110 protein-coding genes and 1 pseudogene (2 of these 111 cut by a window edge) are annotated in these 109,310 nt (G+C 68.1%); 70 read left to right on the top strand and 41 right to left on the bottom strand.

Annotated features, from left to right (window positions below):
* Positions 1–1,028: the 3' portion of an aminotransferase gene (locus tag TSB10P1A_RS21935; RefSeq protein WP_186390122.1), read on the top strand. Its footprint begins 199 nt before the window's first position; only the last 1,028 of its 1,227 coding nucleotides appear in the window; its start codon lies off the left edge, out of view; its stop codon occupies positions 1,026–1,028.
* A gap of 1 nt (position 1,029) precedes the next feature.
* Complete coding sequence (locus TSB10P1A_RS21930; RefSeq protein WP_186390049.1) at positions 1,030–2,055, top strand: asparaginase; 1,026 nt, start codon at positions 1,030–1,032, stop codon at positions 2,053–2,055.
* A gap of 71 nt (positions 2,056–2,126) precedes the next feature.
* Here TSB10P1A_RS21930 and TSB10P1A_RS21925 read toward each other — a convergent pair whose 3' ends face one another.
* Entirely contained in the window at positions 2,127–3,566 is a 1,440-nt protein-coding gene (locus TSB10P1A_RS21925; protein ID WP_186390048.1) for a TIGR03808 family TAT-translocated repetitive protein, read from the bottom strand.
* A gap of 95 nt (positions 3,567–3,661) precedes the next feature.
* Positions 3,662–4,249 (bottom strand): DUF1131 family protein, encoded by a 588-nt coding sequence (locus TSB10P1A_RS21920; RefSeq protein ID WP_186390047.1) that lies wholly within the window; start codon positions 4,247–4,249, stop codon positions 3,662–3,664.
* Between the two features lie 622 nt (positions 4,250–4,871).
* On the opposite strand from TSB10P1A_RS21920, the gene TSB10P1A_RS21915 reads away from it, so the two are divergent.
* Positions 4,872–5,573 carry a LuxR C-terminal-related transcriptional regulator gene (locus TSB10P1A_RS21915; RefSeq protein ID WP_186390046.1) on the top strand — a complete coding sequence of 234 codons (702 nt, stop codon included), beginning with the start codon at positions 4,872–4,874 and terminating at the stop codon, positions 5,571–5,573.
* 124 nt (positions 5,574–5,697) lie between these two features.
* On the opposite strand, the gene TSB10P1A_RS21910 is transcribed toward TSB10P1A_RS21915, so the two are convergent.
* The 4 genes from TSB10P1A_RS21910 to TSB10P1A_RS21895 all read right to left on the bottom strand — a co-directional run bounded on the left by TSB10P1A_RS21910 (position 5,698) and on the right by TSB10P1A_RS21895 (position 12,060).
* Entirely contained in the window at positions 5,698–6,279 is a 582-nt protein-coding gene (locus TSB10P1A_RS21910; RefSeq protein WP_186390045.1) for a TIGR00730 family Rossman fold protein, read from the bottom strand.
* Between the two features lie 21 nt (positions 6,280–6,300).
* Positions 6,301–7,692, bottom strand: coding sequence for a dipeptidase (locus TSB10P1A_RS21905; protein WP_186390044.1), 1,392 nt, complete (start codon positions 7,690–7,692; stop codon positions 6,301–6,303).
* Positions 7,693–7,909: 217 nt separating this feature from the next.
* Complete coding sequence (locus TSB10P1A_RS21900) at positions 7,910–10,102, bottom strand: inverse autotransporter beta domain-containing protein (protein WP_186390043.1); 2,193 nt, start codon at positions 10,100–10,102, stop codon at positions 7,910–7,912.
* A 353-nt stretch (positions 10,103–10,455) separates the two neighbouring features.
* Positions 10,456–12,060 carry a helicase HerA-like domain-containing protein gene (locus TSB10P1A_RS21895; RefSeq protein WP_186390042.1) on the bottom strand — a complete coding sequence of 535 codons (1,605 nt, stop codon included), beginning with the start codon at positions 12,058–12,060 and terminating at the stop codon, positions 10,456–10,458.
* A 169-nt stretch (positions 12,061–12,229) separates the two neighbouring features.
* Between TSB10P1A_RS21895 and TSB10P1A_RS21890 the strand changes: the two genes are divergently transcribed.
* Complete coding sequence (locus tag TSB10P1A_RS21890; RefSeq protein WP_186390041.1) at positions 12,230–12,625, top strand: DUF2267 domain-containing protein; 396 nt, start codon at positions 12,230–12,232, stop codon at positions 12,623–12,625.
* Positions 12,626–12,695: 70 nt separating this feature from the next.
* Complete coding sequence (locus TSB10P1A_RS21885) at positions 12,696–13,103, top strand: DUF4332 domain-containing protein (protein WP_186390040.1); 408 nt, start codon at positions 12,696–12,698, stop codon at positions 13,101–13,103.
* Between the two features lie 88 nt (positions 13,104–13,191).
* Here TSB10P1A_RS21885 and TSB10P1A_RS21880 read toward each other — a convergent pair whose 3' ends face one another.
* The gene (locus tag TSB10P1A_RS21880) at positions 13,192–13,872 is read right to left on the bottom strand and encodes a haloacid dehalogenase type II (protein ID WP_186390039.1); all 681 of its coding nucleotides are present in this window, start codon (positions 13,870–13,872) and stop codon (positions 13,192–13,194) included.
* Between the two features lie 104 nt (positions 13,873–13,976).
* Positions 13,977–14,435 carry a VOC family protein gene (locus TSB10P1A_RS21875; protein ID WP_186390038.1) on the bottom strand — a complete coding sequence of 153 codons (459 nt, stop codon included), beginning with the start codon at positions 14,433–14,435 and terminating at the stop codon, positions 13,977–13,979.
* Between the two features lie 272 nt (positions 14,436–14,707).
* Here TSB10P1A_RS21875 and TSB10P1A_RS21870 point away from each other — a divergent pair, with 272 nt between their 5' ends.
* Positions 14,708–15,565, top strand: coding sequence for a branched-chain amino acid aminotransferase (locus TSB10P1A_RS21870; RefSeq protein WP_186390037.1), 858 nt, complete (start codon positions 14,708–14,710; stop codon positions 15,563–15,565).
* Between the two features lie 68 nt (positions 15,566–15,633).
* Here TSB10P1A_RS21870 and TSB10P1A_RS21865 read toward each other — a convergent pair whose 3' ends face one another.
* The gene (locus TSB10P1A_RS21865; protein WP_208987174.1) at positions 15,634–16,827 is read right to left on the bottom strand and encodes a YbfB/YjiJ family MFS transporter; all 1,194 of its coding nucleotides are present in this window, start codon (positions 16,825–16,827) and stop codon (positions 15,634–15,636) included.
* A gap of 413 nt (positions 16,828–17,240) precedes the next feature.
* On the opposite strand from TSB10P1A_RS21865, the gene TSB10P1A_RS21860 reads away from it, so the two are divergent.
* Positions 17,241–17,840 (top strand): superoxide dismutase, encoded by a 600-nt coding sequence (locus tag TSB10P1A_RS21860; RefSeq protein ID WP_186390036.1) that lies wholly within the window; start codon positions 17,241–17,243, stop codon positions 17,838–17,840.
* 81 nt (positions 17,841–17,921) lie between these two features.
* Here TSB10P1A_RS21860 and TSB10P1A_RS21855 read toward each other — a convergent pair whose 3' ends face one another.
* Together TSB10P1A_RS21855 and TSB10P1A_RS21850 are read right to left on the bottom strand one after the other, a co-directional pair.
* Positions 17,922–18,293, bottom strand: a complete 372-nt coding sequence (locus TSB10P1A_RS21855) for a hypothetical protein (RefSeq protein WP_186390035.1) — start codon at positions 18,291–18,293, stop codon at positions 17,922–17,924.
* Positions 18,294–18,513: 220 nt separating this feature from the next.
* Complete coding sequence (locus tag TSB10P1A_RS21850; protein WP_208987173.1) at positions 18,514–19,305, bottom strand: alpha/beta fold hydrolase; 792 nt, start codon at positions 19,303–19,305, stop codon at positions 18,514–18,516.
* Between the two features lie 293 nt (positions 19,306–19,598).
* Between TSB10P1A_RS21850 and TSB10P1A_RS21845 the strand changes: the two genes are divergently transcribed.
* Positions 19,599–19,805 carry a DUF2892 domain-containing protein gene (locus TSB10P1A_RS21845; RefSeq protein ID WP_371328839.1) on the top strand — a complete coding sequence of 69 codons (207 nt, stop codon included), beginning with the start codon at positions 19,599–19,601 and terminating at the stop codon, positions 19,803–19,805.
* A gap of 21 nt (positions 19,806–19,826) precedes the next feature.
* On the opposite strand, the gene TSB10P1A_RS21840 is transcribed toward TSB10P1A_RS21845, so the two are convergent.
* From TSB10P1A_RS21840 to TSB10P1A_RS21825, 4 genes are all read right to left on the bottom strand, one after another.
* Positions 19,827–20,594, bottom strand: a complete 768-nt coding sequence (locus TSB10P1A_RS21840) for a S9 family peptidase (RefSeq protein ID WP_186390033.1) — start codon at positions 20,592–20,594, stop codon at positions 19,827–19,829.
* A gap of 102 nt (positions 20,595–20,696) precedes the next feature.
* Positions 20,697–21,458, bottom strand: a complete 762-nt coding sequence (locus tag TSB10P1A_RS21835) for a Stf0 family sulfotransferase (RefSeq protein WP_186390032.1) — start codon at positions 21,456–21,458, stop codon at positions 20,697–20,699.
* An 84-nt stretch (positions 21,459–21,542) separates the two neighbouring features.
* The gene (locus tag TSB10P1A_RS21830) at positions 21,543–22,103 is read right to left on the bottom strand and encodes a DUF3833 family protein (protein WP_186390031.1); all 561 of its coding nucleotides are present in this window, start codon (positions 22,101–22,103) and stop codon (positions 21,543–21,545) included.
* Between the two features lie 81 nt (positions 22,104–22,184).
* The gene (locus TSB10P1A_RS21825; RefSeq protein WP_186390030.1) at positions 22,185–24,332 is read right to left on the bottom strand and encodes a S9 family peptidase; all 2,148 of its coding nucleotides are present in this window, start codon (positions 24,330–24,332) and stop codon (positions 22,185–22,187) included.
* Between the two features lie 119 nt (positions 24,333–24,451).
* Between TSB10P1A_RS21825 and clpS the strand changes: the two genes are divergently transcribed.
* Positions 24,452–24,757, top strand: coding sequence for an ATP-dependent Clp protease adapter ClpS (clpS, locus tag TSB10P1A_RS21820; protein WP_186390029.1), 306 nt, complete (start codon positions 24,452–24,454; stop codon positions 24,755–24,757).
* Positions 24,758–24,768: 11 nt separating this feature from the next.
* Here clpS and TSB10P1A_RS21815 read toward each other — a convergent pair whose 3' ends face one another.
* The 3 genes and pseudogenes from TSB10P1A_RS21815 to uvrB form a co-directional block, all read right to left on the bottom strand.
* Positions 24,769–25,497 carry an FkbM family methyltransferase gene (locus tag TSB10P1A_RS21815; RefSeq protein WP_186390028.1) on the bottom strand — a complete coding sequence of 243 codons (729 nt, stop codon included), beginning with the start codon at positions 25,495–25,497 and terminating at the stop codon, positions 24,769–24,771.
* 135 nt (positions 25,498–25,632) lie between these two features.
* On the bottom strand, positions 25,633–25,920 hold the full coding sequence (locus TSB10P1A_RS21810) for a PAAR domain-containing protein (RefSeq protein WP_186390027.1): 288 nt from the start codon (positions 25,918–25,920) through the stop codon (positions 25,633–25,635).
* 502 nt (positions 25,921–26,422) lie between these two features.
* A pseudogene (gene uvrB, locus TSB10P1A_RS21805) lies at positions 26,423–28,987 on the bottom strand (excinuclease ABC subunit UvrB); the annotation flags it as partial.
* Positions 28,988–29,166: 179 nt separating this feature from the next.
* Between uvrB and TSB10P1A_RS21800 the strand changes: the two are divergent.
* Both TSB10P1A_RS21800 and TSB10P1A_RS21795 read left to right on the top strand, forming a co-directional pair.
* Positions 29,167–29,577 (top strand): nuclear transport factor 2 family protein, encoded by a 411-nt coding sequence (locus tag TSB10P1A_RS21800; RefSeq protein WP_186390025.1) that lies wholly within the window; start codon positions 29,167–29,169, stop codon positions 29,575–29,577.
* A gap of 42 nt (positions 29,578–29,619) precedes the next feature.
* Positions 29,620–29,922, top strand: a complete 303-nt coding sequence (locus tag TSB10P1A_RS21795) for a carboxymuconolactone decarboxylase family protein (RefSeq protein WP_186390119.1) — start codon at positions 29,620–29,622, stop codon at positions 29,920–29,922.
* A gap of 51 nt (positions 29,923–29,973) precedes the next feature.
* On the opposite strand, the gene TSB10P1A_RS21790 is transcribed toward TSB10P1A_RS21795, so the two are convergent.
* Positions 29,974–30,273 carry a SelT/SelW/SelH family protein gene (locus TSB10P1A_RS21790; RefSeq protein WP_186390024.1) on the bottom strand — a complete coding sequence of 100 codons (300 nt, stop codon included), beginning with the start codon at positions 30,271–30,273 and terminating at the stop codon, positions 29,974–29,976.
* Positions 30,274–30,496: 223 nt separating this feature from the next.
* Between TSB10P1A_RS21790 and TSB10P1A_RS21785 the strand changes: the two genes are divergently transcribed.
* Both TSB10P1A_RS21785 and TSB10P1A_RS21780 read left to right on the top strand, forming a co-directional pair.
* On the top strand, positions 30,497–30,934 hold the full coding sequence (locus tag TSB10P1A_RS21785) for a MerR family transcriptional regulator (protein WP_186390023.1): 438 nt from the start codon (positions 30,497–30,499) through the stop codon (positions 30,932–30,934).
* A complete protein-coding gene (locus tag TSB10P1A_RS21780; protein ID WP_186390022.1) occupies positions 30,931–31,326 on the top strand; it encodes a carboxymuconolactone decarboxylase family protein in 396 nt (131 codons plus the stop codon). Before TSB10P1A_RS21785 ends, TSB10P1A_RS21780 begins: the two co-directional genes overlap by 4 nt.
* Before the next feature lie 61 nt (positions 31,327–31,387).
* Here the strand turns inward: TSB10P1A_RS21780 and TSB10P1A_RS21775 are convergent, their stop codons facing one another.
* Entirely contained in the window at positions 31,388–32,254 is an 867-nt protein-coding gene (locus TSB10P1A_RS21775) for an NmrA family NAD(P)-binding protein (protein WP_186390021.1), read from the bottom strand.
* Positions 32,255–32,482: 228 nt separating this feature from the next.
* Here TSB10P1A_RS21775 and TSB10P1A_RS21770 point away from each other — a divergent pair, with 228 nt between their 5' ends.
* Positions 32,483–32,845 (top strand): helix-turn-helix domain-containing protein, encoded by a 363-nt coding sequence (locus TSB10P1A_RS21770; RefSeq protein WP_244293207.1) that lies wholly within the window; start codon positions 32,483–32,485, stop codon positions 32,843–32,845.
* A gap of 33 nt (positions 32,846–32,878) precedes the next feature.
* Here the strand turns inward: TSB10P1A_RS21770 and TSB10P1A_RS21765 are convergent, their stop codons facing one another.
* On the bottom strand, positions 32,879–33,217 hold the full coding sequence (locus TSB10P1A_RS21765; RefSeq protein ID WP_186390020.1) for a helix-turn-helix transcriptional regulator: 339 nt from the start codon (positions 33,215–33,217) through the stop codon (positions 32,879–32,881).
* 65 nt (positions 33,218–33,282) lie between these two features.
* On the opposite strand from TSB10P1A_RS21765, the gene TSB10P1A_RS21760 reads away from it, so the two are divergent.
* Positions 33,283–34,104, top strand: a complete 822-nt coding sequence (locus tag TSB10P1A_RS21760; RefSeq protein ID WP_186390019.1) for an alpha/beta fold hydrolase — start codon at positions 33,283–33,285, stop codon at positions 34,102–34,104.
* A 19-nt stretch (positions 34,105–34,123) separates the two neighbouring features.
* Here TSB10P1A_RS21760 and TSB10P1A_RS21755 read toward each other — a convergent pair whose 3' ends face one another.
* The 4 genes from TSB10P1A_RS21755 to TSB10P1A_RS21740 all read right to left on the bottom strand — a co-directional run bounded on the left by TSB10P1A_RS21755 (position 34,124) and on the right by TSB10P1A_RS21740 (position 37,603).
* Complete coding sequence (locus tag TSB10P1A_RS21755; protein ID WP_186390018.1) at positions 34,124–35,389, bottom strand: FAD-binding oxidoreductase; 1,266 nt, start codon at positions 35,387–35,389, stop codon at positions 34,124–34,126.
* Between the two features lie 11 nt (positions 35,390–35,400).
* Positions 35,401–36,132: an amino acid ABC transporter ATP-binding protein gene (locus TSB10P1A_RS21750; RefSeq protein WP_186390017.1), complete on the bottom strand. Its 732-nt coding sequence runs from the start codon at positions 36,130–36,132 to the stop codon at positions 35,401–35,403.
* Entirely contained in the window at positions 36,129–36,785 is a 657-nt protein-coding gene (locus tag TSB10P1A_RS21745) for an amino acid ABC transporter permease (protein WP_186390016.1), read from the bottom strand. Before TSB10P1A_RS21745 ends, TSB10P1A_RS21750 begins: the two co-directional genes overlap by 4 nt.
* Positions 36,786–36,865: 80 nt before the next feature.
* Positions 36,866–37,603: an ABC transporter substrate-binding protein gene (locus TSB10P1A_RS21740; RefSeq protein WP_186390015.1), complete on the bottom strand. Its 738-nt coding sequence runs from the start codon at positions 37,601–37,603 to the stop codon at positions 36,866–36,868.
* Positions 37,604–37,908: 305 nt separating this feature from the next.
* Between TSB10P1A_RS21740 and TSB10P1A_RS21735 the strand changes: the two genes are divergently transcribed.
* Positions 37,909–38,529: a cupin domain-containing protein gene (locus TSB10P1A_RS21735; RefSeq protein WP_208984320.1), complete on the top strand. Its 621-nt coding sequence runs from the start codon at positions 37,909–37,911 to the stop codon at positions 38,527–38,529.
* Positions 38,530–38,613: 84 nt separating this feature from the next.
* Positions 38,614–40,590, top strand: coding sequence for a hypothetical protein (locus TSB10P1A_RS21730; protein ID WP_186390014.1), 1,977 nt, complete (start codon positions 38,614–38,616; stop codon positions 40,588–40,590).
* Between the two features lie 17 nt (positions 40,591–40,607).
* Here TSB10P1A_RS21730 and msrB read toward each other — a convergent pair whose 3' ends face one another.
* Positions 40,608–41,018 carry a peptide-methionine (R)-S-oxide reductase MsrB gene (gene msrB, locus TSB10P1A_RS21725; protein WP_186390013.1) on the bottom strand — a complete coding sequence of 137 codons (411 nt, stop codon included), beginning with the start codon at positions 41,016–41,018 and terminating at the stop codon, positions 40,608–40,610.
* A 236-nt stretch (positions 41,019–41,254) separates the two neighbouring features.
* Here msrB and TSB10P1A_RS21720 point away from each other — a divergent pair, with 236 nt between their 5' ends.
* The 8 genes from TSB10P1A_RS21720 to TSB10P1A_RS21685 all read left to right on the top strand — a co-directional run bounded on the left by TSB10P1A_RS21720 (position 41,255) and on the right by TSB10P1A_RS21685 (position 47,994).
* Positions 41,255–43,645: a putative monovalent cation/H+ antiporter subunit A gene (locus TSB10P1A_RS21720; RefSeq protein ID WP_186390012.1), complete on the top strand. Its 2,391-nt coding sequence runs from the start codon at positions 41,255–41,257 to the stop codon at positions 43,643–43,645.
* Positions 43,642–44,061, top strand: a complete 420-nt coding sequence (locus TSB10P1A_RS21715) for a Na+/H+ antiporter subunit B (RefSeq protein ID WP_186390011.1) — start codon at positions 43,642–43,644, stop codon at positions 44,059–44,061. Before TSB10P1A_RS21720 ends, TSB10P1A_RS21715 begins: the two co-directional genes overlap by 4 nt.
* The gene (locus TSB10P1A_RS21710) at positions 44,061–44,438 is read left to right on the top strand and encodes a Na+/H+ antiporter subunit C (protein WP_186390010.1); all 378 of its coding nucleotides are present in this window, start codon (positions 44,061–44,063) and stop codon (positions 44,436–44,438) included. The genes TSB10P1A_RS21715 and TSB10P1A_RS21710 overlap by 1 nt, the downstream gene beginning before the upstream one ends.
* A gap of 2 nt (positions 44,439–44,440) precedes the next feature.
* The gene (locus TSB10P1A_RS21705; protein WP_186390009.1) at positions 44,441–46,024 is read left to right on the top strand and encodes a Na+/H+ antiporter subunit D; all 1,584 of its coding nucleotides are present in this window, start codon (positions 44,441–44,443) and stop codon (positions 46,022–46,024) included.
* Positions 46,021–46,497, top strand: a complete 477-nt coding sequence (locus TSB10P1A_RS21700) for a Na+/H+ antiporter subunit E (protein WP_186390008.1) — start codon at positions 46,021–46,023, stop codon at positions 46,495–46,497. Before TSB10P1A_RS21705 ends, TSB10P1A_RS21700 begins: the two co-directional genes overlap by 4 nt.
* A complete protein-coding gene (locus tag TSB10P1A_RS21695) occupies positions 46,494–46,895 on the top strand; it encodes a cation:proton antiporter (protein WP_186390007.1) in 402 nt (133 codons plus the stop codon). The genes TSB10P1A_RS21700 and TSB10P1A_RS21695 overlap by 4 nt, the downstream gene beginning before the upstream one ends.
* Positions 46,892–47,227: a monovalent cation/H(+) antiporter subunit G gene (mnhG, locus tag TSB10P1A_RS21690; RefSeq protein WP_186390006.1), complete on the top strand. Its 336-nt coding sequence runs from the start codon at positions 46,892–46,894 to the stop codon at positions 47,225–47,227. The genes TSB10P1A_RS21695 and mnhG overlap by 4 nt, the downstream gene beginning before the upstream one ends.
* A gap of 350 nt (positions 47,228–47,577) precedes the next feature.
* A complete protein-coding gene (locus tag TSB10P1A_RS21685) occupies positions 47,578–47,994 on the top strand; it encodes a MucR family transcriptional regulator (RefSeq protein WP_186390005.1) in 417 nt (138 codons plus the stop codon).
* A gap of 185 nt (positions 47,995–48,179) precedes the next feature.
* Here TSB10P1A_RS21685 and TSB10P1A_RS21680 read toward each other — a convergent pair whose 3' ends face one another.
* The 3 genes from TSB10P1A_RS21680 to TSB10P1A_RS21670 form a co-directional block, all read right to left on the bottom strand.
* Positions 48,180–49,232: an ABC transporter ATP-binding protein gene (locus TSB10P1A_RS21680; protein ID WP_186390004.1), complete on the bottom strand. Its 1,053-nt coding sequence runs from the start codon at positions 49,230–49,232 to the stop codon at positions 48,180–48,182.
* A 126-nt stretch (positions 49,233–49,358) separates the two neighbouring features.
* Positions 49,359–50,180, bottom strand: coding sequence for a hypothetical protein (locus TSB10P1A_RS21675; protein ID WP_208987172.1), 822 nt, complete (start codon positions 50,178–50,180; stop codon positions 49,359–49,361).
* A gap of 121 nt (positions 50,181–50,301) precedes the next feature.
* Positions 50,302–50,526, bottom strand: a complete 225-nt coding sequence (locus tag TSB10P1A_RS21670) for a hypothetical protein (RefSeq protein ID WP_186390003.1) — start codon at positions 50,524–50,526, stop codon at positions 50,302–50,304.
* Between the two features lie 317 nt (positions 50,527–50,843).
* Between TSB10P1A_RS21670 and TSB10P1A_RS21665 the strand changes: the two genes are divergently transcribed.
* The 3 genes from TSB10P1A_RS21665 (at position 50,844) to TSB10P1A_RS21655 (ending at position 54,857) form a co-directional block, all read left to right on the top strand.
* Positions 50,844–52,022, top strand: a complete 1,179-nt coding sequence (locus TSB10P1A_RS21665; RefSeq protein WP_186390002.1) for a DUF2336 domain-containing protein — start codon at positions 50,844–50,846, stop codon at positions 52,020–52,022.
* Between the two features lie 131 nt (positions 52,023–52,153).
* The gene (locus TSB10P1A_RS21660; RefSeq protein WP_371515153.1) at positions 52,154–53,131 is read left to right on the top strand and encodes an ABC transporter substrate-binding protein; all 978 of its coding nucleotides are present in this window, start codon (positions 52,154–52,156) and stop codon (positions 53,129–53,131) included.
* A 7-nt stretch (positions 53,132–53,138) separates the two neighbouring features.
* Positions 53,139–54,857: an iron ABC transporter permease gene (locus tag TSB10P1A_RS21655; RefSeq protein WP_208987171.1), complete on the top strand. Its 1,719-nt coding sequence runs from the start codon at positions 53,139–53,141 to the stop codon at positions 54,855–54,857.
* An 18-nt stretch (positions 54,858–54,875) separates the two neighbouring features.
* Here the strand turns inward: TSB10P1A_RS21655 and TSB10P1A_RS21650 are convergent, their stop codons facing one another.
* The 4 genes from TSB10P1A_RS21650 to TSB10P1A_RS21630 form a co-directional block, all read right to left on the bottom strand.
* The gene (locus tag TSB10P1A_RS21650) at positions 54,876–55,142 is read right to left on the bottom strand and encodes a hypothetical protein (protein WP_186390000.1); all 267 of its coding nucleotides are present in this window, start codon (positions 55,140–55,142) and stop codon (positions 54,876–54,878) included.
* Between the two features lie 110 nt (positions 55,143–55,252).
* The gene (locus TSB10P1A_RS21645; protein WP_186389999.1) at positions 55,253–55,594 is read right to left on the bottom strand and encodes a DUF1491 family protein; all 342 of its coding nucleotides are present in this window, start codon (positions 55,592–55,594) and stop codon (positions 55,253–55,255) included.
* Positions 55,595–55,645: 51 nt separating this feature from the next.
* Entirely contained in the window at positions 55,646–56,560 is a 915-nt protein-coding gene (locus tag TSB10P1A_RS23595; RefSeq protein WP_208987170.1) for a peptidoglycan-binding protein, read from the bottom strand.
* 23 nt (positions 56,561–56,583) lie between these two features.
* Positions 56,584–58,476 (bottom strand): HAMP domain-containing sensor histidine kinase, encoded by a 1,893-nt coding sequence (locus TSB10P1A_RS21630; RefSeq protein ID WP_186389998.1) that lies wholly within the window; start codon positions 58,474–58,476, stop codon positions 56,584–56,586.
* Positions 58,477–58,864: 388 nt separating this feature from the next.
* Between TSB10P1A_RS21630 and TSB10P1A_RS21625 the strand changes: the two genes are divergently transcribed.
* The 4 genes from TSB10P1A_RS21625 (at position 58,865) to TSB10P1A_RS21605 (ending at position 63,288) form a co-directional block, all read left to right on the top strand.
* A complete protein-coding gene (locus TSB10P1A_RS21625) occupies positions 58,865–59,365 on the top strand; it encodes a DUF5330 domain-containing protein (RefSeq protein WP_186389997.1) in 501 nt (166 codons plus the stop codon).
* A 525-nt stretch (positions 59,366–59,890) separates the two neighbouring features.
* Positions 59,891–61,033, top strand: coding sequence for a hypothetical protein (locus TSB10P1A_RS21620; RefSeq protein WP_186389996.1), 1,143 nt, complete (start codon positions 59,891–59,893; stop codon positions 61,031–61,033).
* A 92-nt stretch (positions 61,034–61,125) separates the two neighbouring features.
* On the top strand, positions 61,126–62,412 hold the full coding sequence (locus TSB10P1A_RS21615; RefSeq protein ID WP_186389995.1) for a toll/interleukin-1 receptor domain-containing protein: 1,287 nt from the start codon (positions 61,126–61,128) through the stop codon (positions 62,410–62,412).
* 444 nt (positions 62,413–62,856) lie between these two features.
* Entirely contained in the window at positions 62,857–63,288 is a 432-nt protein-coding gene (locus TSB10P1A_RS21605) for a SufE family protein (protein WP_186389993.1), read from the top strand.
* 1,094 nt (positions 63,289–64,382) lie between these two features.
* On the opposite strand, the gene TSB10P1A_RS21600 is transcribed toward TSB10P1A_RS21605, so the two are convergent.
* The 6 genes from TSB10P1A_RS21600 to TSB10P1A_RS21575 all read right to left on the bottom strand — a co-directional run bounded on the left by TSB10P1A_RS21600 (position 64,383) and on the right by TSB10P1A_RS21575 (position 70,650).
* Positions 64,383–65,255, bottom strand: a complete 873-nt coding sequence (locus tag TSB10P1A_RS21600) for a DUF6456 domain-containing protein (protein ID WP_186389992.1) — start codon at positions 65,253–65,255, stop codon at positions 64,383–64,385.
* A 3-nt stretch (positions 65,256–65,258) separates the two neighbouring features.
* Positions 65,259–65,789, bottom strand: coding sequence for a helix-turn-helix domain-containing protein (locus tag TSB10P1A_RS23945; RefSeq protein ID WP_186389991.1), 531 nt, complete (start codon positions 65,787–65,789; stop codon positions 65,259–65,261).
* A 261-nt stretch (positions 65,790–66,050) separates the two neighbouring features.
* Positions 66,051–67,064 (bottom strand): serine hydrolase, encoded by a 1,014-nt coding sequence (locus TSB10P1A_RS21590; RefSeq protein WP_186389990.1) that lies wholly within the window; start codon positions 67,062–67,064, stop codon positions 66,051–66,053.
* Between the two features lie 99 nt (positions 67,065–67,163).
* Positions 67,164–67,781, bottom strand: a complete 618-nt coding sequence (locus tag TSB10P1A_RS21585; protein ID WP_208984943.1) for a DUF1254 domain-containing protein — start codon at positions 67,779–67,781, stop codon at positions 67,164–67,166.
* Complete coding sequence (locus TSB10P1A_RS21580) at positions 67,778–68,437, bottom strand: DUF1214 domain-containing protein (RefSeq protein WP_186389989.1); 660 nt, start codon at positions 68,435–68,437, stop codon at positions 67,778–67,780. The genes TSB10P1A_RS21585 and TSB10P1A_RS21580 overlap by 4 nt, the downstream gene beginning before the upstream one ends.
* Positions 68,434–70,650, bottom strand: a complete 2,217-nt coding sequence (locus TSB10P1A_RS21575; RefSeq protein ID WP_371515150.1) for a transglycosylase domain-containing protein — start codon at positions 70,648–70,650, stop codon at positions 68,434–68,436. The genes TSB10P1A_RS21580 and TSB10P1A_RS21575 overlap by 4 nt, the downstream gene beginning before the upstream one ends.
* 123 nt (positions 70,651–70,773) lie before the next feature.
* Between TSB10P1A_RS21575 and TSB10P1A_RS21570 the strand changes: the two genes are divergently transcribed.
* The 16 genes from TSB10P1A_RS21570 (at position 70,774) to TSB10P1A_RS21495 (ending at position 82,502) form a co-directional block, all read left to right on the top strand.
* Positions 70,774–71,343, top strand: a complete 570-nt coding sequence (locus tag TSB10P1A_RS21570) for a YcgN family cysteine cluster protein (protein ID WP_186389988.1) — start codon at positions 70,774–70,776, stop codon at positions 71,341–71,343.
* Positions 71,344–71,434: 91 nt separating this feature from the next.
* Positions 71,435–71,752 carry a hypothetical protein gene (locus TSB10P1A_RS21565; RefSeq protein WP_186389987.1) on the top strand — a complete coding sequence of 106 codons (318 nt, stop codon included), beginning with the start codon at positions 71,435–71,437 and terminating at the stop codon, positions 71,750–71,752.
* A gap of 1,988 nt (positions 71,753–73,740) precedes the next feature.
* On the top strand, positions 73,741–74,268 hold the full coding sequence (locus tag TSB10P1A_RS21560; protein WP_186389986.1) for a hypothetical protein: 528 nt from the start codon (positions 73,741–73,743) through the stop codon (positions 74,266–74,268).
* Positions 74,156–75,490, top strand: a complete 1,335-nt coding sequence (locus tag TSB10P1A_RS21555; RefSeq protein ID WP_186389985.1) for a DNA-packaging protein — start codon at positions 74,156–74,158, stop codon at positions 75,488–75,490. The genes TSB10P1A_RS21560 and TSB10P1A_RS21555 overlap by 113 nt, the downstream gene beginning before the upstream one ends.
* 113 nt (positions 75,491–75,603) lie before the next feature.
* Positions 75,604–76,806, top strand: a complete 1,203-nt coding sequence (locus TSB10P1A_RS21550) for a phage portal protein (RefSeq protein ID WP_186389984.1) — start codon at positions 75,604–75,606, stop codon at positions 76,804–76,806.
* Positions 76,803–76,991: a hypothetical protein gene (locus TSB10P1A_RS21545; RefSeq protein WP_199270398.1), complete on the top strand. Its 189-nt coding sequence runs from the start codon at positions 76,803–76,805 to the stop codon at positions 76,989–76,991. The genes TSB10P1A_RS21550 and TSB10P1A_RS21545 overlap by 4 nt, the downstream gene beginning before the upstream one ends.
* A 278-nt stretch (positions 76,992–77,269) precedes the next feature.
* Positions 77,270–77,452, top strand: a complete 183-nt coding sequence (locus TSB10P1A_RS21540; protein WP_186389983.1) for a hypothetical protein — start codon at positions 77,270–77,272, stop codon at positions 77,450–77,452.
* Positions 77,449–78,027 (top strand): HK97 family phage prohead protease, encoded by a 579-nt coding sequence (locus TSB10P1A_RS21535; protein WP_244293202.1) that lies wholly within the window; start codon positions 77,449–77,451, stop codon positions 78,025–78,027. The genes TSB10P1A_RS21540 and TSB10P1A_RS21535 overlap by 4 nt, the downstream gene beginning before the upstream one ends.
* 143 nt (positions 78,028–78,170) lie before the next feature.
* Positions 78,171–79,466, top strand: coding sequence for a phage major capsid protein (locus TSB10P1A_RS21530; RefSeq protein ID WP_186390110.1), 1,296 nt, complete (start codon positions 78,171–78,173; stop codon positions 79,464–79,466).
* A 74-nt stretch (positions 79,467–79,540) separates the two neighbouring features.
* Positions 79,541–80,110, top strand: a complete 570-nt coding sequence (locus TSB10P1A_RS21525) for a head-tail connector protein (RefSeq protein WP_186389982.1) — start codon at positions 79,541–79,543, stop codon at positions 80,108–80,110.
* Entirely contained in the window at positions 80,107–80,439 is a 333-nt protein-coding gene (locus TSB10P1A_RS21520) for a head-tail adaptor protein (protein WP_186389981.1), read from the top strand. Before TSB10P1A_RS21525 ends, TSB10P1A_RS21520 begins: the two co-directional genes overlap by 4 nt.
* Complete coding sequence (locus tag TSB10P1A_RS21515) at positions 80,436–80,846, top strand: DUF3168 domain-containing protein (protein ID WP_186389980.1); 411 nt, start codon at positions 80,436–80,438, stop codon at positions 80,844–80,846. The genes TSB10P1A_RS21520 and TSB10P1A_RS21515 overlap by 4 nt, the downstream gene beginning before the upstream one ends.
* A 34-nt stretch (positions 80,847–80,880) precedes the next feature.
* Positions 80,881–81,294: a phage major tail protein, TP901-1 family gene (locus TSB10P1A_RS21510; protein WP_186389979.1), complete on the top strand. Its 414-nt coding sequence runs from the start codon at positions 80,881–80,883 to the stop codon at positions 81,292–81,294.
* 2 nt (positions 81,295–81,296) lie between these two features.
* A complete protein-coding gene (locus tag TSB10P1A_RS21505; protein ID WP_186389978.1) occupies positions 81,297–81,656 on the top strand; it encodes a gene transfer agent family protein in 360 nt (119 codons plus the stop codon).
* Positions 81,653–81,949: a rcc01693 family protein gene (locus TSB10P1A_RS21500; protein WP_371515149.1), complete on the top strand. Its 297-nt coding sequence runs from the start codon at positions 81,653–81,655 to the stop codon at positions 81,947–81,949. The genes TSB10P1A_RS21505 and TSB10P1A_RS21500 overlap by 4 nt, the downstream gene beginning before the upstream one ends.
* Entirely contained in the window at positions 81,924–82,502 is a 579-nt protein-coding gene (locus TSB10P1A_RS21495; protein WP_186389977.1) for a phage tail tape measure protein, read from the top strand. The genes TSB10P1A_RS21500 and TSB10P1A_RS21495 overlap by 26 nt, the downstream gene beginning before the upstream one ends.
* 38 nt (positions 82,503–82,540) lie before the next feature.
* Here TSB10P1A_RS21495 and TSB10P1A_RS21490 read toward each other — a convergent pair whose 3' ends face one another.
* Positions 82,541–82,780: a YdcH family protein gene (locus TSB10P1A_RS21490; RefSeq protein WP_186389976.1), complete on the bottom strand. Its 240-nt coding sequence runs from the start codon at positions 82,778–82,780 to the stop codon at positions 82,541–82,543.
* Positions 82,781–82,897: 117 nt separating this feature from the next.
* On the opposite strand from TSB10P1A_RS21490, the gene TSB10P1A_RS21485 reads away from it, so the two are divergent.
* The 22 genes from TSB10P1A_RS21485 to TSB10P1A_RS21380 all read left to right on the top strand — a co-directional run bounded on the left by TSB10P1A_RS21485 (position 82,898) and on the right by TSB10P1A_RS21380 (position 108,840).
* Complete coding sequence (locus TSB10P1A_RS21485) at positions 82,898–83,554, top strand: DUF2460 domain-containing protein (RefSeq protein WP_186389975.1); 657 nt, start codon at positions 82,898–82,900, stop codon at positions 83,552–83,554.
* A complete protein-coding gene (locus TSB10P1A_RS21480; RefSeq protein WP_186389974.1) occupies positions 83,551–84,429 on the top strand; it encodes a DUF2163 domain-containing protein in 879 nt (292 codons plus the stop codon). The genes TSB10P1A_RS21485 and TSB10P1A_RS21480 overlap by 4 nt, the downstream gene beginning before the upstream one ends.
* 28 nt (positions 84,430–84,457) lie before the next feature.
* Positions 84,458–84,904, top strand: coding sequence for an NlpC/P60 family protein (locus tag TSB10P1A_RS21475; RefSeq protein WP_186389973.1), 447 nt, complete (start codon positions 84,458–84,460; stop codon positions 84,902–84,904).
* Positions 84,904–88,815 (top strand): glycoside hydrolase TIM-barrel-like domain-containing protein, encoded by a 3,912-nt coding sequence (locus TSB10P1A_RS21470; protein WP_186389972.1) that lies wholly within the window; start codon positions 84,904–84,906, stop codon positions 88,813–88,815. The genes TSB10P1A_RS21475 and TSB10P1A_RS21470 overlap by 1 nt, the downstream gene beginning before the upstream one ends.
* Positions 88,816–88,840: 25 nt before the next feature.
* Positions 88,841–89,437: a lysozyme gene (locus TSB10P1A_RS21465; RefSeq protein ID WP_186389971.1), complete on the top strand. Its 597-nt coding sequence runs from the start codon at positions 88,841–88,843 to the stop codon at positions 89,435–89,437.
* A gap of 38 nt (positions 89,438–89,475) precedes the next feature.
* Positions 89,476–89,697 carry a hypothetical protein gene (locus TSB10P1A_RS21460; RefSeq protein ID WP_186389970.1) on the top strand — a complete coding sequence of 74 codons (222 nt, stop codon included), beginning with the start codon at positions 89,476–89,478 and terminating at the stop codon, positions 89,695–89,697.
* Complete coding sequence (locus TSB10P1A_RS21455; RefSeq protein ID WP_186389969.1) at positions 89,694–90,098, top strand: hypothetical protein; 405 nt, start codon at positions 89,694–89,696, stop codon at positions 90,096–90,098. The genes TSB10P1A_RS21460 and TSB10P1A_RS21455 overlap by 4 nt, the downstream gene beginning before the upstream one ends.
* Positions 90,099–90,170: 72 nt before the next feature.
* Positions 90,171–90,476, top strand: coding sequence for a PepSY domain-containing protein (locus TSB10P1A_RS21450; protein WP_208987169.1), 306 nt, complete (start codon positions 90,171–90,173; stop codon positions 90,474–90,476).
* 44 nt (positions 90,477–90,520) lie between these two features.
* The gene (locus TSB10P1A_RS21445; protein ID WP_186389968.1) at positions 90,521–91,186 is read left to right on the top strand and encodes a response regulator transcription factor; all 666 of its coding nucleotides are present in this window, start codon (positions 90,521–90,523) and stop codon (positions 91,184–91,186) included.
* Positions 91,179–92,585, top strand: coding sequence for an ATP-binding protein (locus tag TSB10P1A_RS21440; RefSeq protein ID WP_186389967.1), 1,407 nt, complete (start codon positions 91,179–91,181; stop codon positions 92,583–92,585). Before TSB10P1A_RS21445 ends, TSB10P1A_RS21440 begins: the two co-directional genes overlap by 8 nt.
* A 255-nt stretch (positions 92,586–92,840) precedes the next feature.
* Positions 92,841–93,293: an RT0821/Lpp0805 family surface protein gene (locus TSB10P1A_RS21435; RefSeq protein WP_186389966.1), complete on the top strand. Its 453-nt coding sequence runs from the start codon at positions 92,841–92,843 to the stop codon at positions 93,291–93,293.
* Between the two features lie 188 nt (positions 93,294–93,481).
* Positions 93,482–94,891, top strand: a complete 1,410-nt coding sequence (locus tag TSB10P1A_RS21430; protein ID WP_186389965.1) for a hypothetical protein — start codon at positions 93,482–93,484, stop codon at positions 94,889–94,891.
* A gap of 190 nt (positions 94,892–95,081) precedes the next feature.
* Positions 95,082–96,239, top strand: coding sequence for a c-type cytochrome biogenesis protein CcmI (gene ccmI, locus TSB10P1A_RS21425; RefSeq protein ID WP_186389964.1), 1,158 nt, complete (start codon positions 95,082–95,084; stop codon positions 96,237–96,239).
* A gap of 43 nt (positions 96,240–96,282) precedes the next feature.
* Complete coding sequence (ccmE, locus tag TSB10P1A_RS21420; RefSeq protein ID WP_186389963.1) at positions 96,283–96,720, top strand: cytochrome c maturation protein CcmE; 438 nt, start codon at positions 96,283–96,285, stop codon at positions 96,718–96,720.
* A 62-nt stretch (positions 96,721–96,782) separates the two neighbouring features.
* Complete coding sequence (locus TSB10P1A_RS21415) at positions 96,783–98,774, top strand: heme lyase CcmF/NrfE family subunit (protein ID WP_186389962.1); 1,992 nt, start codon at positions 96,783–96,785, stop codon at positions 98,772–98,774.
* Entirely contained in the window at positions 98,774–99,265 is a 492-nt protein-coding gene (locus TSB10P1A_RS21410; protein ID WP_186389961.1) for a cytochrome c-type biogenesis protein, read from the top strand. Before TSB10P1A_RS21415 ends, TSB10P1A_RS21410 begins: the two co-directional genes overlap by 1 nt.
* Positions 99,266–99,360: 95 nt before the next feature.
* On the top strand, positions 99,361–100,587 hold the full coding sequence (locus tag TSB10P1A_RS21405; RefSeq protein ID WP_186389960.1) for an alpha/beta fold hydrolase: 1,227 nt from the start codon (positions 99,361–99,363) through the stop codon (positions 100,585–100,587).
* Between the two features lie 183 nt (positions 100,588–100,770).
* A complete protein-coding gene (locus TSB10P1A_RS21400) occupies positions 100,771–102,312 on the top strand; it encodes a Do family serine endopeptidase (protein ID WP_244293201.1) in 1,542 nt (513 codons plus the stop codon).
* 281 nt (positions 102,313–102,593) lie between these two features.
* Complete coding sequence (locus TSB10P1A_RS21395; RefSeq protein WP_186389958.1) at positions 102,594–103,283, top strand: response regulator transcription factor; 690 nt, start codon at positions 102,594–102,596, stop codon at positions 103,281–103,283.
* Positions 103,280–104,710: a HAMP domain-containing sensor histidine kinase gene (locus TSB10P1A_RS21390; protein ID WP_186389957.1), complete on the top strand. Its 1,431-nt coding sequence runs from the start codon at positions 103,280–103,282 to the stop codon at positions 104,708–104,710. Before TSB10P1A_RS21395 ends, TSB10P1A_RS21390 begins: the two co-directional genes overlap by 4 nt.
* Before the next feature lie 120 nt (positions 104,711–104,830).
* Positions 104,831–107,758, top strand: a complete 2,928-nt coding sequence (locus TSB10P1A_RS21385; protein ID WP_186390107.1) for a bifunctional [glutamine synthetase] adenylyltransferase/[glutamine synthetase]-adenylyl-L-tyrosine phosphorylase — start codon at positions 104,831–104,833, stop codon at positions 107,756–107,758.
* Between the two features lie 215 nt (positions 107,759–107,973).
* Positions 107,974–108,840, top strand: a complete 867-nt coding sequence (locus tag TSB10P1A_RS21380) for a hypothetical protein (protein WP_186389956.1) — start codon at positions 107,974–107,976, stop codon at positions 108,838–108,840.
* Positions 108,841–108,958: 118 nt separating this feature from the next.
* Here the strand turns inward: TSB10P1A_RS21380 and TSB10P1A_RS21375 are convergent, their stop codons facing one another.
* Positions 108,959–109,310, bottom strand: partial view of an SRPBCC family protein gene (locus TSB10P1A_RS21375; RefSeq protein ID WP_186389955.1) — the 3' portion only. Its footprint extends 125 nt past the window's final position; only the last 352 of its 477 coding nucleotides appear in the window; its start codon lies beyond the right edge, outside the window; the stop codon is at positions 108,959–108,961.

The following is a 109,310-nucleotide window of genomic DNA, read 5'->3' as shown; positions in this document are numbered from 1 at the left end:
AACTGCGCCAGGCGGTCGCCGCCTCGACCAAGCGGTTCTACGGCCTCGATGTCGACTGGCAGAGCGAGGTGATGGTGACCTCGGGCGCGACCGAGGCGCTGGCCGACGTGCTGCTGGCGCTGTTGGAGCCGGGCGACGAGGTCATCCTGATCGAGCCGCTCTATGACTGCTACCTGCCGCTGGTGAAGCGGGCGGGCGGCATTCCGGTGCGTCTGCGCGTCACCCCGCCGCAATGGAAGCTCGACCTCGGCAAGCTCGCCGACGCCTTCACCGAAAACACCAAGGCGATTCTCATCAACAATCCGATGAACCCGGCCGGCAAGGTGTTCGAAGAGGAGGAACTGGCGGCGATCGCGCGGCTGTGCAACGAGCATGGCGTCTATGCGATCTGCGACGAGGTCTATGAGCACCTGCTGTTCGACGGCCGCCAGCACCTGCCGCTGATGGCGTTTCCGGGCATGCGCGAGCGCGCGGTGCGCATCGGCTCGGCCGGCAAGACCTTCTCGCTGACCGGCTGGAAGGTCGGCTATGTCACGGCCGCGCCGAACCTGCTCGACCCGATCGCCAAGGCGCATCAGTTCGTCACCTTCACGACGCCGCCCAACCTGCAGAAGGCGGTGGCCTATGGGTTCGGCAAGGAAGACAGCTATTTCGTCTCCCTGCGCGAGGAGATGCAGGCCAAGCGCGATCGCTTCGCCAGCGGGCTCGCCGCGCTCGGCTTTGGCGTGCTGCCTTGCGAGGGCACTTATTTCCTGACCTGCGATGTCTCCACTCTCGGGCTTCAGGGCACGGACGTCGACATCTGCCGGCAACTGGTCGAGGAGGCGGGCGTTGCCGCTGTGCCGGTCTCGGCCTTCTATGTCGCCGATGCGCCAACCAATTTCGTGCGCTTCTGCTTCTGCAAGAAGGACGAGGTGCTGGACGGGGCGCTGCAACGGCTGGGCGCCTTCCTGTCGGCGCGCGGCGGCGGCGTCTCCGCCGTGCTGGCCGCGCCCGGGTCCGTGCAGGCGGCAGCCGAAAGGGCCTGAAATGGGAAATCCCGTGCTGGTTGAGGTGCTGCGCGGCGAGACGGTGGAAAGCCGGCATCGCGGCGCGCTGGTGGTGGTCGACGCGGCGGGCCGTGTCGTTGCTGCGCTTGGCGACCACGCGCGCCCGGTCTTCCCGCGCTCTTCGGTGAAGGCGCTGCAGGCGCTGCCGCTGGTGGAGTCGGGGGCGGCGGATGCGCTCGACCTCGACGACGCGGAACTGGCGCTCGCCTGCGCCTCGCACAGCGGCGAGGCGGTGCATGTCAGCGCTGCCCGGGTGATGCTGATGAAGGCCGGCCTCGACGAGGACGCGCTGGAATGCGGAAGCCACTGGCCGCAGCGCATGGAGGACGTCGCCGTCCTGCACCGCGCCGACGCCAATCCCTGTCCGCTGCACAACAACTGCTCCGGCAAGCATGCCGGATTCCTCGGGCTGGCCCGCACGCTCGGCGTGCCGACGCGCGGCTATGTCGAGCCGGACCACCCCGTGCAACGGGAGGTCCGGGCGGCCATCGGCGAGATCTGCGGCGTCGATCTGACGGACATGGCGCGCGGCACCGACGGCTGCTCGATCCCCACCTATGCCATGCCGCTGGCGCCGCTGGCGCGCGGCTTCGCCTGTCTCGGCACCGGCGACGGGCTGGAGCCCTTGCGGGCCGAGGCGGCGAAGCGGATCTACAATGCCTGTGTCGGGAACCCGTTCATGGTGGCGGGGACCGGGCGCTTCTGCACCGAGGTGATGGCGGCGCTCGGCGGGCGCGTCTTCGTCAAGACCGGCGCCGAAGGGGTGTTCACGGCCGCGATCCCGGAACTTGGCTTCGGCGTGGCGCTGAAATGCGACGACGGGGCAACGCGCGCGGCCGAGACGATGATGGCGGCCGTCATCGACGCGCTGCTCGATCTCGACGAGGACGAGGCACAGGCGCTTGCCCGCTGGCGCGCCCCGCGGCTGGAGAACTGGAACGGCCGCCATGTCGGCGACATTCGCGCCGTTGAGGAGGCCTTTGCTCCGCTGAGAGATCTGGCCTGAGAGATTTGACCTGAGAGATCTGACCTGAGAGATCTGGCGGCCGGCGTCTTGCCCAAGGCCGCAAGGCCGCCTTACCGCACCATGTTGCCCTGAATGGCGAGGTGGCCGAAGCCGTCTGCGGCGTTCGGCCTTGTGAGATCGCCGGTGACGGCCTCCTTCCAGCGATGTCCGATAATGGCACCGCCCGGCGTGCCGGAGAAGATATTGCCGGAAATCAGCACCGAGCCGGCGCCCTCCACCACCGTCACCGCCGCGCCAACGGGACAGTCGCGGATAACATTGGAGGCGACGCTGACGTCGCGCAGGTAAGGCCCCCAGCCCAGGTTCAGACCGAAGCGGGCCACCTTTTCCACCACATTGCCGGTGACGGCGGTGTCGGCTTCCACCGCGATGCCGATGCCGAAACCCTGCACCTCGGCCGGATAGGGGCCGGTATCGGCGATGTTGCGGACGATGTTGCCGGAGCAGGTGGCAAGCCGGCCGCCATCGAGAAAGTTGGCGATGGAAATGCCGATGGCGCCGCCATCGACAAGGTTGCTGGCGATCACCGCCCCCTGGAACGCGAACTCGGAATAGATCGCCGTCTCGCCCGAGCGGAGGCAGGAATTGCCCTCGATCAGCACGTTGGAGCCGGCATTGGAACGGATAGCCGAAAAGGCGCAGTCGGCAACGCGGTTGCCCCTAACGATGACGCCATGGGCGCGGAAGATGTTGATGCCGTTGCCGTTCTGGCCCGTTCCGCCATCGCGCGAGGAGATCCGCTCGATCCGGTTGCCGGAGACGATGCTGCCGTCCTCGCCTTCGCTCCAGCGATGCACGAGGATGCCGCCATTGGCGCAGTCATGGACGTGATTGTCGGTGATCGACAGGCCGCGCGCCTCGATCGAGCGCAGGCCCGCCGTGCGCGCGCCGGAGATCGCGTTGCCGGTGATGCGCCCGCCGCAGCGATCGAGCGCCAGGCCGGCCTGCGAACTGCCGGTAATAGCGCAGCCCTCGATCAACAGGTCGTCGACATCGGCGAAATGCAGCAGAGCCGGCGTGTACTCGCCGAGCAGCCGGTTGTCGCCGTCGAAATGGATGCCCTCCATGCCGATGGTTCCCGGTCCTTGGGCGAACACCAGATGGCCGCCGCCCTGGTAGTCGAGCCGAGTCTGGCCGGGCAGGCCGACAAGGCGGGTGCCGGGGGGCAGGCGGAGGTTGGCGACGGTGTAGCGGCCGCCGGGCAGGAACAGCGCCCGCCCGCGATCCGCCGCGGCATTGATCGCCTGCTGCAACAGGGCGCTCTGGTCGTCGGCAGCGCCGGGGCGCACGCCGAATTCGCTCGCCTCGATGGTGCCGCGCAGGTCGGCGACCCGCACCGCAGCGGCGACGGGTCTTGCCGCCTGTGGCAGTAGAAGAGGTGAAACGAGACCGGCAAGAGCAAGTCCGCCGCGCAGCAAACCGCGGCGCGTCGGTTCCGCTTGCGCCTCGGAGGGCGCCTGCCGCACTCGTGCTTGCCTGTCTCGTTTCATGCCCATCCACTCTCCCCGCCGGCAGCCACGCAAGCGGCATGCCGACATCTGCGTCCCGAAATGGGACACAGGTCATGGCGCGGAGATGCGACCGGTCAGGTTCTGCCGAGGGGGGTCCAGATGATCCGCTGCAGCACGGCCTCGCGCAACTGGTCGCCAGGTGCCAGTTGATCGAACGGGCCGGGATATTGCGGGATGGCATAGACGAGCGTGATGTTGCTGGCGCCGCGCGCCTTGCAGATCGCCATGCCGCGCCACAGGTTGCGACCGACCCGGCAATCGCTGCGTGCGGTGCCGATCTCGGCGAAGCTCATGCCGATACGCTCGCCATTGGGGCCTTGCAGGTGATGGGTCACGCCATGCATCTCGCGCAGCTTCCCGTCGCTGTCCTTGTAGAAATGCAGGACCTGGAACCCTTGCGCGTTATAGGCGCCGATGGCCCATTCGGTGTTGTCCTCGGTCGCGGCCTGGAAGCCCTCGGTGGTGAAGCCGGGCAGCGCGGCGGCAATGGCCTTTGCGGAGTAGGGGGTGCCGGCATTGATGCCGCCGGCACCGGCCTCGGTGATCCGCACCTGCGGGCCGGGCTGCGTGCGCACCGAACTGACCGTGTCGAGATCTGCGCTCGGCGAGCATGCGGCAAGCAGTGGCAGGAGAAGGCAGAGGGCGGGATATGGCAGTTTCATCTTGAACAGGATCTCCTCGACTGTGCCCGGCCCGGCAGATAGCATTCATGAGCCCGACACGGAACCCCCTCGCGCAGCCTCGAGCCTGTTCCTTCTGTCGCAGCCCTTGGCGGGTTTGTCCTTCGCGCAATTGACAAGCCCTTGAAAAGCGGTTGCCCGCGCTCGCGGCTGTTTCGGTTGTCGCGCCTCTTGAAAAGGTGGCGTTGCGACTGAAACGCGAGGCGTTCTTCGCGCTTTTCTGTCGTTGCAGTAAAAACTATTGGTAACAGAGGGTTGCAGAGCTCCGGTATTCCGTGGTCTGATCAACTCGGACAAGGTTCGCCGCTCGGCATGGAATCGGAAAATCGGGACCGGTCGCTTTCCCGGGGGAGGGAGGGCACTCGGTACTGCACGCATATCCATGTTTCGGTCACTTTCTCGTCTCTCGGGGCAGGGATTTTCGACGAGGGAGTACGACCGTAAGGCGGTGAAGTTCTTGCCAGTTTGACCGAGGCAATCTGGCGCGAACAGCCGTCGGACGGCCTCGAGCCTTCAAACTGGCGCAATTTGCGGCTGTATGCATGGTCGAAGATGCCAAGCCCGAACTGGTAAGGCACTTGTGAAGACGAAAGGCAGGGAAGAGATGGCTGACCCGATGGAGACGCAGTCCAAGGCGGCGGCGATTGCCGAAGCCCAGACGGGCAAGCATGTTCTCGACATTGTCGAGGCCCAGCTTCGCAGACTGGGGGCAACACATATTCTGGTGACCGGACTGCCGATGCCGAACAGGCCGATCGACGGGCTGGTGCATCGCTTCCGCTGGGCCGACGAGCGGGCCGGCGGCATCGAGCGCAGCGACCTCGATACTGAAGATGGAGCGCTGATGCTCGGCCTGATGCGGACCCGCGCGTTCCTCTGGGACGTGACCCAGGGCGATATGGAGCATTCCGAACTGTTCGCCTCGCTGGGGCGGGACACCCGCGTTGTGGTGGTGCCGGTGACGGAAACGCATCCCTTCCAGGCCATGGTGATGGGCGGCGGCGTCCACCTCGAGGCGGGGTCGGTGGAACTGTCCAACCTGGAACTGCTCTGCAACACCGCCTTCCGGCGTCTGATCGACCTCGGTGTGCTGTCGACGCAGCGTCCCGGCGATCTGTCCGCGCGTGAGCGGCGCGTGCTGGAACTCACTGCGCTCGGCAAGACGGCGAGCGACATTGCCGGCCTGCTCGACATTTCGCAGCGCACCGTGCATGCGCATCTGCAGAACGCCAGCGCCAAGCTCAACGCCTCCAACAAGACCCATACGGTGGTCGAGGCCCTGCGCTACGGCCAGATCCGGCTCTGATGCCGGAGGCGGCTCCGACAGGCTGAGCCGAAAGGCGCAGCCGGTAAGCGGAACGAAAACGGCCACCTGGAGGATCCTCCAGGTGGCCGTTTGATTTGTGTCCGCGCGGATCGGTGCCGGTGCGTCAGGTCTCGTCGCGCTTGATCCACTTGGGCGTTGCCGGCGGCTCGTAGCGCTCGAACCTGGCGATCAGCTCGGCCGGATCGCTTGCCACCAGCACCATGTCGCGCATCACCGGCTTGACGAATTCCTCGTCGCGCTGCAGGTCGAGGAAGGTCAGCAGACCGTCGTAGAAGCCATCGACATTGAGGAAGCCGCAGGGCTTGCGATGGTAGCCGAGCTGGCCCCAGGTCCAGATCTCGAACAGTTCCTCCAGCGTGCCGGCGCCGCCCGGAAGCGCGACGAACCCGTCGGAGAAGTCGGCCATCATTGCCTTGCGCTCGTGCATCGAGGCGACGATATGCAACTCGCTGAGGCCTGGATGGGCCAGTTCCTTTTCCTGCAGGGAGAGCGGCAGCACGCCGATGACCTCGCCGCCGGCCGCTAGCGCGCCGTCAGCGACCGCACCCATCAGCCCGACCTTCGCCCCGCCATAGACAAGACGCCGGCCGGAGCGGGCAATGGCTGCGCCGGTTGCGATGGCCGCCTCGCGATAGGCGGGTTTCGATCCCATGCTGGAGCCGCAAAAGACGCAGATGGATTTCATGTCCGTCGCCATTGATATCCGTCAGCCCTTCGCCAGTTCGTCGAGCACGCGGGCCCAGGAGCGGATGCCCTTGTGATAGCTGGTCATCTCGTATTTCTCGTTGGGCGAGTGGACGCAATCGTCGTCGAGACCGAAGCCGATCAGCAGCGAGTCCATGCCCAGCATGGTCTTGAAGTCGCCGACGATGGGAATGGAACCGCCGCAGCCGATCAGCGCAGCCTCGCGGCCCCACTCGTCGGACAGCGCCTTGCGGCCCTTGGCGAGCGCCGGACTGTCGAACGGCAGGCGCAGGGCCGGGCTGCCGCCATGCTTTTGGAAGGTGACGGTGCAGTCGGCCGGCAGTTTTGCCTCCACATAGGCACGGAAGGCGGCACGCACCTTGTCCGGATCCTGGTCGCCGACCAGGCGGAAGGAGATCTTGGCATGGGCCTGCGAGGCGATCACGGTCTTGAAGCCGGCACCGTTGTAGCCGCCCCACACGCCGTTGACCTCGCAGGTCGGGCGCGTCCAGATCTGCTCCAGCGCGGTGCGGTCCTTCTCGCCGGCCGGGTATTTCAGGTCGACGCCGCCGAGGAAGGCCTCGTGGTCGAAGCCGAGCTTGTCCCAAAGGGCGCGCACGTCCTCCGGCATCTCTATGACGCCGTCATAGAAGCCGGGCAGGGTGACCTTGCCGGTCTCGTCATGCAGGCCGGAGAGAATATCGGCGAGCACATGCAGCGGGTTGCGCGCGGCCCCGCCATACATGCCCGAATGCAGATCCTTGTCGGCGGCGGTGACGGTGATCTCTTCGCCGACGAGGCCGCGCAGCATGGTGGTGATGCCGGGCGTCTCGCGGTCCCACATGCCGGTGTCGCAGACCAGCGCCAGATCGCAGGCGAGTTCGTCCTTGTTGGCGGTCAGGAATGGATGGAGCGACGGCGAACCGGACTCCTCCTCGCCCTCCAGCAACACGGAGACCGACACCGGCAGGCTGCCGGTCTCGGCGATCCAGGCACGCGCGGCCTCGACGAAGGTCATGAGCTGGCCCTTGTCGTCGGCGGCGCCGCGGGCCACGATCATCTTCGAGCCGTCGGGCCGGGTCACCACGGCCGGATCGAACGGATCGCGCTCCCACAGGTCGAGCGGATCGACCGGCTGGACGTCGTAATGGCCGTAGAACAGCACATGCGGGCCGCTCTTCCCGTCCTCCTTGCGATGGCCGACGACCATGGGATGGCCGGCGGTGTCGCGCACGCTTGCCGGAATGCCGATCGCCGTCAGTTCGCTCGCCAGCCACTCCGCCGCCTGCCGGCAGTCAGCCTTGAAGGCGGGGTCGGTGGAGATGCTCTTGATCCGAACGAGATCGAAGAGGCGGGTGAGGGAGGCGTCGAAATCGGCGTCGATTCGAGACAGGACCCGGTCGAGATCGGACATGGTTGGGCTCCGCTGTGAAAGGGTGGGCGTTGGGCCGGCATGACTGCCGCCGGCACGCCAAGGAGGAGGCCCAGCATGGACACAGATCAGGAGCCAAGGCAAGGCACGGCGCGTCGCTGTCCCGCACTCCGGGCAGCCTGCGCCGTGCCGTCGTCGCACTCGATCAGATGAGCGCCCGCGAACGCCGCCGCAAGGGTGCGACGGCGCTCGGAAGGGGTCAGTAGTTGTTGACCGGCGCGCAGGCGCTCATGACGTCCGCAGTGGTGATTTCCGCGCCGTTGATCACCAGGGCGGCACCGCCCGATTGAGCCAGGCTCGTCGGCATGAACGGCGATCGGCCGCAGGCCTCCGCCGTTCCGGTCACGGTGACGTTGCCATTGAGAGCCGCGAAGTCACCCATCAGCCAGAAGCCGGCTCGGCCCGCCTGATCGATGGCGACAGTCTCGAACGTCAGGGCGTCGGACGGGTTGAGCATCTGCATGAGCTGAATGCCGATCATGTCGACATTGGCGATGTCGATATTGGTGAAGCTGGAGTCGCGGATGCCCATGATCATCATGCCGCTATTGGTGGCGCCATCGATGGTCAGGTTGTCGAAGCGGTAGCCATGGTTGGATTCGGATCCGACGATGATCGACCAGTCGCCGCTGAAGGAACTGATATTGACGCCGCTGCGAACCCCAAGACTGGGAAGGGCGCCAAGGCCTGTCAGCACCGAGTTTCGGTAGGCGATCTCGCCGGAGGCGACGAAGGCTGCGCCGTCCGCCGTGGTCTGGGCAATGTCGACCTTGTCGAGATCGGCGCGGTGCACGTAATGGAAGACAAGACCTTCCTTGGCGGCGTTGGAGATGCTGACGTTCCTGAAGGCAAGGTCCTGCGACACATTCGCGAAGATGCCCATGCCGACCCGGTCGGCGGTAACGTCCTCCACCGCGACGCCGTTGGCACGATTGAGGCGGATGCCGACGCCCCTTACGGTCGCGGTCGGCGAGAAGTTGCTGAAGCCATGGGCGGTGTCGAAGGCGATCTCCGACAAGGCGAGGCGGGCGATGGTGAGATCCGAGCCGTTCTCGAAATTGATGCCCGCGCCGGCAACGTTCGAGATGCTGAGGTCGGTGAGCGAGACCCTGCTGGCACCGTTGGAAGTGATGGCATGGCGCCCGCCGGACAGGGAAAAGCCCGAAAGTGCCGTGTCGTCGGCCATCTGGAACAGGTCGCGCGTGGCGTCGCTGCCATGCAGGCGGGTGTCGCCGACGCGAAGGATGCGACCGGTCAAGGGGTTGCGCACATCGAAGGCGCCGGCAACCCTCTGGTTGGCGGCAAGCGAGATGGTGTCGTCGATCTCGATCACCGCGCCAGTGCCGTTGACGAACACCTGCTGGCCGGGGGCCGCCGCTCCGATGGCCTGTCCGATGTCGCCTGTCGCGGGATCGATCACCACGAGGTTGTCGAGCGCAGCTCCGGTGCGGGCGTCGACGCCCGTCACCTCGGCCCCGAAGGCACCTGCCTGAGTGACCACGTCGACATCGCGGACCACCGTTTCGGTCATCCGGCGCTGGAGTGCGGTGAGGCGAGTGCCGCTCTCCTCCCGGCCGATCACCCGCTGCAGCGGCAGACGCAGCCGAGCACCGAAGAAGCCCTGCGAGCCGCGCGGGCTGTCATACTGATATTCGGCAAGCAGGCTGACGCGGCTGCCTTCGACGAGCACGTCGTTCATTCGGTATTCGGCCCGCACGCGCGGTCCCCACACCGTCTCGGCCTTGTCCTCCCAGAAGGCATAGCCGCCGCCATGTACCCAGAACTCGTCGCGCCCGTTGCCCAGCAGGCTGAGGCCGGTCAGCGCGCCTGCTTCCAGGTCGAGACCGCGCAGGGCGCGCTCCTCGCCGCCGCGCACCGTGATCGAGGCCGGGCCGACGCGAGCCGTGTCGTGGGAGGAGAGCTGATGCTTGGTCTTGCCGACCGGCAGATAGGCATTGGCCCGCAGGTTGAAGCGCTCGGTCATCAGTTCGGCGCCGAGCGTCATCTGCAGGAAGTGGTTGTTGTAGTGCGAGCGGCGGTAATCGAGGAAGCCATAGGTGCCGACGATCCAACGGTTGTCGATGATCTGGCGGATGCCGAGACCGGCATTGACTTCCTGCGATCCTGCCGCGCCGAACGTGCCGCGAATATCGGTATAGATCAGCCGGTCGAAGGTCTGGAACAGCGGTACGAACAGGGTCGTCTCGCCGGTACTGGAACTGCCCTTCGTGCCTGCCTTGCCGCCGATCTCCAGATGCGGTCCCCACAACGGAGCCTCGGGCAGCGGCGTTGCTGCCTGCTGGGCGCCGGCCGGCATGGCGCTGAGGAGGGAACCGCACAGGGCGGTGCACAGCGCGGTCGCGCGCATGAGCTTCGATCTGCTTGACGTCATGCCTCACCTTTTTCGGGCAAACGGGCGCGACTGCGCCCGGGCAGACACGCCCGGCCGCGGCGCGCAGGTCCGCGCGGTCTTCTTTTTGAAATGTCCGGGATGGGCCAGACCTTGCTGCGTATCGCTTGCTCGGGCGGGCCGGAGGATCGGGAGCGGACACCTCGGGTCCGCTCGGCAAGGGGAGGCATAACCCCTGCAAAAACATGAGTCAATAAGTCTGGTTTTGGCCTGCGCTGCCTCGTGCAATCTGCCAGCCAGCGGCACACGACTGCCGTCGCGGCGCCGCAACGGCAGTCAGTTTTCAGGGTGTGAAGGAGTTTCTGGGCGTGACGAAGGTGTGGACAGCGTGCGGCTCAGCTTCCCCGCTTGATGGAGCCGAGCACGCCCCGGGCCAGCGCACGGCCGAGCGCCGAGCCGAGCGAGCGGACCACCGACTTCACCGCGGCATCGGCGACGCTGTCGGTTCGCGAGCGGGTGGGGCGGGTGGCCGGCGGCCGCGACGTCGTGCGCGACGGGGTTCGCACCGGCTCCGGCACCTGCGGCATCGGCCGCGGAGCTCGGTCGAAGTCGGGGATCTCGAAGCCGGAGCGGGTGCGGCGCGGAACGCCGCCGCGACGTGCCGCTTCCTGTTCTTCGCGCATGCGCTGGCGCTCCTCCAGCATCACCGATTCCTCCGCCCGCTGCTGCAGCATCTCGAAAGCGGAATGTCGGTCGATCGTCTCGTCATAGACGCCGGCAAGCGGGCTTGCCTTGAGCATCTCGGCCCGTTCCTCGGCGCTCAGCACACCGAGCCGCGAGGAGGGCGGGCGGATCAGGGTCCGTTGCACGATGGAGGGTACGCCCTTGCCTTCCAGCATGGAGACCAGCGCCTCGCCGACGCCGAGCTCCATGATCGTGCGCTCGGTGTCGAGGTCCGGATTGGGGCGGAAGGTTTGCGCCGCCGCCTTCACGGCCTTCTGCTCGCGCGGTGTGTAGGCGCGCAGGGCATGCTGCACCCGGTTGCCGAGCTGGGCCAGCACCGTGTCCGGCACGTCGAGCGGGTTCTGGGTGACGAAATAGACGCCGACGCCTTTGGAGCGGATCAGGCGGACCACCCGCTCGACCTTCTCCAGCAGCGCCTTGGGGGCTTCCGAGAACAGCAGGTGCGCCTCGTCGAAAAAGAAGACGAGCTTCGGCTTCTCCGGGTCGCCGATCTCGGGCAACTCTTCAAACAGTTCCGACAGGAGCCACAACAGGAAGGTGGCGTAGAGGCGCGGTGCGCCCATCAGCTTGTCGGCGGCCAGCACCGACACGACGCCGCGCCCGTCGCGGGTGGTGCGCATCATGTCGCGGATGTCGAGGGCCGGTTCGCCGAAGAAGGCGTTGCCGCCCTGGCGTTCCAGCACCAGCAACTGGCGCTGGATGGCGCCGACCGAGGCCTTGGTGACATTGCCGTAGAGGCCGGAGAGTTCGGACGAGCGCTCGGCCACATGGGCGAGCAGCGCCTGCAGGTCCTTCAGGTCGAGCAGCAGCAGCCCTTCGTCGTCGGCCAGCTTGAAGGCGATGTTGAGGACACCTTCCTGCGTCGGATTGAGGTCCATCAGACGCGACAGCAGCAGCGGGCCCATTTCGGAGACCGTGGCACGGATCGGGTGGCCCTGCTCGCCGAACAGGTCCCAGAACAGGGTGGGGAAGTCTTCGTAGATGTAATCTTCCAGAAAGCCGATCTGGGCGGCGCGTTTTTCGAGGAAGTCCTTGGGGTCGCCGGCCGCGGCGATGCCGGCGAGATCGCCTTTCACATCGGCGCAGAAGACCGGCACGCCGGCATTGGAGAAGCCTTCCGCGAGGATCTGCAGCGACACGGTCTTGCCGGTGCCGGTGGCGCCGGTGATCAGTCCGTGCCGGTTGGCGAGCTTCAGCGTCAGATATTCCGGCTTGTCCGAAGCGCCGATGAAGATCCTGTCTGCGTCCTGCTGCACCTTGCCGTCTCCGCTGCGTTGCGTGGCGTGCGCACCGCCAACCCTGGCAGTGCGCCCGAAATCTCATGTAACCCGCGGACGAACCTGTGTATAGCGGTTGTCGCGGCGCGCGCTCTCGTGCCAGATTGGCAGGCAGACGCTCGATGATTCCTCAAGCGGGAGAGGACAGATGGACGAGCTTATTGGCCGCATTGCCTCGGCTGCCGGCATCAGCGAGGACCTCGCGCGCCAGGCCATTGGCATCATCCTCAATTTTCTCAATCGAGATGGGCCGCAGGACGCGGTCGCCCGTATCGTTGCGGCGCTGCCGGGAGCATCTGCTCTGATGGCGGAGCAGGGTGGCGGTGGCGGGTTGCTCGGCAGTCTTGCCGGCAAGCTCGGCGGCAGCATTGGCGGTGGCATGGGAGCCATGGCCGCCCTCAACGAACTGACCGACGCCGGTCTCGACATGGGGGAGGTTCAGGCCGTCACGCGGGAACTGATCCAGGCGGCACGCGAACATGTGGGGGCCGATGTGGTCGACCGGGTGGTCGCCTCGATCCCGGGGCTCGGCCAGGTTCTGTGAGAGGTTCGCGGTCCCCGCGCGGCTCGGGGTCAAGCTCGGCGATCAGTGCCGGGGCAATGTGGAGGTGGTGATGTCTTATTCCATTGACGAGATCGAGGGTATCGGCCCGGTCTATGCCGGCAAGCTTCAGGCCATCGGCATCAGGACCACGGACGCCTATCTGGAGCGGGCGAAGGATCCGAAGGGGCGCAAGGCGCTGGCCGAGGAGACTGGCATCGACGACAAGCGCATCCTCAAATGGGCCAACATGGCCGACCTGATGCGCATCAGCGGCGTTGGCGAGGAGTATTCCGAGCTGCTCGAGGCTGCCGGCGTCGACACGGTCAAGGAACTCAAGCACCGGGTTCCGGCCAACCTTCACGCGAAGATGAAGGAAGTGAACGAGGCCAAGAAGCTCGTTCGTCAGCTTCCGAGCGAGTCGGCGGTGGAGAAATGGGTGGAGCAGGCCAAGAGCCTGCCCCCGACCATGACCTATTGACGGCCAGAAAGACCTGTCAGCGTCATCCGCTCTGGCCTGAATGAGGGTCGGAGCGGCGTTTCGCGGGCGCGCAAGGTGCGCGCCCCTCTCACGCCAGCGCCAGCAGACCTTCCAGATCGGCCAGTACCGCCACCGGCGGCAGGTCGGCATACTCGTCTGCCGCGCCGATGCGGTTGATCCACACGCTCCGGAAGCCGAAGGCGGTCGCGCCGGCGATGTCCCAGCGGTTGGACGACTGGAACGACACCGCTTCGGGATAGATACGGAAGTGGTTGGTCACCAGTTCGTAGACATCCTGCCGGGTCTTGTAGGTCTTCAGCAGATCGGTGGAAAAAACCTCGTCGAGCAGGTCTTCGATGCCGGCCGCGCGCGCGGCCGCCTCCAGCATCGCGGGGGAGCCATTCGACAGGATTGCCAGCCGGTTGCCGTCGTCCTTGAGACGCTTCAGCACGGTCGGAACTTCCTGGTAGCAATCGAGCTTCCAATAGGCGTCGAGCAGCCTCTGGCGCAGGTCGGCATCGCTCTTGCCTGTCATCGCCATCGCCGTATCGAGGGCCTGCTCGGTGAGGGTCCAGAAATCCAGGTAGCGGCCCATCAGCGCCCGGGTCCAGGAATATTCGAGCTGTTTCTGCCGCCACAGGGTCGACAGGTGCACCGCCTCGGGCCCGAGGTCGCCGGCATGACGGCGCACTGCCGCATGCACATCGAACAGCGTGCCATAGGCATCGAAGACATAGGCGGAGACGGGGCGGGTCGCAGAACGGGACATGAGGTCGGGGCCTTGGCGGGACGAGCGCCCGATGGCGGGAGCTCTGTGGCGGCGGTGCCGCAATTTTGTTCACCTGCCAAGCAAACAGCCATCCCGCCCGCAGGTCAAGGCTTCTTGTGCGGCGCACAAGAAGCCGGCTCAGGAAGCTGCATGCGCCCGGTCTCGTCGAGAGACCAGTCCGGGTTATGGGCAAGCTCCAGCAGATGGCCTCCCGGGATGCGCACATAGCCCGAGTAACCGCCCCAGAAGACCTCCTCCGGCGCCTTGACCGGGTCGCCGCCCGCCGCAACCGCCTTGGCAAAGGCGGCATCCACTTCGGCTCGGCTGCGTCCGTTCCAGGCGATAGAGACCGGTACGAAGCGACCGCCGTCATCCGTGACCGTAGCGTCATGCGCCAGAGAGCCGCGACCGAACAGGGCGAGCGCGCAGGTGCCGCAGTCGAAAAAGGCGACCTCGTCGCTATCAACGGCTGCCGCCCGCCATCCGAGCCCCTCCTCGAAGAAGCGCCGCGCTTCGGCGACGTCATCGACGCCGAGTGTTACCAGGGTCAGTCGCTGTTCCATGAGTTCTGGGCCTTTTGCGTGTGTTGCAGTGAATTTAGAACATATCAGGAACGATAATTCCAGAGGCTGCGTGTGGCGGCCTGGTGATGAAGCGGAAGGGGGCGCAACAACATTCCGAAAATCTGCTGAATCCGGATTGATCTGAAAGGGAGCGCCGGACCGGTGGAACAAATCTGTCCTTTTCCGGAGACACCGAGGCGAGGCCTTGACCTTCGCCGGCGAAGGGCGTTCGATCCCCCTCCAATCGCGAGAAAACGGATCGGGAGCACAAGATGAGCGAGTGGTCGCAGACCTGGAACTGGATCGACGGAAACTGGATCGAGGGCAATGCTCCGATCATGGGGACGCGCACCCACGCGGCCTGGCTCGGTTCGTCGGTGTTCGACGGTGCGCGCGCCTTCGAGGGAGTGACGCCGGACCTCGACCTGCATTGCCAGCGGCTCAACGATTCCGCCCGCGCCCTCGGCCTCAAGCCGGTGATGAAGGCGGGCGAGATGATGGAACTCACCAAGGACGGCTTGTCGCGCTTTGCTCCCAACACGCCGGTCTATGTGAAGCCGATGTACTGGGCCGAGGGCGATGGCATCGGCACCATCGCCGGCGACGCCGATTCGACCCGTTTCGCGCTCTGCCTGTTCGAGGCGGCGCTGGCGCCGAAGGATGCGGCGATCACCCTGACGCTCTCGCCGTTCCGCCGGCCGACGCTGGAGACCATGCCGGTCAACGCCAAGGCCGGCTGCCTCTATCCCAACAATGCGAGGGCGATCGTCGAGGCCAAGTCGCGCGGCTTCGACAATGCCATCGTGCTCGACATGCTCGGCAATGTCGCGGAACTGACCACCGCCAACGTCTTCATGGTCAAGGACGGCGCGGTCCATACCCCGGCCTGGAACGGAACGTTCCTCAACGGTATCACCCGCCAGCGGATCATCAAGCTGCTGCGCGATGCCGGCACCGAGGTCTATGAGCGCACGCTCGGCTATGGCGACTTTCTGGATGCTGACGAGATCTTCTCGACCGGCAACTACAACAAGGTCGTGCCGGTCAAGCGCATTGAGGATCGCGAATTGCAGCCGGGCCCGGTCGCTCAGCGCGCCCGCGACCTCTATTGGGAGTTCGCCCACGGTTGAACGGGTCGGGCGAACCGGACGGACGATCGAAGCGGCGGTGCAGCATGGGCTGCGCCGCCGCTTTCATTTCACGAAGGGCGCGCCGGCCGCGGGCCCGACAGCGGGCCGACCAGCGCGGCGGCGACAACCAGCAGGGCAGCCGCCGCCATCGATGGCCAGTAGAAGCTGCCGGTTGCATCGGCGATCAGCCCGGCAAGGGTCGGGCCGACCATCTGGCCGGTGCCGAAGCAGGCGGTCATCAGCGCCATCACCTTGCGCGGATCACCGCCGGCCAGGCGCCGCCCCTCGATCAGCCCCAGCGACGTGATGCCCATGAAGGTGCCGCCAAGCAGAACGGCGGCGAGCGCCATGCCGGCCATGCTGGAAAACAGGACGCTGGCGGCAACGCCGATGGCCTCAGCGAGGCAGGCGAGCGAGAAGGCCCAGGCTCCTCCGATCCAGGCCGACACCCGTCCCCAGACCCAGACGGAACCGGCCGCCGCCATTCCCACCGCCGCCCAGGCCGGTGCCTCGAACGGCGCCAGGGTTTCCGACTGGCGCAGGATGGAGGTTAGGAAAGTGACGGTCACCACATAGCCGATCCCGAACAGCGCATAGGCGGCGGCGAGGCGCATAAGCGCCGGCGATATGTGGGCGCGGGGCGGGGGCGGGCTTGAGGCCGGAGCCGCCGCGCCACGCGGCGCCCGCGTGACCACGAAGGTGGCCGCCCCCGTGCACAGGACGGCCGAGACGAGGCCGCAGGCCGCCCACAGGCCCTGCCAGCCGGCGCCTTCGCGGGCCAGCCAGCCGACGGTGACGGCGGAGAGCGCGATGCCGATGCCGACGCCTGAAAAGTAGAGTTGGGAAAGGTCGCCGCGCCCGGCGGCGGCGAGCCGGTCGAGCACCAGCACCGAGCAGAACACCAGCACGCCCGCGCTGGCGATGCCGCCGAGAAAGCGCACCAGAGCCAGCCAGACGAGGCCGCCGTCGATCGCCATCAGGGCGGATGTTCCCGCGCTGCCGGCAAGGCTCAACAGGAAGCCGAGACCGATCCGCTCCTTGTCGACGGCCATGACCGCCAGCGCGCCGATCAGGTAGCCGAGATAGTTGGACGAGGCGATGAGGCCGGCCTCATAGGCGGAGAGTGGAATGGCCTCGCTCATGAACGGCAGCACCGGCGTCAGCGCGAAGCGGCCGATGCCCATGGCTGCGGCCAAGGCGCAGAAGCCTCCGAAGGCGAGCAGCACGGGGGAGGCGGAGGCAGGGCGAGGCTTGGCGGGCATGCGGAGACGGCCTTGGGAACGTGGCGCGAAAGGCGGGCAGGCAAATCTAGCGTGGGTGGTAGATCGCCGAGAGGAAAAATCGCCTCGGAGCCCAAGAAAGCGGTGAGCGTATGGTAACCGGCGGGGCATCGAGAGAACTGGCCATGGTCGGCGGGGCCGGATCAGGGCCTTGGGAAAAAGGGGTATAAGCCCGTTGCCGATTGCCGGTCACGTGCCTATTTTGCCTTGTGTGACAGGCAGCAACCGCGTTTCGCGGAAGATGCCGACATCCCGGCCCGGCCGTCATCCGGCTGTCGGACCGAATGGTTTACAACCCGTGCAAGGCCGCCGTGGCAAAGGCGCTCCGGCTTCCGCCTGCGGGTGCTGTCCGCCCGGACGGCATTGATCTCTCGTTCCGCCCTGAGGAGGTTTTCATGGCTTTCGAACTCCCGGACCTGCCCTATGCCTACGATGCGCTCGGACCCTATATGTCGGCCGAGACGCTGGAGTATCACCACGACAAGCACCACCAGGCCTATGTCACCAACGGCAACAATCTGCTGAAGGATTCCGGCCTTGAGGGCAAGTCGCTGGAGGACGTGGTCAAGGAGAGCTTCGGCAAGAACGCCGGTCTCTTCAACAATGCGGGTCAGCACTACAACCACATCCATTTCTGGAAGTGGATGAAGCCGAATGGCGGCGGCAACAAGCTGCCGGGCGGCCTGGCTTCGCGTATCGACTCCGATCTCGGTGGTTTCGACAAGTTCCGCGCCGACTTCATCGCCGCCGGCACCACGCAGTTCGGCTCCGGCTGGGCCTGGCTGGCGCTGAAGGACGGCAAGCTGGCCGTCATGAAGACGCCGAACGGGGAGAGCCCCTTGGTGCATGGCGCAACGCCGCTGCTCGGCGTCGACGTGTGGGAGCACTCCTACTACATCGACTACCGCAACGCCCGCCCGAAGTATCTGGAGGCCTTCGTCGACAACCTGATCAACTGGGACTATGTCGACGAGTTGTTCCAGGCTGCCTCGTAAGCTTTGGCGCAACGCATCAAACGGAAAAGGCGGGTCCGCGCGGGCCCGCCTTTTTCAATTCCTGCGCGCGTGATGTCCTCGTCAGCGCCGGCTGCACTGGGCAGTGAAGACCAGGGTGAGGTACGCGGAAATATAGTTGAGAAATGCGCGGCACTCGGCTTCGGTCTGGAAGCAGCCTTCGCGCGAGAACTGCACGGTGCGCAGGTCGACGCTCTTGCGTCCGCCGACAATGCCGCGCCAGGGGCCGGAATTTGGGTTGCGGCAGTCGGCCCGCGTACCGTAGGTGCCCGGCACATATTCCTCGTTATAGGTCGGCGCGAACAGCAAGTCGCCGAGGAAGCTTGCCTGCGCGGGTCCCGCCTGGGACAGGCAAAGCGTGGCTGCCAGAGCGAGGGCCACGGCGCGGCCGGGCTTGGTTCCGGTCTTGCGGAAGGAGAGGCTGGAAGCGGGCATGACGATCCTCGACTGTCTTCTGGGGGGCGGCAGTGTCAGGTAACCGGTCCTGCAAGCTGTGCCCTGCGGTCCCTCATCCTTGCCATCTGGCGCAAGGACTGGGGCGGAATGATGATGATGCGCCGGTACCGGCGACGGGTCACTCCATTGTGTAATCGTCTTTCGTTTAAGGCCGGTTACGCGACACTGGCATATGTGGGGCAGCATCCTCGCACGTAGATCAGAGGCGTTCGGCGAGGAACGATCCAATCAGCCCGGCCGCCTCCGCTTCCGCCTCGCGATGGGGATTGTGACCGATCGCCGGCAGCAGCACGAAACGCCCCTGCGCCCCGGCAATCCGGCGGGGGTGTTCGGGCGAGCCGAACTCGTCCGCCTCGCCATGAATTGCCAGAAGCGGGCAGGCGACGCCCGCCAGCGCGTCATCGAGCGTCCAGCCGGCAAAGGCGGGGGAGAGCCAGGTCCCGATCCAGGCGTCGACCACCCAGCGCGCCTTGTCGCCGTGATATCGGGCGAGCCGCGCCAGGTCCTGCGGCCGCTCGAAGACCGCTTGCGCCGCGCGGATACCGGCCAGCGTGTGCTCCTCGATGAACGCCTGCGCGCCCATCGTGATGACCGCAAGGCAGGTCGCGCGGTGGTTTGCAGCCGTTTCCACCGCCATGCCGCCGCCGACACTATGGCCGCAGGCGATGAACTGCGTGAAGCCCAAGGCATCGCGCAGCAGCGGCAGCGTGTCCCGCCCTTCCGCCGCGATGAAATCCGCAGGCAGCGCGCCGGGAAAGGCATCCGAGCGGCCGAAGCCGAGCCGATCATAGGCGATCACCGGCCGGCCGGTCGCCTCGCAAAGTGCTTGGGGGAAGCTGCGCCAGAGCTCGACGGCACCCAGCGAGTCGTGAAACAGCACCACCGGCGGCGGCGCGTCCCTCAGGGATGGCTCATGCCACCAGAGTCGCACGAACAGCGCGCCCCGGCCGGTCTCGATCCGCAGGTCGTGGGTGGGTACTGGATCGGTCACGGCGGGCATCGCGGTGGGACGTGTCGAAGGAGGCGAGCATTGCATGCCTCCGCATAGCCGAGGCATGATGCTCCTGTCCATTGCCGCCGGCCGCCCCTCGGCGAGATCGCGCGCCAACCTGCCGCAGCAGGGTGGCTTGCGGGCGGGTAGGGGCTTCAAGTATATTCGAATAATAGAAAATTTCGGATCTGCCGGCGTGCCGCACGTGGACCGCCGGACAGGAAGTGGGGCAGGGGAACGCTGCGGGAAAGCGCGAGGCGCCTCCTGTCGCAGCCCCCGAAGGAGTAGCTGATATGTCGATGATCACCACCAATGTCGGCAGTGCCGACCGGATCGCCCGTATCGTCGTAGGGCTGGCACTGATCGCCTTTGCCCTGTTCGGACCGGCGGACATCACCTGGAAATGGGTCGGCTGGATCGGCGTCGTGCCGCTGCTGACCGCCTTCCTGAAATGGTGCCCGGCCTACACGCTGCTCGGCATCAATACCTGCGGCAAGTAGGAAGGCCAGACGAGGGCCGGGTCAGTCGCAAGAGGTCAGATTGCGCTCCAGGAACGCGATCAGCTTCTCGTGGTGCCGGTTTTCCGCCTCGCTCCGCGGCAGGTGGTCTTCGTCTTGATAATAGTGAACCTCAGGCGTGAGGCCTTGGCGCCGCAGCCGCTCGGCGAGCCGTCTGGTCGTTTCGACCGACCAGACCTTGTCCGCCGTGCCATGGCTGAGAAACAGCGGTCCGTCATAGCGCTCGATCTCGATCGGCGTTGTGGGCAGAAGGTCGTCGCTCGATCCGCGCCAGGACCAGGCACGCTCGCCAGGGTCCCAGACCTGCCAGCCGGGGTCGCCCGCATCCCGCCAGCGGCGGGCATCGAAGGCACCGCAAATGACATCCGGCGCGCTGTGCACGGCGATGGCATCCGGCACGCCGGCAACGCCGTCCCGCAGCATCAGCGATGCAAGCAGCAAGGCATGTTCCGCCCCGCGTGACACGCCGTAGATGCCGACCTTGCCGCCCGATGGGGCAAATCCCCGAAGCGCCGCCAGGGCCTCGGCGGTCCGGTCCAGCGACACGTCGGCGATGCTGCCGGCGTTCCACGCGTTGCCGCCTTTCGAATAGGGGAAGGGAAAGGCCAGGAAGCCATGGGCGGCGAGCAGGACCGCATTGCGATGGCTCCAGCCCGACCAGGCGCCTTCCGACCCATGCAGGATCATGACGGCAGGAAACGGTCCATCGCCCGGCGGGCCATAGGTCGTGCCCCAGTCGGGAATGAGGCGGCGGACGATGTTCAGGGGCATGGCGACTCCTGCCTGATCTTGCAACCACCCGACTTCCGAGGGAAACCCTCCACCTGCCACCTCAGGTTTAGCACGGCTGCATCTGCGGCGGGAGCCGTGCCGTCACGCGAACCCGAGATCCGTGCGCAGCCGCTCCGCCCACTCCCGGCTCGTTGCGTCGGCGAGCTTGGCGACGTCCGGCGTGACGGTGTCCGCTGTTGCCGGATCGAGACCGAGCGCTTCAAGAACATGGCGCAGCGTCCCTCGCGGATCGGCCGAAAGCGCCTCATAGGTGAGGCGCAGCGGGGCGATGCCATGGCCCGTGAACCAGGCTTCCCAATCCCGGTCGGCGGTCACCATCGTGTCGTGGGTGCTGCGCAGCAGCGCGGCGTCGTAGACCGGCTCGCGCGGCGGCGACAACCGCTCCAGCTCCGTGCCATCCGAGGCCCTGTGCCACAGCCCGCTCTGTTGCGCCTTCACATAGGAAACCGCCTGGCCAATCTTGTCGAGGCGCGTCAGGTGAATGAACAGCGTCGGGCCGAAGGCCGCTTCAAGGCGCGCGGCATCGTCCGGTCGGTCCGGGTGGAGAACCGCGAGTTTCTCGCTGAAGAAGGCGAAGCTGTGCCGCTGCAGGCGCAGGCCGAACAGGCCGGTGCCGCCGCGCCCACGCTCGAGGGCAGAGGTGAAGATCTGGGCGAGCATGTCGCGCTCGCCGCGTTCCTTTTCGCCGGAAAGACCAAAGCGCTCGCGCCAGTCGTCCAGCGACGGCTCATGAAACAGGGATGCCGGCCTGCCGGCGACGCCGGTCGCGGCCAGAAGCCGGCACAGCAGTGTGCTGCCGCTGCGCGGTGAGGTGCAGAGAATGTAGGACTGGAAAGATGGCATTGGGCGAAAGGCAGGTCGGATTCGGGAAAATAATCCTTCCCCCCTTTCGTGACAGCAACGTGACGCGTCTTGCTCGGGAACGCGTTATCTGCGGAAAGTCAGATCGACGGTGCCGACCGTGATGCCGTATTTCCGCACCTCTGCCGTGTTGCGCAAGGTGCGGGCGTCGACGCGGGTCAGCGTGTCGAAGAAGCGCACCGCCACCGGGCCGCTCTCGGTCTCCAGCCTGGCCGCATAGTCGAAGCGGATGCTCGACCCGCCGGTGGTGATCGTCACCGGGTTGAGCACGTCTGAACGGGTGGCGATATAGCGGTTCTCCGCCACCTTCTGGAAGAACCAGACCTTGGTGTCACGCTCGCCGTCCGCGAACCGAAAGTCCTCGCGAAGCCGGAGCGTGAAGGTTTTCGGGTTCCAGGTGCCATGAGTGACCACGGTGAAGGGGCGGCGGATGCCGGCGATCCGGCTCTCGAACACGCCTTCCCCGACAGTGCGTCCCCGGAAATAGTCCTCCAGCACCAGCGGCTTGCCGTCTGCATGGGCAGAGCCGGCAGCGAGCACCGGGAGCAGGAGGAGAAACGCGAGCACGGCCGCCAGAGCGGGAATGTTGGCGCGGGCCGCCTCGCGGCAGAAGATCAGCGCGGGCATGGTAACCTCCGTAACCGGCCTGGGCAGCCTGCTGCTGCCCTTAATACCGTTTACGGCGGCTGGCCCGCGCCGGATCGCTTCTCAGTCCGTGGCGCCGGCCACCTTCAGCGCGAAGGCATAGACCAAGGCCACTTCCTTGAGCCGGTCGAAGCGGCCCGAGGCGCCGCCATGGCCGGCTTCCATGTTGGTCTTCAGGAAGAGGGCGGCCTCGTTGCTGCGTCGCTCGCGCAGGCGCGCGACCCACTTGGCCGGCTCCCAATAGGTGACGCGCGGATCGGTGAGGCCGGCCACCGCCAGGATCGGCGGATAGGCCTGCGCCGCGACATTGTCGTAAGGCGAGTAAGCCGCGATCGTCCGGTAGTCCTCTTGCGACGCGATGGGATTGCCCCATTCCGGCCATTCGGGCGGCGTCAGCGGCAGCGTGTCGTCGAGCATGGTGTTGAGCACGTCGACGAAGGGCACCTCGGCGATGATGCCGCCGAAGGCCTCCGGCGCCATGTTGACGACCGCGCCCATCAGCATCCCGCCGGCCGAGCCGCCCTGCGCGATGATGCGGTCGGACGAGGTGAAGCCCGCCTCGGCAAGGTGGCGGGCGGCGGCGATGAAGTCGGTGAACGTGTTCATCTTCGCCTGCCGGCGACCGTCCCGATACCAGCGGAAGCCCTTGTCCTTGCCGCCGCGGACATGCGCGATGGCATAGACGAAGCCGCGGTCGACCAGCGACAGGCAGTTGGTGTTGAAGCTCGCCGGGATGGTGATGCCGTAGGAGCCGTAACCGTAGAGCAGGCAGGGCGCGCTGCCGTCCAGCGGCGTGTCCTTGCGGTAGAGCAGCGACACCGGCACCGTCTCGCCGTCGCCGGCCGGCACCTGGAGCCGCCGCGTCACATAGGCCTGCGGATCGTGGCCGGACGGAACCTCCTGCGTCTTGCGCAGGGTGCGCGCGCGCGTCTCCATGTCGTAGTCGAACACCTGGGCCGGCGTCGTCATCGACGAGTAGGAGAAGCGGATCCGGTTGGTGTTGAACTCGTAGCCGTCGGAAAGCCCGAGCGAATAAGCCTCCTCGTCGAAGGCGATGGCATGTTCCAGCCCGTCGGCGATGCGGCGCACGACGATGCGCGGCAGCCCGTCCTCGCGCTCCAGCCGCACCATGTGCTTGGCGTAGCAGGTGAAGGAGAGGATCAGCCGCCCCTCGCGATGCGGCACCACGTCCCGCCAGGCCTCCGGGCCGGCGCCCGCGCGCAGAGCGGCGAGCGGCAGACTCATGATGCGGAAGTCCTCCGCCCCGCCGTGATTGGTCAGGATCAGCAGCGTGTCGCCGCCGTCGTCCTCCACCGAATACTCGGTGCCGGTGATGCGCTCCGCCACCGTGACGGGGGCGTCAAGCGGCGCATCGGCCGGGATCAGGCGGACCTCGGAGGTCTCGTGGTCGTGGATGTCGATGGTCAGCAAGCGGCCGGACTGGGTCTTGCCGATGCTCATGAAGAAGCCCGGATCGGCCTCCTCGTAGACCAGCACGTCGCCGGCCGGGTCGGTGCCGACCTCATGACGGAACAGCTTCGAGGGCCGGTGGTTGGCATCGAGCCGCACATAGAAGAGATAGCGGCCGCAGGCGGACCAGACGCCGCCGCCGCCGGTGTCCTCGATCCGCTGGTCGAGATCGCGCCCGCTGGCAAGGTCCCGCACCAGGAGGGTGTAGAACTCCGAGCCGGTGTCGTCGAAGGCCCAGGCAAGGCGCGAATGGTCGGGCGAGTGCATGGCGCCGCCGAGACGGAAATAGGCCTTGCCCGCTGCCTCCTTGTCGCCGTCGATCAGGATCTCCTCGGCTTCGCCGCCGCGCTCGGCCGTCTCGCGCGCCATGCGGACGAGGCGCGGATGCTGGCCGCCGGCGATATAGGCAAAGCCATAGGCATAGGGCCCGTCGGCCATCGGCACGCTGCTGTCGTCTTCCTTGATCCGCCCCTTCATCTCGGAAAACAGCGTCTCCTGCAGACCCTTCGTGTCGGCCATGCCGGCTTCGAGATGAGCGTTTTCCGCCTCCAGATAGGCGCGGATGGCGGGATCGAGCGTGTCGGGCGCCCGCATCACCTCCTGCCAGTTCTCCGCGCGGAGCCAGTGGTAGGGATCCTCGCGGGCGATGCCATGGGCGATGAGGGTGAGGGGGCGCTGGTCCGCCCGCGGCGCCGGCGCAGCCGCGGCATCGGAAAGGGGGCTGTGAGGTGTCTTCAACATGGAGCGGAGGTAGGCGCTTTCGTGGGGCTTGGCAAGAGCGGCGCCCGCTTGCGCGCGTGCGCATCCTCAGTCTTCGCGCCCGGTGCACAAGCGCGCTGCTATATGATAAAAGCACGACCATGAGCGACAGGTCCACAACGCTGCAGCCGTCCGCGAAGACGCGGACGGAGCGGCCGCGCCTTTACAAGGTGCTGCTTCTCAACGACGACTTCACGCCGCGCGAATTCGTCGTGGCGGTGCTCGCGGCGGAATTCCGCATGAGCGAGGACGAGGCGGTGCGGGTGATGCTCACCGCGCATCAACAGGGCGTGTGCGTCGTTGCCGTCTTTCCGCGCGACGTCGCCGAGACCAAGGCGACCCGCGCGACCGAGGCCGGGCGCGCCAACGGCTTTCCGCTGCGCTTCGAGACCGAGCCGGAGACCTGAAGCCTCACCCCTTAGCGGGCGCGCAGATAGAGCCGATCGCTGGACAGGTCGAGCACCATCCGGTAGCCCAACTCCTCCAGCCGGCGATGGGTCGCGCGCCCGTCCGGTGCGCCGGCGAAATAGCCCTTGCTGAACTCCATGTAGATCAGCGTCGGCCGCACCGAGCCGACGCTCGACAGCACGGCGGCCTCCGCGCCCTCGATATCCATGTGCAGCAGGTCGATGGCGGTGATGCCGAGCCGGGCACACAGCGTGTCGAAGCGCCGCCCTTCCACCTGCGTCGCCGCCTGCTGCGCCACATGGGAGAAGCGGCTGCGATAGGTGTCGGTATGGGCGTAGAGCGAGCCCTGGCCGTACACTTCTCCATCGATGGTCGCCGGATGCCAGTCGACCGGCCCGTCCGTGGCACAGGCGGCACAGTTGAGCACCTCAACCCGCTCGCCGGCGAGATTGTTGCTGACCAGCGCGAAACGCTGCGGGTCGGCCTCCACCGTCACCACCCGGCAATCGGGAAAGGCGCGGGCGAAGCGGAAGGCGTCGCCGCCGTCGAAGGAGCCGAGGTCGACGATCACCTTCGGAGCGATGCCGAGTTCGCCGAACCAGGCCGGATTGAACCGCGAATGATAAAGCTCGCGCGCCCCGCCGGCGGTGATCACCTCGTCATGCCCGTCGGCAAGGGGAGGCGAGACCAGCCCGGCGCGGCGGGCACGAAAACGATTGGCAAGTTTGCGAAGGCTCACGCAGCGGACTCCGGGCCGGGACCTTCCGCTTCTATAGCGCATGCCGCAGTGGCGCGACATGGGGAAGTCCCCGGAGGAGCGCTGGAATCACGGGATAACGCTGCGTCTTTTTAGCCCGGACCCAGGGCTTCCGGATCATTTGGCCGGGCAGGCCACGTCGCCGGTGCGCGCCGCGCCCGTCCCCTCGATGGTCACGTTGGCGGAGCCCGCCGCGACGCAGCCCTGCGCCGGCGCGACGAAGCGCACGGCCGGCTCGCCTTCGACGAAAACGCCCGGCACCGGCTCGAACAGGCCCGGCGGACAGGCCGCCACATCCGACAGCCGCAAGGCGGGTCGGCCGTTGATCATCACCGACGCGGCGCCCGTGACCGCGCAGGCCGGCAGGTCCTGCGCCGCTGCCGGCAGGACGGGTAGGAGTAACAATGCGAGGACACATATAACTCGATAAGTCATGCACTGACCTGGCGGATTTCTGTCACGCCTTTGGAGTGGCTGATTTGCTGGATGCCGGACCGCCTGCCGGCGTAGCCGCATGTCGCGATCCGGCATCCAGATATCAGTGCGGGCAAAGCCCGCGCAGATTTTTACTTGATGACACCGACTGGCCACCACTGGCGCCCTACCGCCCCGGACGGCCGCTCTTTTTCGGGCGGCCGCGGCGCTGGCGCTCCTCCGCCGGGTCCTCGTAGGAACCGGTGCCGATCTTGCCACGGACGACCGGCTTGACGTCGTCTTCCGGGGCGTTGCCGGGCTTCTTCGGCAGCGGTCCCTTGGACAGCGGCACCTCGGTGCGTCCGACGGTCATCTCGTCGAGCGTATTCTTCCGCACTTTCGAGGCGCTCGGCAAGTTGGCGCTGGCGCCGTATTTCTTTTCGCCCCGGAAACCGCCGCTGCGCTCCTCCACCATCGACTGGCGGGCCAGCGGATCGTCGGCCAGCGCCAGTTCCGTCTCCTGCAACCGCTTGATCTCGTCGCGCAGCCGCGCGGCGGTCTCGAATTCGAGGTCCGCGGCCGCCTCGCGCATCTGCTTCTCGAGATCCTCGATATGCGCCTTGAGATTGTGGCCGACCAGGTTGCCGCTCTCGGCGAAGCCGGCATCGACCGTGACATGGTCCTGCTCGTAGACCGACTGCAGGATGTCGCCGATGGACCGGCGCACGCTTTCCGGCGTGATGCCGTGCTCGGCATTGTAGGCCTCCTGCTTCTCGCGGCGGCGGTTGGTCTCGGCGATCGCCCGCTCCATCGACCCGGTCGTCCGGTCGGCATAGAGCACCACCCGGCCGTCGACATTTCGCGCCGCGCGGCCGATGGTCTGGATCAGCGACGTCTCGGAGCGCAGGAAGCCTTCCTTGTCGGCGTCGAGAATGGCGACCAGCCCGCATTCGGGAATGTCGAGGCCCTCGCGCAGCAGGTTGATGCCGACCAGCACGTCGAAGGCGCCGAGCCGCAGGTCGCGGATGATCTCGATGCGCTCCAGCGTGTCGATGTCGGAATGCATGTAGCGCACGCGTACGCCGTTCTCGTGCAGGTATTCCGTCAGGTCCTCGGCCATGCGCTTGGTCAGCACGGTGACGAGCGTGCGATAGCCCTTGGCCGCCACCGCGCGCACCTCGCCCAGCAGGTCGTCGACCTGCGAGGAGGCGGGGCGGATGTCGATCTGCGGATCGACGAGGCCGGTCGGGCGGATGACCTGCTCGGCGAAGACGCCGCCGGCCTCCTCCATCTCCCAGGAGCCGGGCGTTGCCGACACGCACACCGTCTGCGGCCGCATCGCGTCCCATTCCTCGAAGCGCAGCGGCCGGTTGTCCATGCAAGAGGGTAGGCGGAAGCCGTATTCCGCCAGCGTCGCCTTGCGGCGGAAGTCCCCCCGGTACATCGCGCCGATCTGCGGGATGGTGACATGGCTTTCGTCGGCGAAGACCAGCGCGTTGTCCGGCAGATATTCGAACAGGGTCGGCGGCGGCTCGCCGGGATTGCGTCCGGTCAGGTAGCGCGAATAGTTCTCGATGCCGGCGCAGGATCCGGTCGCCTCCAGCATTTCCAGGTCGAACAGCGTGCGCTGCTCCAGCCGCTGCGCTTCCAGCAGCCGGCCATGGGCATTCAGCTCCTCCAGCCGCTGCACCAGCTCCGCCTTGATCGACTTGACCGCCTGGGCCAGCGTCGGCTTCGGCGTCACATAATGCGAATTGGCGTAGATCTTGACGCTCTTCATCTCCGCCGACTTCTGACCCGTGAGCGGGTCGAATTCGGTGATCGCCTCGATCTCGTCGCCGAACATCGAGATGCGCCAGGCCCGGTCCTCGTAGTGCGCCGGGAAGATCTCGACCGTGTCGCCGCGCACCCGGAAGGCGCCGCGCTGGAACGCCGCGTCGTTGCGCTTGTATTGCAACGCCACCAGATCGGCGAGCAACTGGCGCTGGTCCATCCGCTCGCCGACCTCGATGGCGAAGGTCATCGCCGTATAGGTCTCGACCGAGCCGATACCGTAGATGCACGACACCGAGGCGACGATGATCACGTCGTCGCGCTCCAGCAGCGCCCGGGTGGCCGAGTGGCGCATCCGGTCGATCTGCTCGTTCACCGAGCTTTCCTTCTCGATATAGGTGTCGGTGCGCGGGACGTAGGCCTCCGGCTGGTAGTAGTCGTAATAGGAGACGAAATATTCGACCGCGTTGTCCGGGAAGAACGACTTGAACTCGCCGTAGAGCTGGGCCGCCAGCGTCTTGTTCGGCGCCAGGATCAGCGCCGGACGCTGGGTGCGGGCGATCACCTGCGCCATCGTGTAGGTCTTGCCCGAGCCGGTGACGCCGAGCAGCACCTGCGTCTTGTCGGCATTCTCCAGCCCCTCGACCAGGTCGGCGATGGCGGTGGGCTGGTCGCCGCGCGGCTCGTACTCGGAGACGAGCTTGATCGGAACGCCGCCTTCCGACTTCGCCGGCCGCTCCGGACGGTGCGGCACCCAGGCGACGCCGTTCTTGTGCAGCGGATTGCCGGAGGTGATCAGGTCGGTGAGCGCCTGCACCGTCGCCGTGTGGCCGGTGGTGCCGTCCGACATTTCCGGCGCCGGCTTCTTGCTTCCCTTCTGGCCCTTGCGCGCCTTCTTCGTCTCCGCCACCTGCTTCGCCAGCAGGGCTTCGGCGTCTTCCAGGCTCATGTCCAGCCCGGCGACGGGGTTGAGCCCGCCGGCCGCGCGCTCCCGCGGGGTGCTGGCGACGCCCATCGAGGTGCCGCGCGCCGTGCGCGCCGGCCTGGCCTCCTTCGCCGCCGGTCCCGCCGCGCTCCGCCCCTTGGGCGCTGGCTCGTCCTCGGTGAGTTGCCGCGCCCAATCCGACACCGGGCCGCTGAGCGGTGCTCCCTCGAAGGCAGCCTGCGGCGCCTCGCCGAACCCTTGCGGCGGGGCATCGTCACGGTCCTCCGCGGGGCGGGGCTTGCCGGTTTTGCCGGAGGACGACGCAGAAGACGGGGAGGAGGTAGAGGGTCGCTTGGCCATGGCGGCAATATGGTCCCAAAGCCGCGTTTGGGAAACCCCGTGTTCCGGCTTTGTCCGCCGGAAACCCGCACCATGCTGACACAACGGTGTCAGGAGGGGGCGGATTGAGATTTTCCTCTTGACCTGGAGCGCACCCCAGCTCCCAGGGTCCGAGGCTGGTTCCAACAGGAGACAGCTCCATGAGCGTTATTGAAGCGTTTTTCTCGGCCCTGACGAGCGGCGATGTGGAGAGGGTTCTGCCCTTCATCGCAGCGGACGCGATCATCGTCGGGGTTCGCGCGACATCCGACCCGCGCCTGCCGATCTACGGCACCTATCACGGACAGGAGGGGATGCGGGCCTTCCTTGGAGAGCTGCGCGCGGCCTTCGAAACGGAGGCCTTCGAGGTCGAGGATTCTCTGGAAAGCCCGAAGCTCGGCTTCGCATCGGGGCACTTCCGGCACCGCGTCCGCCACACCGGGCGCCTGTTCGTGTCCACTTGGGCCTTGCGAGCGAAGCTGTGCGACGGGAAGATCGAGCACTATCTGTTTTTCGAGGACACGGCCCGACTGGAAGCGGCCTTCGGGGTGTCGACGGCCGAGGCTGTGTGATGATGATAGGCGACCCGCCGCAGCGGACCGGCCTGAGAGCCGATACCCTGCGCCACTACGAGACGATCGGCTTATTCCGGCACCGCTGCGCGCGGAGAGCTCGATCTGAAGACGCGACAGCTTTGCACGCCGGTTCACAGCACGGTCGCGGCGCTGACGGTTCTGGGCGGCCAGACGGGCCCGCAACTCAAGATCAACATCGAGCATATGATCGCCGCCGGCGCCAGCCGAACGGAGATCATCAAGGCGATCTGGCAGATGGCCGTCTACGGCGGACTGCCCGCCTCCATCAACGGCCTCAATGCAGCACAGGAGGTCTTTCAGGCGGCGGACCGCGGCGGATAGGCCGCCTGGCGACATCTTGACGTGTGGCTTGTTAGGGTGAGCGTTTCACGCTCACCCCTCTCCCTTGTGCCCGTCATTGTGGCCGAGGCTCATGTCCGGCCAGACGAGGTCGCGCACGCGCGCCTTCAGCACCTTCGCCTCGGGAAAGCCGCCGTCCGCCTTGCGGTCCCAAATGGTCGCCCCGTCGCAGGTGATGGTGAAGGTGCCGCCGGTGCCGGGCACCAAGGTGACGGAGCCGATCTCCTCGGAAAACGTCGAGAGCAGTTCCTGCGCCATCCAGGCGGCGCGCAGCATCCAGTTGCACTGGCGGCAATAGGTGATTGTCAGGGCGGGCTTTTGCGTGTCGGTCATGGGCTTTCGGCTGAAGGTCAGGGATGGGGGAGGGGCGGGCGCGTCCGGTCCGCTTGCTCGTGCGGCGGTCCCTGCGGCCGCCGGCTCTGGCTGGCGCCATTATCGCCCTGAGCGGCGCCGGAGCAAGCCTTGCGGTGCCGAGCGGAAAAATCGAGATACCCTGTTGACCTGGAGCGCGCTCCAGCTCCCAGGATGCGAAGCCGTTGACACAGGAGACAGCCATATGATGATCGGTGAACTCGCGCGGCACAGCGGCCTCAGTGTCGATACGCTGCGCTATTACGAGAAGATCGGGCTGGTCCCGCCGCCCTTGCGGGATACCGGCGGCCGGCGCGTCTATGATGCGGCGGCGCTCCGCTGGCTCGGCTTTCTGGAGCGGCTCAAGGCGACCGGTCTCGGCATGCGCGAGCGGCTTCGCTATGCGGAATTGCGCGTGCGCCCTGGCGTTGCCTCGGTGCGCGAGCGTCGCGAGATGCTGGAGCAGCATCGCGACAAGGTGGCGGCGGATCTGCAGCGCCTGACCGATACTCTTGCGCTGCTGGACGACAAGGTGGCGCTCTACCGCCGGATCGAGAGCGGCGAGGTGGCTGACCCGGTCGCGCCGATGGCGGAGGCAGCCATCGGCGGCGGCGCGGCCCGTCGCCGGAAGGAGGTCGCATGATCCCGGCGGCGCTGGAGAAGGGGAGACAGATCGTCGCCCGGCTCAATCCCGAACTGGAGGAGGCGCTCGCCGAGCGCTATGACGCGCTGCTGCCGGGCTTTTCGGAAAGCCTGGTCGAATGGGCCTATGGCCGCCACTATGCGCGGGAGGGGCTCGACCTCAGGACGCGCCAGCTCTGCACGGTCGCCGCGCTGACGGTGCTCGGCGGCCAGACGGCTCCGCAGCTCAAGGTGAACATCGAGCATACGCTCGCGGCCGGAGCCAGCGAGACCGAAATCCTCGAGGCGATTTGGCAGATGGCGGTCTATGGCGGGCTGCCGGCGGCGATCAACGGGCTGAACGCGGCCCGCGAGGTCTTCGAGGCGCGCCGCGCGCCCGGCGGTCCGGGCTGACCATCAGAACTGAGGAAAACCGGACCGGCGACGAACGTCGCCGGTCCGGTCGGTGGCGGATTTACCCTTGCGCTGCAAGTGCCCGCGCGACGGCACTGGCCAGTGTTTCCGTCGGACGGCCGGTCAAGCGGGAGAGGGTGCGGCTGTCGTCGTGGAGCGCGCCCTTCCCCGCCGCCGCATCGGCATCGGCCACCACACCGGCGAAGCCTTCCGGCAGTCCGGCCTGAACCAGCAATGCAGAGAAATCAGCCTCGCTCATGCTGGCGAAACTCACCGGCTTGCCGCTCTGGCGGGCGATCTCGGCGGCCAGTTCGGCGCGGGTGAAGGCGTTGTCGCCGGCCAGCTCATAGGTCGTCGAGAAGGCCGGCGGATCGCGCAGGACCGCGGCAGCGGCCGCCGCATAATCCGCCCGCGCGGCGGCCGAAATCCGTCCTTCGCCAGACGCCCCCGCCACCGCGCCATGGGCGAGAGCGGCAGCGACATCGCCGAAGTAATTCTCGAAATACCAGCCGTTGCGCAGCAGTACGACCGTGCCGGGATAGTCGGCAAGCAGTGCTTCCGTTGCCTTGTGCTCGTTCGCCAGCAGCATCGGCGAGCTGTCGGCATGCAGGATGCTGGTATAGGCGAGAAGCTCGACGCCGGCCGCCTTTGCCGCCTCGATCACCGCCGCGTGCTGAGGCGCGCGCTTGCCGACTTCGCTGGAAGAGACGAGCAGCAGCCGGTCGACGCCGGCAAGCGCCGCTGCCAGCGTTTCGGGCGCGTCGTAATCTCCGCGCACCACCTCGATGCCGCGCGCGGCGAGATCGGCGGCCTTTTCCGGCGAGCGGACAAGGGCGCGGACCGTCTGCGGCGCCTCGCTCTTCGCAAGCTCGTCGATGACGAGGCGGCCAAGGGCGCCGCTGGCACCGGTCACTGCAAATTTGGTCATGGGTCACTCCGTGTGGGGTCACAGGGACGATCTTTCGGATCGGATGACATCCATATGCAGGGTGTACTTTCGAAATGTAAGTACGTACATAAAGGTTAGCTTGAGAGGGAGGGAGCCGGCGCATTGGCGCCGAACGAGGCACGGGTGGCGATGCACAGGGATGCTGCGAAGATTGGTGCGACGGCGGTAGCGGCAGCGGAGCCGAGCGTCGAGACGCTTTCTGAGCGAATGCGACGCGGCGCGCTTTTTGACGTCGCCTGCCCCTCGCGCGATGTGCTGAAGCATGTGACCAGCCGCTGGGGCGTGCTGGTCTTGCTCGCCCTGCTGCAGGGCACCCATCGCTTTGCCGAACTGCGCCGCCGGATTGGCGGGGTCAGCGAGAAGATGCTGGCCCAGACGCTGCAGATGCTGGAGGCCGACGGCCTGGTCATCCGCCGCGCACGGCCGGTGGTGCCGCCGCATGTGGAATACAGCCTGACGGACCTCGGCCGGGAGGCCGGTCAGCGGGTTGCCGCCCTTGCCGACTGGATCGAGATCAGCATGCCGGAGATCATGCGCCATCGTCGCGACAGGCAGGACGCCGCAGAATAAGGACACGGGAGCGCTTGTTCTTTCTTGCGCGCCTTATGCGCCGAGGTCCTGCCCCAGCCACGCAAGGAAGTCCTGGATCGCGGTTTCGTCACGGCGGCAATAGGACCATTTTCCCTGCCGCCGGACGGTCAGAAAACCCGCCTGCCGCAACAGGTCGAGATGGCGGCTCGCCGTCGGCTGGGCGATCCCGAGAGCTTCGGCGATCAATGTCATGCAGACGCCGAAGGCGACCGGGTCCGCCGAAACCTGTCCGGAGAAATGCTCCGCCGGATCGCGGAGCAGGCGCAGGATCGTCATCCGCACATCGCTGGAAATCGCCCGCAGTTGCGCCTCGCGCAGGGCATTTTCCGGGGCAGGGGTTGCATCGCTCATGCGCTTATTCATATAGTCATTTCGCTAAATGTAAATATGAAGACGAGGCCAGGGAGGGCCGAAGGATGCTTCTCGACCTGCCGTACACCAGCGTCGTCGACGGATCCGCCATCCGCTGGGGGCGGGCAGGCAATGGTCCGCCGCTGGTTGCCATCCATGGGACGCCGTTCTCCTCTCAGGTCTGGCGACGGATCGTGCCGCATCTGGCGCCGCACTGGACGGTGTACTGGTTCGATCTTGCCGGCTATGGCCAATCGGAGATGCGGGAGGGGCAGGATGTCTCGCTCGGCGTGCAGAACCGGGTTCTCGCGGCGCTTCTGCGGGAGTGGGGACTGGAGCGGCCAAATGTGCTGGCCCATGACTTCGGCGGCGCGACGGCGCTGCGCGGTCACTTCCTCGATGGCCTCGCCTATGGGTCGCTGACGATCTTCGACGCGGTGGCGCTGGCCCCCTGGGGCTCACCCTTCGTCCGTCATGTGCGTCAGCATGAGGCGGCCTTCGCCGGCATGCCGGCCTATATGCACGAGGCCCTCGTGACCGCCTATCTGCAGACCTCGGCCGCCCGGGTGCTCGATGACGAGGCGCTGCGCGTCTATGCCGCCCCCTGGACGGAAGACGTGGGGCAGCGCGCCTTCTACCGGCAGATCGCCCAGATGGACCAGCGCTACACCGACGAGATCGAGAGGCTCTATCGCCGGATGGATTGCCCGGTCACGGTGCTGTGGGGCGAGAAGGACGACTGGATCCCGCTGGAAAAGGGCCGCGACCTTGCCGAACGCATCTCCGACCGGCCTCTGATCGCGATTCCCGAGGCCGGCCATCTGGTGCAGGAGGACTGCCCGGAAGCCATTGTCGCGGCGATGCTGCGACAGGTGCCGGTCGCCTGAAAGGGGCTGCGCCTCGCCGTCAGGTCTCCAGCGCGTCGCGCAGGCGATAGTACCAGATCGCCAGCGTCGCATAGATCGGGTGCAGTGCGTGGACGGGAAGCGGGCGGATGTCCGTGAAGCGGAACGGCAGGGGCTGCGCACCGTCGAGAAGGTGGCCGCCGATCGCCGTGCCAAGCGCGCTGGAAAGCGCCACGCCGCGCCCGTTATACCCCGCCGCCATGGTGAGGCCCGGCAGCGGCTGGTGGACATGCGGCAGGTGGTCGGCCGTCATGGCGACCCGGCCGGTCCAGCGATAGGTGATCGGCAGGCCGCGGGTTTCCGGGAAGGTCCGGTGCAGGTTGCCGATCAGCCGGGTGTAGGCCGCGTCCGCCGGGGTGTCGGAGAAGGTGCCGCGTCCGCCCATCATCAAGCGGTTTTCCGGCCCGATCCGGAAATAGTTGCCAACGCGGCGGGTGTCCGAGACGACGCAGCGTCCGGGCAGGATCTGCTGCAGAAGTGCGTCCGGCAGCGGCGCGGTCGCGACCTGGAAGCTTCCCGCCGGCACGAGGCTTGCCCTCAGCTTGGGAAACAGCGCCCCGCTATAGCCGTTGGTCGCGACGATCACCTGGCCGGCGAGCACGCTGGCGCCATTGGCAAGGCTCACGCGCCAGCCCTGTCCCTCACGCGCCAGCCGGGTTGCCGCCGCCCCGACGCGGATGTCCGCCCCTTGCGCGAGCGCGGCCTGCGCAAGGCCCGTGGCATAGTTCAGCGGGTGGAGCCTGCCGGCCCGCCGGTCGATCCAGCCGCCTTCGAAGATCGCCGTTCCCGTGTGGGCACGGACCTCGTCGCGGGTGAGCAGGTCGACATCGGCGCCCCTAGCCTGCCACTGCCTGGCCCGCCGCTCGAGCAGGCCGAGATGTGCCCGCTTGACGCTGCCCTGGACCCAGCCGTCGCGGCTTGCCTCGCAAGCGATTCCCTCCGCCTCGATCAGCGCGAAGGTCGTCTCGGCCGTCTTGCCGACAAACTCGGTGGTCGCCTCGCCGAAGACCGTGTCGATCTCGTCCGGATCGATCTTGATGCCCGGAATGACCTGACCGCCATTGCGGCCCGAGGCGCCGAAGCCAGGCGCCTGCGTGTCGAGCACGATGACGGAGGCGCCGCCGCGGGACAGGCTGAGTGCCGCGGCAAGGCCGGTATAGCCGGCGCCGACGATCGCCACATCGGCCCGCATATCGCCTTCGGGCGGCGGCAGGGTCAGCGGCGGGCGGGCGGTCGCGGCCCAGAGCGAGGGAATGGTGTGGGACATGGTCGGCGGCCTCAGACGGGATGGGTGACCCTGCGCAGGAAGTCCTGGGTGCGTTCATGCTGCGGGTTTCGCAGCACCTCGGCGGCCGGCCCCTGCTCGACGATGCGCCCGCCGTCGAGGAAGAGCACGTTGTCGGCGACCTCGCGCGCGAACTGGATCTCGTGGGTGACGACGAGCATCGTCATGTGCTCCTCGGCGAGCGAACGCATCACCTGCAGCACCTCGCCCACCATTTCCGGATCGAGGGCGGAGGTCGGCTCGTCGAAGAGGATCGCCTCCGGCCGCATGGCCAGCGCCCGGGCAATCGCCACGCGCTGCTGCTGGCCGCCCGACAGGGAGGCCGGATAGGCGTCGATCTTCTCGGCCAGGCCCACCCGCGTCAGCAGGTCCTCGGCGCGTTGCCGCGCCACTTGGCGATCCTCGCGCAGCACATGGATCGGCCCCTCCATGACGTTTTCCAGCGCAGTGCGATGGGGAAACAGGTTGAACCGCTGGAACACCATCGAAACCCTGGTGCGGATCGCGTGGATCGTCGAGCTGGTCGCGTCGACCTGCTCGCCGTTGATGGCGATGCGGCCCTGCTGGTAGGTCTCCAGCCCGTTGACGCAGCGAAGCAGGGTGGACTTGCCCGAACCGGAGGGGCCGATCAGGCAGACCACCTTGCCCTTGCCGATCTCGGCGTCGATGCCCTTCAGCACCTCGTGGGAGCCATAGGCCTTGTGAACGTTCTCGAAGGTGATCATCGGGCTTTCCCCATTGCCACTTCCACCCGGCGCATGACGAAGTTCAGCGGCAGCGTCAGGCACAGGTAGAGCAGGGCGACCAGCGTGAAGACCGTCAGGTTGTTGAAGGTGGAGGAGGCCAGCATCTTGCCCTGCATGGTGAGTTCTGCGACCGAGATGACGGACACCTGCGAGGAGTCCTTCAGCAGCATCACGATGTTGTTGGTGTAGGGCGGGACGACGATGCGGAAGGCCTGCGGCAGCACCACCCGGCGCATCATCAGGCCCTGGCGCATGCCGATCGACTTGGCCGCCTCGACCTGGCCCCGGTCGACCGCCTCGATGCCGGCGCGGAACGTCTCGCCGATATAGCAGGAATAGGTCAGGGCAAGGCCGATGACGCCGGCCTGGAAGGCGGTGAGATCGAGGCCGACCTCAGGCATCACGAAATAGATGTAGAACAGGATGACGAGGATCGGGATGCCGCGGATGAACTCCACAAGCAGGCGCACCGGCGTTGCCAGTGCCCGGATCCCCGATGTCCGGCACAGCGCCCAGAACAGGCCGAGCCCGGTCGCCAGCGTCAGCGACAGCACGGTGACGGCGATCGTCAGCCAGACGCCGGACAGGAGGAAGGGAAGATACTCGGCGGACTGAGAGAGGAACTTGTTCATCGAAGGGCCTGCCTGTGACGGAAAGCGAGGTGGGGTGAGCCGGCGGCCGGTTCACCCCGTATCGGAAGGCGTGGGCCGTCTCAGAGGCCGTATTTGGCGAAGATCTTGGCGAGCTCGCCGCTGTCCGACATCTTCGCGAGGGCGGCGTTGACCGTCTCCAGCAGCTCGGGATTGTCCTTGGCTACCGCCAGCGCCACCGTCCCCTCGCTCATCGGCGTGTAACCCTCGACGAGGCGCACGCCGAAGTCCGGGTTCTGGGCGATCTGATAGGCGATGATCGGCTTGTCGCCGAAGCCGGCCTTGATCCGGCCGAGCTTCACCTCGCGCATGATGTCGGCGAGGGAGTCGTATTGTTTCACCTCGCTGAAGATGCCGAGGCTGTTCAGCTTGTCGGCGAAGACGGTGCCGACCTGCGCGCCGACGGTCTCGCCCTTCAGCATGTCGAGCGTGTAGGCGGTGTCGTCCGCGGCCGCGACGAACATGGCATCGCCATAGGTGTAGACGCCGGTCGAGAAGTCCACGACTTCCATGCGCTTTTCGGAGGCGAACATGCCGGCGGAGATCAGGTCGATCTTGCCCGTCGTCAGCGCCGGGATGAGCGCGGAGAAGGCGGAGAGCTCGAACTTGACGGTCAGGCCGGCCTCGGCGGCGATGGCCTCGGCGATGTCGACCATGGCGCCGGTCGGCTTCTGGGTGGCGGTGTCGACGAAGGTGAAGGGCACGCCGGTCGTGGTCACGCCGACGGTGAGGTCCTTGGCGAGCGACGGCAGGGTCAGTCCGACCGACAGGATCAGCGTGGCTGCAAGCTTCTTTATCATAGCGGTTTCCTCTGGTGTTTGGCTGCATCGGCCACATGCCGCGCGGGCGGACGGGCGTCGATGGGGCGGATATCCGCTCGGCTATCCGACTTTTCACCATAATGAAAACGAACAAGGTTTCAATCGGAGTCTGCTGAAATTGTTCACTGTCGTGAATTTTGCTCTCTGGAAGGCCGCAGCGCGGAGGTTTTGAATTGCCCATACGGCTGATACAGCTTAAACTTCCGGTCGAAACCGCATGATCTGCCGATCTGGTGAGGGATTCGGATTTTTTCACCAAGGTGAACCTGGAGGCGTTTGAGCGTATGATGAATTCCGGATCGCCGGGTCCCGGGATCGCCGAGATCGGCGATGAAACGACGGACGACGATCGCACCTTGGGCCTGGCGGTGCGGCGGGCGCGGCAGGCGCGCGGCCTGTCCCTGCAGCGTGTCGCGGAGGCGGCCAATGTCTCGGTCGGTCTGCTCAGCCAGATCGAGCGCGGCATCTCCTCGCCGTCGATCCGCGCCCTGCGCGCGGTCTGCAGCGCGCTGGACATCCCCGTGCACGCGCTGTTCGGCGATGCCGAGGCGGCGCTCGAGCAGGAGAGCCGCCGGATCGTGCGCGTCAACCAGCGCCGCCGCGCCGACTTCGGCGACCGCGGCATGGTCAAGGAATTCCTCACCGCGCGCAACGAGGGCGCCTTGCAGGTGATGGAGATCGCGCTGGAGGTTGACGGCGGGTCGGGCGAGGACCCGTACAATCACGAGGGCGAGGAATGCGGCGTCGTCCTGGAGGGGCGGCTGGAGCTCTATGTCGACGGCGCGGTCTACCGGCTGGCGGAGGGCGACTCGTTCTATTTCGAGAGCACGCTGCCGCACAAGTTCCGCAACATCGCCAATGGCAGGACCCGCATTCTCTGGATCACCACGCCGCCGGTCTGGTGAGTCCGGTCGCATATCCAGCCTTGTGAGGGCGCGCGCGCCTGCTATCCTTCGGGGTGTATTTCAGGCAGATATTGACCGGACCCGATGGCGCTTATCCGCAGCTATTCGCAGATTGAAGAGAGGCGCCGGGCCGGCGAATTGACGCCGGCCGAGGAACAGCTTCTCGCCGAATGCCGGAGCGGCGAGCCGGTCGTGCTGGGCGACGGCACGCGGCCGCAACACGCTTCGCCCGAGCGGACGATCCGCGCCGACCTGCTGCGCTATCTCATCCTGGGCGGCTGCGAGGCCTTCCGCACCCATGAACATGGCATCTGGGTCGAAAGCGCCTGGGTCGAGGGCACTCTCGATCTCGCCTTCGCAACCGCGCGCGGTGCGACATTGCTTAATAACTGCGTGTTTCCGGAGGAGATCGACGCCACGCAAGCCCATCTGCAAAGGCTCGATATCGAGGGGAGCCGGCTGACAGGGCTTTCGGCCAACTATTGCCATGTCGCTGGCGATGTGTGGCTGGACAGGATCGAGTCTTCAGGATCGATCCTGCTCGCGGGCGCCTCCATCGGCGGTCAACTCGCTTGTGCGGGCGCTGCACTAGACGGTGGTGATGGCAAGGCGCTGAACGCGCAAAGCGCGCAAGTTGCGGGCGGGGTGTTTCTGGGGGGCCTGATTTCACGGGGGGAGGTGAGCTTTGCGGTCGCCGCGATCGGTGGCCAGTTGGACTTCGAGGGGGCGACGCTCGACGGCGGTGGCGGCACGGCGCTGAACGTGCAGGGCGCGGGGGTCTCGGTCGATGTGTTTCTGCGCGGCTTGAACTCGACGGGGGAGGTGAGTTTTGCGGGCGCCGTTATCGGCGGCCAGCTCTCCTGCGAGGGCGCCAGGCTCGACGGTGGTACCAAGCTTGACGGTAGTAAAGGTGAGGCGCTCCACGCGCAGCGCCTGCGCGTGGAGGGGAGCTTTCTCTGGCGCGGTGTGGCCTCGGTGACAGGCGCGGTCGGCCTCGTCTCGGCTCATGTTTTCGACCTAGTCGATGACAGCGAGAGCTGGGAGAAACCGGACGCTCTCCATCTTGTCGGCCTGACCTATGACAATCTCGTTGGCCCGCTCGACGAGGAGATGCGCCTCGCCTGGCTGCGCAAGGGCGCGAAGGCCAACGGCGCCTTTCACCCTCAGCCCTACCAGCAACTCGCCAAGGTGCTGCACGCCAGTGGCCACCGGGCCGAGGCGCGGGCGGTGCTCATCGCCATGGAGCGGGAGCGGCACCGGGGCGTCCGAAGCCGATTGCGGCAGGAGATCCATCATCGGCGCGATGTGCGGAGGTTCAGCCGCGAGGGCTCGGAGGCCGCTTCTGAGGCGGTTCAAAAGTCGGCTCGCGAAGCCGCGGCTCTTGCCCGAACATTGGCGCCGGCCTTCAATTTGCGCCATGAAGACCGTCCCTTCGAAGCCGGCACCAGCGCCTATGAGCGGGACCTGGCCCGGCTCGATTTCCGCAACCGGTTGCTCGCGGCCAACACGGTTGCGCGCACGGCAGGGGCTTTGCTGCAGCTTCGCAACGCGCTGTTCAATCTCGTCGCCGGCTATGGCCATGCTCCCATGCGCAGCATCTGGACGCTGCTTGCCATGGTCGCGGTGATGGCCGGCCTATCCTTCGCCACCTGGCGCGCCGGCGATTTCGCGCCGAATTCCGATGTCGTGCTGGTGTCGGAGGGCTGGACGCAGATCGCCAATGCGCCGGGCGGTCAGGCGCTTGATGCGAACTGCTTGCGCGAGGGTGGCGGCGAGCCGTGCCTGTCGCTGCCGGGCCTTTCCGTCAACGCCGCCGCGATCTGGTCCTCCGCGACGGGGCCTGGTCGCGACTACGAGAGCTTCAACGCCCTGTTCTATGCCGTCGACGTGGTGTTGCCGCTGGTCGAGCTGGGCCAGGAGGCGGCCTGGGCGCCGTCGCCCGCACGCGGCTGGTTGGGCTGGTTCGCTCACCATGCCCAGAAGGTCTTCGTGATCCTCGGCTGGATCGTCGCGGCGATCTTCGCCGGTGCGGTCACCGGCGTCATCCGCCGGGATGAATAGGGACGGCTCGACGGCCCTCACTCTTCCTCGAAGGTGAGCGCCGTGCCGTTCATGCAATAGCGCAGGCCGGTCGGCGGCGGGCCGTCCGGGAAGACATGGCCGAGATGCCCCTCGCAGGTGCCGCAGCGCACTTCCGTGCGCACCATGAAATGCGAGCGGTCCTCGTGCTCGCTGACCGCGTCCGGCGTCACCGGCTCGAAGAAGCTCGGCCAGCCGCAGCCGGCATCGAACTTGGTATCGGAGCGGAACAGCGGCGTGCCGCAGCCGGCGCAGGAATAGAGGCCGCCGCGAAAGACGTTCCAGTAAGGGCCGGTGAACGGGCGCTCCGTGCCGGCCCGGCGCAAGACGTGGAACTGCTCCGGCGTCAGTTCGGCGCGCCATTCCTCGTCGCTCTTCATGAGTTTCTTGTGCTGGTCCGCGTTCGTCATGTCCGCACTCCGGTGGTGAAGTGACAACTCCGACTGCCAGAAATAGGAACCTGTGGCCGCTGCGACAATAGGCTTGGCGGGCGATGGCGAAAACTGTCACGCGCCGGCCCTAAATCGCTTGCCCGGCCTGTTGTGCTGGTTATATGTGAGGCAAATCTTCATGAACACTCCGTAGGGTGGGCTGATTCGTCAGATCGCCCGGCTGTCCGGTTCGTTTCATCTTTTTGAGGAGGCACATGTCGATCACAGGCCCCGAGGCGACCTTCGCCGCCGTCCTCGCTCCCTTTGCCGCGGCGGCGATCGCCCCCTTCGCGACGCGGCTGCTGGGAGCCAATGCCGCCTGGCCGCTCGCCCTCGTGCCGGCCGCGATCTTCCTGTTCTTCGCAGGGCTCGTGCCTGAGGTCGCAGGCGGCGCCAGTTTTGCGCCGGCGGTGGACTGGGTGCCGGCCTACGGGGTCAGCTTCTCCTTCTATGTCGACGGCCTGTCGACGCTGTTCGCGCTGCTCATTTCCGGCATCGGCACCTTCATCATCCTCTATGCCGGCGGCTATCTGAAGGGCCATCCGCACCAGGGGCGGTTCCTCTCCTTCCTGTTCCTGTTCATGGGCGCGATGCTCGGCCTGGTGCTCGGCAACGACCTGATCACGCTGTTCATCTTCTGGGAACTGACCTCGATCACCTCGTTCCTGCTGATCGGCTTCGATCACCTGCGCGCCGCCTCGCGCCGCGCCGCGCTGCAGGCGCTGGTGGTGACCGGCGGCGGCGGGCTGCTGCTGCTCGCCGGCTTCCTGATGATCATCGCGCTGACCGGCGTGACCGACATGGCGACGCTGCTCGCCGGCGGCGACATCCTGCGCGAACAGGCGCTCTATCCGCTGGTGCTGCTGCTGGTGCTGGGCGGCGCCTTCACCAAGTCGGCGCAGTTCCCGTTCCATTTCTGGCTGCCGAACGCGATGGAGGCGCCGACCCCGGTCTCCGCCTTCCTGCACTCCGCGACCATGGTCAAGGCCGGCGTCTACCTGCTGATGCGCATGCATCCGGTGCTCGGCGACACGGCGCTGTGGACGACGATCCTGCCGATCTTCGGCGGCATCACGCTGCTGGTCGGCACGCTGCTCGCCGTGCGCCAGACCGACCTGAAGCTGATGCTCGCCTACACCACGGTCGCCTCGCTCGGCCTGCTGGTGATGCTGACCGGCACGAGCTGGGACAAGGCGATCGAGGGCGCGGTGCTCTATCTGCTCGCCCACTCGCTGTTCAAGGGCGCGCTGTTCATGGTCGCCGGCACCATCGATCACGAGGCCGGCACCCGCGACGTGACCAGGCTCGGCGGCCTGCGCGGGGCGATGCCGATCACCTTCGCCGCCGCCTGCCTTGCCGCCCTGTCGATGTCGGGCCTGCCGCCCTTCGTCGGCTTCATCGCCAAGGAATATCTCTATGACGGCATCTGGGGGGCGTCGGGCGCCCACCTGACGATCACCGCCGTCGCGGTGATCGGCAATGCGCTGATGCTGGTGATCGCCGCCGCGGTGGCGCTGAAGCCCTTCCTCGGGCCGAAGGTCGAGACGCCGAAGCACGCGCATGAGGGGCCGGTGCTGCTCTATGCCGGGCCGGTTGCCCTCTCGCTCGCCGGCCTCGCGGCGGCCGTGATGGCCCATGCGACCGGCGTCTACTTCATCTCGCCGGTGGTCTCTTCGGTGCTCGGCACCGCGACCGTGGTCGATGTCCATCTCGTGCCCGGCTATATCGGCGCGGCCCTCATCCTGTCGCTGATCACCGTCGCGCTGGGCATTGTCCTCTATCTCAAGCTCGATGTCCTGCGGGCGCAGATGCAGCGCCTGCTCGCGGCCATCGGCTGGGGGCCGGACAAGGGTTTCGACCAGGTCATCGCCGGCCTCGTCTCGTTCTCCGGCAGCTTCACCCGGCTGGTCCAGGGCGGCCGGCTGGACGTCTATATGACGCTGACCTTCCTGGTCACGGCGCTGGCGCTCCTGGTGCCGCTGACGCTCACCGGCAACTGGCCCTCGGCCGTGCCGATGCCGGACCTGCGGTTCTACGAATGGGGCATCCTGGCGATCGCCGTCAGCGGTCTCATCGCCGTCCTGATCGCCAAGACCCGCCTGACCGCCATCGTCTCGCTCGGTATCCAGGGCTTTGCCGTCGCGGTCATCTTCATGCTGTTCGGCGCCCCCGACCTGTCCTTCACCCAGTTCATGGTCGAGACCCTGTCGGTGGTGATCCTGGCGCTGGTGATGACGCGCCTCAACCTGCGCCCGCGCGACCACCGCCCGCTGGTGCCCCGCGTGGTGCAGGGCACCATCGCGCTCGGCGTCGGCGTCGGGCTGGCGGCGCTGCTGATGCGCGTCACCGAACTGCCCTTCGACCGGTCGCTGTCGGACTTCTTCGAGACCTACAGCCGCACCATCGCCCATGGGCGCAATATCGTGAACGTGATCCTCGTCGACTTCCGCGGCTTCGACACCTTCGGCGAGATCGCCGTGGTCATGCTCGCCGGCCTCTGCGTGCTGGCGCTGATCCGGGTGCGGCCGAAACATGCCAGGGAGGAGGCGTTCGACCGCGCCGCCGGTGACGAGGCGCTGCAGAAGAGCGGGGAGGCACGCCTGTGAGAACGGTCATCTTCCGCACCATCGCCCCCTATCTGGCCGCGCTGATGGTGCTTTTCTCGATCTTCGTGCTGCTGCGCGGCCATAACGAACCGGGCGGCGGCTTCATCGGCGGGCTGATCGCCGCCTCCGCCTTCGCCATCTACGGCATCGGCTGCGGCGTTGCCGCGGTGCGCCGGGCCATCACCTTCCATCCGATGAGCATCGCCGCTGCCGGCCTGTTCCTCGGCGGCGTGTCGGGCCTGCCCTCGCTGTTCACCGGCCAGCCCTTCATGACCAGCCAGTGGTGGTATGTGCATATGCTAGGTGTCGAGGTGCCGTTGTCGACGCCGCTGTTCTTCGACATCGGCGTCTATCTCGTCGTGGTTGGGGCCATCACCTCGATCGCGCTTGGCCTGGAAGAGCGGGAGAGCGACTGATGGAACCCGCCTTTGCCATTCTGATCGGCCTGTTCTTCTCGGTCGCCGTGTATCTGCTGATGTCGCGCCAGTTGGTGCGCGTGCTGCTCGGCGTCGCCATTTTCGGCAATGCGGTGAACCTGCTGATCTTCACCTCCGGCCGGCTGCTGCGAGAGGTGCCGCCGGTCATTCCGGCAGCGCTGCAGGTGCCGGACGTGACGATCGCCAACCCGCTGCCGCAGGCGCTGATCCTGACGGCGATCGTCATTTCCTTCTCCTTCTTCGCCTTCCTGCTGGTGCTGGCCTACCGCGCCTATCAGGAACTGGGCACCGACAATGTCGTCGAGATGCGCGTTGCCGAGCCCACCGGTGAAACCGCCCCGCCGCAGGGATACTGAGCATGGCCGCTTCCGACTACCCCGTTGATCTCTCGCAGGCCATGCGGATGGATCCGGTGCCGCCGGGCGACTGGCTGATTGTGGCGCCGCTGCTGATCACCATCCTCGGCGGTGCGCTCTGCCTGATGACGCGCAAGAACACCGACGCGCAGCCGAAGGTGGCGATCATCTTCCTGACGCTGCTGGTGCTCGCCTGCGCCGGCCTGCTTGCCCGCGTGCTCGACAAGGGCGTGCTGACCATGGTCGCCGGCAACTGGCTGCCGCCTTTCGGCATTGCGTTCACGGTCGATGCCATGGGGGCGACGCTGGCGCTGGTGTCGTCGATCGTGGCGCTCGCCGCGGCCGTCTTCGGCATCAACGACATCGACAAGTCCGGCCGCCGCTACGGCTTCTATCCGTTCCTGCTGTTGCTGATGACCGGCGTTTGCGGCGCCTTCCTGACCGGCGACATCTTCAATCTCTATGTCTGGTTCGAGGTTCTGCTGATCTCGTCCTTCGGCATGCTGGTGCTCGGCAACGAGCGCGCGCAGCTCGACGGTGCGGTGAAATACGCCCTGCTCAACATCGTTGCCACGACCCTGTTCCTGATCGCCACCGGCCTGCTCTATGGCATCCTCGGCACGCTGAACATGGCCGACATCGCGCGCAAGGCGGCGGCGGGCGGCTTCGAGGGGCCGCTGATGACCGTGGCGGTGCTGTATTTCCTGGCCTTCGCCATGAAGGCGGCGGCCTTCCCGGTCAATTTCTGGCTGCCGGCCTCCTACCATACGCCGCGGATCGTCGTGGCGGCCCTCTTCGCCGGCCTGCTGACCAAGGTCGGCGTCTATGCCCTGCTGCGGATCTTCGGCGTGCTGCTGCCGGATGCAAGGCTGATGCTGTCCGACCTGATCGCCGTCGTCGCCATTGCGACGATGCTGACCGGCGTGATCGGCGCGCTGGCCCAGACGGACCTGCGCCGCCTGCTCGGCTTTCTCGTCATCTCCGGCATCGGCTCGATGCTGGCCGGCCTTGCCATCGGCACCGCGCCGGCCATGGCCGGAGCGATCTTCTACGCGGTTCATTCGATCCTCGTGATGACGGCGCTCTACATGGCGGCGGGCGTCATGCGGGCGCTCGGCGGCTCCTATTCGATGCGCGAACTCGGCGGCCTTTACCGGGCGAGCCCGGTGCTCGCCGCCGTCTTCCTGATGCTGGCTTTCGCCGTGTCGGGCCTGCCGCCGTTCTCCGGGTTCTGGCCGAAGGTGCTGCTGGTCGACGCGGCCCTGCAGGACGGCCATGGCTGGATCGCCGGCGCCATCCTGCTCACCGGCTTGCTGACCACCATCGCGGTCGGCCGCGTCTGGATCTACGCGTTCTGGCGCGGCGGCGCGGAAGGCACCGCCGACGGCCAGTTGACCGCGACCCTTGTCGTCCCGGACGAGGTGCGCGGCCCCGGCGTCTGGCTTCCCATCGGCCTGCTGCTCGGCCTGGTGGTGCTGATCGGCCTGCAGCCCGAGTTCATGATGCAGGTGGCGCAGCGCGGTGCCTTGACCCTTGTCGAGCCGCTCGGCTACCTGCGGTCCGTCTTCGGAGATACCGTCCAATGACCGGCCTTTTCCTCATCAACATCCTGCTGGCGCTTGCCTGGGGCGCGGTCACCGGCAGCTTTGCCGAAGTCAACCTGCTGTTCGGCTTCCTGCTGGGCACGATGGCGCTCTACCTCATCCGCGAGCAGGCCGGGTCCGATCGCTATCTGCGGCGGTTCTGGCTGATTTTCGTCCTGGCGATGACATTCGTCTACGAACTGGTGCTGTCGGCGGTGAGGGTCGCCTCCATCGTCCTGCGGCCGAAGATCGAGCTGAAGCCCGGCATCATTGCCTATCCGCTCACCGTCGACCGGGATTTCGAGATCACCATGCTCGCCAATCTGATCACGCTGACGCCGGGCACCCTGTCCGTCGACGTGTCCGACGACCGCAGCACGCTCTACATCCACTGCATCGACGTGCCGGACAAGCAGGCGACCATCGACGACATCAAGAACAGCTTCGAACGCAAGATCCTGGAGGCCTTCCGATGAGCGGCCTTGCCGAATTCTCGTCCGCTTTCCTGGACGTGTGTGTCAACATCTCGCTCGCCGTGCTGACGGTGGCTTTCGTGCTGATCGTGTTGCGCATCGTCAGGGGGCCGACCCTTCCGGACCGGGTTGTCGCGCTCGACATGCTGGTGGCGGTGGGCATCGGCTATATCGCCGCCATCGGCGTGCAGACCGACTATTTCCTCTATGTCGACATCGCCATCGCGCTCGGCCTTGTCGGGTTCCTCGCGACGGTCGCCTTCGCCCGTTTCGTGCTCAACCGCGGCCTTGCCCGCGATCCGACGATCGTCGACGAGATCCGCGAGACCGAACTGCGCGAAGGGCGGTCGAAAGCGAATGTCGCCGGCTCTGCCGCACCGCAAGGGGAGGGCGCACGATGACCCCGTTTCTCGAAATTGCCGTCGGTCTGGTCCTCGTGATCGGGTCGGCCTTCTCGCTGATCGCCACGCTCGGCCTGTTGCGGCTGAAGGACGTCTACATGCGGATGCATGCCGGATCGAAGGCCGGTACGCTCGGCTCGGGCCTCATGCTGATCGCCCTGGCGGTCCATACCGGCGAGGTGGACGTGCTGACGCGGGCGCTCGCAGGCGTGGTGTTCTTCCTGCTGACGGCGCCCGTCGCCGCGCATCTTCTGGCCAAGGCGTCCTACGAAGTCGGCTACCGGCCCTGCTCCGATACCCATATCGACGAGATGGGCAAGCGCGACACCTGAACGGCGAAGCCGCCGCGCGTCCGCGCCGCTGTGCGGGTGCGGGTTCGCGGCGGGCCGGGAAACTGCCCTGATTTCGCCTTTTTATTCGCAATCTGCTTTTCTTGTTTTTGCGAAATCTAGTTCGTCCTTGGCAATCGATTGGCAACGCGATCTGGCTACATGGGTTTCATTCAAAAATTTCTCTTGTGATTGCCTTTTTGTCGATATATACGACACACATGGCTTTCGGTCGGCAGAATCGTAGTCAGATATTGCCTCGCGTCAGTAACGAAACAGTACGCTGAGCTTGTCTGACCGTACTTTTGTCGGTCTATTTCGCAAAAGTTCCGAATAAACTGATGGGTGGAATAATGACTGATACGGTCGCCGACGACAATCTCATCGACCTGACCGCCGAAATCGTCTCGGCCTATGTGTCCAACAACACCGTTGCCTCGTCCGACCTCGCCGGTCTGATCAACGAGGTTTACAATGCGCTCCAGCGGACCAGCGGCTCGACCGTCGAGCCCGAGCCGGAGCCGCTGCGTCCGGCCGTTCCGGTGAAGAAGTCGGTGACGCCCGACTACATCATCTGCCTTGAGGACGGAAAGAAGTTCAAGTCGCTCAAGCGGCACCTGCGCACCCATTACGACATGTCGCCGGAAGAGTACCGCGAGAAGTGGGGCCTGCCGAGCGACTATCCGATGGTCGCGCCGAACTACGCGGCGGCCCGTTCGGAACTGGCCAAGAAGATGGGCCTCGGCCAGCAGCGCAAGCGCGGCCGCTAAGCCCTGCCGAAAGGTCTGGCGCGGCTGTAGGGCCGGAACGTCGACCTTGAGATTTCGGCCATAAAGCAAAGACCGCCGCGGATCCCTCCGCGGCGGTCTTTGCTTTTGAGGGGCTTGCCCCTTTTGAAGGGGGCGCGTGCCGGCCGGCGATTGTGATCCGGCGATTGGGGCCCGGCGATTGGGGATCAGCCGTCCTGCGGCAGCAGCCAGCCGCCGGCGAGACGCACCGGCACCTCCTCGCCGGGCGCCACCCTGCGGGCAAGGTGCAGCACCAGCGGTTCGTCGATGCCGGCAAGGGTCGCCGTCGCCTCGAAGAAACCGCCGCGATAGCTTGCATGCAGCACCCTTGCGCGCGGCGCGCCATCGTCTCCGGCAATCTCGACGTCTTCGGGCCGCAGCATCACCGTGCCCGCGCCGGCGCGCGCCTGCGGCGCGGCGCGAACCTCGAGAGCGTGGGCGCCGGCGCGCACCCGGGCCAATCCGGCCCCCACCGTCTCCACCTCGACGCGGGTCAGCGCCGTGCGGCCGATGAAGCGCGCCACCGATTCGCTCGCCGGGCGCAGATAGACCGTCTCGGGGCTCGCCGCCTGCAGCAGGCGCCCCTCCCACAGGATGGCGATGCGGTCGGCCAGCGCCATCGCCTCGCGCTGGTCGTGGGTGATGTAGAGCGTCGTCGCCCCGGTCTGGCGATGGAACAGCGCCAGTTCCTCCTCCATCGACTGGCGCAGATGCGGGTCGAGATTGGCAAGCGGCTCGTCCATCAGGATGGTGCCGGCCTGCTGGGCAAGGCAGCGGGCGAGGGCGACGCGCTGGCGTTGGCCGCCCGACAGCGAGGCGGGCTTGCGCGCCGCGAAGGCCGAGAGCCCCACCTTGTCGAGGCTGCCCTCGACCCGTTGCTTGCGGTCGCTGGCGGCAAGGCCGGCGCTTTCGACCGGAAAGGCGACGTTGTCGCGCACGCTCATATGCGGCCACAGCGCATAGGACTGGAACACGACGCCGACATTGCGCGCTTCCGGCGGCACATGGCGGGAGCGGGAGGCGACCGTCTCGCCGCCGATGGCGATCTCGCCTCCGTCCGGCGTCTCCAGTCCGGCGATCAGCCGCAGCAAGGTCGATTTGCCGCAGCCGGAGGGACCCAGAATGGCGAAGAAGCTGCCCGCCTCCACGTCCAGCGAGATGTCGCGGACGGCCGTCTGCTGGCCGAAGCGCTTGGTCAGCGCGCGAAGGGAAACCGACATGGGACTCCGGTTCTGTGTTCGGATCGGGAAAGCGGCCTGACGAGGGGCGCGGCGGTGCGGGAGCCGCCCGCAGCCGAGCCCCTTCGCATGACTGTGTGAGGATCGCATGACAGCGGATCCGCCGGCTCACTTCTTCGGTGCCGGCCGTTCCGTGCCCCAGTTGGAATAGATGCGCGAGCGCCGTGCCTCCGCCTCCTGGCCGTAGCGGTTGATCGCCTCGCAGCCCTTTTCCAGCAGCACCACCTCGGCGGCGAGCTTCTTCCAGGCGACATTGGCGTCCCACACCTTGGAATGGGACGGCGTTTCGATCTCCAGCGCGTCGATGGCGGTGCGATAGGAGACGAGGCGGTAGCGCAGCGCCTGGCTCGCCCAGTCGACATAGCGCCGGTTCTCCCAAACGCGCGCCTGGGCGCCGGCCAGTTCCTCCTTGGTGGAGATGTCGCGCCGGCCGAGGGCGCGCAGCCGCTCCACGTCCGCCTTCATCACCCGCGTCGCCACCTCGCAGAACGGCGGAACGAGGGCCGCGTCGGCGCGGGCATCGGCGGCCACCTTGTCGTAGCGCACCTCGCTGGAGCGGTAGCGGTCGGAGCGCAGATAGGAGTAGTAGCGGTCGGGGTCGAGCTTGCTGGCGGTCTCCGGCAGGATGCGGGTGCGGATCAGTTCGACGCGCGTGCCCTCGATCCAGTCTTCGCTGGCCGGTGGGCGGATCAGCGTCCAGCCGCGATCGCGCATCTCGCGTTCGTCATCGGTGAGGTTGAAGCGCGACATCGGCTCGCCGCGCGACACGGCAAGTTCCGCCCCGGCCTCCGGCATCAGCCGGTCGTGGATCACCGAAGGTGCGGCACGGCCGAAATCGCCGGTTGGCCGCTGGCAGGCGGCGAGCGTCAGCCCGGTACAGGCAACCAGAAGCACGCCCGCGAGAGCGCGTCCCGCGCGGTGTCTGATCATCGGACGCTCCGCGACCGGAGGCCGTTCGGCCAGGGTCGCATGCGCTGTCGGACGGCGGATCGTCACCTTCGCTCTTTCCCGTCGAGCCCCCCGCGCCCCGTGTTGGGACGGGTGGTCCGGCTCAGTGAGCCTTGCCGGGATCGCGCTCCAGACCCGGATGCCCAAGGCTATCCTGTTTGCGCCCGATTCGCGCGCCGAGATCAAGCGTTCCGGCGCCGTCGCGACGTTCGATCCGCACGCCGGGGAAGATGACGATTTCCGCCGGCCCGGTCCGGCCGCGCGGCAGGCCGCGACGGATGGGACGTCCCGGTCGATAGCCGCAATGAAAGTTCAGCACGGTGCCCATAGCACCCTCCGTGAGCCAACCCGGTGCGCGGTGGCGCGCCGGCCCCAGACCCCTGGCAGGTCACGCTGTACCAACTGCCGTAAGGTGAGTAGGAACGAGTCAGGGTTAACAACTCGCTAACGCTTTTCTGGCAGTTTTACGCAGTCCGCTTCCGGTAGGTTCACTTCGGAGAAATCCGGCGGCGGGCGCGTGTAGATGCGTAACGCAGGCAGTCACGGCCCGTGTCCAGATCCTTCGATGGTTCCAGCAAGTCTCCGCCTCCCGGCGCGGCTCTTTCCGAGAGCGCGGACGACCGTCGCCGCGCGCACCATCGTCCGATGGACGGCGTCCTCGATCTGGCAATGGAGCCGGGCGATGCCCGCAAGGCCGGGCTGCTGCTCGCCGCCACCGAGCTCTATGTCGCGCGCGAGGGGCACGACGTCGCCGAACGGCGCATCTTCGCCGAGCTCTTCCGCCAGCTCCTGCCCGACACGCCGGCGAGCCAGCGGCTCGTCATCGCCCGGCTGCTCGCCGCCGCCCCGGCGGCGCCGCAGGAGTGTCTCAGCCTGCTTGCCGCCGATCCCGACAGCGGCATCGCCGCCGCCGCGCTCGCGGGCGAGGGCGCCCTGTCCGAACCGGATCTGATCGCCCGCGCCGCCAGCGGCGACGCCGCCGTGCACCGGGCCATCGCCGCGCGCTCGCAGATGCCCGAACCCGTGGCTCATGTGCTGCTGCGCCATGCGGACCTTTCGACGCTGAAAGTGCTGCTGGCCCGCCCCGACTGCCCTCCCGGCGACCGGGTGCTGGAGCTCTTGTCGGAACGCGAGGAGATGCTGCGGGCGCTCGCCGCCGACCTTGCCCGCCGCCATGCCCTGCCGGCGCCGCTGCTCTTCGCCCTGTTCCTCGATCTCGACCGCACGGGCCGCATGGAGGCGATCGCCGCCGCCGAGGCGCGGGCGCTCGCAGAACTGGCCCGCCGGGGCGACCCCAGGCTGCTCAACGTCGCCTTCAAGCCCGCCGTGCTGGAGGCCCTGGTCGCGGCGGCGCTCTCCGGCGGCGTTGCCGTCTTCGCGGCGCGTCTGGCCCATGCGCTGGCGCTGCCGGCGGACATCGCCGCGCGCATCGTCGATGATCCTGGCGGCGAAGCCCTGGTGCTGGCGCTCCGGGCGCTCGGCACCGGCGACAGCGAAAGCGGCCGCGTCCTGGTGCGGGTGCTCGGCCAGACCGCCCCGCTGGAGCACCTGCGCGGCCTCATTGCCCTGCATGACCGGGTGACGCCGCGCGCCGCGATGCTGGTGATGGAGGGGCTGTGCGCCGGGCCCGCCGCCGCCCTGGCGCAGCTTGCCGACGCCCGCGAGGAGGCGCCGCGCGCCGTCCTCGGCCGGGCCCGCGCGGCCGGCCTCGCCTCGCCCTATGGCGGCCTCTCCCATGCGGAGCGCCACGACGGCCAGGGCGGACGGACGGTCGCCCCGCCATCCTCTGCCGCCACCGCCCCCTCGCGCCGCGATGCCGGCTGACGCCCGGCGAGCCTTGCAATAATCCCGGCATCTGGGCCGGCGCACAAGAAACTGTTACATGCGCCTGCTATGGCCCGTGTTCGCCCGTTTCGTCGAACGGGATGCTCACGCCAGTCACGGGGTTTCGCATGATCAAGACCAAGCTGCTCGCGGCCGTTCTGACGGTTTCGCTCGCAACGCCCGCCTTTGCCGACCTGTCCGGCAAGCTGGTGCTCTACACCTCGCAGCCCAATGCCGACGCGCAGCAGACCGTCGACGCCTTCAAGGCGAAGCATCCGGGCGTCGAGGTCGAGTGGGTGCGCGACGGCACGCCCAAGGTGATGGCCAAGCTCGAGGCCGAATTCGCCGCCGGCGACCCGCAGCCGGACCTGCTGCTGATCGCCGACACGGTGACGATGGAAAGCCTGAAGAAGGAAGGCCGGCTGCTGGCGCATGAGGGCGCCGACGTTTCGGCCTACGATCCGGCGATCATGGATGCCGACCGCACCTATTTCTCCACCAAGCTGATCACCACCGGCATCGTCTACAACACCGGCGCCGCGATGGTGCCGGCGTCCTACAAGGACCTGTTGAAGCCGGAGGCGAAGGACAGCTTCGTCATGCCGTCGCCGCTGACCTCGGGCGCGGCGACCATCCACATGGTCTCGGTGACCAGCCATCCGGACCTCGGCTGGGCCTTCTACGAGGGGCTTGCCGAGCAGGGCGCGCTGGCCCAGGGCGCCAATGGCGGCGTCTACAAGGCGGTTGCCGGCGGCGAGAAGCTCTACGGCTTCCTGGTCGACTTCATGGCGATCCGCGGCGCGGCCGAGGGCGCGCCGGTGGCTTTCGTCTTCCCGCAGGAGGGCGTCTCCGCCGTCACCGAGCCGGTCGCGATCCTCAAGACCGCGAAGAATGTCGAGGCCGCCAAGGCCTTCGTCGACTTCCTGATCTCGGAAGAGGGCCAGGCCCTTGCCGCCTCGCAGGGCTACCTGCCGGCGCATCCGGGCGTGCCCGCTCCGGAAGGCTTCCCGGCCCGCGACAAGATCAAGCTGCTCGACTTCGATCCGGCCGCCGCGCTCGAGGGCGACGCCGCCAACAAGATGAAGTTCGAAGAGATCTTCGGCGGGTAACCGGGATTTGCGCAGTCCGTCCGCCTTCGCGATCGCCGGCGGCGAGGGGCTCTCCCTCGCCGCCGTCGCCTTTCTGGTCACGCTGCTGTGCGGCGTGCCGCTGGCGCTGCTCTTCGCCATCGGCCTGACCGGGGAGGGCGGCGGGCTGTCGCTCAGCCCCCTTGCCGACACGCTCGCCTCGCGCTCCGTCCAGCGGGCGCTGTGGAATTCGCTGGAAAGCAGCTTCCTGTCCGCCTGCCTTGCCACGGCGCTCGGCACCGTGCTGGCGCTGGCCCTCGGCCTCACCAATGTGCGGGCGAAGGCGCCGCTGGTCTTCCTTATCCTGCTGCCGATGATGATCCCGCCGCATGTGACGGCGATCGCCTGGAGCCAGGCGCTGGGGCCGGCATCCCCGGTGCTGCAGGCGCTGGGACTGGCCCCGGCGGCCGGCGCGCCGCATCCGGTCTATTCGCTGACCGGCCTCGTGGCGCTGCTCTCGTTCCAGCACATGCCCATCGTCTTCCTGGTGGTGCGGGCGGGCCTGCGCGCCTTCCCGCGCGAGCTCAGCGATGCCGCCCGCGTCTCCGGTGCCCGCGCGCCGCGCCTGCTGTGGCGCATCACCCTGCCGCTGCTGGCGCCCTCGCTGCTGGCCGGCTTCGTGCTCGCCTTCGTCAGCGCGCTCGGCAATTTCGGCATCAATGCGCTGATCGGCATTCCGGCGCGCTACACCACCCTGCCGGTGCTGATCTGGCGCCGGCTCGCGGGCTACGGCCCCTCGGTGCTCGGCGACGTGGCGCTGATCTCGATCCTGCTCGCCATCGTTACCCTCGGCCTTGTCGGCATCCAGGTGCTGCTGCAGCGGCGCCTGCGCAACGCGCTGGTCGGCCTGCCGCAACAGCCGCTGGCCGTCGATCTCGGCCGCGCCCGGCTGCCGGTGGAGGCGACGGTCTGGCTGCTGCTCGCCGCCACCTTGCTGCTGCCGGCGCTGTCGCTGTTCGCCACCTCGCTGATGCGCACCTACGGCTTGCCGCTGGTCGCAAGCAGCCTGACGCTGGAGAACTACGCCGAGATCCTGTTCCGCCAGGCGGTGACGCTGCGCGCCTTCGCCAATTCCACGGCGGCGGCCGCGCTTGCCGCCCTGCTGATCGCCGCCTTGTCGATCCTGCTCGGCTATTTCCTCGCCATGCGCCGGGGCGCGGCGCGCCGGATCGCCGGTCTTGCCGCCGCCCAGGCGGACGTCGCCTATGCGGTGCCCGGCCTCGTCATGTCGATCGCCTTCATCCTGATGTTCCTGCGCCCGCTGCCGGTGCTCGGCGTCAGCCTCTACGGCACCATGGCGATCATCCTCGTCGCCTATGTGGCGGTGTTCCTCGCCATCGGCCTCAACGCGGTGATGGCCGCCTATATGCAGGTGGATGCCAGCCTCGACGATGCCGCGCGGGTCTCGGGGGCGGGCTTCTTCCGCCGGCTCTACCGGGTGCATGCCCCGCTGGTCGCGCCGGCGGCGGCCTCCGGCGCTATCCTCGTCTTCCTCACCTCCTACAACGAGGTGACGGTGTCCGCGCTGCTGTGGTCGGCGGGCAATGAGACCATCGGCACGACGATCTTCAACTATGAGGACGGCGGCTACACGACGCTTGCCGCCGCCATGTCGAGCGTCACCGTGGCGGCGACGGTGCTGGTGATGCTGGCGGTCAATGCGCTCGCCCGCCATGTGCCGGCCGGCGCCATCCCCTGGAAGGACTGAGCACGCCGAGCGCGGGTCTCACGGCGGGGCACCGTTCCCGTGCTGGCGGGCTGTGGCGGCGCTCAAGGCCAGGGCCTGCCGCAGGGCCAGCAGCCGGTTGGGATCGTGCGCCCAGGAGCGGGCAAGGCCGAGCTGCCGCTCCTGGGCTGCCGCGCGCTCCAGCCAGCGGATCCCGTCGGTGGGAGATATCCCCGCCGGCATGCCGAGCCGCGCGCTCACCCGCGCCTGGAGGTCCGAAAACGGCTTATCCCCGTCACCGCTGCTGCCCGTATACTTCTTCCCCATCGGCCCTGCTCCCATCCGTCGCGAGCAGTATGCGGCGGGCGGGCAGAGGCGGGGGTAGAGGCCAGCGGCCAGGGATCGGCGGCCAGGGATCGGCGGCAAGGGATCGGCGCTCAATCGGACGCGACGTCCCAGAAGGTGCGGCCCTCGCGGTCCTCGATCTCGACGACCCAGATGTCCGGGTCCATCCGCCGCTCGGAGGCGAGCCGAGCCTCGACGCTCTCCCGTTCGGCGCGCTCGGCGAGGCGCTCGAACAGCCGGTCGCCGACGGGGGCGTCCATGAACAGGCTTTGCGGGGCAGGGCCGTAGAGGTCGCAGGTGCCGTCGCGCCGGTCGACCACCAGGTAGATGGCGCCGGCTTCCTCCGCGCCCTTCGAGACGACACCGGCGTAGGCGTTCTCGCCGAAGCAGCGTCGGATCAGGGCGGAGACCCAGAAGCCGGAAGTCAGTCGCATGGCGATCCTTTCGCGCGGGGCATCCGGTTTCGATCGGGGCCCTACGGGGCGTTAAAGCGGCCGGCCGAGCACCTTGCCGATCTCCTGCTCGACCACCGGGCCGAGCACGCCGGTGATGGCAAGGCCCCGGTCGAGCTCGAAGCGGCGGATGGCATTGGCGGTCTGCTCGCCGGCGAAGCCGTCGACGTCGAGGGGACCATAGCCCATTTCCGACAGCGCCGCCTGCAGCCGGGCGATGCGGGCGCGCTCGCCGCTGAGCGCCTGGCCGCCGACCGGGGCGGGCGGCACCGGTCCGGAGGCGGCGGGCGTGGCGACGGGCTGCGCACGCGGCGCGGACGGGGCCGGCACCGGCGGCGTCACCCGAATGGTGCGAACCGTGCCGGTGGCTCCCTCGGGCCCCTGCGCCGACGAAGGGGCGGGCTGGCTCGACGAGTGACCGGGTGCGGTCTCCGGCGGCAGCGGGGGCAGGGGAGGCAGGCCGTCGCTCGCCCCGCCCGTGTCCATGGCGAGGCGCGCCAGCAGCGCCGTGTCGATGTCGCCGGTCTCGGGAAGGCCGCGCGCGCGCTGATAGGCCCGCACCCCGCGCTCGGTCGCCGGCCCGTTCACCCCGTCCAGCAAGCCGCCATACATGCCGAGGCGGCGCAGCTCCAACTGCACGTCGCGCACCAGTTGTTCCCGCTCCAACTGGGCCTGGGTGACGGCCGGTGCCGACGGTGCCGCGGCCCGGGCGTTGTCGCGGGTGGCGAACAGCGGCGCCGGGTGGCTGCCGGACTGGAAGGCGAGCGCGTTGGCGATGATCAGCCCGCCGGTCAGCGCCATGACCAGCCAGCCGCCGGCCGCCACCGGATTGTCGAGCGCCACGGCACCGAGCCCCTGCGACGTCGCGGGACGGGGCGGGGCCAGCGGTTCGTGGCGTCGCCCGCGCCGGGCGGCGGGGGCGGGCTGGTTTCGGGGCGAACGGCTCATGCTGTCAGTCTTCTTCCTTGCGCTCATGCGCTGCGCTTGAGGTCATGTCCGATGCCGCGGCCGGCCTCCCCCCGAGCTGCCGCGAGCCTGTCCGTAACTGTCGCTCTCCCTGTGGCGCCCCCGGCCGCCTCCTCCACTGTCCCCCTTGAGGCTTGCGGCGCCGGCGGCACGGCCGGCAGGGCGATGCTGACGCAGGTGCCTTCGCCCTCGCGGCTGTCCAGCGTCATCCGCCCGCCGCTCAAGCTGGTCAAGCCCTTGACCACGGCAAGGCCGAGGCCGGCGCCGTCATGCAGCCGGGCAAGGCCGGCACTGGCCTGCACGAAGGGCTCGGTAATCCGCTCCTGATCGGCGTGCGCGATGCCGATGCCGGTGTCGCGCACGCCGAAGACGAAGCCCTGCGGCTCGCACCTGGCAAACAGCACGACGCGGCCGCCCCGCGGCGTGAATTTCAGCGCATTCGACAGCAGATTCAACGCGATCTGGCGGCAGGCACGCGGATCTGCCTGCACCTCGCCGAGCGACAGCGGCAGGTCCGCCGACAGCCGCAGGCCGAGCCGCGACGCCTCCGGCTCCATCATCCGCCGGCAACTGTCGAGGCAGGTGCGCAGGTCGAAGCGCTCGGCGGCGATCTCGAAATGGCCGCTCTCGATCCGCGCCATGTTGAGCATGTCGTTGACCAGATGCAGCAGGTGGCTGCCCGACTGGTGGATGGTTCCGGCAAAGTCGCGCACCCGCTGCGGGTCGTCCGCGGCGGCGTTCGGCGCTTCGCTTTGCAACAGGTCGGAGAAGCCGAGAATGGCGTTCAGCGGCGTGCGCAGCTCGTGGCCGACGACGGCAAGGAAGCGCGAATGCGCCTCGCGCGCCTTTTCGGCCTCGGCGAGCGCCGCGTCGCGCTCGGCCGCCAGCGCCGCCTCGGCGGTGACGTCGCGCAGCACGCTAACGATGCCCGCCTCGCCGCCGGGCTCCGGGTGGAAGGTCATGTCGACGACGGCATGGGCGGCGCGGCCGGCCTCGCCCGGACGGCTGGCGCCCCGGCGCAGCCGCAGGCGCAGGTGCTGCGGCCGGCCCTCCGCCGCCGTGTCGCTCAACGCCTTGAGATAGGCCGGCCGGTCGCCGACATGGATGCGGGCGAACAGCCCGTCGCCGGTCAACTCCCGCTCGGCGGCAGCCGCAGAGCCGAGGGCGAGGAGGCGCGCGGCCGCCTCGCCGACCTCTTCCACGCGCCCGCCGGGCCCATGCCGCAGCATCGCCTCGCCGGCAAGCCGCGCGCCCGTCGACGCCCATGCCTCGCGTTGGAGAAGCGCGGCCTCGCGGCGATCGAGCGCCGCGCCAAGACGCAGCGCCAGCAGCCCGGCATAGAGCACGGCAACCGCCGCAACAGCCAGGGATACCGGCAGGAAACCGCCGATCTCGGCCGGCACATCCGTCAGTGTCAGGCCGGCCAGCGAGGGGCCGAGCGCCAATGCCAGCGCCAATGCCAGTGTCAGCGCGGCAACGAACACGACGGCGCGCCGGCGGCCGGACAGCGCCGCCTCGACCGGGGCCAGCACCAGCAGCGGCAGCACCGGCGAAGCGGCGCCGCCGGTGAGCGCGGCGAGCGCGCCGAAGCTCAGCGCGAACAGCACCGCCGAGGCGATCTGTCCCCGCGCCAGATCCCCGGTGCGCGAGACATACATGGCGAGCGGCAGATGCGCCGTCAGCCAGCCGAGAATCAGGGCGGCGGCAGGGGTGGTGATTCCATTGAAGGCGAGCAGCAGCGGCAGCAGGACGAGCGCCAGCGCGCCGCAGGCCAGATGCCCGCGGATGAAGGCGCCGTGGCTGGCGCGCGCGGCCGCCTGACGGGCCGCGTCCGGGTGGACCAGGGCATCGACATGGCTTGCCGCAAGCCTCAGCCGATCCTGCAATACTGGCATCATTCCTGCCTTTTCCGGCCTGTCTTTCCGGCGGAGCGCCGGGGGTTCGATCTCATGCCCGCAATGGTCACAGGAACGGTTTAAGGAACCATGAAACCTCAGGTTTTCACGGTGGATCGGCAGGGCGGTTCGGCGCGCTGGCGGACCCTTGGCGGGCCTTTGGCAGGGCTTGGGAATTTCGATAAAATTTGAGACGAATTTTGCGAAAACTCGTCTCGAAATTGCGGAAAATTGAGAGCGGCGACTCAACCCGGCATTGGCGGGTCCGTGCTAGATTGCGGGCATAACGGGTCCGGCGACCGATCTCGGCGACCGGCTCCCGAACATGACACGACAGCCAAGGGCGGCACCCATGTTCTTTCTTCTGAGATGCGCATTCTGGATCGCGCTCGTGCTGCTGATCCTGCCCATCGACACCGGCGAGGACGGCAAGGACGGCATCGGCATCAACCCGGTCGCCGCGTTCTTCGCGGCCCAGTCGACGATCAGCGACCTGTCGAGCTTCTGCGAGCGCAACCCGCAGACCTGCGAGACCGGCGGCCAGGCGATCTCGCAGATCGGCGCCAAGGCCAAGGTCAGCGCGCGGATGATCTACGAATACCTCGACGAGAACGGCGAACTCACCACCGGCGCGACCGGCACGCTGACCGCCGCCGACCTTGAGCCGGTCTGGAGCCTGGCCGAAGGCGCGGCCCCGGCCCGGACGGGCAGCACGGCCCCGGCCGCCGGCGACCCGGCTGCCAATCAGGCAACCGGACAGACTGGCAATCAGGCAACCGGTCCGGCTGCGGGTCAGATCGTCGGCCAGTCTGTGGGCCAGTCTGTGGGCCAGCTTCCCGGCAACGGTCCGGTGCCGCTGCCCCGGCCGAAGGGCGCCGACCGCCCGGCCTGATCAGGTCCGGGCTGAGACGAGCCGGCCTCTGTCCCGGCGGCTCCGTCGCTGACCGGCTGGTGGCCGACGGATGACCGGCCGACTAAATTGCCGCAGCGGACGCCGCCGCCTGGACACTATCCCCGGATTGGCGGGACCGCTTGTCCGGCCGCTTGTCCCCGGACCGGCGGGCTCGCCCACCGTCCGGAACCGTCTGCAAGTCTCTTGCAGTTTTGCGCAAACTGAAGGCGGACCCTTCCGCCGCCCGCGGGTGAACTGCTGCCCTGTTCACCCGCGGGGTTTTTGTTTTTGAGGTATTGCGAGTTGAATACGGCCGGCATTAGACGCTATATTTCCAAGAACGGGATAAGGCTTGATTGGCCCCAAAAGTCGAGCCACCTAGAACGCAAATTAGCGCGAAGATGTCGCGGCAAGGCAGTTTGTTTTATTCGTGACGGTGGAGATGGCCCAATAGTGTTGGAGAGCGTGAGGTCTTTCGATCGAGAGTTTTCACCATAAATCCAATATAAAATGCGGATGTGATAAATGATGTTTAATAAGCGGTATCCGATCGACGAATTCCTTAAATACTCTGAAAAAAAATTTACTAGTGAGTATGAATCCGATGAAAACCAGCGCTTTCTCAATTACATAGAAAATAGAATTAGATACGAGCTCATTGGGATGATAAATACACTGGATAGGAAGGGTGATATAATTTTTGAGGTCAGAAAGAAAGGTTCCCTGTCTGCGCTCAATAAAATCCTCAAGGAAATGAAGCGATCAGGAGGTGTTGGTGAAATTAGACTTCAGGAGATAGTTAAGGATTTCATAGGCTGCCGTATAATTTGCATTGATGAATCTGCTCTCATTAGTACATTTAAGGCGCTTCTTCAGTATGAAGAACTTACTATTCTTGATAGCGGATTTGAGTTGTATAGTGCTCCGTTTAGAAAATATGAAAATCGAGAATCTCGCTATATGAGAATGGTAACAAAACTGGGATTGAAGGAGGATAATGGTAAGCCTGCTGATGAAACAAAATACACAAACTATGAATCTCTTCATTGCTATCTAAATTTTACGAGAGCGGAGCGGACTTGGCTAGGCTCTTCCGATAAGTTGCTGAACTTTCGAGCAACATCCCGAGAAAATCGATATATTGCCGAGGCGCAGACGCTGGAGCAACTTTATGGAGAGATGAGCGAAGAGCAGAGGGGTCTAATCGTCGGATTCCCAATTGAATGTCAATTGAGGACAACTCTAGAGCATCTATGGTCATCCGAAGAGCATCGGTTTGTCTATGAGAAAATAAAGTCTGGTTTGATATCGGAGAGCGATCCAAAAGTTGGGCTTCTGCGAAACGCTTTTGCTGCCCTAAAGTATCACTATAGTGCTATCGACGATCTAAGGGACGTGATACGAAATATTTCCGGTAAAACCGTTGAAGAGTATTCGTATTATTACACGGGAGCGAATAAAGATATTAGTAAGGTCAGGGCAGTTTATTTCGATACTGAAGACAAGGCGCTGCGTCTCGTGCAAGAAGCGGGGGAGTTGTATCAATCCCTGATCGGCAAAGACGGCGCCAGCGTCGACGAAGATATGCGAAAAATTTATAATAAGATTTATGAAGCTTATGTCCAAATTAAGCGGCCTTTTGGTGAGGGTGAGGGCGGAAAAACATGAAAAATATTTCTGAAAGCTATCGGGACTGGGGGAGAGAGAGGTTAATTTTTTTACAACTTGGGTATATGTTTCTAACGATGCGGAGCAGGGAGGTGAGTGAAGTAACTAAGTCTATGATAGAGGATATGGATCTGAAGGAGAAGATTGGACCTATTAGTCTCAAGATGGCTGCGCTTGATGATAGACCAGGACTTATGATAGCGGAGCGAATTTACTCATATATTATGGCCCAAGATGAAATTGCGTTTCAAGAAGCGGCTGCTGCCCGTGACGTGAATGCTATTGTTTTCAAAGATCCATTGGTTTTCTCGAGGTATGCTTCAAGTCTTTTTTTGCAGGACCGGTTCGGGCAAGCGAAGAGTGTGCTGGATCAGATTTTATACACTCCTGAGTGGGAGTATATGATTTCATCGAATGAAATCGCAAAATTTGATGTTTCGCAATATGAAATCTATATGCGTCACTCGCAGTATACCTTATTTCGTAGCTATCAAGAAGAAGATAAAATGGTGGAGAATATCAGATATATAACTAGGGATTTTGAAAAAATATTGGCAGATATACATATTCACATGGATGTTTTCAATGAAAAGCACTTCAGGGCAGTTGCTTGGTGTTATCTTGTTACGCGTTACTTTTATTGCTTGGAAAGTATAATTCCATCGTTTTATAGGTTGAGTGAACCGATTTTTTTAGATTATCTGAAAAGACATTTCGACATTGGATTCAGTGGAGCGTTCAAGACGAAGCCTGAGTTGCTCTGTGTCTCTTGCCTTCTTCAAAAAGACAATCCTGCAGATTTTTCACAGTGCGCAAATGAGGCGATTGCTTTTATCAAAGCTGACGAGCGGTACCCGAGGTCGGCTAGGTTGGCTTTTATCGATGTGCTGACTAGGATCGAGGAGGCCTATGAGAAAGATGCTTCGATCCGTCCTAAGGTATTCTTTTCGTATAGCCACTTAGACAAGAAGATCGCGGACAGGATAATATCCTTTTTGGTTGACGCTGATGTTGATATAATTAGCGACAAGCAATTCATAACAGGCGAGAGTCTGCTTAGCGGTATGGAGCAGGCGATAATGAAGGCTGAGGTAGCCATAATTTTCGTATCCAGTCAGTATTTGGAGTCGGAGGGATGGCTTCAGAAGGAGCGGGAAACAATTTTTGCTAGAAACGTTAAAGGGGAGATTTCGATTGTAGTTTTGACGTACGATGTTACCGTTGATCAGGTTCGTTTGAAATTCCCGATGCTTGCGAACACCTTGATGCTTTCGATAGATGATAGTCGCATCGAGCACCAAATATTTAGATTGTCGGAAAACATCTACGGGTTATGGGAGAAACAGAAGGCGGCATCCGCAAACAGGAAGAGTCGCTGAGTGAGGCGTAAATTGCAGGGCGAGAGCAGAAATTTAGGTGTTGCAGAATTCTGGATGTACAGAGACGGTATTCCCCTGACAGTACCGCGTTTTGAAGCGGTTTCAGGCGGCGCGGGTTTCGTGGGGCATTGAAGCCTGTTTCGGGTTGGCTGTCAGCCTGTCTCCTTTCGGTTTCTGCATTGGTTGCGACGGCTTGCCGGTCAGGCCTTCGGTGAAGGCCGGAAGCGGGGTTCGCCCGTTCATGTTGCGGCCCAGATGCGGGCGCTCGGTGTTGCAAGTGACCAGCCATGCGTCGAGCACCTTCTGCTAACAGCAACAGCCCCCCGGTTCCCATCTCTTGCCGCACGGACTATATAGCGGGTCACGAAAGTCCGCTCCGCTTCGCGCTCCGCTCGAAGGCAGCTCGAAGACCGCCCAAAGACCGCCCAAAACTGATGGCTGCCCATGATCCCGCCGCTCGACGACATCCTTGAGAATTTCGACCTGCTCGACGACTGGGACGACCGCTACCGCTATGTGATCGAGCTGGGGCGGATGCTGCCGGAGTTTCCCGACGAGGAACGCACCGACGCCAACAAGGTGCGCGGCTGCGCCTCGCAGGTCTGGCTGGTCAAGTCGGTGGAGCAGGGCGCGGACGGCGCCCCCCGCCTGGTGTTCCAGGGCGACAGCGACGCCCATATCGTCAAGGGGCTGGTCGCCATCGTGCTCGCCACCTATTCCGGGCGCAGCGCCGCGGAGATCGCCGAGACCGATCTCGACGCGATCTTTTCCCGCATCGGCCTCAAGGAGCACCTGTCGGCGCAGCGCGCCAACGGCCTCAAGTCGATGGTCGAACGCATCCGCGCCGACGCCCGCGCCGCGCTGGCCGACGCCTGAAGGGGGGGGGTGCTCTCCCGGCCGGCGCGCGAGCGCAGATGCGGGATGGGGCCGGGGGCGCAGGAGGCGCGCTCCCGAAAGATGCCACGACCGCCGTGGCTCGCCGGTTCCGGTGCGCGGCTTCGCCTTGTCCGGAATGACGCAAGGAGAGGTGGGCGAAGGGGGCGGTGCCGGCGGAAAAGAGGCGGGCGGAGGCTGCCCGGGCCGTAGCTGCGGCCGATGCGCAACAACACGCCCCGGCGGATACTGGACGCCTGCCTGCGCAGGTATGACAGCCTTGGGGGAGGCGACGCCGCCCCGCCTCACGCCTGCCGGGGTCGCCAATGGTTCCCGGCTCTGCGCTGCGCGCGGCCGGGATGACCTCCGAGAGGGAGGCGACGCCGCCCCGCCTCACGCCTGCCGGGGTTGCCAATGGTTCCCGGCTCTGCGCTGCGCGCGGCCGGGATGACCTCCGAGAGGGAGGCGACGCCGCCCGGCCTCACGCCTGCCGAGGTTGCCAATGGTTCCCGGCTCTGCGCTGCGCGCGGCCGGGATGACCTCCGAGAGGGAGGCGACGCCGCCCGGTCTCACGCCTGCCGAGGTTGCCAATGGTTCCCGGCTCTCCGGCTTCGCCTGCGGCCGGGATGACGTCCGAGAGGGAGGCGACGCCGCCCCGCCTCACGCCTGCCGGGGTTGCCAATAGTTCCCGGCTCTGCGCTGACGCGCGGCCGGGATGACAGCCGAAGAGAATGGCAAAGGCCTCGCATCCCCTCTGCCGTCACCCCGGCCAAGCGAAGCGCGCGCCGGGGCCTATTGGTTTCCAGAGCGGCGGCGGGGACGCACGGCCGAGCTCCATCCACCGGCTGTCCTCCCGCGCGCTGTCCCTTCATTGCGCCCTCCCGGACGGCGCAAACGCAGATGTGGGGTCGGGCCGGGGGCGCAGGAGGCGCGCTCCCGAAAGATGCCGCAACCGCCGTGGCTCGCCGGTTCCGGGTCGCGCTTCGCTTGCCCGGGAAGACGCCGAGGAGGGGGCGGTGCAAGGGGAACGGTGCAAGGGCAGCGAGGCGACAGGGGATCGAGACGGTGAGAAAGAAGACGGGAGCGAGGAGGCGCGCTCAGCCGGTGCCGTAGTGGCGGGCGAGGCGGGTGAGGCCGAGCAGCAGCACCACCTTGGCCGAGCGCGGCGGCCAGCGCCGCTCCCGCTCGACCTGCTCCAGCCCCTTGAGCTCGCAACATACGTCGATCAGCACGCCGGCGAGTTCCGGCCCGACCTCCCGGATCGCCCGCTCCAGCCGCGCGCGGGCGGCCAAAGTGGCGTCGGTGAGCTCGACCAGCCCGCCGCGCGGATCGCGCGTGCTGCCGCCGCCCGCGCCGCTGCCGAGCGCCGACCAGGCCATGCTGCGCATCCCCGGCACGATGGCGCCAAAGGCGTGATCGGCGCGCAGCCGCTCGCCGGCGGCGAACTGCCCCTCGTCGAGGATCGGCTCGCCGTCGCGGCCGCGCCGCCGGCGCAGCCAGGCGAGCGGGCTCTCGGCATGATTGACGGTGACGATCTCGTCGGCCGCCCCGGCAATGGCGATGCGGCGGGTGCCGATCTCCCGGTGCTGGGCGGCGAAATCCTCCTCGCCGGAGGCGAGACGGCGCAGCCGGGCGCGGCCGGCGGGCGACAGAGTGAGGCCGCCGCCGCCCCGCTCCACCAGCCCGGCGGCAAAGGCGGCGCGCAACTGCGCCGGATCCACAGCGAGAGAGGGGGCGAGAGAGGGGGCCGGCGAGGGAGAGGCGGGCGAGGGAGAGATGGGCGAGGTGGGGGCGCCGTCTGGGCGGGCGCCTCCGGGGCCGGTCCTGGTGCCGCCGGGGCCGGCGCCTCCGCGCCGGGCGGGCACGGCGCACAGCCGCAGGCTCTTGTCGGCGGTTTGCTGAAGCTGCCAGGCGGGCGCCGTGCCGAGCCGGGCGAGAAGACGGTCCAGCGCGCGTTGCGAGGGCGCCATGGCTCACGCCTCCGTCCCGTGGGTGGGAAGGGGGCGGGTGGCCTGGGCACGGGTGGCCTGGGCACGGGTGGTCAGGGGATGGGCGGTCAGGGGGCGGGTGGCCGGGAGACGGGTGGCCAGGGAGCGGGTCGATGGCGGCCGGGCGGGCAGGGCGGCGAGCCCGACCTGCAGCGCGGTCTCCAGCCCGCCGATCATCGTGTCGAACTCCGGCTCGTCGCGCCGGTCCTCGACCAGCCGGCAGGCATGGGCGACGGTGGTGCGGTCGCGCCCGAACTCGCGGGCGATGTCGGTGAGCGTGCGCGCGAGGATGACGTGATGCAGATACATCGCCACCTGGCGGGCGAGCGCCACCTGTGCCCGGCCCCGGCTGGGCTGCGACAGGTCGGCCTCCTCCACCTCGAACACCGACAGGACACAGGCGGTGACGAGCAGTCCCGCGCCCCGCGCAGCTCCCCCCGCCGGCCGCGGGGAGCGATGGGCGGGCATGGCGCCGGCAAGGCCGGCGAGGTCCGAAATTCCGGATAGTCCAGTCATTCCTGCCTCCACTTATCAATTTTAGGTTTATATTCCTAAATCATTACGGGAAAAATACCCGTACGGGGATAAGTGAAGTTGCAGGGCGGTTTTTCGCGCGTGGCGCGGCGGCTTTGCCGGCGGTCGAACGGCCCGGCAAGGGGGGAGAGCGGGGCGATATCGCCCCGTGCCGGGCGCGGGCGCGGGCTCTGGCGCGGATCGGGCTATCCGCGGCCGGCAGGGAGGAAGGAGAGCGGTGCGGCGAGGTCCGCCGCGCCTCGGCTATTTGCCGAGCAGCCGCTTTGCCTCGGGCACGGCGAAGTCGATCAGGACCTTGAAGGAGGTCTGCCAGCTCTCGGGATCGTTGTAGCGGCCCGCGAAGGAGGCGACGACGAGGCCCGGGTCGGGCTGCACGGTCAGCCGCTGGCCGCCATTGCCGACGGCGATGGCGATGGGCCGCTCCGGCGTGCCCGCCAGATACCAGAGATAGCCGTAGCGCGTGACGTCGTTGACCGTTGCCCGCGGCTCGAACGACAGCTCCAGCCAGTCGCGGGGCACGATCTGCCGCCCGTCATGGACACCATAATCGGCGACGAGCTGGCCGATCCGCGCCAGATCCGGCAGCGTCAGCCGCAGGCCGGAGGCGGCGGACGGCGCGCCGTCGGCGCCGGCGACCCACTCGAAGGTCGTAATGCCGAGCGGCGCGAAGAGTTTTTCGGCGGCATAGCGGTCGAGCGGCAGGCCGGTGCCGTTTTCGATCAGCTTTCCCAGCAGGGCGACGGCGCCGCCGCTATAGATCCAGGCCCCGCCCGGCGCCTCGCGGATCGGCTGTTCGAGGATGAAGCGGTAGCGGTCCGGGGCGTTTTCCATCGCGATCTCGCTGTTGCGCGGATCGCTGTAGGGAAGGTCCTCGTCCCACTCGGTCCCCATCTGCATCGACAGCGCGTGCCGGACCAGAATGAGCTCGCGGCCGGGCTGTGCCATGAGGTCCGGATATTGCGGGAACTGCACGTAAAGCGGCGCGTCCGGGGCGGGAACCTTGCCCTCGGCAAGGGCGATCCCGTAGAGCAGGCCGACGACGGACTTGGTCACCGAGCGCAGGTCGTGCAGCGAGGCGGCCGTGTGGTCCTGCAGGCCCTGCGGCTGGCCCCAGCGCTCGTCCTCGCCGGGAAAATACACCTCCGCCAGCCGCTTGCCCTGAAAATCGGCGATGGCGCCGTGCAGGCCGGGCAGCTCTCCGGCCGCAAAGCTCGTCTCAAGCTGTTCGTTCAGCGATTGCGCATCAACGGGGAGCATGGTGCCGATCCAAAGGAGCGAGGCCGCGCAGAGGCGGAGGGCGGGTTTTTGAAACATGCGAACCCTTCGATCGATATCAGCGCCGGAGCGCCGGGTGTGTCACAACCTGCGGCAGCTCGCCTGCGCCAGCGCCGCCTCGATACGGTCGCGGTAGAGCGGATCGCCGTCGAAGGCGCGCAGCAGGGCATAGCCGTGCAGGGCGTCGGTCTCGATGACGATCAGGTCTTCCAGCCCCTCCGGCGGGTTCTCGCGCAGCACGCTGAGCTGCTCGGTGGTGAGCACCAGCACGTCCAGCCGGCCGCCGGCCCCGGAGGTGCGGTCGTTGAGGCTGTAGATCGCCCGCCCGCCGGCATCGAACAGGGCGAAGGACCAGAAGGGCGGCGGCAGCGCCGCCTCGATCTTCAGCGGCCCCTCGGCAAGGTCGAAACGGCAGGCGGCGTGGATCATCATCGGGTCGAGCATCGGCAGCGGCTCGGCCCCCGGCGCCACGTCCGGCAGGCGGTTGAACGCCCCGTCGGGACCGAAGGCGGCGACCCGCGCATAGGCGGTTTCCGGCACCTGGCCCGGCACGCCGAGCACGGTGGCGATGTGAATGATGCCGCCGAGAAACAGGCCGGCGAGCAGCAGCAGCGCGAAACGCGCCAGCACCATGCCATCGACGGCCTGGCGCAGCCGTGCCGAGCGGGAGGGGCGTGAGCGGGCGGCGGGCGCGCTCATCGGCAAAGCCCCCGGCGGATCTCGGGCATCGGCACATTGGCAACGCCGGTGCCGGTGGTCAGCGGCGTGTCGTAGAGCCGCAGCGCCAGCACCAGCCCGTCGGCGGTGTCGGAGGTCGGCAGCCAGTTGCCCGGCCGGGCGCGCGGCGCGGCGGTGATGGTGAAGTCGCCGCCGGGGCGGCGCAGCAGGTGGCGGCTGTTCAGCCCGCTGCGCGGCGCGGCGCCGGCGACCAGCCGCATCTCGCCATCCAGCGCCACCAGCGTCCACAGTCGCGCCGGGGCGGTCTGGCCGGAAATCTCGTAGTCGCAGCGCGGCGACAGGACATCGCCGGCGCTGTCGGTCGCGGCAAGGAACATCAGCCCCTCGCCGCCGGCCAGCGGCACGCGGCCGCTGCGCGCATGGGTGGCGGTGGAATAGGGATCGGCCTCGCGCGTGCCCTGGCGCGGCCGCGCCTCCCACACGCCGAGCCGCAAGGTGCCGAAGGCCGGCGTCCGGTCGACCGCCAGATACGCGGTGGAGAAGCCGACGCCGAGGGCGATGGCGACGACGATGGCAAGATCGAGCGCGAGGCTGCGCCGCCGCCGCCGCAGGATCGGCGGCACCCGGTCGGGCACAAGACCGTCGGTTTCCGGATCGCGGGAAAGGGCGAGCGTCACCGGGCGACGGGCTCCGCCTGTGCGGGCGGCGTGGCGGCGGCCGGGGCCTCGGCGCGCTTGCCGATGGCATCCAGCCGGGCGCCGATCTCCCGCAAGACGGCGATCGACTGCACCCTCAGGAGGCGCGGCCGGTCGGCGCCGGCGCCCTCCGCTACCGGAACGGCGCCGTCCCCGCGGGCCGGCCGGTCGACGCCGGGCATCGGCCGCAGCTCGATGCCCTTGTGCGCATAGTCCATGATCACCTGCCAGGTCATCGCCGGCAGGCTGCCGCCGGTCATCCGGGCGGTGGAGGTGAAATCGTCATTGCCGAACCACACCGCCGCCGCGTAGTTGCCGGTATAGCCGACGAACCAGGCGTCGCGATAGGCCTGGGTGGTGCCGGTCTTGCCGGCGACGGTGACGCCGGGCACGCGGGCGCGGCGGCCGGTGCCGTTTTCCACCGCGTTGACCAGCACGTCGTTCATCTCGCCGGCCTTCTCCTCCGGAAACAGGCGCTGCGGCGGCGCCCGGTCGCTCGCCTGCTGGTAGATCATCCTGCCGGCGGAGTTGCGCACCTCGAGGATCGTGGTCGGCGTCACCTTCAGCCCGCCGCTGGCGAAGCTGGCATAGGAGGCGGCCATGTCGATGACGGTGACCTCGGCGACGCCGAGCGGCAGCGGCCGGGTGATCTTCAATTCGGTGGTGATGCCCATCGCCGTCGCATATTCGACGATCTTGTCGCGGCCGATCGCCTGGGCAAGGCGCACCGGCACGGTGTTGATCGACTTGGTCAGGGCGGTCTTCAGCGTCACCGGCCCGGCATAGCCGCGCGAATAGTTGCGCGGGCTCCAGCCGCCGATGGAGATCGGCGCGTCCGGCACCACCGAGGCCGGGGTGTAGCCGTTCATGAAGGCGGTGATGTAGACGAAGGGCTTGAACGAGGAGCCGGGCTGGCGCACCGCCGCGACCGCGCGGTTGAACTGGCTCTCGCCATAGTCGCGCCCGCCGACCATGGCGCGCACGGCGCCGGTCTCCGGCACCAGGACGGCGACCGCGCCCTCGCGCACCCTGTAGCGCTCGCCGTGTTCGCGCAGGTTTTCCAGCAGCGCCTGCTCGGTCTGGCGCTGCAGGCCGGGATCGAGCGTGGTGCGCACGATGACGATGCGGTCGTTGGCAAGCTCGGGATGGCTGCGCGCCAGCTCGCGCACCTCGGTGAAGGCATAGTCGAGGAAATGGTCCGGCGAGCGGTCCTTGCTGCGGTCGATGGCGAGCGCCGGATTGCGCCTCGCGCCGATCACCTGGCCCTCGGTCATGAAGCCGGCCTGCACCATGTTGGTCAGCACGTCGTTGGCCCGCGCCCGCGCCGCCGGCAGGTTGATATGCGGGGCGTATTTGGTCGGCGCCTTGAACAGGCCCGCGAGCATGGCCGATTCCGCCAGGCTGAGCTCGCGCACGTTCTTGCCGAAATAGAACTCCGACGCCGCCGCGACGCCGAACGTGCCGCCGCCCATATAGGCGCGGTCGAGATAGAGTTTCAGGATCTCGCGCTTGGAGAGGTTCATCTCCAGCCACAGCGCCAGGAAGGCCTCGTTGATCTTGCGCTCCAGCGTCCGCTCGTTGGTGAGGAACAGGTTCTTGGCGAGCTGCTGGGTGATCGACGAGCCGCCCTGCACCACGGTGCGGGCGCGCACATTCTCCACCATGGCGCGGGCGGTGCCCATCACGTCGATGCCGAAATGATAGAAGAAGCGCCGGTCCTCGGTCGCCAGCGCCGCCTTGATCAGGTGGTCCGGGATCTCCTCCAGCGGCACCGTGTCGTTGAGCAGGATGCCGCGCTTGCCGATCTCGTTGCCGAAGCGGTCGAGGAAGGTGACGGAGAAATCCTCGGTGGTGCGCCAGTCGGCGCGCTCGGTCTGCTGGAACGCGTCCTGGGCAAGCGCCAGCATCAGCACGAGGCCGAGCAGGCCGAAGGTGACCCCGTCGGAGGCAAGCTCGGCGGCAACGCGCCCGGCGCCGCGGGCGCGGAACCGGCGCAGCCAGGCCGAATAGGCCTCGATCCCCCGGCGCAGCGACGAGAACGACCGCCACAGGGCGGTGTCGACAAAGGCATCCACCGACAGCATCGCCGAGCGCATGCGGGCGCCGAACGGGCGGCGCGTCGCCGGCCCTTTCCCTGAAGCGGGCGCCGGCTGCGGGCTGTCCTGCGGGTCGGCATCGCCGGATCGCTGGTTCACCTTGGTCTTCCGTTCTGCTATGGCCGTGGGCAGGCTCCCGCTGCGGGAGCAACCCGGCGCGATCCGTTTTACCTCCGATCCGCCGGGCCTTTCAAGGATATGCCGGCGGTGGATGGATCACGAATGCCTCAGGACAGCAACGCACAAGGGGCGGCAGGGGGCGGGACGGACAACGCTGGGGCAGAAGGGGCCGGGACGGATATCGCCGCGGGCGGCGCGCCGTTCTGGACCGGCCGGCGGCTCGGCGAGCTGAGCCCGGCCGAGTGGGAAGCCCTGTGCGACGGCTGCGGCCGCTGCTGCCTCAACAAGCTGGAGGACTGGGACACCGGCGAGGTCGTCTGGACCTCGCTCGCCTGCACCCTGCTCGACGGCGAGAGCTGCCGCTGCTCCGACTACGACAACCGCTTCGCCACCGTGTCCGACTGCCTGCAGCTCACCGCCGAGCTGGTGCCGCAGCTCGCCTGGCTGCCGCCGACCTGTGCCTACCGGCTGGTCGCCGAAGGGCGCGATCTCTACTGGTGGCACCCTTTGGTCTCCGGCGACCCGGAGAGCGTGCACGCCGCCGGCATCTCGGTGCGCGGGCAGACCTTCCCCGAGGACGGCATCCCGCTGGAAGACTATGAGAACTTCCTCGCCGACTGGCCGGGCGAGAACCCGATGGACGAGAAGGTGCGGGTGGGGTTTATTGAGTGAGGGATGGAGTGTGCGGATTAAAGTGTAGGTAGACGATAAAAATCTATTATGCTGCAATTTGTATGTTGAGTCATTTTTTGGGAAAGGCAGCATGAGCAAGGATACGCAAAAAGCACTTGAAATAGTTATAAATTGTCAGCAGGTGATGATTTCCTACCTTCTTACGCATCTCTGTGTTAATTCTTCACCGGATGTAAGTCTTCATGTAAAGAAGACTTTATTGGAAGCGGGAATAGATAAATCGACTCTGGAAGTTCCCATGGATCAATCGGAGATCGAAAAAATTGAATACGTAATGCGGTCTCACATGAGGCGTATTCTATCTCGTATTGAGAGGGATGAGATGAAGCATAGATCAAAGTACGATCTTCCTGCGTTGCTGCCACTTCGCGACCTCGAGGAAGAGTAGGTGTTCTGATTTCTTTTTTGGTGATTCTATGTTTCCGGGGCGGGTTACAAGCGAGACGCTGTAGTTCTTGTTCTTTGACGGGTTAGGAAAAAAATCCTTGACACCGTAACGGTGCTCGGGTAGGGTTCAGGCATGGTCGCATAGGTGCGGCCTGGCGATGGCGGCGGACCGGGAGGTTCGGCCGCCATTTGTGTTTCTGGCGGGTGTTTTTGACGCTCCACCCTCTCCTTGGCGTCTTCCCGGGCAAGCGCAAGCGCGACCCGGGACCGGGGAGGCAGGGCGGTTGCCTCTTTTGTCTGAGCGCTGCGGCAAGGCCCCCGGCTCGCCGATCCCGGATCTCCGGCTTCGCCTCCGTCCGGGAGGACGAAGGAGAGGCTGCGTCCGGGAGGACGCGGGGAGAGGCTGCGCGCGGAAGGACGGATGTGGTGCGAAGCGCATGTGCCACTCCTCGGCTGTCACGCCTGCGCAGGCAGGCGTCCAGTGTCCGCTGGAGGTCGTGGCAAGGACGCCGGCGGAAGCTTCAACATGCTGGCTCCGCAGCCTGAGCCGAACCGTTCGTGGTTACTGGTTCCGGTCTTCGGCTTCACTGAGACCGCGACGACAGGCAGGGAGTGGGGCACGGGCCGGGTTTCGTCGCTGCCGCTCTGGCAGCCAATAGGCCCCGGCGCGCGCTTCGCTTGGCCGGGGTGACGGCCGAGGGGATGCGAGGTCGGGCCACTTTCTCGGGGTGACGCCCAGAGGGGATGTGAGGTGCTGCCACCCTCTCGGAGGTCATCCCGGTCCAGCGCAGCGCAGAACCGGGAACCATTGGCACCCTTGGCGGGTGTTTTTTCTCCAGCCTCTCCTCGGCGTCTTCCCGGGCAAGCGTGAGCGCGACCCGGGACCGGGGAGGCACGGCGTTTGCCGCCTGTCTTGCCTGAGCGCTGCTGCCACCGCCCTCGGCTCTCCGATCCCGGATCTCCGGCTTCGCCGTCGTCCGGGAGGACGAAAGAGAGGACGGTGCGCGGGAGGACGTGGGGAGGGGCAGTGTGTGATGGCGGCGGACCGATTGGTTCGGCCGCCATTTGTGTTTCTGGCAGGTGTTTTTGACGCTCCACCCTCTCCTTTGCGTCTTCCCGGGCAAGCGCAAGCGCGACCCGGGACCGGGGAGGCAGGGCGGTTGCCTCTTTTGTCTGAGCGCTGCGGCAAGGCCCCCGGCTCGCCGATCCCGGATCTCCGGCTTCGCCTCCGTAGCTTCAACATGCTGGCTCCGCAGCCTGAGCCGAACCGTTCGTGGTTACTGGTTCCCGGTCTTCGGCTTCACTGAGACCGGGACGACAGACAGGGAGTGGGGCACGGGCCGGGTTTCGTCGCTGCCGCTCTGGCAGCCAATAGGCCCCGGCGCGCGCTTGCGCTTGGCCGGGGTGACGGCCGAGGGGATGTGAGGTCGGGCTACTTTCTCGGGGTGACGGCAGAGGGGATGCGAGGTGCTGCCACACTCTCGGAGGTCATCCCGGTCCAGCGCAGCGCAGAACCGGGAACCATTGGCACCCTCAGCAGGTGTTTTTTCTCCAGCCTCCCTTTGCGTCGTCCGGGAGGACGCAGGGAGAGGCTGCGTGCGGGACGACGCTGGGAGAGGTTTCTGTGTCCCCGCAACCGCTCTGGCAGCCAATAGGCCCCGGCTCTCCGGCTTCGCCTGCGGCCGGGGTGACGGCCGAGAGGATGTGAGGTCGTGCCACTTTCTCGGGGTGACGCCCGGAGAGGATGTGAGGTCGGGCCACTTTCTCGGGCGGTCTTCCGATCTTTGCCGAACATGATCCCGACATCAAGCAAGGGAGGAGCCGATGGCCGGTTCAAAGGCGCCAGCGGACGGTGCCGCGCAATCCCCGGAACAGGCCGAAGCCAGGGGCAAGGCGGCGGAGGCCGGGACCCCACCGGCACATCCCGACGCGGCGGACGCCAGGAGCAAAAAGCAACCCCCGCCCGAAGCAGCCTCCCCCGACCGCAAGGTGCCGGTGCATCTGGGCGTCGAGGCGTGGGCTGAGGCGCGGCAGCTCTACGAGAGCGGCGCGCTGGACGCCGACGGGGTGGTGAAGCGGTTCTGCGTCGCGAAAAGCACGGTGCTGCGCCACATCCAGGCGGAAGGCTGGGTGCGCTCGGGCGACGTGCGCGGGCTGATCGCCGCCGGCGACACGCAGGGCCTTGCCTGCCTGGTGGGGCGGCTGGCGGAGGCGTTCGAGCGGCAGGTGGAGGCGATCGAGCTGGAAATCGGCCGCGCCCGCACGCTCAAGCTCGACCGGACGGAGGCCTCGCAACTGGCCGAGCGCAATGCTCGCACGCTCGGCATTCTCGCCCGGACGCTCGACGTGCTGGTCGAGCTGCGCAGCGGCGTGCGGGAACTGGACCCGGCAGGGAGGGACGAGGATGCACTCAGGCACGAGCTTGCGCAGCGCCTTGACCGCCTGTGCGGCGAAGGGGCGGCTGCCGGACTTCCTGGCGCGGCTGACGGCGGCGGAACTGCGCTTCCTGCGCCATGACTGGCCCATCTGGGCGCATCAGCACCAGCTTGCGCCGCAGGGCGACTGGCGGGTGTGGCTGCTGCTCGGCGGGCGCGGCGCCGGCAAGACCCGCGCCGGAGCCGAGTGGCTGCGCGCGGCGGTGACTGCGGCCGCGCGTCAAGGGCGGGGCGGCGAGTTGCGCATCGCCCTGGTCGGCGAAACGCAGATGGATGCGCGCGAGGTGATGGTGGAGGGCGTCTCCGGCCTGCTGTCCGTGCATCCGCCGTCCGAGCGGCCGCAATGGCTGCCTTCGCGCCGGCGGCTGGAATGGCCGTGCGGCGCGGTGGCGCAGGTGTTTTCCTCCGAGGATCCGGACGCGCTGCGCGGGCCGCAATTCGAGATCGCCTGGTGCGACGAACTGGCCAAGTGGCGGCATGTGCAGGAGACCTGGGACATGCTGCAATTCGGCCTGCGGCTCGGCGCCCATCCCCGCCAACTGGTGACGACGACGCCGCGCCCGATCCCGCTGTTGAAGCGGCTGATCGGGGACGATGGCACGGTGGTGACCCGCGCGGCGACGGAGGCCAATGCGGCGCATCTCGCCAAGGGCTTCATCACCGCGATCCGCAACCGCTATCGCGGCACCCGGCTGGCGCGGCAGGAGCTGGACGGCGAGATCGTCGGCGAGCGCGAAGGCGCGATGTGGAGCCGCGACGCGCTGGAGCGCTGCCGCAGCGACCGGCGGCCGGAGGAGCTTACCCGCATCGTCGTCGCGGTCGATCCGCCGGCGGGTTCGTCCCGCCGCTCGGACGCCTGCGGGATCATCGCCGCCGGCATCGACGCGGCGGGCATCGTCCATGTGCTGGCGGATGCGAGCCTGCGGGCGGCAAAGCCGGCGCGCTGGGCCCGCGCGGCGGTGGAGCTGTGGCGGTCGCTCGGGGCCGATTGCCTGGTCGCCGAGGTGAACCAGGGCGGCGAGATGGTCGGCGCGGTGATCAACGGCGTCGACCCCGGCGTGCCGGTTGCCGAGGTGCGGGCGCGGCGGGGCAAGTGGCTGCGCGCCGAGCCGGTCGCCATGCTCTACGAGCAGGGCCGGGTGCGCCATGTCGGCGCCTTTCCCGAGTTGGAGGACGAGATGGCGGAATTCGCCCCCGACGGGCTGTCGGCCGGCCACTCGCCCGACCGGCTCGACGCGCTGGTCTATGCGCTGCACGAACTCGCGTTGAGGCCGGCGGCGAGCCCGCGCCTGCGCAGCCTGTGAGGCCTCCGGCCACGTTGAATCACGATGCGAAGCATCTGAATCGATCTGTTTGAATCACCGTCTCAGGCAGCGGACTCAATCTCTCAAGTCGACCGGAAAAAGGATTCTGGATCATGGGGTTGCGCGACCTTCTTGACTCTTTTCGTCGCCCGTCAGCCGAGGCCAAGGCCTCGCGCGCCGGGCCGCTGCTGGCGCTTTCGGGCGCCGGGCGGGCGGTGTGGACGCCGCGCGATTATGCGGCGCTCGCCCGCGAGGGATATGCGCGCAACCCGGTGGTGCACCGGGCCGTGCGCATGGTGGCGGAGGCGGCGGCCAGCGTGCCGCTGGTGCTCTACGAGGGGGCGCGCGAACTCGACACGCATCCGCTGCTGGAGCTGCTGGCGCGGCCCGCGCCGGGCCAGTCGGGGCAGGGGCTGCTGGAGGAGGTTCACGGCTACCTGCAGGTCGCCGGCAATGCCTATCTGGAGCGGGTCGACATCGACGGCAACCCGCGCGAGCTGCACGCGCTGCGGCCCGACCGGGTGCGCGTGGTGCCGGGGCGCGACGGCTGGCCGGAGGCGTTCGATTACACGGTCGCCGGACGCACGGTGCGCTTTCCCGCCGACCCGCGCGACGGGCACCCTTCGGTGCTGCATCTGAAGGTGTTCCACCCGCTCAACGATCATTACGGGTTCGCGCCGCTGGAGGCGGCGCAAGTCAGCCTCGACCTGCACAACGCCGCCGGGGCCTGGAACAAGGCGCTGCTCGACAATGCGGCGCGCCCCTCCGGCGCGCTGGTCTATGGCGGGGCGGATGCGGCGAACCTGACCGACGAGCAGTTCGACCGGCTGAAGGGCGAGCTGGAGGCCGGCTACCAGGGCCCGGCCAATGCCGGGCGGCCGCTTCTCCTGGAAGGCGGGCTCGACTGGAAGCCGATGGGCTTCACCCCGCGCGACATGGATTTCATCGAGGCGAAGAACCAGGCGGCGCGCGAGATCGCGCTCGCCTTCGGCGTGCCGCCGATGCTGCTGGCGATCCCCGGCGACAACACTTTCGCCAACTACCAGGAGGCCAACCGCGCCTTCTGGCGCCAGACCGTGCTGCCGCTGGCCGCCCGCGTCGGCGAGGCGTTGGCGCGGTGGCTTTCCCCGGCCGGGCAGGCGGACCTGCGGCTGGTGCCCGATGCCGATGCTATCGAGGCGCTGTCGACCGAGCGCGCGGCCCTGTGGGAGCGGGTCGAGCGGGCCTCGTTCCTGACGCGAGCTGAGAAGCGGCAGGCGGTCGGCTACGGCGCGGAAAGCTCTGGCGCGGAAGCCTCTGGGGCGGACGGCGCATGATGGAGCCGGCGCTGCGCGAGGTGGCGGCACGCGGGGACCTTGCCCACTTGGTGCTGCTGCTATGGGCGGGCTCCTCGTCGAGCCTGCTGGTGTGGAGCTTGCGCGAGATGGTCCGCTCCAACCGCCGCTTCGACGATTTCGTCGAGGCCATCGCCCGGCTCAACCGGATGATCGGCGACGAGTAGGGGGCGGGGCGGGGGAGCGCGGGGCGGGCGCCAGTCCGGAAACTTTCCTCTCCTTGCGTCCTCCCGGGCAAGGCGAAGCCGCGACCCGGGATCGGAGAGGCACGGCGGTTGTAGCTTCTTGCGTGAGCGCTCCTCATACGCCCTCGGCTCCCCGGTCCCGGCTCGGCGCTGCGCGCCGTCCGGGAAGACGACCGCAGGGGGCGGAGCCGGGGGGCAACCGAGGGACTGGGGCCCCCGGCCGCTCGCATTTCGAACTCACCAAAAGGGAGATCCAGATCATGACGCACCGTGTTGGGGCGCGCGCGGGCGCGCGCGTGCCCGGTTTCCAGATGTCCGGATGTGAGGCGATCCGCTGCGCGCCGCATGTGAAGCGGGCGCATCGGGCCGTGTTCGCCCGTTTCGTGCTGGTGCTGCGCGCAGCGCTCGAAAAAAGCGCGGTGAGCGCCGGGGCCCGCGCATGAGCCGGGTGCAGGCGGAAAGCCCGGCAGGGCGCGACAACGCGGCGCTGGCGATGCGGGCGCTGGCGGCGGGGCGCTTCGGCCGCGACGGCGGCGGGGCGGAGCCGAAGGGCGGGCGAGCTCTCGTTCGCCCGACACGGATTTCCGGCTATGCCAGCCTCTTCGGCACGCCGGACGACGCGCTCGACATGGTGATGCGCGGGGCGTTCCGCCGCAGCCTTGCCGAGCGCGGGGCGCAAGGCATCCGCTTCCTGTGGCAGCACGATCCGGCCCGGCCGATCGGCGTGTGGGACAGCGCCAGGGAAGACGCCCGCGGGCTCTATCTGAGCGGGCGGCTCGTCACCGACACGCGCACGGGCCGCGATGCCGCCGCGCTGGTGGCGGCCGGCGCGCTGGACGGGCTCTCCATCGGCTTTCGCACCCGCTCCGCCCGCCGCGATCCGCAGAGCGGGCTGCGGCGGATCTTCGACATCGACCTGTGGGAGGTGTCGCTCGTGACCTTCCCGCTGCACCCGATGGCCCGGCTCGATGCCGGGCCCACTGCCACGAGCCGCGCGCAAGGCGCGCTCGACTCGTGAGGCGGCCGCAGGGCCGCCCGACCGGCGCTGGCAGCGCCGGACCTCTCAACCAGGGCAATGGAGTTTCGCAGATCATGACCAGCAGCAATCCCCGTCCGGCCGAGCAGCCGGCGCTGACGCGCCACGCCCCCGAAACCAAGGGAATGGAAATCAAGGGAATGGAAACCAAGGGGGTGGAAACCAAGGCGGTGACCGGGCGCGGTGCCACACCTGCCGCCGGCCCCGGACTGGAGCGCGAGCTCGACGACATGCGCGCCGCCTTCACCGCGTTTCGCGAGGTGAACGACGAGCGCCTGTCGGAGATCGAGCAGCGCGGCAGCGCCGATGTGCTGACCGGCGAGAAGCTCGCCCGCATCGAGGCGGAGATCGACCGCCAGCAGCAGCGCCTCGACGCGCTGGCGCTGAAGGCGGCCCGTCCGCCGCGCGAGGCCGAGGCCGCCGGCAACAGGACCCGCGAGAGCGCGGCGACGGGCGAACATCGCGGCGCCTTCCTCGCCTATATGCGCAAGGGCCAGGAGGAGGGCCTGCGCTCGCTCGAACAGAAGGCGCTGTCCATCGGCTCCGATCCCGACGGCGGCTATCTGGTGCCGGAGGAGACGGAGGCCGGCATCCTGCGCCGGATGACGGCGGTCTCGCCGATCCGCGCCATCGCCGGCTCGCGGCAGGTCTCGGCCAGCGTCTTCAAGAAGCCGTTCTCGATCTCCGGCCCGCAGTCGGGCTGGGTGGCGGAGACGGCGGCGCGGCCCGAAACCGGCTCGCCGACGCTGGCCGAACTCGCCTTCCCGACGATGGAGCTCTACGCCATGCCGGCGGCGACCGCCTCGCTGCTCGACGATGCGGCGGTCGATGTCGACGCCTGGATCGCCGAGGAGGTGGAACTGGCCTTCGCCGAACAGGAGGGCGCGGCTTTTGTCGCCGGCAACGGCGTCAACCGGCCGCGCGGCTTCCTCGACTATCCGCGTGTTGCCGAGGCGAGCTGGAGCTGGGGCAATGTCGGCACGCTGCCGACCGGCGTCGATGCGGGTTTCCCGGCGAGCGATCCGGGCGACGTGCTGATCGACCTCGTCTATGCGCTGAAGGCCGGCTACCGCCAGAACGCCCGCTTCGTGATGAACCGGCGGACGCAGGGCGTGCTGCGCAAGATGAAGGACGGCGAGGGCAACTACCTGTGGCAGCCGCCGGCAAGCCTCGGCGCCCCGGCGACCCTGATGAGCTTCCCGGTCACCGAGGCCGAGGACATGCCGGACATCGCCGCCGGCGCGCCGGCCATCGCCTTCGGCGACTTCCGCCGGGGCTATCTGGTGGTCGACCGGGCCGGGGTGCGGATCCTGCGCGATCCCTATTCGGCCAAGCCCTACGTGCTGTTCTACACGACCAAGCGCGTGGGCGGCGGCATGCAGGACTTCGACGCGATCAAGCTGCTGGTCTTCGCCGCGTAACGGCGGCGGCGGACGAGAGGCCGGGCGGGGCTCCCCCGCCCGGTCATGCGGAACGGACAGCGGATGGGGATGCGATGACCGCGATCGTGACGACGCCGCCGGCAGTGGAGCCGGTGACGCTGGAGGAGGCGCGCGCGCAGTTGCGCGTGACATCCGGCGAGGAGGACGCGCTGCTCGGCCGGCTGATCGCCGCCGCGCGGGCGCAGATCGAGCTGGCGACGCGCCGGGCGCTGATCGCGCAGGGCTGGCGGCTCTATCTGGATGCCTGGCCGCCGGGCCGGGTGGTGCGGCTGCCGGTCGCCCCGGTCGCCTCCGTCGAGGCGGTCACCGTCTATGACGGCGACGGGCTGCCGGTGGCGCTGGACCAGGCCGACTACCGCCTGGAGGCGGCGACCAGCCCGCCGCGGCTGAAGGTGGCGACGAGCGCACCGGCCGGGATCACAGGCTTCAACGGCATCGAGATCGACTTCACCGCCGGATATGGCACGGACCCGGCCGCGGTGCCGGCGCCGCTGCGCCAGGCGGTGCTGCTGCTGGTCGCCCATTGGTTCGAGCACCGCGAGCCGGGGCTGGATCCGGCTTCGCTCGGCCTGCCGCCGGCGGTCGCAAGCCTTGCCGGCAGCTACCGGATGGTGCGGCTGTGAACGGGCGAGCGGGAGCGGGCCCGCTCGACCGCGCGATGCGGCTGGAGCGGCCCGAGCGGATCGAGGCGGCGGACGGCGAGGCGGAGACGATCTTCACCGATACCGGTCTCGTCTTCGTGGCGCTGGCGCCGGCCAGCCTTGCCGAGCGGCAGGCGGGCGGGCGGCACGACGGCATCGCCACCCATGTGGCGCGGCTGCGCACCGGCACCGGCATTGCCGGCGGCTGGCGGCTGAGCGAGGGTGCGCGGCGCTTCCGCGTGCTCGCCGTCGACGACACGGCGCGGCGGAGCGGCTTTGTCGCCTGCCTCATCGAGGAGGAGGGACGATGAGCGCGCAAGCGGCCCTGCGGGCAGCGCTGGTGAAGGCCCTGCGGGCCGATGCCGATCTGATCGCGCTGACGGGCGGCGAGCGGGTGCATGACGGGGCCCCGCGCGGGGCCGTGCATCCTTTCATCGAACTCGGCGCCCTCGTCTCGCGGCCGCTGCTGTCGAGCGCGGAGGAGGGCGAGGAGCACGAGGCGGAAATCCTGGTGCATTCGCGAAAAGACGCGCGCGGCGAGGTCGCCGCGCTGATGGCGGCGGCCCGCGAGGCGGTGCTGAGCGGCGTCGAAGGATTTCTCGACGGGCACGTGCTGGTCAATGCCGGGGCGATCGACGAGCGCAGCGAGCGGCTGGCCGATGGACGCACCTGGCGCGGCCGGCTGCGGCTGCGGCTGGTGAGCGAGCCGGCGGAATAGAAAGCGGATCAGGACGACAGGAACGGAGGCGGACATGGCTGCACAGGCAGGCAGGAATCTTTTGCTGAAATGCGACGCGACCGGCAGCGGTGGCTTCGTCACCATGGCCGGGCTGAAGGCGCGGCGGATCGCGCTCAACGCCGGCAGCGTCGATATCACCGACGGCGACAGTTTCGGGCGCTGGCGCGAATTGCTGGCCGGCGCCGGCACCCGCTCGGCCAGCATCTCCGGCGGCGGCGTGTTCCGCGACAAGGCGGCGGACGAGACCGTGCGGACGATGTTCTTCGACGGGACGATCCGCGTCTGGCAGGTGGTGGTGCCGGACTTCGGCACGATCGCCGGGCCGTTTCAGGTGACGGCGCTCGACTATGCCGGCACCCATGACGGCGAGGTGACCTACGAACTGGCGCTGGAATCGGCCGGCGAGATCAGCTTCACGGCGTCCTGACCATGGCGGGGGAGAGAAGCCTGACGGCGAATCGCCGTCGCGGCGAGGTGGCGGCACGGCTCGGCGGGAGAAACCGCCGCCTCGTGCTGACGCTCGGCGCGCTGGCGGAACTGGAGGCGGCCTACGGGGCCGAGGACCTGGCGGCGCTGACCGGGCGCTTCGCCGAGGCGCGGCTGTCGGCGCGCGACGTCATCCGCATCCTCGGCGCCGGCCTGCGCGGCGCCGGCGAAACGATCTGCGACGAGGAGGTCGACCGGCTCGACCACGCCGACGGCATCACGGGGCTGGCGCTGCTGGCGGCGGAGCTGCTGCGGGCGACCTTTCTCAACAGCAACGACGGCGATCCGCCGCCGGACCCTTGAGCGCCGCGCCCGCAGGGCCGCAGGCGGGCGCGGCGGAGATCCGTCCTTTTCCCTGGGACGCGGCGATGGGCCTGTGCATGGGCCGGCTCGGCTGGCCGCCGGAGAGCTTCTGGCGGGCGACGCCGCGCGAAGTGGCGGCGCTGCTGGCCGGGCTGAATGGCGGGCGCGCGAGCCAACAGGCGCCGCTGCGGCGCGCCGGACTGGACGCCTTGATGCGGCGCTTCCCCGACGCGGCGGATGGCAACACGGAACGGCAGGAGGGCGTGGATGAGCGCGGACGGACTGGAGCTTGAGGAGGCCGAGCGGCTGCGCACGGCGATGGAGGATGTGCGCTCCGCCTCGCGCGAGGCGGCCGGGGTGCTGTCGCGCGGGCTGCGCCAGGCGCTGGTCGACGGGCGCTCGCTGGAGCAGGTGCTGCGCTCGGCGGCGTTGTCGCTGTCGAACCGGGCCCTGAGCGCGGCGCTCTCCCCGGTGGAACAGGGGATCTCCAGCGGGATTTCCGGCCTTGCCGGACGGCTGTTCTCAGGGCTGGCATCGGGATTTTCCGGCGGCGGCATCCTGCCCTTCGCCAAGGGCGGGGTGGTCGCAGCGCCCGGCTATTTTCCGCTGCCGGGAGGCGGCGCGGGCGCGCTCGGGCTGATGGGCGAGGCGGGGGCGGAGGCGGTGCTGCCGCTGTCGCGCGATGCGAGCGGCCGGCTCGGCGTTGCCGCGGGAAGCGGCGGACAGGGCGTGCCGCAGATCGTCTTCAATGTGGAGGCAAGGGATGCGGAGAGCTTCGCCCGTTCGGAAGCGCAGATCGCAACAATGGTTGCCCGCGCCGTCGGACGGGGACGGCGCGGGCTTTAACGTCGGGCCCGAAGAGGAGGGGCTCAGGCACCGGCGTATCAGGTGGCGGCGAGCATCGCCGCGATTTCGTCCTTCAGGCGAAGGCGCTGCTTCTTGAGCGTTTCCAGAACCTCGTCGGAGGCTGGCGTCACATCGGTCTCGACCCGGTGAATCTCCCTGTTGACCTCGTGATACTTCTCGGCGAGCCGCGCGAAGTGGCCGTTGGACGTCTTCAACTCGTGCAACGCCGCAGTCTTGTCCGGGAATTCCTCATGCAACTCGTGGGGAACATGACCCATGTTCGGTAGATCTCCTGTGACGCGAAGAGACTGCCCCGCCGCGGCGGAGCGGACCTTGAGGAAGATCAAATTCGACGCGTTTTGTTTCGCCTCATCGAAAAAAGCTGGAGGGCCGCGATGACGCCCGGATTCATCGAGGAGCGGTTCCCGCTCGGCGTCGCCTTCGGCGCCAGCGGCGGGCCGCAATGGCGCACGGAGGTGGTGACGCTCGCCTCCGGCGCCGAGATGCGCAATGCCCGCTGGGCCGGGTCGCGGCGGCGCTATGACGCCGGCACGGGCGTGCGCTCGCTCGCCGACCTGCAGGAGGTCGCTGGCTTCTTCGAGCGCATGCGCGGGCGGCTGACCGGCTTCCGCTTCCGCGATCCCTTCGACAACCTGTCGGCGGCGAGCGGCAACACGGTCGGCCCGCTCGACTGCCGGATCGGCACGGGCGACGGGACGCGGGTAGAGTTTGCGCTTGCCAAGACCTACGGCACCGGCGCGGGCGCGGCGCTGCGGCGGATCGAAAAGCCGGTGACAGGCTCCGTGCGGGTCGCCGTCGGCGGCACGGAGCTCGCCGAGGGGACGGGCTTTGCCTGCGATCCCGCGACCGGGTTGGTGACGCTTACCGCGGCGCCGGCAGCGGGGGCGATCGTCACCGCCGGCTTTCGCTTCGACGTGCCGGTGCGCTTCGACACCGACCGGCTGGAGCTGAGCCTCACCCATTTCGAGGCCGGGCGCGTGCCGACGATCCCGCTCGTGGAAATAACCCCGGACGGGGGAGAGGCGCCATGAGGACGGTTCCGCCGGGGTTGGCCGCGCGCGCGGGCGCGCAGGCAACGACGCTCGCCACCTGCTGGCGGCTGACACGGGCCGACGGCATCGTGCTCGGCTTCACCGACCATGACCGGGTGCTGTCCTTCGAGGGGACGGAGTTCCGCCCCGAGCTCGGCTTCGAGGCGAGCGCCACGGACATGGCCCCGGATTTCGCCGCCGGCACCAGCGAGGCCGCCGGCATCCTTGCCTCCGACCGGATCGCCGAAGCGGACCTTGCCGCCGGATTGTGGGACGGCGGGCGGGTCGAGATCTTCCTGGTCGACTGGCAGGCGCCGGAGCACCGGATGCTGCTGCGCCGCGCCGTCATCGGCGAGGTGACGCGGGCCGGCAATGCGTTCCGCGCCGAGCTGCGCGGGCTGGCGCATCTGCTCGACATCCCGCAAGGGCGGGTGTTCTCGCATCTGTGCGACGCCGATCTCGGCGACGGGCGCTGCCGGCTGGATCTCATCGCCGGCGGCTTCCGGCTGGAGGGAACGGTGGCGGCGGGCTCGACCGCCGGGCGGATCAGGGTGGAGGGCATTGCCGGGCCGCCGCGCGACTGGTTCGCCGGCGGGCGGATCGAGGCCGGCGGGCTGGTCGGCGAGGTGGTCTCCGACCGGGTGGAGGAGGGCGTGCGGATCGTCGAACTGATGACGCCGCTCGTCCAGCAAGTGGCCGAGGGCACGGCCGCGCGGCTGACCGCCGGCTGCGACAAGCGCTTCGCCAGTTGCCGCGAGAAATTCGCCAACGCGCTCAACTTCCAGGGCTTTCCGCATATGCCGGGCTCCGAGCGGGTGCTGGCCTATCCGAGCCGCGGGGCGGCGGAGAACGACGGCGGCGCGCTGGTGCGCTGAAAGACTTCACGATCACGGGAGGCAGGCGATGGTTCTGCGAAGCGACATCCTTGGCGAGGCGCGGCGCTGGATCGGCACGCCCTATCGCCATCAGGGAAGCTGCCGGGGCGCGGGCTGCGACTGCCTCGGCCTGGTGCGCGGGGTGTGGCGGGCGATCCACGGCACGGAGCCGGAGGCGCCGCCCCCCTATAGCCGCGACTGGGCCGAGGCGGATGCGCGCGAGACGCTGCTCGCCGCCGCGCGCCGGCACATGCAGGAACGCAGTCTCGACGAGGCGCAGCCCGGCGACGTGCTGCTGTTCCGCTGGCGCGACGGGGCGCCGGTGAAGCATGCGGGCTTCCTCTCCAGCGATCTGGCGGGCGCGGGGCCTGCGATGATCCACGCCTACGAGGGCCTGTCGGTCTCCGAAAGCCCCCTGGTGCCGGCCTGGCGGCGGCGGATCGCCGCCGTCTTCGCCTTTCCGGAGGCGCGCTGATGGCAACGCTTGTTCTGGCGGCCGCCGGCAAGGCGCTGGGCGCCGCCTTTCTCGGCAGCACCGGCGCGATCCTCGGCCAGGCGGCCGGCGCGCTGGCCGGCCATGCGCTCGACCAGCGGCTGTTCGGCCAGACCCGCACCATCGAGGGGCGGCGGCTGTCGGATCTCTCCGTGCAATCCTCGGCGGAAGGGGCGCCGCTGCCGCTGGTCTATGGCCGGGTGCGGCTTGCCGGGCAGGTGATCTGGGCGACCCGCTTCGAGGAGGAGGTGCGCGAGGAAACCAGCGGCGGCAAGGGCGGCGGCGGAGGCGGCACGCGGGTGCGCAGCTACCGCTATCACGCAAGCTTCGCCGTGGCGCTGTGCCAGGGGCCGATCTCGCATGTCGGGGCGATCTGGGCGGACGGCAAGCCGCTGGAACTGACCGGCGTCACCTGGCGGCTCTACAAGGGCGAGGCGGGCCAGCCGCCCGACCCGCTGATCGCGGCGCTGCAGGAGGCAACGCCCGCCTATCGCGGCACCGCCTATGCGGTGTTCGAGCGGCTGCCGCTCGAGGAGTTCGGCGACCGGTTGCCGCAACTGACCTTCGAGGTGGTGCGCACTGTCGAGCCGCTGGAGGAGATGGTGCGGGCGGTGACGATCATCCCCGGCGCGGGCGAATTCGTCTACGAGCCGGCGGAAGTGACCTGGACCGTGCGGCCGGGCGTCTCCGAACGCGCCAACCGCCACGTCTCCCACGCGCCGAGCAACTGGACCGCCTCGCTCGACGAGCTGCAGGCGCTGTGCCCGAACCTGGAGCAGGTGGCGCTGGTGACGGCGTGGTTCGGCGACGACCTGCGCGCCGGCCACTGCACGCTGCGCCCCAAGGTGGAAACGCGCGGCCGCCAGACGCGCGGCGCGACATGGCTGGTCGCAGGCCTCTCCGGCGCGGTGGCCGAGGAGGTGAGCCGGCACGAGGGCCTGCCCGCCTATGGCGGCACGCCGTCGGACGCGAGCGTCGTGCGGGCGATCCGCGACCTGAAGGCGCGCGGGCTGAAGGTCGCGCTCTATCCCTTCCTGCTGATGGACGTGCCGCCCGGCAACGGCCGGCCCGACCCTTACGGCGGGGCGGAACAGGCGCCGCATCCCTGGCGCGGGCGCATCACCGGCGCGCTGGCGCCCGGCCTTGACGGCTCGCCGGATGGAACGGCGGCGGCGGGCGCCGAGATCGCGGCCTTTGCCGGCACGGCGCATGCGGGGCAGTTCGCGCCGTCGGGCGACGGGGTGTCGTATTCTGGCCCCGGCGAGTGGAGCTATCGCCGCTTCGTGCTGCATCACGCCGCGCTCGCCAAGGCGGCCGGCGGGGTCGATGCCTTCCTGATCGGCTCGGAAATGCGCGGCCTGACAAGGCTCAGCGACGGGCCCGGCAGCTTCCCCTTCGTCGAGGTGCTGCGCCAGTTGGCCGGGCAGGTGCGCGCACTTCTCCCCGAGGCGGCGATCACCTATGCGGCCGACTGGAGCGAATATGGTGCGTACCAGCGGGAGGGAGGCGAGTTGCGCTTTCCGCTCGATCCGCTCTGGGCCGATCCGCAGATCGATGCGGTCGGCATCGATGCGTACTTCCCGCTCGCCGACCAGCGCGAGGACGGCGACCCGGACGGCCATGACGATCCTTACGACATCGCGGCGCTGGCCGGGGCGGTCGTGGGCGGCGAGGATCACGACTGGTATTATGCGAGCGAGGCGGACCGGCGCGCCGGGCAGCGCTCACCGATCAGCGACGGGGCGCACGGCAAGCCCTGGGTGTACCGCGCCAAGGACTTGAAGGGCTGGTGGTCGAACCCGCATGTGGAGCGGGTCGGCGGGGCGGAGGTCGGCGCGCCGACGGCCTGGGTGCCGCAGTCCAAGCCGATCTGGCTGACGGAACTGGGCGTGCCGGCGATCAGCCGCGGCGCCAACCAGCCGAATGTCTTCTTCGACGCGAAATCCTCCGAATCCGCCTGGCCGCGCTTTTCCGACGGCGGCCGCGACGACCTGATCCAGCGCCGGGCGCTGGAGGCGGTGATCGGCCACTGGTCGGGCTGGCATCCGGACCTTACCGCCGGCGACAACCCGGTCTCGCCGCTCTATGGCGGGCCGATGGTCGATCCGGCACGCATTCACCTGTGGGCCTGGGACGCGCGGCCGTTTCCGGCCTTTCCGACGGCGACGGACCTGTGGGCCGACGGCAGCAACTGGCGCGCCGGCCACTGGCTGAACGGCCGGCTCGGCGGTCTGTCGCTGGCCGGGCTGGTGCGGGCGATCGCCGCGGACTTTGGCCTGCCGGATGATCTGATCCGGCTCGGTGGCCTGACAGGCACCCTGGACGGGATCGCGCTGGCCGGCCCGGTGGCACCGCGCGACGTGCTGGCGCCCTTGATCGAGGCGCATGGCGCGGTCGCGGTCGACCGGGGCGAGGCGCTGGCGCTGCTGCCGGCCTGGTCGCCGGCCATCACCGAACTGGATGCGGGCGCGATCCTCGCCGGCGACGGCGACCGGCCGGCGCTGTCCTTGCGGCGCGGCGAGATGGCCGAACTGCCGGCGGAGGTGCGGATCGCCGCGCGTGATGCGACCCGCGAGCACCGGCGCTTCGTCGTCTCCTCACGGCGGATCGAGGGGCATGGCGCGCGGGTGGAAGAGCTGGATCTCGGCGCGACCCTCGACCCGGCGCTGGCGGCGGGACTTGCCGACCGGCTGCTGCTGCGGCGCTGGAACGAACGCGAGGAGGCGCGGCTGGCGCTGCCGCCGGGGCGGCTGGAACCGGAGCCCGGCGACGTGGTGCGGCTTCTCGCCGACCCGCTGCTGGGGCGCGAGGAGGCGCTCGACATCCGCATCGACGGCGTGGAGGAGGCGGAGGGGCGGCGGCTGACCGGCAGGGTGGTGCGCCGGCCGCCGCCGAGCGCTGCCCGCGCCATCGGCGGCGAGGCGCGGCCGCGCAGCATCACCGCGACGGCCGGCGGGGTGGAGGCGGTGATCCTCGACCTGCCGCCGCTGCCCGGCGACAGCGCGCCGCAGGCCCCGCGCCTTGCGGTGTTCGGCGCGCCCTGGCCGGGGGCGGTCGACGTCTATCGCTGGCGCGACGGGTTGTCGCCCGTCCGTCACGCAAGGGCCGAGAGCCCGGCGCTGATCGGCACGCTGGTGAACGAGTTGCCGCCGGGACCTGTGGCGGTGTGGGACCGGGGCAGCCGGCCGGTGGTGGAGATTTCCGGCGGCACCCTGTCCTCGGCGAGCGAGGAGGCGGTGCTGTCGGGGGCCAATGCGCTGGCGGTGCTGGGCGGGGCCGGCGGGCTGGAAGTGCTGCAATTCGCCGGTAGCGAACTGGTCGGCCCGCGCCGCTACCGCCTCTCCATGCTCTTGCGCGGCCAGCAGGGCACGGAAGACGCGGCGCGCGCGCCGACGCCGGCCGGCAGCCGGGTGGTGCTGATCGACGACGCGCTGCTGCCGCTGCCGCTGACCCTCGACGAGATCGGCATCGGCTTCTTCTACGCGGCGCTGCCGGCCGGGCATGCGCTCGACAGCCTCGCCCGCATCGACCTTTCCCATACGGCGACGGCGCGCGGGCTGATGCCTTTCGCGCCGGTGCATGGCCGCGCGCGGCGGTTGGCGGGCGGCGAGGTGCGGTTCGAGTGGATCCGCCGCACGCGCATCGGCGGCGACGGCTGGCGCGAGGGCGACGTGCCGCTGAGCGAGGAGCGCGAGGAGTATCTCGCAGAACTGCTGGATGCGGGTGGTATCGCCCGCTGGTCGGCGAGCGTGACAAGCCCGCTGGCAACCCTGACGGCGGCGCAGGAGACGGCCGCCTTCGGCGGGCCGCAGACGCTGTTCCGCTTAAGGGTGCGGCAGCTCTCGGCGAGCGTCGGCCCGGGGCTCGCAGGCCTCTTCGAACTCCATCCCTGATTTCATCCACGCAAGGGAGAGACCCATGAAGGTGAGCGAACGGGGCCTGGCCTTTGTCGCCAGGCACGAGGGATTTGTCGCGGGCGCGTACCGTGATCCGGTCGGGGTGCTGACCATCGGCTATGGCTTCACCATGGGGAGCCGGCTCTTCGCCGAGAGCTGGCGCAAGGCGCATGGCCGCGCGCTCGCGCCCGGTGACCGGATCTCGCGCGCCGAGGCCGACCGCCTGCTGCGGCGGCTGATCGACGAGGAATACGGGCGCGAGGTGACGAAGGCGCTCGGCACGCTGCCGCAGCACCGGCACGACGCGGCCTGCTCGGTCGCCTACAATCTGGGGCCGCGGGCGCTGCAGTGGCGCTGGGCGACCGCGCTCAAGGCCGGCGATGTCAAAGGCGCGGCCGGCATCCTCGGCGCCAATTACAACACCGCCGGCGGGCGCAAGCTCGCCGGGCTGGTGCGCCGGCGCCAGGAAGAGGCGCGGCTGCTGCTGACCGGCGATTATGGTGACGGCAAGGGGAGCGGCGTTGCGGCTCCCAGTGGTGTCCCGCAGACCGGCGGCAGCCTGCTCGCCCGCCTCGCAGGCCTGGTGCTGGCACTGCTCGCCCGGCTGCGCCGGAGCTGATCCCTTTCATCCCCAAACTTTGCGAAAAGGAGACCGCCATGCGCGGCTGGAGAACCCTTGCCCTCAATCTTGCCACCGGCCTTGCGGTGATCGCCGCCGAGATGGCGGGCTTTCTCGCCGGGATCGACTGGGCGGCCGCGCTCGGCCCGCGCGAGGCGCTGTGGCTGGTGGTGGCCGTCAACCTCGCCAATATCGCGCTGCGCCACGTGACGCGCGGGCCGGCCGGCTGGTGCGACCGGAACAGGGAGGGCGGCCGATGAGCGCGCTGCTCGCCCTTCTCGCCGGGCCGCTGCTCAAGGCGCTGGTCGGACTGATGGAGCGGCGCCTGTCGGCGAAGGAGCGGGAGGGGGAACTGGCCGCGGAACTCGCGGTGGAGGAGATCCGCGCCGAGATGCAGGCACGGGCCGAGGCGCGCAAGGTGCTGATCGCCGAACAGGGCCATCTCCTGTCCGCCGGGCGGATCGGCCGGCTGCTGTTCGTGCTGCCGCTTGGTGTGTGGTGGGCGGCGGTGATCGCCGATTCGATCTTCCGCTTCTCCTGGAACGTGGCGGCGCTGCCGGCACCGCTGGATGAGTGGGCCGGCGGCATCGTGCTGTCGCTGTTCCTGGTCGACGGGGCGCAAGGGGTGGCACGCAGCCTGCGCGGCGGCAGGGGCGGCTGAGCGGCGTTTTTCGTGCAGCTCCTGCACCTTGCGTTCATGTGCTATTCAGGCGAACCCCGCTATGGAAGACGCATGGTCAGGCAGCTACATATTCGCAAGGTCCCGCGTCGCGTCGCATTGGCGCTGGCGGTGACGCTTGCCCTCCTTGTTCCCGCCACGGCGCAGGCTGAGTGCCTGAGCCAGCGCGAGGCGCGACAGGCCGTGGAAGCCGGCGAGGCGCGCCCGCTCGGCAGCGTCGCCGGCAGTGCCGGCGGCGAGATCGTGCGCGCCGAACTGTGCCGGCAGGGCGGGCAGCTCGTCTATGTGCTGTCGGTGCTGGCCGGCGGGCGGGTGCAGGAGCGGGTGATCGACGCCCGCTCGGGACAGGTGCTGCGCTGAGCGGTGCCTGCGAACATCAATCGCGGTAAGGAACAGGCCCGACCATGAGACTGCTCGTTGTGGAAGACGACAAGGACCTCAACCGCCAGCTCGTCGAGGCGCTGGGCGAGGCGGGCTATGTGGTCGACACCGCCTTCGACGGCGAGGAGGGGCATTTCCTAGGCGATACGGAACCCTATGACGCGGTGGTGCTGGATCTCGGCCTGCCGGTGCTCGACGGGCTGTCGGTGCTGGAGCGCTGGCGCCGCGACGGGCGCGCCATGCCGGTGCTGATCCTCACCGCCCGCGACCGCTGGTCGGACAAGGTCGCCGGCATCGACGCGGGCGCCGACGACTATGTCGCCAAGCCCTTCCACATGGAGGAGGTGGTGGCGCGGCTGCGCGCCCTGCTGCGCCGCGCGGCCGGCCATGCCAGCAACGAGATCAGCGTCGGTCCTTTCCGCCTCGACATCCGCGCCGGCAAGGTGACCAAGGACGGGGCGACGATCAAGCTGACCTCGCACGAGTTCCGCCTGATCTCCTACCTGATGCATCACAAGGGCCGCGTGGTCTCGCGCACCGAGCTGATCGAACATCTCTACGACCAGGATTTCGACCGCGATTCCAACACGATCGAGGTGTTTGTCGGGCGGCTGCGCAAGAAGCTCGACAGCGACCTGATCGAGACGGTGCGCGGCCTCGGCTACCGGATCGGCGAGCCGGATGCCTGACGTCGAACCGCAGGCGGAGCAGCCCGCCGCCGGACGGCGCCGCCGCCAGCACTCGATCGCCACCCGGCTGATCCTGGTGGCGGCCCTGTGGTCGCTGGCGGCGCTGCTGGTGACCGGCTTCGTGCTCGTCGCCATGTACCGGGAGGCGAGCGAACGGGAGTTCGACGCGCGCCTCGACGTCTATCTCAAGGCAATCATCGGCGAGATGGCCGCCGGAACGCCGAGCGAGCCGGCCGAGCCGGGCAATCTCGGCGACCCGCGCTTCGACCTACCGGCCTCGGGCTGGTACTGGCTGGTGATGCGGGCGGAGACCGGCGAGGTGCTGTTCTCCTCCATGTCGCTGCTGGGCGACCGGCTGCAACTGGAGGCGCCGCCGCCCGGCGAGGTGCTGCGCTCGCTCGTCGTCGGCCCGCGCTCGGCGCAGTTGCGCGTGCTGCAGCGGACCATCATCTTCGGCGAGGCCGCCGCCTATCGCATCGCGGTCGCCGGCGAGACGGCGGAACTGCGCGAGCGCGAAACCGACTTCGCCGGCCAGGTGGCCCTGACGCTGCTGGTGCTGGGGATCGGCCTTGTCGGGGCGATCTTCCTGCAGGTCCGCGTCGGCCTGCGGCCGCTGGCGGCGCTGAGCGCCTCGCTGGCGGCGGTGCGGCGGGGCGATGCCCAGACCGTCGACGAGAACCTGCCGCCGGAACTGAAGCCGCTGGCGGTGGAACTGAACGCGCTGGTGCGCTCCAACCGCGAGGTGGTGGAACGCGCCCGCACCCATGTCGGCAATCTCGCCCACGCGCTGAAGACGCCGCTCAGCGTCATCCTCAACGAGGTGCGCGGCCAGCAGGCGCCGTTCGCCGGCAAGGTGGCCGAACAGGCCGAGGTGATGCGCGCGCAGGTCAACCACCATCTGGAGCGCGCCCGCATGGCGGCGCAGCGCCGGGTGATCGGCGTCTCTTGCGACGTGGAGCCGGTGCTGGCGCGGCTGATCCGGGCGATGACGCGCATCCACCGGGATCGCGGCATCGACATCTCCCTCGACATGAAGACACGCTTGCGCTTTCGCGGCGAGGAGCAGGACCTGGAGGAGATGACCGGCAACCTGATCGACAATGCCTGCAAGTGGGCGACCTCGCGGGTGCGGGTGAGCGTTGCCGCCAGCGGCAAGGGCGAGGGCGCGGAGCGGATCGTCCTCACCATTGCCGACGACGGGCCGGGCCTGGGCGAGAGCGAGATGGCCGAGGCGCTGAAGCGCGGCCGCCGCCTCGACGAGACGGTGCCGGGCACCGGCCTCGGCCTGTCGATCGTCGTCGATCTGGCGGCCCTTTACGGCGGCGACCTGGCGCTGGCCCGCGACCGCGGGCAGGGCGGCGGCGGCCTGTCGGCGCGGCTGACGCTGCCGGCGATCTGAGGGTGGCGGGACGGTGTCCGAGGGTCTTGAACGGACGCAGTTCGGCCACAAATACGTGTGTAACGTTTTGACAGGGATTTCGGGCCGATCCTTCCTCCCGGTTGGCGGTTACCGTCCGGTCATTTGGGCTTTCGGCGGCGCCTGTGCGCCGCCGCTCCGGTTGACGCGCATCTGGCCTCGGGTCCGGTAGAGGACCCGGTAGTGGGGCCCGGTAGCGGAGCCGGAGCTAGAGGGATGAAACGAGGGCAAGCGCGGATGAAGGCCGTGAGACTCGCCATTGCCATGGCCCTGGCCGCTGCCACGGGCGCTTGCGGCTCCACCGAAACGGTCGGCTCCGGGCCTGTCGTCGTCGGCGGCAGCCTGTTCGGCAGCGCCTTCAGCGCGCCGACCGTGCAGCAGTCGGAGGCCGATCTGGTGCTCGCCGACCTGCTGCGCACGGAAGCGGGGCAGGGACTGGCGATCGGCGACCGGCGGGCCGCCGCCACCGCGCTGCGCGGGGCGCTCGGCACCAATCGCACCGGCGAGACGGTGCAGTGGCAGAACCGCAGTTCCGGCGTCAGCGGCCGTGTCGTCACCGGTCCCAGCTACCAGGTCAACAACACCCTGTGCCGCGACTACACCCATGTGGTCAGCACGCAGGGCGTCGAACGCTCGATGCGCGGCGCCGCCTGCCGCGCCCAGGACGGCGCCTGGCAGCCGATCATCTGAGCCTGCCGCCGGATCTCCCGCAAGGAGCCGATCAGGAAGGCCCCGAACAGGCCGCCATTCGGCGCGGGCGTGAACTCGCGCGGTGAGGTTTCCTGCTCCGCGCGAGGGGCGGCGATCGCCAAGATTCGGTTAAACATTATCTGAAATTATCGCCGGATGATCCAACAGCCCCCTTCGAGCGCTGCCCGATGCCCGACCGGCACTATCTGACGGCAAAGATCCGGTCCTATCTGCAGGCGCTGTCGCCGCGTGCCATCCACACCCTGTTGCGGGGGCTGGAAGGGGCGCGGGCGCGCGGGTCCGACGATCCCCATCTCGATCTCATTCTCGATGCGTGCCTGAGCGCGGTGCGCCGCGACACCGGCATCGTGCTCGACGCGGCGCCGCGCGAAAGCTGGCTGCAACGGCTGTTCTTCGCGCCGGTCGAGGACATGCTGGTCGGCGAGACGCTGCCCGCCAAGGAGCGCGGCCGCATCGCCCGCGCCAGCCTGCCCCTGATCTGGACCTGGATCTCCCGCGATGTGGCGCCGGACCGGGTGGCCCAGGCGGTCGAGCGCTGCCGGCGGCTGGAAACCGAGCCGGACGAGGTGATCGAACTGGCGGTGTCGCTGCGCCGCAACGTGCTTCTGCCGATGGAAAAGGCGCTGGCGGAGGCGCGCGCCGACGACCGCGTCCACCAGAAGACCAGCATGCTGCTGGGCGGCGAGCGGGCGCTACGCGACGCGGAGGATCTGGTCGCCGCCTTCCGCGAGGGCGGCTGGCTGGAGGCGCTGCGCGAAAGCCTGCCGGAGCGGCTGACCGAATGGGATTTCAAGCCGGGCAGCCCGGCGCTGATCCGCATCAAGGCGGTGACCGACCGGCATCCGGACGAGAGGGCGCTGGTCGCCTCCGTCGTGCTGAACCGGGTGGAAGCGCCGGAATCGATGCTGTCGCTGGCGGCGGCGCTCGCCGGCTCGACATCGATTCGCAAGATCGCCGAGAGCCGCTATGCGGTCTTCGCCGAAATGGCCCTGTCGGAGGTGGAACGCCAGGCCGGCATCGCCTGCGGCGATTGCAGCAACCTGAAACTCTCCAGCGCGATCGACGCTTACACCCGCATCGTCAAGGTGCTCGACCGGCAGTTCGACCTGACGGAAAAGCCGGCCTGGCACAAGCGGGTGGCCGAAACGCGCCGCATCCTGTCGAACCTGATCGCCCGCGACCTGGAACTGGCCACCGGCAACATCCGCCGCCTGCTCGTGGTTCCGACGCTCGACGCCGACGGCGAGCCGCAGATCGACGGCGCGCTGCTGGACGGCGCCCATCGCGGCGTGATGCTGGTCGGCAAGATGCGCGACGCGGCGGAGAATCTCGCCGTCAACGAGATCACCGCCCGCACCCGTCAGGCGCTCGATCAGTCGCTGGAGATCAAGACGCGGGCGCTGCTCTCGGCCCTCGCCGAGGCCGGCGAGACGACGCGCAAGGCGCATCTCGTCGCCGTCGATATCGCCATCGAACTGTGCGAGGCCTTTTACGGCAAGGACTATGCCGACCAGTTGCGGCGCAGCCGCAAGGCGGCGCTGACGCCGAAGCCGGACGCCCGGCAGATCGCCTCCTGATCTCGTCTCCTGATCCCATTCCCTGATCTTGGCCGACCTCGCCGGTGCACCGGGCGGGCGGAGGCACGCGGGGCGGCCGGGCGACGTGTCGCCGTTGAACGGATCGTGATCGGGGTCGTTTCGGCGCGACCGCCTGTCACAGGTCGCTTATACTTGCGGAAATCGCCGCGGCACGGTCTATATCCTCCTCATGACGCTTTGGATCGCTTTCTCCATCCTGACGGTGCTGGCCGCGCTCGCCGTGCTGGTTCCGCTCGCCCGTTCCGGCCGCGACGAGGCCGCGGTCGCCGCCTTGCACGATGCCGAGGTCTACAAGGCCCAACTGGCCGAGGTCGATCGCGATCTCGACCGGGGCCTGATCTCGCCGGAGGCGGCGCAGGCCGCGCGCACGGAGATCGCCAGGCGGCTGATCGCCGCCGACCGCGAGGCACGCCAGACCGGCTCGCAGACAGGGGAGGCGGGCAAGGCCGCGGCCGTGGCCCGGCTGCGCCTGGTGCAGGGACTGGCGCTGGCCCTGGTGCCGCTCGGCGCCGTCGCCGCCTATCTCGCCTTCGGCTCGCCCGACATGCCCGACCAGCCGCTGGCCGCCCGCCTGGAGATGCCGGCGGACGGCCGCTCGCTGCCCGAACTGGTGGCGCGGGTCGAGCGGCATCTCGCCGACAACCCGGGGGACGGGCGCGGCTGGGACGTGCTGGCGCCGGTCTATATGCGCATGGGGCGGGCGGAGGACGCCGCCGCCGCCTATGCCGCCGCGATCCGGCTTCTGGGCTCCGATCCGCGCCGGGAGACCGATCGCGGCGAGGCGCTGGTCGTCGCCAATAACGGCATCGTCAGCGCCGAGGCGCGCGCCGCGTTCGAACGGGCGGTGAAGCTGGAGGCCGGAGCGGTGAAGCCGCGCTTCTTCCTGGCGCTGGCGCTGACCCAGGAAGACCGCAGGGACGAGGCGGTCGCCGCCTGGCGCGCCCTGCTGGCCGATGCGCGCGGCGGCGAGGCCTGGGCCGAGGCCGCGCGGCTGGAACTCGCCAAGCTCGGCGTCGAGACCGCCGAAACGGCGGCGGCGCCTGCAGCGCCAGGGCCGAGCCGCGAACAGATCGAGGCCGCGTCAGAGATGGCGGAGAGCGACCGGCAGGAGATGATCCGCTCCATGGTCGACGGGCTGGATCGGCGGCTTGCCGAGGACGGCGGCAGCATGGAAGACTGGATGCGGCTGATGCGCGCGCTCGACGTGCTGGGCGAGCGCGACCGTTTGCGCGAGGTCATTGCGCGCGCCGGCGAGGCGCTGAAGGATGACCCGGCCGCCGTCGCCGGCGTGCGGCAACTGGCCCGCGAACTGGGCGAAGGCTCCTGAGCGGCACAAACTGGTGGGCAGCGACGGGAACGGACGAAGCAAGATGACCCGCAAGCAAAGACGCATGACGATGATCGCGGCCGCCGGCGGCGTGCTGGCCGTTGCGGTGGCACTGATCCTGGTGGCGCTGAACGACCAGATCGTCTTCTTCCAGAGCCCCAGCGACATCGTTGGCAAACAGTTGCCGGACGGCCAGCGCATCCGCCTCGGCGGACTGGTCGAGGACGGCAGCGTCGAGCGCGGCATGAATGCCGAGGTGCGTTTCGCCGTGACCGACACGGTGGAAAGCGTCAATGTGGTCTATGTCGGCCTGCTGCCCGATCTGTTCCGCGAGGGACAGGGCGTCGTCGCCGAAGGCGTGATGAAGGGCGACGGCTGGTTCCATGCCGACAACGTGCTGGCCAAGCACGACGAGAACTACATGCCGAAGGAAGTGGCCGAGGCGCTCAAGGGCAAGGGCGTCTGGCAGGGCGAGGACTAGCCGGACCCGATCCGGCCGCGCGCGGGCGATATCGCCTGCCGAGTTGAGGGAGACGATCGGGGATGATCATCGAGATCGGCCATTTCGCGCTGATTCTGGCCTTCGTGCTGTCGGCGCTGCAGAGCGTCGTGCCGGTCTGGGGCGCGGTAACCGGCGACCGCCGGCTGATGGCGGTGGCGCCGCCCGTCGCCGGCATGATGTTCCTGCTGGTCGGCATCGCCTTCGCGGCGCTGACGCAGGCCTACATGGTCTCGGACTTCTCGGTCGTCAACGTGGTCGAGAATTCCCATTCGGCCAAGCCGGACCTCTACAAGATCACCGGCGTGTGGGGCAATCACGAGGGCTCGCTGCTGCTGTGGGTGCTGATCCTGGTGCTGTTCGGAGCGCTGGTCGCCGCCTTCGGCCGCAACATTCCGATGGAACTGAAGGCCGCAACGCTCGGCGTGCAGGGCTGGGTGACGGCCGCCTTCCTGCTGTTCATGCTGGCGACCTCCAATCCGTTCCTGCGCGCCTCGCCGGCGCCGATCGAGGGCAATGACCTTAACCCGATCCTGCAGGACGTGGGCCTGGCGATCCATCCGCCGCTGCTTTACGTCGGCTATGTCGGCTTCTCCATCGTCTTCTCCTTCGCCATCGCCGCGCTGATTCTCGGGCGGGTCGACGCGGCCTGGGCCCGCTGGGTGCGGCCCTGGACGCTGCTCGCCTGGATGTTCCTGACGCTCGGCATCGCCATGGGCTCTTACTGGGCCTATTACGAGCTCGGCTGGGGCGGCTACTGGTTCTGGGATCCGGTCGAGAACGCCTCGTTCATGCCCTGGCTCGCCGGCACGGCGCTGCTGCATTCCGCCATCGTCATGGAAAAGCGCGGGGCGCTGAAAGTGTGGACGGTGCTGCTCGCCATCCTCACCTTCTCGCTGTCGCTGCTCGGCACGTTCCTGGTGCGCTCCGGCGTGCTGACCAGTGTCCATGCCTTCGCCACCGATCCGGCGCGCGGCACCTTCATTCTCGGCATTCTCGTGGTCTTCATCGGCGGCTCGCTGGCGCTCTATGCCTGGCGCGCGCCGATGCTCAAGCAGGGCGGGCTGTTCGCCCCGGTCAGCCGCGAGGGCGCGCTGGTGCTGAACAACCTGCTGCTGACGGTGGCGACCGCCGCCGTGCTGATCGGCACGCTCTATCCGCTGCTGCTGGAGGTGCTGACGGACGAGAAGATCTCGGTCGGTCCGCCCTTCTTCAACCTGACCTTCGGGCCGCTGATGATCCCGCTGCTGCTGGCGATGCCGTTCGGCCCGTTCCTGGCGTGGAAGCGCGGCGATCTCGCCGCCGTCGGCCAGCGGCTCTACGCGGTCGCCGGCCTGGCGCTGCTGGCGATGCTGGTGACCGCCTGGATGGAGGGCGCCGAGAAGATCCTCGCCGCGCTCGGCGTCGGCCTCGCCGCCTGGGTGATCTGCGGCGCGGCGGCCGAGATCCTCTCGCGCGCCCGCTTCCGCGATGTCGGCCTGTCGACCGGCCTTGCCCGCCTTGCCGGCCTGCCGGGATCGGCCTGGGGCACGGCGCTCGGCCATGCCGGCATCGGCCTGACGCTGCTCGGCATCGTCGCCGTCTCCGCCTTCCAGGAAGAGAAGGTGCTGACCATCCGTCCGGGCGAGAGCGTCGAGATCTCCCACTATTCGCTGGCCTTCGCCGGCCTGGCGCGGCGCACCGGCCCCAACTATGTCGACGATGTCGGGCATTTCGACATCTATCGCGGCGGCGTGAAAGTCGCGGTGGCGGACCCGGCCAAGCGGCTTTACACCGCGCGGCGCATGCCGACGACCGAGGCGGGCATCGTCACCTTCGGTCTGTTGTCGCAGGTCTATGTGTCGATCGGCGAGGTCCATGCCGACGGCGGCGCCGATATCCGCCTCTATTACAAGCCGCTGGTGACCTTGATCTGGATCGGCTGCCTGGTGATGAGCTTCGGCGCCGTGCTGTCGCTGTTCGACCGCCGGCTGCGGGTCGGCGCTCCCAAGCCGGCCGCCCGCAAGATGGTCGCCGCCGGGCAGGGGGCCGAGTGATGCGCCCGCTCCGCCTGCTGCTGCTCGCGCTCGCCATGCTGGCCGTGGCCCTGCCGGCGGCGCGCGCGCTGGCGCCGGACGAGGTGCTGGACGATCCGGTGCTCGAGCAGCGGGCGCGGGAGCTCTCCGCCGAACTGCGCTGCATGGTCTGCCAGAATCAGTCGATCGACGACAGCGACGCGCCGCTCGCCAAGGACCTGCGCGTGCTGGTGCGCGAGCGGTTGGTGGCCGGCGACACCAACGCCGAGGTGGTCGACTTCCTGGTTGCCCGCTATGGCGAGTTCGTGCTGCTGAAGCCGCGCCTGACGCTGCAGACGGTGGCCCTGTGGGGCCTGGCGCCGCTGGCGCTCGCCATCGGCCTGCTGGTGCTGTTTCTCGGCGCCCGCCGCCGCCGCGGGGCTGCTGCCGTCGCGGCCGGCGCCGCGACACGGCTGACCGGCGAGGAGCAAGCCGAACTGAACCGGATCCTGTCCCGCGACAGGGAGGCGTGATCGGCTCGCGGTTTCGTGGTTTGTTGGGCGTCGGCGCGGGCTTCGAAAGACACCCGCGTTCCGAACGACAAGATCGCCCGACGACGGAGAGCCCGATGCCCGCACAGCCTGTCCGACTGACCTTCGAGGGCCATGACGGCGCCGAACTGTCCGCCCGGCTCGACCTGCCGACCGGCCGGGTGCGCGCCTATGCGCTGTTCGCCCATTGCTTCACCTGTTCCAAGGACGGGGCGGCCGGCCGGCGCATCGCCGAAGCGCTGACCCGCGAGGGCATTGCCGTCCTGCGGTTCGATTTCACCGGGCTCGGCGGCTCGGGCGGCGACTTCGCCTCCACCAATTTCTCCTCCAACGTGGCGGATCTTCTCAAGGCCGCCGCCTTCCTGCGCGAGACCCATGCGGCGCCGAAGCTCCTGATCGGCCATTCGCTGGGCGGCGCCGCGATGCTGGCGGCCGCGCATGAAATCCCCGAGGCGCTGGCGGTCGCGACCATCGCCGCGCCGGCCGATGCCGATCACGTCCTGAAGAATTTCCGTGCCGATCTCGAGCGGATCCGCGACGACGGCGCGGCGGTGGTCGAACTGGCCGGCCGCCGCTTCACCATCGAGAAGCAGTTCCTGGAGGACATCGCCGAGCAGAACGTGCGCGAGCGCGTCGCGCATCTGCACAAGGCGCTGTTGGTGCTGCACGCGCCGCGCGACGAGACGGTCGGCATCGACAATGCCACACGCATCTTCGTGGCGGCGAAGCACCCCAAGAGCTTCGTCTCGCTGGACAGTGCCGACCACCTCTTGACCGATCCGGCGGATGCGGCCTATGCGGCGGGCGTGATCGCCGCCTGGGCGAGCCGCTATATCGGCATGGAGGCGGAGGCCGCACAGGTTGAGGCGAAGGGCGTCGAGGTCAGCGAGACCGGGCTCGGCAAGTTCCAGGCGATGGTGGTGGCCGGCCGGCACCGGCTGATCGCCGACGAGCCGGAGGCGGTCGGCGGTCTCGACAGCGGACCCTCGCCCTACGGCTATCTGTCGGCGGCGCTCGGCGCCTGCACCGTGATGACGCTGCGCATGTATGCCGAGCGCAAGGGACTGGCGGTGACGCGGATCTCGGCCACGGTCACCCATGGCAAGGTGCATGCGGCGGATTGCCTGGAGTGCACGCAGGAGCTTCGCGGCCGGGACGGGCGCATCGACCGCTTCGAACGGCGGATCACCATCGAGGGCGATCTGGATGCCGAAACCCGCGCGCGGCTGCTGGAGATCGCCGACCGCTGCCCGGTGCATCGCACGCTCGAGGCCGGGGCTGTGATCGTCACCCGCGAAGCGTGAGCCGCTGCGCCCGACCCACTCCCGCAACATTACCAAAGCTTAATTTCGCCGACAGGCGGCTGTAAGGCGGCGTGTTCCATATCAGTCGGGACAGTCGGCGAACGCTTCCCCGCGAATGACCGCCGGCTCGAAGGGTCCTGACCTCCGGACGCCGTCCGGTTCCTGATGTGGAGAGAGCAACACATGTCGACCAAACAGATCCCCTCGGCCATCCGCCGTCTGCCGCGCCGCCGTGCCGGCCTTGTCGCCGGTGCCCTGGCGCTGGGTCTTGCCGGCGCGATGAGCCTGCAGACCGTGGTGCCGGGGCAGTTCGCCCTTGCCGACCCGGTGCGGGTCGAAACCGAGGCGCCGCAGAACTTCGCGCCTGTCGTTTCGGCGGTGAAGCCGGCGGTGGTGAGCGTGCGGGTGCGCACCGACGAGACGCCGCGGATGATGTCGTCGCGCGACGGGGGCATCCCCGGCTTCGAGGACCTGCCGCAGGATCACCCGCTGCAGCGCTTCTTCCGGCGCTTCGGCGGCGAGCCCTTCGGCAGCGAACAGCGCCGCGAGCAGCAGCCGCGCCGCCACGGCATGAGCCAGGGGTCCGGCTTCTTCATCACCGGCGACGGCTATCTGGTCACCAACGAGCATGTCGTGGCCAACGGCAAGACCTTCACGGTGATCACCGATGACGGCAACGAATACGAGGCGAAGCTGATCGGCGCCGACAAGCGCACCGACCTTGCCCTGCTCAAGGTCGACAGCGCGGGCCAGACGTTCACGTATGTGGAGTTCGCCCCCGAGGCGCCGCAGGTCGGCGAATGGGTCGTGGCGGTCGGCAATCCGTTCGGCCTCGGCGGCTCGGTGACCGCCGGCATCGTCTCGGCCCGTGGCCGCGACATCGGCGCCGGTCCCTATGACGACTTCATCCAGATCGACGCGCCGGTGAACCGGGGCAATTCCGGCGGCCCGGCCTTCAACGTCAAGGGCCAGGTGATCGGCGTCAACGCGGCGATCTTCTCGCCCTCGGGCGGCAATGTCGGCATCGCCTTCGCCATTCCGGCCTCGACGGCCAGCACGATCGTCAAGGACCTGCAGAAGGACGGCACGGTGGTGCGCGGCTGGCTGGGCGTGCAGATCCAGCCGGTGTCCAAGGACATCGCCGAGAGCGTCGGTCTGAAGGACGCCAAGGGCGCGATCGTCGCCGACGCCCAGGGCGACAGCCCGGCGCGCAAGGCCGGCATCCGCTCCGGCGACACGATCCTGAGCGTGGACGGACAGTCGGTCGACGGGCCGCGCGACCTCGCCCGGATGATCGCCGCCTATCCGCCGGAGACCGAGGTCACCCTCAATGTCTGGCGCGACGGGCGCGAGCAGGACGTCAAGGTCATCCTCGGCCGGTTGCAGGATGACGGCCCGGCGACGGCGGCGGTCCAGCCGACCGGCAAGGACACGGCCTTCGTCGACAGCCTCGGCATGGAACTGGCGGCGGCAAGCGCGATGGGCGCCGGCGAGCGCGGCGTGGTCATCACCGACATTCCCGCCGACAGCCCGGCAGCCGAAAAGGGCCTGCAGCGCGGCGACGTCATCCTCGAGGTGGCGGGCCAGCCGGTCAGCAACCCCGGCGAGGTCGCCGGAGCCGCCCTTGCCGCCAGCGAAAACGGTCGCAAGTCGGTGCTGCTGCGCGTCGAGCGGAACAATGCCTCGCGCTTCGTCGCGGTACCGGTCGACCAGAACAGGGGCTGAGCGGCAGGCGGCGCGCCGGACAGGGTGCGCCGCCGCCGCCAACGAAACCGGATGACGCCGCCCGACGAGCCAAGCCCCCGAACGGCGGCGCGGCATCCGGAAGGTCACCGGCATGCGAGGGGCAGGTCCGCAACCGCCACCAGACGCATGCCAGGGGACCGGGGCCCCGGACCGCCAGACGGTCCGGGGTTTTTCATGCCGTTCGACGCGGGCTCCTGCCGATGCTAAACCCAGCAACCGGAACCAGCCCGAGACCAAAGACCAAAGACACGGAAGAGGTCATGCGGATCCTGATTGTCGAGGACGACAAGGAAGCAGCGAGCTATCTGGCCAAGGCCCTGCGCGAGGCGGGGCATGTGGTCGACCATGCCGCCGATGGCGAGACCGGCTACGATCTGGCCGCCAGCGCCCCCTATGATGTGCTGGTGGTGGACCGGATGCTGCCGCGGCGCGACGGCCTGTCGCTGATTTCCGGCTTGCGCGCGGACGGCAACCACACGCCGGTGCTGGTGCTCTCCGCGCTCGGTCAGGTCGACGACCGGGTGACCGGCCTGCGCGCCGGCGGCGACGACTACCTGCCCAAGCCCTACGCCTTCTCCGAACTGCTGGCCCGGGTGGAGGCGCTCGGCCGCCGACCGCGCCAGCAGGAGGTGGAGACGAGCTATACGGTCGGCGACCTGACGCTCGACCGGCTGAGCCACACGGTGACGCGCTCGGGCCAGGACATTCCGCTGCAGCCGCGCGAGTTTCGCCTGCTGGAATACTTGATGCAGCATGCCGGCCAGGTGGTCACCCGCACGATGCTGCTCGAACATGTGTGGGAATATCACTTCGACCCGCAGACCAACGTGATCGACGTCCATATCTCGCGGCTGCGCGCCAAGATCGACAAGGATTTCGACCGGCCCTTGCTGCACACCGTGCGCGGCGCCGGCTACACGATCCGCGACAGCGGCCGCGCCGGCGCATGAGCGAACCGACGACGACCGGCCGGCTGTTCCGCACCACGGCGATCAAGCTGGCGCTGATCTATCTGGCGGCGCTGACGCTCGCCTCCGGCGCGGTCCTCGTCTATCTGTCGCAGAACACCGCGACGGTCCTGCGCGACCAGGTGGTGGACACGGTCGATGCCGAGATTTCCGGCCTTGCCGACCAGTATCGCATCGGCGGCATTCGCGCGCTTGTCGCCGCCGTCGACGCCCGCTCCCGCCGACCCGGTGCCAGCCTCTATCTCGTCACCGACTTCGCCGCCAATCAGCTCGTCGGCAATATCGAGCAGCTCGACGACCGGGTGCTGGCCGGCGAGAGCGGCGAGTTGCAGCGGGTGATGTACACCCCGATCGGCGGCGGGGCGCGCCGCGAGGCGCTGGTCAGGGTGTTCCAGCTTTCCGGCGGCTTTCGCCTGCTGGTCGGGCGCGACCTGCAGGAACAGCAGTATTTCCGCTCGCTGCTGGCCGAGGCGATGCGCTTCTGGCTGTTCGTGCTGGCGGCGCTCGGACTGATCACCTGGGTCTTCGTCAGCCGCCGCGTGCTGAAGCGCATCGATGCGATGACCGCGACCAGCCGGCGCATCATGTCGGGCGACCTCACCGAGCGGCTGCCGGTGGAAGGCAGCGGCGACGAGTTCGACCGGTTGGCGATCGGCCTCAACGCGATGCTGACGCGCATCGAGGTGCTGATGCAGGGCCTCAAGGATGTCTCCGACAACATCGCCCATGACCTCAAGACGCCGCTGACCCGCATGCGCAACCGGCTGGAGGAGGCGCTGCGCGGCGACCTCGCCGGCGACAGCAAGGCGCGCGCGGTGCTGGAAACCACCATCGAGGACTGCGACGCCCTGATCCGCACCTTCAACGCGCTGCTGCGCATTGCCCGTGTCGAGGCCGGATCCTCCGACGCCAGCTTCGGCGATATCGATGTCTCGGCGCTGGTGCGCGAGGTGGGCGAGCTCTACGCGCCGGTCGCCGAGGATGATGGCGGCGGCATGGAGCTGCGCGTCGCCGATGGGCTGACGGTGACGGGAAACCGCGAGCTGCTGGTGCAGGCGCTGATAAACCTTGTCGAAAACGCATTGAAATACGCTCGGCAGGAGGCGGGCGAGGGCGCTAGGGTGGAGCTGGAAGCGCGCATGGAGGGCGGTGACGTCCTGCTCGGCGTGCGCGACCACGGACCCGGCATCGCCGATGCCGACAAGGAGCGGGTGCTGCACCGGTTCGTGCGGCTGGAGGCAAGCCGCAGCGCGCCCGGCTCCGGCCTCGGCCTCAGCCTGGTGGCGGCGGTGGCGCGCCTGCATCACGGGCGGCTGGAACTGGCGGACGCGGAGCCCGGACTGGCGGCGCGGTTGTGGCTGCCGGCGGCCGGACGCGACGGCGAGGGACGGCCGGCGGGCGGCGACTGACGGAACGGCCCGGTGCAACGGGCGGATCGGGAGGACGGATTGAACGACAGTGTCGCAGCGCAGGGCACCGCGGATGGCGGCGACCGCAAGGGGAACGGCAGCGAGGCGGGCACGGGCGGCATGCCCCTGCTGGCGGCCTTGCGGGTGGTGCCGCTCGCCGAGAGCGAGGCTGCAGCCGAAGCGCTGTTGCAGGATCTTGCCGACGTCGTCGCCGGGCTTGGACCGGATGCCGACCGGCGCCGCAGCGTGGCATCCTTCCTTGCCGGCGCGCTGACCAACGCCCCCTATCTCCGCGACCTTGCCCTTGCCGACCATGCCCGCCTTGCCGCGCTGCTGACGGATGTGCCGCAGGCGCGGGTCGACCGGCTGGTCGCCGAGGCCCGCGAGGTGGCCGGCGACGACGAGGCCGTGGTGATGGCCCGCCTGCGGCGGCTGAAGCAGGATCTCGCCCTGACGCTGGCGCTCGCCGACATTGCCGGCGCGCTCGATCTCGACGCGGTGACCGGCGGCCTCAGCCGCTTCGCCGATGCGGCGCTGACGGCGGCGATCCGCTTCTGCCTGCGCGATCTCGCCCGGCGCGGCAAGTTCGAGATCCGCAACGAGGCTGCCCCGGAACAGGGCTGCGGTTTCGTGATCCTCGCCATGGGCAAATACGGCGCTCTGGAGCTGAACTACTCCTCCGACATCGATCTCATCGTGCTCTACGAGCCGGGCCTGGCGCCGGTGACGGGCGGGGCGGAGGCGCCTGTCGAGTTCGTCCGCATGACCAAGCGGCTGGTCAAGATGATGGGCGACCGCACGGCGGACGGCTATGTCTTCCGCACCGACCTGCGGCTGCGTCCGGACCCCGGCGCCACGCCGCTGGCCATGTCGATCCCGGCAGCGCTGGTCTATTACGAGAGCCTCGGCCAGAACTGGGAGCGCGCGGCCTTGATCAAGGCGCGCGCCTGCGCCGGCGACGTGCCCTGCGGCGAGAGCTTCCTGAAGGAAATCTCGCCCTTCATCTGGCGCAAGTATCTCGACTATGCGGCGATCGCCGACGTGCATTCGATCAAGCGCCAGATCCATGTCCACAAGGGGCACGGGCGGATCGCGGTGGCGGGCCACAACGTCAAGCTGGGACGCGGCGGCATCCGCGAGGTGGAGTTCTTCGCCCAGACGCAGCAGTTGATCGCCGGCGGACGCATCACCGAATTGCGCGGCCGGCGCACGCTGGAGACGCTGGCAACGCTCGCCGCGCTCGACTGGATCGCGGCGGAGGCGCGCGACGAACTGACCGAGGCCTATCGCTTCCTGCGCGCGGTGGAGCACCGCATCCAGATGGTCAACGACGAGCAGACGCATATCCTGCCGGCCGAGGCGGAGGCGCGCGCCCGCGTGGCGCGGCTGATGGGCTTTGCCGAGCTGGAGCCGTTCGAGGAGGCGTTGCGGGCGCGGCTGACGCGGGTGCAGAAGCACTATTCGGCCCTGTTCGAGAACGAGCCGGAACTGGCCTCGGACCTCGGCAACCTGGTCTTCACCGGCGACGACGACGACCCCGAGACACTGGAGACCCTGACCCGGCTCGGCTATCAGCGGCCGAAAGAGGCCGGCAAGATCATCCGGGCCTGGCATTTCGGCCGCTATCCGGCGGTGCGTTCGGCCAAGGCGCGCGAGCGGCTGACCGAGCTGCATCCGGTGCTGATCTCGGCACTGGCCAGCACCGACAATGCCGACCAGGCGCTGCTGGCCTTCGACAGCTTTCTGTCGAAGCTGCCCGCCGGCGTCCAGCTCTTCTCGCTGCTGCGCTCCAACCCGCAGCTTCTCAAGCTGCTCGCAACGGTGATGGGCGCCGCCCCGCGCATGGGCGAAGTGGTGTCGAAGCGGGTGCATGTGCTCGACGCGGTGATGGATCCGGCCTTTTTCGGCGCCATGCCCACCTCGGCCGAGTTCCGCGCGGGTCTGGCCCGCACCCTCGACCTTGCCCGCTTCTACGAGGACGCGCTCGACCGGGCGCGCATCTTCGCGCAGGAGCAGCAGTTCCTGATCGGCCTGCGGCTGCTCTCCGACACGCTGAACGCCCTGCAGGTGGGCGAGGCGCTGGCGCGCCTTGCCGAGACGGTGGTGGCCGGGCTGATGCCTTTCGTGATCGATCACGTGGCGGAAAGCCACGGCCGGCTGCCGGGCGCGGACTGGGCCGTGGTCGCCATGGGCAAGCTCGGCGGACGCGAGATGACGGCGGCGTCCGATCTCGATCTCATCCTGCTCTACGACCACCCGGAGGAGGTGACCGAGACCGACGGCAAGCGACCGCTGGCGCCGAGCCAGTATTTCATCCGCCTGACCCAGCGGCTGGTCGCGGCCCTGTCGGCGCCGACGGCGGAGGGGCGGCTCTACGAGGTGGACTTCCGCCTGCGCCCCTCGGGCAATGCCGGGCCGCTGGCAACGCGCCTTGCCGCCTTCGAGACCTATCAGGCCAAGGAAGCCTGGACCTGGGAGCACATGGCGCTGACCCGGGCCCGGGTGATCGCCCGCTCCTCCGATGCCTTTGCCGCAAGAATCGAGACCAATATCCGCGAGACGCTGGCCCGGCCGCGCGACGCGAAGACGGTGGCCGCCGAAGTGGCGTCGATGCGTGCGAGGATCGAGGCGGAGAAGGGGACATCCGACATCTGGGACCTGAAGCAGGTCGCCGGCGGCCTTGTCGACGTGGAGTTCATCGCCCAGTACCTGCAACTGGTCCATGGGGCGACGCATCCGCAGATCCTGTCGCAGACGACGGAGACGGTGCTGGAACGCACCCGCGACGCGGGTCTGCTCGAAGCCGGCGATGCCGAGGTGCTGCTGCCGGCCATCCGCCTCTATCATGCCCTGACCCAGGTGCAGCGCCTGACGCTGGACGGCCCGTTCAAGGCGGATGCCGTGCCCAAGGGCGTCAAGGATCTGCTGGTGCTGGCGGGCGAGGCGCCGGATTTCGCCCATCTGGAAGCGCTGATGGCGGAGACGCAGCGGCGGGTGCGCGGCACGTTCGAGGCGCTGGTGGGGAAGGTGGAGCCGGCCGCCGGCTGAGGCGGCCGGAACTGGCGCCGTACGGCGCTTCCGGCTCGGCGTACCAACCTGCCCGCGGTAGGCGGCACGTCCGCTCAACCCCGTGTCGGCACGCGTGCAAGGATTTGCGCAAGGACGGGATTTCCGCTGCGGATTCCCTTTGCATGCCGACCGGATTGTTTGCATTCTCTCGCAACCTGTTGCGTCCTCCGCCGCCTTTTCGATCGGACATTGCCGTGATCACGCCTCGTCGCGCCGCGCTTGCATTCGCCTGTTTGACCGCTCTTTCGTCCGCGGCCATGGCCGAGGAGCGCTGCTTCGCCATGGAGACCAAGACGAGCGAGGCGGCGATGGTTCTCAACCTGCCCGATACGGACGGTCCCGTTGCAGGAACCGAGCACGGCACCGTGCAGGATCACGAACAGCGCTATTACACCAGTTGGGAAAGCAAGATCACCGGCACGCGGTCGGGCGACTGGCTCGATGTCACGGTCGAAACGGAGATCGAGGAGGATCGCCAGGTCGGGGACCACAGATGGCGGATCGACGGCGGCGCGATCGTCGCCGATCACGGCCGCTTCGAGCCGGTGCCCTGCAACGGCAGCGAGAGAAGCGGCTTCGACAACGTTCCCGATCACGCCAGCGACGACATCTCGGGCGGACACTGTCTCGACACGGAACAGGTGCTTCTGTCCTGCGAACTCCAGGACGGCGACGTGCTGTCCGTCTGCGCCGCCGCCGGTGTCTCGGCGCTGTCCGTGCGGCAGGGGCCGCTGGTCGCGCCGGACCTGGAACTCCCCGGCACGGCCGATGGCAGCGTCGAACGCTTCATGATCCATTCGCTCGGCTATTCCGGCGGCTACGACACCCGCCTCGGTCTGGTGTCCGGGGATTACACCTATGTCGTCTATGAGCGCATGATCAGCCGGGGGCCGGCCGACCCGGAGAAGGACATGGAAGGCGGCGTCCTGCTCTATGAGGGGCGGACCCTGCAGGTCGAACTGGCCTGCAACAGCCTGAGCGAGGCCGGGCAGGGGCTCGGCCAGCTCTTCGGCGCGGTGCAGGAGAAGGCGTTCTTCGACGAGGACGGCCTCGTCGATTGATCGGCCGGGGCGGCGCCGCCGCCCCGATCCCGACCGTCTGGTGGCGCCCATCTCGTGGCGCCCATCTCGTGGCGCCTGTCTCGTGGCGCCTGTCTCGTGGAGCCTGTCGGACCCGCGCCTATCGCGACTTCAGGATGTCCAGCGCATAGGCGTCGAGTTGTTCACACACCGTGCCCCAGCCGTCGTGGAAGCCCATGTCCTCATGGGTCTTGCGCGCATCGGTGGAGCGGTGCCGGGCAATGGCGGTGTATTTCGTGCCGCCTTCTGCGGCGTCCTCCAGCAGCAGGAGGGCTGTCATGAACGGGTCCGGCGCCGGCTTCCAGCCTTCGGTATAGGCATCGGTGAAGACCAGCTTCTCCTGCGGCACGACCTCCAGGAACACGCCTTCGTTCGCCATCTCGTTGCCTTCGACCTCGAAGGTGGTGTTGAAACGGCCGCCGACGCGCAGGTCGATGTCGCAGGCCGTCACC

It is taken from the genome of Stappia sp. TSB10P1A (assembly GCF_900185725.1).
Classification (GTDB): domain Bacteria; phylum Pseudomonadota; class Alphaproteobacteria; order Rhizobiales; family Stappiaceae; genus Stappia.
The sequence above is the reverse complement of the archived record's forward strand: the minus strand, read 5'-3'. Positions and strand labels throughout refer to the sequence as shown.

What these genes read in the sequence shown, in the direction of transcription:
- TSB10P1A_RS21930 (WP_186390049.1), top strand. Translation starts at nt 1,030, where the DNA reads ATGGGAAATCCCGTGCTGGTTGAGGTGCTGCGCGGCGAGACGGTGGAA.
- TSB10P1A_RS21925 (WP_186390048.1), bottom strand. Translation starts at nt 3,566, where the DNA reads ATGAAACGAGACAGGCAAGCACGAGTGCGGCAGGCGCCCTCCGAGGCG.
- TSB10P1A_RS21920 (WP_186390047.1), bottom strand. Translation starts at nt 4,249, where the DNA reads ATGAAACTGCCATATCCCGCCCTCTGCCTTCTCCTGCCACTGCTTGCC.
- TSB10P1A_RS21915 (WP_186390046.1), top strand. Translation starts at nt 4,872, where the DNA reads ATGGCTGACCCGATGGAGACGCAGTCCAAGGCGGCGGCGATTGCCGAA.
- TSB10P1A_RS21910 (WP_186390045.1), bottom strand. Translation starts at nt 6,279, where the DNA reads ATGAAATCCATCTGCGTCTTTTGCGGCTCCAGCATGGGATCGAAACCC.
- TSB10P1A_RS21905 (WP_186390044.1), bottom strand. Translation starts at nt 7,692, where the DNA reads ATGTCCGATCTCGACCGGGTCCTGTCTCGAATCGACGCCGATTTCGAC.
- TSB10P1A_RS21900 (WP_186390043.1), bottom strand. Translation starts at nt 10,102, where the DNA reads ATGACGTCAAGCAGATCGAAGCTCATGCGCGCGACCGCGCTGTGCACC.
- TSB10P1A_RS21890 (WP_186390041.1), top strand. Translation starts at nt 12,230, where the DNA reads ATGGACGAGCTTATTGGCCGCATTGCCTCGGCTGCCGGCATCAGCGAG.
- TSB10P1A_RS21885 (WP_186390040.1), top strand. Translation starts at nt 12,696, where the DNA reads ATGTCTTATTCCATTGACGAGATCGAGGGTATCGGCCCGGTCTATGCC.
- TSB10P1A_RS21880 (WP_186390039.1), bottom strand. Translation starts at nt 13,872, where the DNA reads ATGTCCCGTTCTGCGACCCGCCCCGTCTCCGCCTATGTCTTCGATGCC.
- TSB10P1A_RS21875 (WP_186390038.1), bottom strand. Translation starts at nt 14,435, where the DNA reads ATGGAACAGCGACTGACCCTGGTAACACTCGGCGTCGATGACGTCGCC.
- TSB10P1A_RS21870 (WP_186390037.1), top strand. Translation starts at nt 14,708, where the DNA reads ATGAGCGAGTGGTCGCAGACCTGGAACTGGATCGACGGAAACTGGATC.
- TSB10P1A_RS21865 (WP_208987174.1), bottom strand. Translation starts at nt 16,827, where the DNA reads ATGCCCGCCAAGCCTCGCCCTGCCTCCGCCTCCCCCGTGCTGCTCGCC.
- TSB10P1A_RS21860 (WP_186390036.1), top strand. Translation starts at nt 17,241, where the DNA reads ATGGCTTTCGAACTCCCGGACCTGCCCTATGCCTACGATGCGCTCGGA.
- TSB10P1A_RS21855 (WP_186390035.1), bottom strand. Translation starts at nt 18,293, where the DNA reads ATGCCCGCTTCCAGCCTCTCCTTCCGCAAGACCGGAACCAAGCCCGGC.
- TSB10P1A_RS21845 (WP_371328839.1), top strand. Translation starts at nt 19,599, where the DNA reads ATGTCGATGATCACCACCAATGTCGGCAGTGCCGACCGGATCGCCCGT.
- TSB10P1A_RS21840 (WP_186390033.1), bottom strand. Translation starts at nt 20,594, where the DNA reads ATGCCCCTGAACATCGTCCGCCGCCTCATTCCCGACTGGGGCACGACC.
- TSB10P1A_RS21835 (WP_186390032.1), bottom strand. Translation starts at nt 21,458, where the DNA reads ATGCCATCTTTCCAGTCCTACATTCTCTGCACCTCACCGCGCAGCGGC.
- TSB10P1A_RS21830 (WP_186390031.1), bottom strand. Translation starts at nt 22,103, where the DNA reads ATGCCCGCGCTGATCTTCTGCCGCGAGGCGGCCCGCGCCAACATTCCC.
- TSB10P1A_RS21825 (WP_186390030.1), bottom strand. Translation starts at nt 24,332, where the DNA reads ATGTTGAAGACACCTCACAGCCCCCTTTCCGATGCCGCGGCTGCGCCG.
- clpS (WP_186390029.1), top strand. Translation starts at nt 24,452, where the DNA reads ATGAGCGACAGGTCCACAACGCTGCAGCCGTCCGCGAAGACGCGGACG.
- TSB10P1A_RS21800 (WP_186390025.1), top strand. Translation starts at nt 29,167, where the DNA reads ATGAGCGTTATTGAAGCGTTTTTCTCGGCCCTGACGAGCGGCGATGTG.
- TSB10P1A_RS21790 (WP_186390024.1), bottom strand. Translation starts at nt 30,273, where the DNA reads ATGACCGACACGCAAAAGCCCGCCCTGACAATCACCTATTGCCGCCAG.
- TSB10P1A_RS21785 (WP_186390023.1), top strand. Translation starts at nt 30,497, where the DNA reads ATGATGATCGGTGAACTCGCGCGGCACAGCGGCCTCAGTGTCGATACG.
- TSB10P1A_RS21780 (WP_186390022.1), top strand. Translation starts at nt 30,931, where the DNA reads ATGATCCCGGCGGCGCTGGAGAAGGGGAGACAGATCGTCGCCCGGCTC.
- TSB10P1A_RS21775 (WP_186390021.1), bottom strand. Translation starts at nt 32,254, where the DNA reads ATGACCAAATTTGCAGTGACCGGTGCCAGCGGCGCCCTTGGCCGCCTC.
- TSB10P1A_RS21770 (WP_244293207.1), top strand. Translation starts at nt 32,483, where the DNA reads ATGCGACGCGGCGCGCTTTTTGACGTCGCCTGCCCCTCGCGCGATGTG.
- TSB10P1A_RS21765 (WP_186390020.1), bottom strand. Translation starts at nt 33,217, where the DNA reads ATGAGCGATGCAACCCCTGCCCCGGAAAATGCCCTGCGCGAGGCGCAA.
- TSB10P1A_RS21760 (WP_186390019.1), top strand. Translation starts at nt 33,283, where the DNA reads ATGCTTCTCGACCTGCCGTACACCAGCGTCGTCGACGGATCCGCCATC.
- TSB10P1A_RS21755 (WP_186390018.1), bottom strand. Translation starts at nt 35,389, where the DNA reads ATGTCCCACACCATTCCCTCGCTCTGGGCCGCGACCGCCCGCCCGCCG.
- TSB10P1A_RS21750 (WP_186390017.1), bottom strand. Translation starts at nt 36,132, where the DNA reads ATGATCACCTTCGAGAACGTTCACAAGGCCTATGGCTCCCACGAGGTG.
- TSB10P1A_RS21745 (WP_186390016.1), bottom strand. Translation starts at nt 36,785, where the DNA reads ATGAACAAGTTCCTCTCTCAGTCCGCCGAGTATCTTCCCTTCCTCCTG.
- TSB10P1A_RS21740 (WP_186390015.1), bottom strand. Translation starts at nt 37,603, where the DNA reads ATGATAAAGAAGCTTGCAGCCACGCTGATCCTGTCGGTCGGACTGACC.
- TSB10P1A_RS21735 (WP_208984320.1), top strand. Translation starts at nt 37,909, where the DNA reads ATGATGAATTCCGGATCGCCGGGTCCCGGGATCGCCGAGATCGGCGAT.
- TSB10P1A_RS21730 (WP_186390014.1), top strand. Translation starts at nt 38,614, where the DNA reads ATGGCGCTTATCCGCAGCTATTCGCAGATTGAAGAGAGGCGCCGGGCC.
- msrB (WP_186390013.1), bottom strand. Translation starts at nt 41,018, where the DNA reads ATGACGAACGCGGACCAGCACAAGAAACTCATGAAGAGCGACGAGGAA.
- TSB10P1A_RS21720 (WP_186390012.1), top strand. Translation starts at nt 41,255, where the DNA reads ATGTCGATCACAGGCCCCGAGGCGACCTTCGCCGCCGTCCTCGCTCCC.
- TSB10P1A_RS21710 (WP_186390010.1), top strand. Translation starts at nt 44,061, where the DNA reads ATGGAACCCGCCTTTGCCATTCTGATCGGCCTGTTCTTCTCGGTCGCC.
- TSB10P1A_RS21705 (WP_186390009.1), top strand. Translation starts at nt 44,441, where the DNA reads ATGGCCGCTTCCGACTACCCCGTTGATCTCTCGCAGGCCATGCGGATG.
- TSB10P1A_RS21700 (WP_186390008.1), top strand. Translation starts at nt 46,021, where the DNA reads ATGACCGGCCTTTTCCTCATCAACATCCTGCTGGCGCTTGCCTGGGGC.
- TSB10P1A_RS21695 (WP_186390007.1), top strand. Translation starts at nt 46,494, where the DNA reads ATGAGCGGCCTTGCCGAATTCTCGTCCGCTTTCCTGGACGTGTGTGTC.
- mnhG (WP_186390006.1), top strand. Translation starts at nt 46,892, where the DNA reads ATGACCCCGTTTCTCGAAATTGCCGTCGGTCTGGTCCTCGTGATCGGG.
- TSB10P1A_RS21685 (WP_186390005.1), top strand. Translation starts at nt 47,578, where the DNA reads ATGACTGATACGGTCGCCGACGACAATCTCATCGACCTGACCGCCGAA.
- TSB10P1A_RS21680 (WP_186390004.1), bottom strand. Translation starts at nt 49,232, where the DNA reads ATGTCGGTTTCCCTTCGCGCGCTGACCAAGCGCTTCGGCCAGCAGACG.
- TSB10P1A_RS21675 (WP_208987172.1), bottom strand. Translation starts at nt 50,180, where the DNA reads ATGATCAGACACCGCGCGGGACGCGCTCTCGCGGGCGTGCTTCTGGTT.
- TSB10P1A_RS21670 (WP_186390003.1), bottom strand. Translation starts at nt 50,526, where the DNA reads ATGGGCACCGTGCTGAACTTTCATTGCGGCTATCGACCGGGACGTCCC.
- TSB10P1A_RS21665 (WP_186390002.1), top strand. Translation starts at nt 50,844, where the DNA reads ATGGACGGCGTCCTCGATCTGGCAATGGAGCCGGGCGATGCCCGCAAG.
- TSB10P1A_RS21650 (WP_186390000.1), bottom strand. Translation starts at nt 55,142, where the DNA reads ATGGGGAAGAAGTATACGGGCAGCAGCGGTGACGGGGATAAGCCGTTT.
- TSB10P1A_RS21645 (WP_186389999.1), bottom strand. Translation starts at nt 55,594, where the DNA reads ATGCGACTGACTTCCGGCTTCTGGGTCTCCGCCCTGATCCGACGCTGC.
- TSB10P1A_RS23595 (WP_208987170.1), bottom strand. Translation starts at nt 56,560, where the DNA reads ATGAGCCGTTCGCCCCGAAACCAGCCCGCCCCCGCCGCCCGGCGCGGG.
- TSB10P1A_RS21630 (WP_186389998.1), bottom strand. Translation starts at nt 58,476, where the DNA reads ATGATGCCAGTATTGCAGGATCGGCTGAGGCTTGCGGCAAGCCATGTC.
- TSB10P1A_RS21620 (WP_186389996.1), top strand. Translation starts at nt 59,891, where the DNA reads ATGATGTTTAATAAGCGGTATCCGATCGACGAATTCCTTAAATACTCT.
- TSB10P1A_RS21605 (WP_186389993.1), top strand. Translation starts at nt 62,857, where the DNA reads ATGATCCCGCCGCTCGACGACATCCTTGAGAATTTCGACCTGCTCGAC.
- TSB10P1A_RS21600 (WP_186389992.1), bottom strand. Translation starts at nt 65,255, where the DNA reads ATGGCGCCCTCGCAACGCGCGCTGGACCGTCTTCTCGCCCGGCTCGGC.
- TSB10P1A_RS23945 (WP_186389991.1), bottom strand. Translation starts at nt 65,789, where the DNA reads ATGACTGGACTATCCGGAATTTCGGACCTCGCCGGCCTTGCCGGCGCC.
- TSB10P1A_RS21590 (WP_186389990.1), bottom strand. Translation starts at nt 67,064, where the DNA reads ATGCTCCCCGTTGATGCGCAATCGCTGAACGAACAGCTTGAGACGAGC.
- TSB10P1A_RS21585 (WP_208984943.1), bottom strand. Translation starts at nt 67,781, where the DNA reads ATGAGCGCGCCCGCCGCCCGCTCACGCCCCTCCCGCTCGGCACGGCTG.
- TSB10P1A_RS21570 (WP_186389988.1), top strand. Translation starts at nt 70,774, where the DNA reads ATGCCTCAGGACAGCAACGCACAAGGGGCGGCAGGGGGCGGGACGGAC.
- TSB10P1A_RS21565 (WP_186389987.1), top strand. Translation starts at nt 71,435, where the DNA reads ATGAGCAAGGATACGCAAAAAGCACTTGAAATAGTTATAAATTGTCAG.
- TSB10P1A_RS21555 (WP_186389985.1), top strand. Translation starts at nt 74,156, where the DNA reads ATGCACTCAGGCACGAGCTTGCGCAGCGCCTTGACCGCCTGTGCGGCG.
- TSB10P1A_RS21550 (WP_186389984.1), top strand. Translation starts at nt 75,604, where the DNA reads ATGGGGTTGCGCGACCTTCTTGACTCTTTTCGTCGCCCGTCAGCCGAG.
- TSB10P1A_RS21545 (WP_199270398.1), top strand. Translation starts at nt 76,803, where the DNA reads ATGATGGAGCCGGCGCTGCGCGAGGTGGCGGCACGCGGGGACCTTGCC.
- TSB10P1A_RS21540 (WP_186389983.1), top strand. Translation starts at nt 77,270, where the DNA reads ATGACGCACCGTGTTGGGGCGCGCGCGGGCGCGCGCGTGCCCGGTTTC.
- TSB10P1A_RS21535 (WP_244293202.1), top strand. Translation starts at nt 77,449, where the DNA reads ATGAGCCGGGTGCAGGCGGAAAGCCCGGCAGGGCGCGACAACGCGGCG.
- TSB10P1A_RS21530 (WP_186390110.1), top strand. Translation starts at nt 78,171, where the DNA reads ATGGAAATCAAGGGAATGGAAACCAAGGGGGTGGAAACCAAGGCGGTG.
- TSB10P1A_RS21525 (WP_186389982.1), top strand. Translation starts at nt 79,541, where the DNA reads ATGACCGCGATCGTGACGACGCCGCCGGCAGTGGAGCCGGTGACGCTG.
- TSB10P1A_RS21515 (WP_186389980.1), top strand. Translation starts at nt 80,436, where the DNA reads ATGAGCGCGCAAGCGGCCCTGCGGGCAGCGCTGGTGAAGGCCCTGCGG.
- TSB10P1A_RS21510 (WP_186389979.1), top strand. Translation starts at nt 80,881, where the DNA reads ATGGCTGCACAGGCAGGCAGGAATCTTTTGCTGAAATGCGACGCGACC.
- TSB10P1A_RS21505 (WP_186389978.1), top strand. Translation starts at nt 81,297, where the DNA reads ATGGCGGGGGAGAGAAGCCTGACGGCGAATCGCCGTCGCGGCGAGGTG.
- TSB10P1A_RS21495 (WP_186389977.1), top strand. Translation starts at nt 81,924, where the DNA reads ATGAGCGCGGACGGACTGGAGCTTGAGGAGGCCGAGCGGCTGCGCACG.
- TSB10P1A_RS21490 (WP_186389976.1), bottom strand. Translation starts at nt 82,780, where the DNA reads ATGGGTCATGTTCCCCACGAGTTGCATGAGGAATTCCCGGACAAGACT.
- TSB10P1A_RS21485 (WP_186389975.1), top strand. Translation starts at nt 82,898, where the DNA reads ATGACGCCCGGATTCATCGAGGAGCGGTTCCCGCTCGGCGTCGCCTTC.
- TSB10P1A_RS21480 (WP_186389974.1), top strand. Translation starts at nt 83,551, where the DNA reads ATGAGGACGGTTCCGCCGGGGTTGGCCGCGCGCGCGGGCGCGCAGGCA.
- TSB10P1A_RS21475 (WP_186389973.1), top strand. Translation starts at nt 84,458, where the DNA reads ATGGTTCTGCGAAGCGACATCCTTGGCGAGGCGCGGCGCTGGATCGGC.
- TSB10P1A_RS21470 (WP_186389972.1), top strand. Translation starts at nt 84,904, where the DNA reads ATGGCAACGCTTGTTCTGGCGGCCGCCGGCAAGGCGCTGGGCGCCGCC.
- TSB10P1A_RS21465 (WP_186389971.1), top strand. Translation starts at nt 88,841, where the DNA reads ATGAAGGTGAGCGAACGGGGCCTGGCCTTTGTCGCCAGGCACGAGGGA.
- TSB10P1A_RS21460 (WP_186389970.1), top strand. Translation starts at nt 89,476, where the DNA reads ATGCGCGGCTGGAGAACCCTTGCCCTCAATCTTGCCACCGGCCTTGCG.
- TSB10P1A_RS21455 (WP_186389969.1), top strand. Translation starts at nt 89,694, where the DNA reads ATGAGCGCGCTGCTCGCCCTTCTCGCCGGGCCGCTGCTCAAGGCGCTG.
- TSB10P1A_RS21450 (WP_208987169.1), top strand. Translation starts at nt 90,171, where the DNA reads ATGGTCAGGCAGCTACATATTCGCAAGGTCCCGCGTCGCGTCGCATTG.
- TSB10P1A_RS21445 (WP_186389968.1), top strand. Translation starts at nt 90,521, where the DNA reads ATGAGACTGCTCGTTGTGGAAGACGACAAGGACCTCAACCGCCAGCTC.
- TSB10P1A_RS21440 (WP_186389967.1), top strand. Translation starts at nt 91,179, where the DNA reads ATGCCTGACGTCGAACCGCAGGCGGAGCAGCCCGCCGCCGGACGGCGC.
- TSB10P1A_RS21435 (WP_186389966.1), top strand. Translation starts at nt 92,841, where the DNA reads ATGAAGGCCGTGAGACTCGCCATTGCCATGGCCCTGGCCGCTGCCACG.
- TSB10P1A_RS21430 (WP_186389965.1), top strand. Translation starts at nt 93,482, where the DNA reads ATGCCCGACCGGCACTATCTGACGGCAAAGATCCGGTCCTATCTGCAG.
- ccmI (WP_186389964.1), top strand. Translation starts at nt 95,082, where the DNA reads ATGACGCTTTGGATCGCTTTCTCCATCCTGACGGTGCTGGCCGCGCTC.
- ccmE (WP_186389963.1), top strand. Translation starts at nt 96,283, where the DNA reads ATGACCCGCAAGCAAAGACGCATGACGATGATCGCGGCCGCCGGCGGC.
- TSB10P1A_RS21415 (WP_186389962.1), top strand. Translation starts at nt 96,783, where the DNA reads ATGATCATCGAGATCGGCCATTTCGCGCTGATTCTGGCCTTCGTGCTG.
- TSB10P1A_RS21410 (WP_186389961.1), top strand. Translation starts at nt 98,774, where the DNA reads ATGCGCCCGCTCCGCCTGCTGCTGCTCGCGCTCGCCATGCTGGCCGTG.
- TSB10P1A_RS21405 (WP_186389960.1), top strand. Translation starts at nt 99,361, where the DNA reads ATGCCCGCACAGCCTGTCCGACTGACCTTCGAGGGCCATGACGGCGCC.
- TSB10P1A_RS21400 (WP_244293201.1), top strand. Translation starts at nt 100,771, where the DNA reads ATGTCGACCAAACAGATCCCCTCGGCCATCCGCCGTCTGCCGCGCCGC.
- TSB10P1A_RS21395 (WP_186389958.1), top strand. Translation starts at nt 102,594, where the DNA reads ATGCGGATCCTGATTGTCGAGGACGACAAGGAAGCAGCGAGCTATCTG.
- TSB10P1A_RS21390 (WP_186389957.1), top strand. Translation starts at nt 103,280, where the DNA reads ATGAGCGAACCGACGACGACCGGCCGGCTGTTCCGCACCACGGCGATC.
- TSB10P1A_RS21385 (WP_186390107.1), top strand. Translation starts at nt 104,831, where the DNA reads ATGCCCCTGCTGGCGGCCTTGCGGGTGGTGCCGCTCGCCGAGAGCGAG.